The 115,343-nt window shown below is 40.1% G+C and carries 102 protein-coding genes, 3 tRNA genes, 4 pseudogenes and 2 riboswitches (2 of these 111 running past the window's edge); of the genes and pseudogenes, 93 read left to right on the top strand and 16 right to left on the bottom strand.

Annotation, left to right across the window (positions count from 1 at the left end):
- From DW125_RS01330 to DW125_RS01310, 5 genes are all read left to right on the top strand, one after another.
- Positions 1-365 carry the 3' portion of a stage V sporulation protein AB gene (locus DW125_RS01330; protein ID WP_117536898.1) on the top strand. Its footprint begins 55 nt before the window's first position, so only the last 365 of its 420 coding nucleotides appear in the window; its start codon lies off the left edge, out of view; its stop codon occupies positions 363-365.
- 4 nt (positions 366-369) lie between these two features.
- Complete coding sequence (locus DW125_RS01325; protein ID WP_117536897.1) at positions 370-849, top strand: SpoVA/SpoVAEb family sporulation membrane protein; 480 nt, start codon at positions 370-372, stop codon at positions 847-849.
- Between the two features lie 2 nt (positions 850-851).
- A complete protein-coding gene (locus tag DW125_RS01320; protein WP_186856003.1) occupies positions 852-1,868 on the top strand; it encodes a stage V sporulation protein AD in 1,017 nt (338 codons plus the stop codon).
- Positions 1,869-1,946: 78 nt separating this feature from the next.
- A complete protein-coding gene (gene spoVAE / locus DW125_RS01315) occupies positions 1,947-2,303 on the top strand; it encodes a stage V sporulation protein AE (RefSeq protein ID WP_117537107.1) in 357 nt (118 codons plus the stop codon).
- Between the two features lie 167 nt (positions 2,304-2,470).
- Positions 2,471-4,105, top strand: a complete 1,635-nt coding sequence (locus tag DW125_RS01310; protein ID WP_117536895.1) for a Na/Pi cotransporter family protein — start codon at positions 2,471-2,473, stop codon at positions 4,103-4,105.
- A gap of 153 nt (positions 4,106-4,258) precedes the next feature.
- On the opposite strand, the gene DW125_RS01305 is transcribed toward DW125_RS01310, so the two are convergent.
- Positions 4,259-4,510: a GNAT family acetyltransferase gene (locus tag DW125_RS01305; RefSeq protein ID WP_117536894.1), complete on the bottom strand. Its 252-nt coding sequence runs from the start codon at positions 4,508-4,510 to the stop codon at positions 4,259-4,261.
- A 14-nt stretch (positions 4,511-4,524) separates the two neighbouring features.
- Entirely contained in the window at positions 4,525-4,788 is a 264-nt protein-coding gene (locus tag DW125_RS01300; RefSeq protein WP_021860763.1) for a hypothetical protein, read from the bottom strand.
- Positions 4,789-4,973: 185 nt separating this feature from the next.
- Between DW125_RS01300 and DW125_RS01295 the strand changes: the two genes are divergently transcribed.
- The 4 genes from DW125_RS01295 to mutY all read left to right on the top strand — a co-directional run bounded on the left by DW125_RS01295 (position 4,974) and on the right by mutY (position 9,133).
- Positions 4,974-6,038, top strand: a complete 1,065-nt coding sequence (locus DW125_RS01295; protein ID WP_117536893.1) for a PTS transporter subunit IIC — start codon at positions 4,974-4,976, stop codon at positions 6,036-6,038.
- A gap of 68 nt (positions 6,039-6,106) precedes the next feature.
- Positions 6,107-6,640, top strand: coding sequence for a cob(I)yrinic acid a,c-diamide adenosyltransferase (locus DW125_RS01290; RefSeq protein ID WP_226976675.1), 534 nt, complete (start codon positions 6,107-6,109; stop codon positions 6,638-6,640).
- Between the two features lie 101 nt (positions 6,641-6,741).
- Positions 6,742-7,416, top strand: a complete 675-nt coding sequence (locus DW125_RS01285) for a GTP pyrophosphokinase (RefSeq protein WP_021860766.1) — start codon at positions 6,742-6,744, stop codon at positions 7,414-7,416.
- A complete protein-coding gene (mutY, locus tag DW125_RS01280) occupies positions 7,403-9,133 on the top strand; it encodes an A/G-specific adenine glycosylase (protein ID WP_117536892.1) in 1,731 nt (576 codons plus the stop codon). Before DW125_RS01285 ends, mutY begins: the two co-directional genes overlap by 14 nt.
- A 167-nt stretch (positions 9,134-9,300) precedes the next feature.
- On the opposite strand, the gene DW125_RS01275 is transcribed toward mutY, so the two are convergent.
- The 4 genes from DW125_RS01275 to DW125_RS01260 form a co-directional block, all read right to left on the bottom strand.
- Positions 9,301-9,969 (bottom strand): phosphatase PAP2 family protein, encoded by a 669-nt coding sequence (locus DW125_RS01275; RefSeq protein ID WP_117536891.1) that lies wholly within the window; start codon positions 9,967-9,969, stop codon positions 9,301-9,303.
- 102 nt (positions 9,970-10,071) lie between these two features.
- Complete coding sequence (locus DW125_RS01270) at positions 10,072-10,896, bottom strand: glycerophosphodiester phosphodiesterase (protein WP_117536890.1); 825 nt, start codon at positions 10,894-10,896, stop codon at positions 10,072-10,074.
- Positions 10,897-10,909: 13 nt separating this feature from the next.
- Positions 10,910-11,854 carry a diacylglycerol/lipid kinase family protein gene (locus DW125_RS01265; RefSeq protein WP_021860770.1) on the bottom strand — a complete coding sequence of 315 codons (945 nt, stop codon included), beginning with the start codon at positions 11,852-11,854 and terminating at the stop codon, positions 10,910-10,912.
- A 3-nt stretch (positions 11,855-11,857) separates the two neighbouring features.
- Positions 11,858-12,466 (bottom strand): TetR/AcrR family transcriptional regulator, encoded by a 609-nt coding sequence (locus DW125_RS01260; RefSeq protein ID WP_117536889.1) that lies wholly within the window; start codon positions 12,464-12,466, stop codon positions 11,858-11,860.
- Between the two features lie 181 nt (positions 12,467-12,647).
- Between DW125_RS01260 and DW125_RS01255 the strand changes: the two genes are divergently transcribed.
- The 3 genes from DW125_RS01255 (at position 12,648) to DW125_RS01245 (ending at position 16,798) form a co-directional block, all read left to right on the top strand.
- Entirely contained in the window at positions 12,648-14,804 is a 2,157-nt protein-coding gene (locus DW125_RS01255; RefSeq protein WP_117537106.1) for a Tex family protein, read from the top strand.
- Positions 14,805-14,860: 56 nt separating this feature from the next.
- Entirely contained in the window at positions 14,861-15,769 is a 909-nt protein-coding gene (locus tag DW125_RS01250; RefSeq protein ID WP_117536888.1) for a YitT family protein, read from the top strand.
- A gap of 103 nt (positions 15,770-15,872) precedes the next feature.
- Positions 15,873-15,997: riboswitch (FMN riboswitch) on the top strand.
- 165 nt (positions 15,998-16,162) lie between these two features.
- On the top strand, positions 16,163-16,798 hold the full coding sequence (locus DW125_RS01245; RefSeq protein WP_117536887.1) for an ECF transporter S component: 636 nt from the start codon (positions 16,163-16,165) through the stop codon (positions 16,796-16,798).
- 107 nt (positions 16,799-16,905) lie between these two features.
- On the opposite strand, the gene DW125_RS01240 is transcribed toward DW125_RS01245, so the two are convergent.
- The gene (locus tag DW125_RS01240; RefSeq protein WP_117536886.1) at positions 16,906-17,256 is read right to left on the bottom strand and encodes a helix-turn-helix domain-containing protein; all 351 of its coding nucleotides are present in this window, start codon (positions 17,254-17,256) and stop codon (positions 16,906-16,908) included.
- Between the two features lie 362 nt (positions 17,257-17,618).
- Here DW125_RS01240 and DW125_RS01235 point away from each other — a divergent pair, with 362 nt between their 5' ends.
- The 19 genes and pseudogenes from DW125_RS01235 (at position 17,619) to DW125_RS01150 (ending at position 41,325) form a co-directional block, all read left to right on the top strand.
- Positions 17,619-18,191: a zinc-ribbon domain-containing protein gene (locus tag DW125_RS01235; RefSeq protein ID WP_117536885.1), complete on the top strand. Its 573-nt coding sequence runs from the start codon at positions 17,619-17,621 to the stop codon at positions 18,189-18,191.
- A gap of 95 nt (positions 18,192-18,286) precedes the next feature.
- Positions 18,287-20,905, top strand: coding sequence for a sigma-70 family RNA polymerase sigma factor (locus DW125_RS01230; RefSeq protein WP_117536884.1), 2,619 nt, complete (start codon positions 18,287-18,289; stop codon positions 20,903-20,905).
- A gap of 30 nt (positions 20,906-20,935) precedes the next feature.
- Positions 20,936-20,998 (top strand): annotated as a pseudogene (locus DW125_RS14555) (zinc-ribbon domain-containing protein); the annotation flags it as partial.
- A 153-nt stretch (positions 20,999-21,151) separates the two neighbouring features.
- Positions 21,152-22,291: a hypothetical protein gene (locus DW125_RS01225; protein ID WP_242992880.1), complete on the top strand. Its 1,140-nt coding sequence runs from the start codon at positions 21,152-21,154 to the stop codon at positions 22,289-22,291.
- A gap of 300 nt (positions 22,292-22,591) precedes the next feature.
- Positions 22,592-24,454: a zinc ribbon domain-containing protein gene (locus tag DW125_RS01220; RefSeq protein WP_117536882.1), complete on the top strand. Its 1,863-nt coding sequence runs from the start codon at positions 22,592-22,594 to the stop codon at positions 24,452-24,454.
- Positions 24,455-24,487: 33 nt separating this feature from the next.
- Positions 24,488-25,081 carry a zinc ribbon domain-containing protein gene (locus DW125_RS01215; protein ID WP_117536881.1) on the top strand — a complete coding sequence of 198 codons (594 nt, stop codon included), beginning with the start codon at positions 24,488-24,490 and terminating at the stop codon, positions 25,079-25,081.
- A 4-nt stretch (positions 25,082-25,085) separates the two neighbouring features.
- Complete coding sequence (locus DW125_RS01210) at positions 25,086-27,293, top strand: sigma-70 family RNA polymerase sigma factor (protein ID WP_117536880.1); 2,208 nt, start codon at positions 25,086-25,088, stop codon at positions 27,291-27,293.
- Between the two features lie 37 nt (positions 27,294-27,330).
- Entirely contained in the window at positions 27,331-27,978 is a 648-nt protein-coding gene (locus DW125_RS01205) for a zinc-ribbon domain-containing protein (protein WP_158549874.1), read from the top strand.
- A gap of 218 nt (positions 27,979-28,196) precedes the next feature.
- Positions 28,197-29,285, top strand: coding sequence for a YARHG domain-containing protein (locus DW125_RS14170; RefSeq protein WP_242992879.1), 1,089 nt, complete (start codon positions 28,197-28,199; stop codon positions 29,283-29,285).
- Between the two features lie 49 nt (positions 29,286-29,334).
- Positions 29,335-30,480 carry a BspA family leucine-rich repeat surface protein gene (locus tag DW125_RS01195; RefSeq protein ID WP_117536878.1) on the top strand — a complete coding sequence of 382 codons (1,146 nt, stop codon included), beginning with the start codon at positions 29,335-29,337 and terminating at the stop codon, positions 30,478-30,480.
- 94 nt (positions 30,481-30,574) lie between these two features.
- Positions 30,575-30,964 (top strand): hypothetical protein, encoded by a 390-nt coding sequence (locus tag DW125_RS01190; protein WP_117536877.1) that lies wholly within the window; start codon positions 30,575-30,577, stop codon positions 30,962-30,964.
- 52 nt (positions 30,965-31,016) lie between these two features.
- Entirely contained in the window at positions 31,017-32,075 is a 1,059-nt protein-coding gene (locus DW125_RS01185) for a carboxypeptidase-like regulatory domain-containing protein (RefSeq protein WP_117536876.1), read from the top strand.
- A 22-nt stretch (positions 32,076-32,097) separates the two neighbouring features.
- Positions 32,098-32,496 carry a leucine-rich repeat domain-containing protein gene (locus DW125_RS01180; RefSeq protein ID WP_117536875.1) on the top strand — a complete coding sequence of 133 codons (399 nt, stop codon included), beginning with the start codon at positions 32,098-32,100 and terminating at the stop codon, positions 32,494-32,496.
- 61 nt (positions 32,497-32,557) lie between these two features.
- The gene (locus DW125_RS01175; protein ID WP_147323689.1) at positions 32,558-33,691 is read left to right on the top strand and encodes a hypothetical protein; all 1,134 of its coding nucleotides are present in this window, start codon (positions 32,558-32,560) and stop codon (positions 33,689-33,691) included.
- 912 nt (positions 33,692-34,603) lie between these two features.
- Positions 34,604-36,208: an Ig-like domain-containing protein gene (locus DW125_RS01170; protein WP_158549873.1), complete on the top strand. Its 1,605-nt coding sequence runs from the start codon at positions 34,604-34,606 to the stop codon at positions 36,206-36,208.
- Between the two features lie 212 nt (positions 36,209-36,420).
- A complete protein-coding gene (locus tag DW125_RS01165; protein ID WP_021860344.1) occupies positions 36,421-36,954 on the top strand; it encodes a helix-turn-helix domain-containing protein in 534 nt (177 codons plus the stop codon).
- A gap of 63 nt (positions 36,955-37,017) precedes the next feature.
- A pseudogene (locus DW125_RS14370) lies at positions 37,018-38,097 on the top strand (ABC transporter ATP-binding protein); the annotation flags it as partial.
- A 498-nt stretch (positions 38,098-38,595) separates the two neighbouring features.
- Positions 38,596-39,432 carry an ABC transporter permease gene (locus DW125_RS01155; protein ID WP_117536871.1) on the top strand — a complete coding sequence of 279 codons (837 nt, stop codon included), beginning with the start codon at positions 38,596-38,598 and terminating at the stop codon, positions 39,430-39,432.
- A 3-nt stretch (positions 39,433-39,435) separates the two neighbouring features.
- Complete coding sequence (locus tag DW125_RS01150; RefSeq protein ID WP_117536870.1) at positions 39,436-41,325, top strand: extracellular solute-binding protein; 1,890 nt, start codon at positions 39,436-39,438, stop codon at positions 41,323-41,325.
- 294 nt (positions 41,326-41,619) lie between these two features.
- On the opposite strand, the gene hydF is transcribed toward DW125_RS01150, so the two are convergent.
- From hydF to hydE, 3 genes are all read right to left on the bottom strand, one after another.
- Complete coding sequence (gene hydF, locus DW125_RS01145) at positions 41,620-42,900, bottom strand: [FeFe] hydrogenase H-cluster maturation GTPase HydF (protein WP_117536869.1); 1,281 nt, start codon at positions 42,898-42,900, stop codon at positions 41,620-41,622.
- Between the two features lie 103 nt (positions 42,901-43,003).
- On the bottom strand, positions 43,004-44,425 hold the full coding sequence (gene hydG, locus DW125_RS01140; protein ID WP_117536868.1) for a [FeFe] hydrogenase H-cluster radical SAM maturase HydG: 1,422 nt from the start codon (positions 44,423-44,425) through the stop codon (positions 43,004-43,006).
- A gap of 26 nt (positions 44,426-44,451) precedes the next feature.
- Positions 44,452-45,501, bottom strand: a complete 1,050-nt coding sequence (hydE, locus tag DW125_RS01135; RefSeq protein ID WP_117536867.1) for a [FeFe] hydrogenase H-cluster radical SAM maturase HydE — start codon at positions 45,499-45,501, stop codon at positions 44,452-44,454.
- Between the two features lie 254 nt (positions 45,502-45,755).
- On the opposite strand from hydE, the gene DW125_RS01130 reads away from it, so the two are divergent.
- From DW125_RS01130 to DW125_RS01085, 11 genes are all read left to right on the top strand, one after another.
- Positions 45,756-46,613: a DUF5685 family protein gene (locus tag DW125_RS01130; RefSeq protein WP_117536866.1), complete on the top strand. Its 858-nt coding sequence runs from the start codon at positions 45,756-45,758 to the stop codon at positions 46,611-46,613.
- Between the two features lie 11 nt (positions 46,614-46,624).
- The gene (locus DW125_RS01125; RefSeq protein WP_117536865.1) at positions 46,625-47,290 is read left to right on the top strand and encodes a J domain-containing protein; all 666 of its coding nucleotides are present in this window, start codon (positions 46,625-46,627) and stop codon (positions 47,288-47,290) included.
- Positions 47,281-47,808 carry a hypothetical protein gene (locus DW125_RS01120; RefSeq protein WP_117536864.1) on the top strand — a complete coding sequence of 176 codons (528 nt, stop codon included), beginning with the start codon at positions 47,281-47,283 and terminating at the stop codon, positions 47,806-47,808. The genes DW125_RS01125 and DW125_RS01120 overlap by 10 nt, the downstream gene beginning before the upstream one ends.
- A 65-nt stretch (positions 47,809-47,873) precedes the next feature.
- Positions 47,874-48,440 (top strand): DNA-deoxyinosine glycosylase, encoded by a 567-nt coding sequence (locus DW125_RS01115; protein ID WP_117536863.1) that lies wholly within the window; start codon positions 47,874-47,876, stop codon positions 48,438-48,440.
- Positions 48,391-49,206, top strand: coding sequence for a protein-ADP-ribose hydrolase (locus tag DW125_RS01110; RefSeq protein WP_021860354.1), 816 nt, complete (start codon positions 48,391-48,393; stop codon positions 49,204-49,206). The genes DW125_RS01115 and DW125_RS01110 overlap by 50 nt, the downstream gene beginning before the upstream one ends.
- 187 nt (positions 49,207-49,393) lie before the next feature.
- Positions 49,394-49,467, top strand: a tRNA-Arg gene (locus DW125_RS01105).
- Positions 49,468-49,758: 291 nt separating this feature from the next.
- Positions 49,759-51,267, top strand: coding sequence for a glycerol kinase GlpK (gene glpK, locus DW125_RS01100; RefSeq protein WP_117536862.1), 1,509 nt, complete (start codon positions 49,759-49,761; stop codon positions 51,265-51,267).
- A gap of 11 nt (positions 51,268-51,278) precedes the next feature.
- Positions 51,279-51,446, top strand: coding sequence for a hypothetical protein (locus DW125_RS13965; RefSeq protein ID WP_021860356.1), 168 nt, complete (start codon positions 51,279-51,281; stop codon positions 51,444-51,446).
- Positions 51,447-51,449: 3 nt separating this feature from the next.
- A complete protein-coding gene (locus DW125_RS01095; RefSeq protein ID WP_021860357.1) occupies positions 51,450-52,697 on the top strand; it encodes a 6-phosphofructokinase in 1,248 nt (415 codons plus the stop codon).
- A gap of 346 nt (positions 52,698-53,043) precedes the next feature.
- On the top strand, positions 53,044-54,606 hold the full coding sequence (locus DW125_RS01090) for a hypothetical protein (RefSeq protein ID WP_117536861.1): 1,563 nt from the start codon (positions 53,044-53,046) through the stop codon (positions 54,604-54,606).
- Positions 54,591-56,429 (top strand): hypothetical protein, encoded by a 1,839-nt coding sequence (locus tag DW125_RS01085; protein WP_158549872.1) that lies wholly within the window; start codon positions 54,591-54,593, stop codon positions 56,427-56,429. The genes DW125_RS01090 and DW125_RS01085 overlap by 16 nt, the downstream gene beginning before the upstream one ends.
- On the opposite strand, the gene DW125_RS01080 is transcribed toward DW125_RS01085, so the two are convergent.
- The 4 genes from DW125_RS01080 to DW125_RS01065 all read right to left on the bottom strand — a co-directional run bounded on the left by DW125_RS01080 (position 56,393) and on the right by DW125_RS01065 (position 60,716).
- Positions 56,393-57,490: a polysaccharide deacetylase family protein gene (locus DW125_RS01080; protein WP_117536859.1), complete on the bottom strand. Its 1,098-nt coding sequence runs from the start codon at positions 57,488-57,490 to the stop codon at positions 56,393-56,395. The genes DW125_RS01085 and DW125_RS01080 overlap by 37 nt on opposite strands.
- 102 nt (positions 57,491-57,592) lie before the next feature.
- Positions 57,593-58,972: an aldehyde dehydrogenase gene (locus DW125_RS01075; RefSeq protein ID WP_117536858.1), complete on the bottom strand. Its 1,380-nt coding sequence runs from the start codon at positions 58,970-58,972 to the stop codon at positions 57,593-57,595.
- Between the two features lie 4 nt (positions 58,973-58,976).
- On the bottom strand, positions 58,977-60,185 hold the full coding sequence (locus DW125_RS01070) for an iron-containing alcohol dehydrogenase (RefSeq protein ID WP_117536857.1): 1,209 nt from the start codon (positions 60,183-60,185) through the stop codon (positions 58,977-58,979).
- A gap of 78 nt (positions 60,186-60,263) precedes the next feature.
- Positions 60,264-60,716, bottom strand: coding sequence for a MarR family winged helix-turn-helix transcriptional regulator (locus DW125_RS01065; RefSeq protein ID WP_117536856.1), 453 nt, complete (start codon positions 60,714-60,716; stop codon positions 60,264-60,266).
- Between the two features lie 148 nt (positions 60,717-60,864).
- On the opposite strand from DW125_RS01065, the pseudogene DW125_RS01060 reads away from it, so the two are divergent.
- The 23 genes and pseudogenes from DW125_RS01060 to gloA2 form a co-directional block, all read left to right on the top strand.
- Positions 60,865-61,065: pseudogene (locus tag DW125_RS01060) on the top strand (MFS transporter); the annotation flags it as partial.
- Between the two features lie 60 nt (positions 61,066-61,125).
- The gene (gene aroD, locus DW125_RS01055; RefSeq protein WP_117536855.1) at positions 61,126-61,887 is read left to right on the top strand and encodes a type I 3-dehydroquinate dehydratase; all 762 of its coding nucleotides are present in this window, start codon (positions 61,126-61,128) and stop codon (positions 61,885-61,887) included.
- Positions 61,888-61,896: 9 nt separating this feature from the next.
- Positions 61,897-62,079: pseudogene (locus tag DW125_RS14550) on the top strand (TRAP transporter large permease); the annotation flags it as partial.
- Positions 62,080-62,396: 317 nt separating this feature from the next.
- Positions 62,397-63,554 carry an FprA family A-type flavoprotein gene (locus DW125_RS01045; RefSeq protein WP_117536853.1) on the top strand — a complete coding sequence of 386 codons (1,158 nt, stop codon included), beginning with the start codon at positions 62,397-62,399 and terminating at the stop codon, positions 63,552-63,554.
- 512 nt (positions 63,555-64,066) lie between these two features.
- Entirely contained in the window at positions 64,067-65,518 is a 1,452-nt protein-coding gene (locus DW125_RS01040; RefSeq protein WP_117536852.1) for a sugar transferase, read from the top strand.
- A gap of 79 nt (positions 65,519-65,597) precedes the next feature.
- A complete protein-coding gene (locus DW125_RS01035) occupies positions 65,598-66,743 on the top strand; it encodes a glycosyltransferase family 4 protein (protein WP_117536851.1) in 1,146 nt (381 codons plus the stop codon).
- 94 nt (positions 66,744-66,837) lie between these two features.
- Positions 66,838-68,064 carry a glycosyltransferase gene (locus tag DW125_RS01030; RefSeq protein WP_117536850.1) on the top strand — a complete coding sequence of 409 codons (1,227 nt, stop codon included), beginning with the start codon at positions 66,838-66,840 and terminating at the stop codon, positions 68,062-68,064.
- Positions 68,042-68,896 carry a capsular polysaccharide synthesis protein gene (locus DW125_RS01025; protein ID WP_117536849.1) on the top strand — a complete coding sequence of 285 codons (855 nt, stop codon included), beginning with the start codon at positions 68,042-68,044 and terminating at the stop codon, positions 68,894-68,896. The genes DW125_RS01030 and DW125_RS01025 overlap by 23 nt, the downstream gene beginning before the upstream one ends.
- A gap of 50 nt (positions 68,897-68,946) precedes the next feature.
- Positions 68,947-69,888 (top strand): capsular polysaccharide synthesis protein, encoded by a 942-nt coding sequence (locus tag DW125_RS01020; protein WP_117536848.1) that lies wholly within the window; start codon positions 68,947-68,949, stop codon positions 69,886-69,888.
- An 87-nt stretch (positions 69,889-69,975) separates the two neighbouring features.
- Complete coding sequence (locus DW125_RS01015; protein WP_117536847.1) at positions 69,976-70,968, top strand: glycosyltransferase family 2 protein; 993 nt, start codon at positions 69,976-69,978, stop codon at positions 70,966-70,968.
- Between the two features lie 17 nt (positions 70,969-70,985).
- The gene (locus DW125_RS01010; RefSeq protein WP_117536846.1) at positions 70,986-72,092 is read left to right on the top strand and encodes a polysaccharide pyruvyl transferase family protein; all 1,107 of its coding nucleotides are present in this window, start codon (positions 70,986-70,988) and stop codon (positions 72,090-72,092) included.
- A complete protein-coding gene (locus tag DW125_RS01005) occupies positions 72,070-73,338 on the top strand; it encodes an O-antigen ligase family protein (RefSeq protein ID WP_117536845.1) in 1,269 nt (422 codons plus the stop codon). Before DW125_RS01010 ends, DW125_RS01005 begins: the two co-directional genes overlap by 23 nt.
- Positions 73,326-74,300: a glycosyltransferase family A protein gene (locus DW125_RS01000; RefSeq protein WP_242992878.1), complete on the top strand. Its 975-nt coding sequence runs from the start codon at positions 73,326-73,328 to the stop codon at positions 74,298-74,300. Before DW125_RS01005 ends, DW125_RS01000 begins: the two co-directional genes overlap by 13 nt.
- A gap of 3 nt (positions 74,301-74,303) precedes the next feature.
- Positions 74,304-75,815 carry a lipopolysaccharide biosynthesis protein gene (locus DW125_RS00995; RefSeq protein WP_117536844.1) on the top strand — a complete coding sequence of 504 codons (1,512 nt, stop codon included), beginning with the start codon at positions 74,304-74,306 and terminating at the stop codon, positions 75,813-75,815.
- A 1-nt stretch (position 75,816) separates the two neighbouring features.
- Positions 75,817-76,977, top strand: a complete 1,161-nt coding sequence (locus DW125_RS00990) for a Coenzyme F420 hydrogenase/dehydrogenase, beta subunit C-terminal domain (RefSeq protein ID WP_117536843.1) — start codon at positions 75,817-75,819, stop codon at positions 76,975-76,977.
- A 55-nt stretch (positions 76,978-77,032) separates the two neighbouring features.
- Positions 77,033-77,935, top strand: a complete 903-nt coding sequence (locus DW125_RS00985; RefSeq protein WP_117536842.1) for a sugar phosphate nucleotidyltransferase — start codon at positions 77,033-77,035, stop codon at positions 77,933-77,935.
- 3 nt (positions 77,936-77,938) lie between these two features.
- Complete coding sequence (locus DW125_RS00980; protein WP_330411763.1) at positions 77,939-78,553, top strand: VanZ family protein; 615 nt, start codon at positions 77,939-77,941, stop codon at positions 78,551-78,553.
- A 144-nt stretch (positions 78,554-78,697) separates the two neighbouring features.
- Positions 78,698-79,840, top strand: coding sequence for a DUF4238 domain-containing protein (locus DW125_RS00975; protein WP_117536841.1), 1,143 nt, complete (start codon positions 78,698-78,700; stop codon positions 79,838-79,840).
- Positions 79,725-80,039 (top strand): VanZ family protein, encoded by a 315-nt coding sequence (locus tag DW125_RS14325; protein ID WP_330411762.1) that lies wholly within the window; start codon positions 79,725-79,727, stop codon positions 80,037-80,039. Before DW125_RS00975 ends, DW125_RS14325 begins: the two co-directional genes overlap by 116 nt.
- 109 nt (positions 80,040-80,148) lie before the next feature.
- Positions 80,149-80,874, top strand: coding sequence for a hypothetical protein (locus DW125_RS00965; RefSeq protein WP_117536840.1), 726 nt, complete (start codon positions 80,149-80,151; stop codon positions 80,872-80,874).
- Positions 80,875-80,893: 19 nt separating this feature from the next.
- Positions 80,894-81,913, top strand: coding sequence for a dTDP-glucose 4,6-dehydratase (gene rfbB, locus DW125_RS00960; RefSeq protein WP_117536839.1), 1,020 nt, complete (start codon positions 80,894-80,896; stop codon positions 81,911-81,913).
- Between the two features lie 77 nt (positions 81,914-81,990).
- Positions 81,991-82,098, top strand: a complete 108-nt coding sequence (locus DW125_RS14545; RefSeq protein ID WP_442873170.1) for a thioester domain-containing protein — start codon at positions 81,991-81,993, stop codon at positions 82,096-82,098.
- A 61-nt stretch (positions 82,099-82,159) separates the two neighbouring features.
- Complete coding sequence (gene gloA2 / locus DW125_RS00955) at positions 82,160-82,537, top strand: SMU1112c/YaeR family gloxylase I-like metalloprotein (RefSeq protein WP_117536838.1); 378 nt, start codon at positions 82,160-82,162, stop codon at positions 82,535-82,537.
- Between the two features lie 115 nt (positions 82,538-82,652).
- Here gloA2 and DW125_RS00950 read toward each other — a convergent pair whose 3' ends face one another.
- On the bottom strand, positions 82,653-84,131 hold the full coding sequence (locus DW125_RS00950) for a nucleotide sugar dehydrogenase (protein ID WP_117536837.1): 1,479 nt from the start codon (positions 84,129-84,131) through the stop codon (positions 82,653-82,655).
- A gap of 155 nt (positions 84,132-84,286) precedes the next feature.
- Positions 84,287-85,963, bottom strand: coding sequence for an alpha-glucosidase (locus DW125_RS00945; protein ID WP_117536836.1), 1,677 nt, complete (start codon positions 85,961-85,963; stop codon positions 84,287-84,289).
- 441 nt (positions 85,964-86,404) lie between these two features.
- On the opposite strand from DW125_RS00945, the gene DW125_RS00940 reads away from it, so the two are divergent.
- The 28 genes from DW125_RS00940 to DW125_RS00810 form a co-directional block, all read left to right on the top strand.
- Positions 86,405-87,130 carry a hypothetical protein gene (locus tag DW125_RS00940; RefSeq protein ID WP_021861176.1) on the top strand — a complete coding sequence of 242 codons (726 nt, stop codon included), beginning with the start codon at positions 86,405-86,407 and terminating at the stop codon, positions 87,128-87,130.
- Between the two features lie 80 nt (positions 87,131-87,210).
- On the top strand, positions 87,211-87,360 hold the full coding sequence (locus DW125_RS13960) for a hypothetical protein (protein ID WP_158549871.1): 150 nt from the start codon (positions 87,211-87,213) through the stop codon (positions 87,358-87,360).
- A gap of 9 nt (positions 87,361-87,369) precedes the next feature.
- The gene (locus tag DW125_RS00935) at positions 87,370-88,062 is read left to right on the top strand and encodes a hypothetical protein (protein WP_117536835.1); all 693 of its coding nucleotides are present in this window, start codon (positions 87,370-87,372) and stop codon (positions 88,060-88,062) included.
- Positions 88,041-88,355, top strand: coding sequence for a hypothetical protein (locus tag DW125_RS00930; protein ID WP_117536834.1), 315 nt, complete (start codon positions 88,041-88,043; stop codon positions 88,353-88,355). The genes DW125_RS00935 and DW125_RS00930 overlap by 22 nt, the downstream gene beginning before the upstream one ends.
- A 135-nt stretch (positions 88,356-88,490) precedes the next feature.
- The gene (gene glmM / locus DW125_RS00925) at positions 88,491-89,876 is read left to right on the top strand and encodes a phosphoglucosamine mutase (protein ID WP_117536833.1); all 1,386 of its coding nucleotides are present in this window, start codon (positions 88,491-88,493) and stop codon (positions 89,874-89,876) included.
- A 79-nt stretch (positions 89,877-89,955) separates the two neighbouring features.
- Entirely contained in the window at positions 89,956-91,797 is a 1,842-nt protein-coding gene (gene glmS / locus DW125_RS00920; RefSeq protein WP_117536832.1) for a glutamine--fructose-6-phosphate transaminase (isomerizing), read from the top strand.
- A 169-nt stretch (positions 91,798-91,966) separates the two neighbouring features.
- Positions 91,967-92,905, top strand: coding sequence for a nucleotidyltransferase family protein (locus tag DW125_RS00915; protein ID WP_117536831.1), 939 nt, complete (start codon positions 91,967-91,969; stop codon positions 92,903-92,905).
- Between the two features lie 334 nt (positions 92,906-93,239).
- A tRNA-Gln gene (locus tag DW125_RS00910) sits at positions 93,240-93,310 on the top strand.
- Between the two features lie 55 nt (positions 93,311-93,365).
- Positions 93,366-93,439: transfer RNA gene (locus DW125_RS00905), tRNA-Pro, on the top strand.
- Positions 93,440-93,665: 226 nt separating this feature from the next.
- A riboswitch (TPP riboswitch) is annotated at positions 93,666-93,771 on the top strand.
- A 117-nt stretch (positions 93,772-93,888) separates the two neighbouring features.
- A complete protein-coding gene (locus DW125_RS00900; protein ID WP_021861171.1) occupies positions 93,889-95,004 on the top strand; it encodes a 4-hydroxybutyrate dehydrogenase in 1,116 nt (371 codons plus the stop codon).
- A gap of 50 nt (positions 95,005-95,054) precedes the next feature.
- Positions 95,055-95,876 carry a hydroxyethylthiazole kinase gene (gene thiM, locus DW125_RS00895; protein ID WP_117536830.1) on the top strand — a complete coding sequence of 274 codons (822 nt, stop codon included), beginning with the start codon at positions 95,055-95,057 and terminating at the stop codon, positions 95,874-95,876.
- The gene (gene thiE, locus DW125_RS00890; RefSeq protein ID WP_117536829.1) at positions 95,863-96,504 is read left to right on the top strand and encodes a thiamine phosphate synthase; all 642 of its coding nucleotides are present in this window, start codon (positions 95,863-95,865) and stop codon (positions 96,502-96,504) included. Before thiM ends, thiE begins: the two co-directional genes overlap by 14 nt.
- Positions 96,505-96,551: 47 nt before the next feature.
- Positions 96,552-97,220, top strand: coding sequence for an HAD family hydrolase (locus DW125_RS00885; RefSeq protein WP_117536828.1), 669 nt, complete (start codon positions 96,552-96,554; stop codon positions 97,218-97,220).
- Between the two features lie 120 nt (positions 97,221-97,340).
- Positions 97,341-98,165 carry a bifunctional hydroxymethylpyrimidine kinase/phosphomethylpyrimidine kinase gene (gene thiD, locus DW125_RS00880; RefSeq protein WP_021861167.1) on the top strand — a complete coding sequence of 275 codons (825 nt, stop codon included), beginning with the start codon at positions 97,341-97,343 and terminating at the stop codon, positions 98,163-98,165.
- Positions 98,166-98,506: 341 nt separating this feature from the next.
- Positions 98,507-98,929 (top strand): flavodoxin, encoded by a 423-nt coding sequence (locus DW125_RS00875; protein ID WP_021860098.1) that lies wholly within the window; start codon positions 98,507-98,509, stop codon positions 98,927-98,929.
- 172 nt (positions 98,930-99,101) lie between these two features.
- A complete protein-coding gene (locus DW125_RS00870; protein WP_021860099.1) occupies positions 99,102-99,431 on the top strand; it encodes a DUF6110 family protein in 330 nt (109 codons plus the stop codon).
- A gap of 4 nt (positions 99,432-99,435) precedes the next feature.
- Positions 99,436-101,517 carry a heavy metal translocating P-type ATPase gene (locus DW125_RS00865; RefSeq protein WP_021860100.1) on the top strand — a complete coding sequence of 694 codons (2,082 nt, stop codon included), beginning with the start codon at positions 99,436-99,438 and terminating at the stop codon, positions 101,515-101,517.
- A 132-nt stretch (positions 101,518-101,649) separates the two neighbouring features.
- Positions 101,650-105,273 (top strand): ABC transporter ATP-binding protein/permease, encoded by a 3,624-nt coding sequence (locus DW125_RS00860; RefSeq protein WP_117536827.1) that lies wholly within the window; start codon positions 101,650-101,652, stop codon positions 105,271-105,273.
- 193 nt (positions 105,274-105,466) lie between these two features.
- Complete coding sequence (locus tag DW125_RS00855; RefSeq protein WP_021860102.1) at positions 105,467-106,096, top strand: hypothetical protein; 630 nt, start codon at positions 105,467-105,469, stop codon at positions 106,094-106,096.
- A gap of 162 nt (positions 106,097-106,258) precedes the next feature.
- Positions 106,259-106,780, top strand: a complete 522-nt coding sequence (locus tag DW125_RS00850) for a peptidylprolyl isomerase (protein WP_117536826.1) — start codon at positions 106,259-106,261, stop codon at positions 106,778-106,780.
- Between the two features lie 82 nt (positions 106,781-106,862).
- The gene (locus tag DW125_RS00845) at positions 106,863-107,714 is read left to right on the top strand and encodes an energy-coupling factor transporter ATPase (RefSeq protein WP_021860104.1); all 852 of its coding nucleotides are present in this window, start codon (positions 106,863-106,865) and stop codon (positions 107,712-107,714) included.
- Entirely contained in the window at positions 107,699-108,553 is an 855-nt protein-coding gene (locus DW125_RS00840) for an energy-coupling factor transporter ATPase (RefSeq protein WP_021860105.1), read from the top strand. Before DW125_RS00845 ends, DW125_RS00840 begins: the two co-directional genes overlap by 16 nt.
- Positions 108,550-109,374 carry an energy-coupling factor transporter transmembrane component T family protein gene (locus DW125_RS00835; RefSeq protein WP_117536825.1) on the top strand — a complete coding sequence of 275 codons (825 nt, stop codon included), beginning with the start codon at positions 108,550-108,552 and terminating at the stop codon, positions 109,372-109,374. The genes DW125_RS00840 and DW125_RS00835 overlap by 4 nt, the downstream gene beginning before the upstream one ends.
- A gap of 75 nt (positions 109,375-109,449) precedes the next feature.
- On the top strand, positions 109,450-110,232 hold the full coding sequence (truA, locus tag DW125_RS00830; RefSeq protein WP_117536824.1) for a tRNA pseudouridine(38-40) synthase TruA: 783 nt from the start codon (positions 109,450-109,452) through the stop codon (positions 110,230-110,232).
- A gap of 36 nt (positions 110,233-110,268) precedes the next feature.
- The gene (locus DW125_RS00825; protein WP_117537102.1) at positions 110,269-111,033 is read left to right on the top strand and encodes an acyl-CoA dehydratase activase; all 765 of its coding nucleotides are present in this window, start codon (positions 110,269-110,271) and stop codon (positions 111,031-111,033) included.
- 108 nt (positions 111,034-111,141) lie between these two features.
- On the top strand, positions 111,142-113,124 hold the full coding sequence (locus DW125_RS00820; protein WP_117536823.1) for a sodium-translocating pyrophosphatase: 1,983 nt from the start codon (positions 111,142-111,144) through the stop codon (positions 113,122-113,124).
- Positions 113,125-113,438: 314 nt separating this feature from the next.
- Positions 113,439-114,614, top strand: a complete 1,176-nt coding sequence (locus DW125_RS00815) for a CobW family GTP-binding protein (protein WP_117536822.1) — start codon at positions 113,439-113,441, stop codon at positions 114,612-114,614.
- A gap of 52 nt (positions 114,615-114,666) precedes the next feature.
- On the top strand, positions 114,667-115,343 hold the 5' portion of the coding sequence (locus tag DW125_RS00810; RefSeq protein WP_021860111.1) for a TIGR03943 family putative permease subunit. 268 nt of this gene lie beyond the right edge of the window; the window shows 677 of its 945 coding nt (coding positions 1-677); it begins with the start codon at positions 114,667-114,669; the stop codon falls past the right edge of the window.

Below are 115,343 nucleotides of genomic sequence, written 5' to 3'. Positions count from 1 at the left end.
CAGCAGGTGGGCTGTTTGCATTTATCGCAGAACTTGGCGTAATCTCGGATTTCGCAGACCGGACACACACAGGAGATAGGATCCAGTGGTACGAAACATGCGTAATGCTTGGCGGTATTTTGGGCAATCTGTTCTGGCTCTATCAGATACCACTTCATGGCGGTGTGATACTGCTGGCGGCGGTGGGGATATTTTCAGGGATGTTTGTCGGCTGCTGGGCAATGGCGCTGGCAGAGACCCTGAATCTGTTCCCGGTATTTATGCGGCGTTTTAATCTGGTGAACTGCCTTGCAGGTATTATTTTAGGAATCGCAGCCGGGAAAACACTCGGATGTATATGGATGCTTTTACAGGAGGCGAAATGACAGAATGTTAAATAATGAGATAAATGACAAAAAAGCGCAGGAAATGAAAAAAGAAAACTACAAAAAATATGTAAAACAGAAAACACCGGTGCATGCACTTGGAATAAATATGTTCCGCGCATTCCTGACCGGCGGAATCGTCTGTACGATCGGGGAATTTTTACTGAACTGGTGTGAAAATATGGGAATGACCAAAGAAATCGGTGGAAGCTGGTGTTCATTGATACTGGTATTTTTAAGTGTTCTGCTGACAGGATTCAATATTTACCCGAAGATTGCAAAATGGGGAGGCGCAGGGGCACTTGTTCCGATTACCGGATTTGCCAATTCGGTAGCAGCACCGGCAATTGAATATAAAAAAGAAGGACAGGTCATGGGTATTGGCTGCAAGATCTTTACAATTGCAGGACCGGTGATTTTATATGGAATCTTCACCAGCTGGGTACTGGGTATTGTTTACTGTATTTTCGGGAAAGGAGTCTGAAGATGCAAAGAGGAAAACAGAGTATTATTTTTAAAGAAGGACCATATCTTATAAGCAGTGCATCTGTTGTTGGAAAAAAAGAAGGAGAAGGTCCGCTTGGGGAGTTATTTGATATTATAGAAGAAACTGATCTTTTCGGAGAAGATAGTTGGGAAGAGGCAGAGAGTACAATGCAGAAGGAAGCATGCCAGATTGCGCTCGGAAAAGCAGGTCTTAAACCGGAGGACATCCGGCTGACATTTGGAGGGGATCTGCTACGGCAGGGAATCGTCACATCTATGGGAGCAAGACAATTTGAAATCCCACTGTTCGGTCTGTATGGCGCCTGTTCTACTTCTGGTGAAGCGCTTGCACTGGGAGCTATGTGCGTGGGGGCAGGCTATGGCGAGTATATGCTTGCTGTAACATCCAGTCATTTTGCCTGTGCGGAAAAAGAATTCCGCTTTCCGCTCGGTTATGCCAGCCAGCGCCCCTTGAGCGCGCAGTGGACTGTGACCGGAAGTGGTGCATTCATCATCGGTGCGGATGGAGCACAGAAGAAAAGTCGTGTGAAGATCACTGGAATTACAACAGGAAAGATCATTGATTACGGCTTAAAAGATTCCCAGAATATGGGGGCTTGTATGGCGCCGGCGGCATGTGATACGATCTGGCAGCATCTTAAAGATTTTGGAAGACAGCCCGAAGATTATGACCGGATCATAACCGGAGATCTTGGCTATGTCGGACAGAGTATTCTATTTGACTTGATGAGAAAAAAAGATATAGATATTAAAAAGATGCATATGGACTGTGGAATGCAGATTTTTGATCAGAGTACGCAGGATACACATGCCGGGGGCAGTGGATGTGGCTGTGCTGCGACAACGCTCAGTGCTTATATTCTGCCGAAAATAGAAAGCGGTGAATGGAAGCGTGTATTGTTTGTGCCGACCGGGGCTCTTATGTCTACGGTTAGTTACAACGAGGGAGCGAGTGTGCCGGGGATCGCACATGCGATCGTACTGGAACATGCATAGCATGTGATATAAATGAACGCTTTGGCAGGAGAGAGTATTTCTCCTGCAATTTTACAAAAAAGAAAGGCAGGAAATAAGATGGAATATATCAATGCATTCTGGGTGGGCGGTTTAATCTGTGCGTTGGTGCAGATTCTGTTAGACCGGACGAAACTGATGCCCGGGCGGATCATGGTTCTTCTGGTGTGTACCGGGGCAGTACTTGGCACACTTGGAATCTATGAACCAATTCAGGAATATGCGGGCGCCGGTGCGAGCGTTCCCCTTACAGGATTCGGAAATCTCCTATGGCAAGGTGTCAGAAAGGCGGTTGACGAAGAAGGCGTGATCGGAATTTTTCTGGGAGGTTTCCAGGCAAGTGCGGCGGGAATTGCCGGTGCTTTAATATTTGGATATCTGGCTTCGCTTATATTTGAGCCGAAAATGAAGGAGTAATTGAAAAAGAGATACCAAAAAGATATTAAAAAAATCGAAAAAAAGATTGTGTTCTTCTATAACAAATGGTATTGTAAAAATAGTGAGCTTGTTAAGAATAAATTAAGAAATTGTAAAAAAATAAGCTTAAAAAACAGCATAAGAGACATATTTGTAGGAGGAAGACAATGAATTATGTAGATATACTGATACCTTTTGTCGGTGGTCTTGGAATGTTTATTTATGGTATGCAGATCATGGCACAGGGACTGGAGAACGCAGCGGGAAGTAAGATGAAATCACTGCTGGAAGTGCTGACGAAGAACAAATTGATGGGAGTGTTACTAGGAGCTGCTATCACAGCAGTCATTCAGAGCTCTTCAGCGACAACCGTCATGGTCGTTGGTTTTGTTAATGCCGGAATCATGAACCTGACCCAGGCAATGGGAGTGATCATGGGTGCCAACGTTGGTACAACCGTTACCGGATGGCTCGTATCTTCCGTAGAGTGGGCAGAATTTTTAAGCCCGGAGAAGCTAGCACCGATCGCAGTGATTATCGGTGTGGTTATCATGTTGACAGGCAAGAGACGTACATCCAAAGAGATCGCCAATATTATTGTTGGCTTTGGTTTACTTTTTATCGGTATTTCTACGATGTCATCAGCAGTAGAGCCGCTGAAAGAATTTGACGGATTTGTACAGATGTTTGTTACATTAGGAAAGAATCCGATCCTCGGTATTCTGGCTGGAGCGCTTGTAACGGCAGTGATTCAGAGTTCTTCCGCATCGGTTGGTATTCTGCAGAGTCTTGCGGCAGCGGGATTGGTACCATTCAGTGCAGCTATTTATATTATCATGGGACAGAATATCGGTACTTGTATTACAGCAATTTTATCCAGTGTAGGTGCGAAAAAGAATGCGAAGGCAGCAGCACTTATGCACCTGATCTTTAATATCATCGGAACGATTATTTTCAGTATCATTGCAATCGTTTACTTTACTGTGCTGAATCCACAGGCAGGAACAGGAAATATTACACAGACAGAGATCAGTATGGTGCATACATTCTTCAACATTGCAACGACAGTTATGTTATTCCCGGCATCTAATCTGATCGTGAAAATTGCCAAGAAGATCGGCCGTGTGGATGAAGATGCCAATGATCCGGGAACAGTACTTCTCGATGAACGTATGTTACAGACACCAAGTATTGCTCTGCAGTCTGTGATAAAAGAAACCGTTCGTATGGGCGAGATCGTAAGGAGATCCATTGAAGTTGCAAAAGATGTATTGTATACACAGGATCAGGAAGCAATTGATATTTTGAAAAATGATGAGAGTGATGTTGACAGACTTTGTGCGGGAATTACCAATTATACGATCAAATTATCTTCCTTACAGATCAGTGAGAAAGAGCATCAGGAAGCAGCACATCTGTTACAGGTGCTTTCCGATATGGAACGTGTCAGTGATTACTGTGAAAATATCTCTGAGTTTGCAGAGACACTCCGAGATAAGAAAGCATCCTTCTCTGAGACAGCAAAGAAGCAGTTAAAAGAAATGATTGAGGAAACTGCGAAAAGCTATTTCTATGCACTGGATGCATTTAAAGAGCAGAGCCATGAGAAGGCACTGCGTGTTATTGAAAAAGAGACAAAAGTGGATGACCTTGAGGTGAAACTGCGGAGTCGTCATATTAAGAGACTGTCTAATAATGAATGTAATACAGAAGCGGGTATTGTATTCTTAGATACGCTGGTTTGTATGGAACGTATTTCTGACCATGCAAGAAATATCGCAGAAGAAGTACTCGAAGAGTAATCAGCGGATAAAACTCGCAAAGTGTATTTTATCCGTTGTGAGTAAGACATCCGGACTCGAATAAAAAAATTGGGTAAAAAATGTCATGTATCAGCAAGAACCGGTACATGACATTTTTTGTGTCTTTGTTTACATTTTCATGAATATCGAATTTTAATCATTATAAGACTTTTCGTGAACTTCCGACAGCCATTCCAAGGCCTGCGTAAGTCCATCTGCGGAAAATTCAAATTCCTTCCATTCTTTCTTCTCATCAGCAGTCTTCTCAAAACAATATGGTTCCGGATAGATACATGCTTTTAATGTATCCTCATCTTTTTGCAATAAATAGCGCATACCGTGATGAGAACCGGTATAGACTTCTTTCTTTAAAAATTGTAAAGATAATCCGATTGGTTCCAGCATGATAAAACTCCTTTTTATTCTTCTATAATATGGATTTCCAGATAATCAAAATCAATAGAATCTACAAAATTATCCTGATAAAATCTTGTCTTATCGTGGCGTTTAAATTCATCTATCGTAGATTCCAGCCAGATTGGTTTGCTGAGATCAAATTCATAGCAGATCTCTTCCAGTGCGTGAAAGATCTTATGGGTTCTTGTATCATCTGAATCATCACAGATCACAGTGTCCCGAAGCATATGATTGTCTTTAAATTCTTTGCCCCATAAACGAAACATAAGTGTTCCCTCGCTTTCCTGATAATGAAATGAGTATAGTCGTTTTCTGAGAAAAAGTAAACACTTTTAGAGAGTAAACTTTTTATGGAAGTTGCTTTTTGGCAGAAGCTATGATAGGATTTTTCTAAATGACAAGACACATAACAATACAGATGATGTATTGGGTGTAATTATGAGGTGAGAAAATGGAAAAAGTAAAGAAAGTGTTGGATCGGATTTTTATTGAAGGGTTAAGTGCGATGGCGCAGGGCTTGTTTGCAACGCTGATCATCGGCACGATCATTCAGCAGATCGGAAGTTTTATTCCCGGTCAGGCAGGAACGATACTGTTTGTAATTGGCAAAGTAGCTGCGTCTCTGACAGGAGCAGGAATTGGTGTTGCAGTTGCTTACAAATTTAATGAAAGCCCGCTGGTTGTTGTATCTGCGGCAACAGCAGGTATGACAGGCGCATTTGCAAGTAAATTGCTGGCAGGAACAGTTCTGGTTGACGGAGCAATGGTTTATTCAGGTCCGGGAGAACCATTAGGTGCATTCCTTGCAGCGTATGTAGGGATTTATTTCGGACATCTTGTTTCCGGAAAAACGAAAGTGGATATTCTTGTAACACCAATTATAAGCATCGGAACAGGTTCTGCTGTAGGGCTGATCCTTGGACCGCCGATTTCCGGATTTATGGTGTGGCTTGGTTCGGTTATTAACTGGGGAACAGAACAGCAGCCATTTTTGATGGGAATCATTGTTTCTGTACTGATGGGAATGATACTGACATTGCCGATCAGTTCGGCGGCACTGGGAATTATTTTGAATTTATCCGGTCTGGCAGCAGGAGCGGCGACGATAGGCTGCTGTTGTAATATGGTTGGATTTGCCGTGGCAAGCTACAGAGAGAATAAGATTGGAGGACTGCTTGCACAGGGAATTGGAACTTCTATGCTGCAAGTCCCGAATATTGTAAGAAAACCGATAATCTGGCTTCCGGTGATCCTGTCCAGCGCGGTTTTAGGACCGACAGGCACAGTTCTTCTGCATATGACAGGTAATGCAACCGGATCAGGAATGGGAACGGCAGGATTGGTAGGGCAGATCATGACCTGGCAGACGATGATCGCAAGTGAGGCAGGAGCGGTTGTATTGTTAAAGATTCTGCTGATACAGATTGTGCTTCCGGCAGTCGTAACACTGGGAATCAGTGAATGGATGCGAAAAAAAGGATGGATTCAATTCGGAGACATGAAATTGGATTTCTAAATGCACAGGACATGAATTCATGGTATACTGTTAAGAGGTAACGAAAGAAGAGAAAACAGAAAGCGGGGATGTTAGCAATGATAGGAACCGGAAGAATTCATGTATATTACGGAACAGGAAAAGGCAAGACAACAGCGGCAGTAGGACAGGTGATCCGGGCAGCGGGGAGCGGACTTAAGGTTCTGATGTTTCAATTCATGAAGAACAATTCTTCCAGTGAGCGTGCAATCCTGGAGCAGATTCCGAATGTAACGTGCCTTCCGGGCAGGGATAAGATCAAATTTTACAATCAGATGAATTCTGATGAACGGGCAGAATTAAAGCATTATAACACGAAAGCATTAGATGAGATAATCAAATTCTGTAGTCCGTTTGACGTATTATTTTTAGATGAGATACTGTGCGCAGTTTCTCTGAATCTTCTGAATGAAGATAAACTGATGAGTTTTCTGGAGCATAAGCCGAGAGGACTGGAGATCATTATGACCGGACATGAAGTGTCAGACCGGATCATCCGTGCTTCCGATTATGTGACGGAGATGAAAAAAGTAAAACATCCATATGACAAGGGACAGTCAGCAAGAGAAGGAATCGAATATTAATCCTTAAAAATCTATTAAAACAGGAACAATTTCTGGCCGCTTATGTTATACTCTTCGGGTGCCGCAAGAAGACTTCGAAGGACGGAAGGAGAGAGGCAATCGTGGAGAATGCAATTAAGAATTACGAAGATGTGGACAGCTGGAAGACCATTATGTTTCTTTATAATTCCGCGTTAAAGGAAGTAGGAACGAAACTGGAGATTCTAAATGACGAATTCCAGCATGTACATCAGTACAATCCGATCGAGCACATTAAGACACGTGTGAAGACACCGGAGAGTATTGTGAAGAAGTTAAAAAGATACGGTTATGAGACATCCATAGAGAATATGGTAAAGTACATCAATGATATTGCAGGAGTAAGATTGATCTGTTCATTTACTTCTGATATATACAGATTGGCAGAGATGATTGGAAACCAGAGTGATTTAAAGGTATTATCGATCAAAGATTATATTAAGAATCCGAAAGCAAGCGGCTACAAGAGCTATCACATGCTTGTATCGGTTCCGATTTTCCTGTCAGACAGTGTTGTAGATACAAAGGTAGAGATCCAGATCCGGACGATCGCGATGGATTTCTGGGCAAGTCTGGAGCATAAGATTTATTACAAATTTGAGGGAAATGCGCCGGAATATATCAGCCGGGATCTCAGAGAGTGTGCAGATATGGTGTCAACACTGGATGAGAAGATGCTGTCGTTAAATGAGGCGATCCAGGCGTATGTAGAAGAACAGGAAGAATTAAAAGGACGGAAGAAAAGTGAAGTATCCTAATATTTATCCGGGCAGTTTTATAGACAGACCGAATCGGTTTATTGCTTATGTGGAATGTGCCGGTCGTACAGAGACTGTTCATGTGAAAAATACAGGACGCTGTGCGGAACTTTTGCAGCCGGAGGTACCGGTGTATATACAGAAAAGCGATAACCCTGAGCGTAAGACAGGATGGGATCTTATCGCGGTAGAGAAAGGCGACAGACTTATCAATATGGATTCCCAGGCGCCGAATAAGGTAGCGCAGGAATGGATCTGCGCCGGTGGACTGGTGCCGGATCCGGTACTTGTAAAGCCGGAGTACACATACGAGAATTCCAGATTTGATTTCTATGTGGAGACGAAGAATCAGAAGATTCTGGTGGAAGTTAAAGGAGTTACATTGGAAGAAGACGGTGTAGTCCGGTTTCCGGATGCGCCGAGTGAACGTGCCGTAAAGCATGTACAGGAATTAAAGAAAGCAAGAAAAGCGGGGTACGAAGCGTACGTCTTGTTTGTGATACAGATGAAAGGTGTACGCTATTTTACGCCAAACAGGCAGACACATCCGGAATTTGCGGAAGCCTTACAGGAAGCCGCGGATGCAGGAGTAAAGATCCTGGCAAGAGACTGTGTAGTGACGACAGACAGCATGACGCTTGCGGATGAAGTCCCGGTTGTGCTTGGACAGCCTGAGCTTCATGAGATGGCAGAACCATTAACCGGATGGTATAGGAAATACCACCGTGACCTTCCGTGGAGACATCACCCGGATCCGTACAGAATATGGATATCAGAGATTATGCTGCAGCAGACAAGGGTAGAAGCGGTGAAGGGATATTATGATCGCTTTTTACAAGCGTTGCCGACAGTGAAGGATCTGGCAGAGGCGCCGGAAGACAAGCTGCTCAAATTGTGGGAAGGTTTAGGGTATTACAACCGGGTACGCAACATGCAGAAAGCAGCAATCCAGATCATGGAAGAGTATGGCGGTGAATTTCCGGCAGATTATGAGAAAATCCTTGAACTGAAAGGGATCGGAAGCTATACGGCAGGAGCAATCAGTTCATTTGCGTTTGGAATTCCGAAACCGGCAGTAGACGGCAATGTGTTGCGTGTAGTAACGAGAGTTCTGGCAGATGATGCAGATATTATGAAGCAGAGCACGAAGAAGAGGATGGAGAAAGCGATCGAAGAAGTCATTCCGGCAGATGCGGCCAGTGATTTTAATCAGGGACTGATCGAGCTGGGAGCGATTGTCTGTGTGCCAAATGGCGAACCAAAATGCGGGGAATGTCCACTTAAGAATATATGCCGTGCAGAAAAAGAGGGGCTGACAGATAAGTTACCGGTGAAGAAAAAGGCAAAAGCAAGGCGGATTGAGAAAAAGACCGTTTTTCTGTTTGAAGATCTGCAGGAGATTGCTATTCGTAAAAGACCGGCAAAAGGATTGCTTGCCGGACTCTATGAACTGCCGAATGTAGAAGGGCATCTGACAAGAAAAGAGGCAGAAAACTATTGCCGTTCTATTGGACTTATGCCGGTAAGAATTAAAAAATTACCGGATGCAAAGCACATTTTCAGCCATGTGGAGTGGCAGATGAAAGGTTATCAGATTCAGGTGGATGAGTTGGAGAAGACAAACGAGAAAGGATTTTTGTTTATACATCCGGGAGAAATCCGGGAGAAGTATTCCATCCCATCTGCATTTGCAGCATATACGAAGGACATTATATGATACCAGAATACCAAGTTCGGCACGGAACAATATGCGGGTATCAAAAAAAGAAGAGGAGTGTGATTAGAAGATTACACTCCACGAAATAAAAAAGAATCGCAATTGACAGATTGGTTTATAGAGATCAGTCAACTGCGATTCTTTTTATTTTAATATTATATTTTATCTTAGATCGGCTGCTGAGACAGCTTCGGTGCCCGCTTTGTCTGTGTTACATAGATCAGCGGATAAATCATAAAGGTAAGTGCCACTGCCGCAATAACATCCGTTACAGAGTGTTGCTTTAAGAACATGGTAGACAGAATAATCAGTCCGGCAAGTCCGTAAGAAACAAACTGGATACCGCGGTGTTTTTTCAGTGCCTGGCTGTGTCCGATGGCGATAGCAGCGCCAAGTGAATTATATACATGAATACTTGGCAGTACATTCGTCGGTGTATCGGTGCTGTAAAGCTGTTGTACCAGTCTTGTAAAAACAGTATCGTTCGCAAATGTGTGCGGACGCAGGTTTAATTCATTTGGAAATACTGTGCAGATGATCAGGAAGATCGTCATTCCGGTGAATAAAAATGCTGTAAGCTGGTAATATCCTTTCTTATCCGTAAAGAAGAAATATGCGATCGTTACAGCAATAAATAAAAACCATAACAGATACGGAACAATAAAATATTCTACAAACGGGATATAATCGTCAAGTGGTGAGTGGATCAGATAGTAATGGCTGAATCTGTGCTTCTCCAGATAACAGAACCAAGGCATGTAGATAAAGCTATATAATAAAACCCATGCATGACGATACCGCAGGATAAATTGTTTGATTTTCGTAATGGATTGCATAATTACGCCCCTTTATATAACAAGTCTTATCTAAAGATTAGCTAAGTTTCTCAACGGATTATAACATGAAAAGATAGAATCAACAACAATGTTCATCTATTCTTAATAATTTTCACCATGTTTTTCGAAAATCTGCATATCATAACAGCGTTTGCCTTCCAGCAATGCCTCAGGTGTACGAAGTGTCCAGACAGCGGTAGGTGTTCCAAAGAATTTCCTTAAGAAAGAAACAGTAAATTTAGGAAGGTTTTTCAGTTTATAAGAAATAAAATCCGGTCTGCCAAGAAAATTAAGAAGCAGGTTTTCGGCAAGAAAACGTAAAAACCAGAGTTCTTTCAGAGGATCCTTCGTAAGTCTTGAAGAAAGCTGTCCACGCAGAACTTCCGGAGCATGCCTGCGATACCAGAAAAGTCCCATCGTATTAAAAGACTGAATCATATAATTTCCATGATAACAGGAAAGGGCCTTATGAACATGCTGACAGATAGCGGTGGAACGACCGGGAATTTTCAATTCAATCAGAAGAGGTACCTGTCCGTTTACCAGTGACAGAACATCTTCAAACAGAGGAATCTGTTCTTCCGTATCCTGGAGACGGCATGTTTTCAGCTCCGGAACTGTCAAATTTTCGATCGTGCCGGATTTTTTACAGACACGGTTCAGAGTATCATCGTGGAAAACAACCAGTCTGCCATCTTTGGTGAGATGAACATCCAGCTCAATGCCATAACCGTGGGAAAGAGCCTGCCGGAACGCGGGCATAGAATTTTCTGGAATTCCATTTTCAATACTGTGATATCCACGATGAGCAAAACAGGTTCCACGATACAATTTTAAAAGTTCCTGCCGTTTGCCTGTCCGGGGGAAAAGTAAAAAGAGAACAAATAAACACAGACAAACAATAAAAATGAGTATTCCGTGATACATAAAATACATCTCCTTAACTTAAAATCAGACGAATTTTCTCAGGTTCCAGAGAACAGGTAATTTCTCGTTTTAAATATACCGGTTCTCCGTCTGTATGGACTGCAAGTGGTTTCGGGCTGGTAAAAGTTGCTTTTTTACATTGATATGTATGGATTCCTTTGAAAAATACATGCCATCCTTTAAAAGCGGTTGGCAAAAGCATAAGAATGACAGCTTTCGGGAATCCTTCTACTACAATAACATCCAGAATATCATCAGAAGGATCTGCTTTTGGACAGAAACGGAATCCACCGCCCTCTGTGCGCTGATTCATAGCCGCAGCGAAATAAACTTTGTGAAAAAGTATTTCTTCTGTATCACCGGACAGATCCGTAAGCCGAATGTGCATATCACAGGGTGTCATGGTGAAGATCTGGGAAAGTGCAACGCCAACGTAGGATAGTTTTCCAAGATGCAGCTTATTAAGAAATCGTTTCAGCGGAGAGACGATTACCTGATGGCAGACAGCGGCATCAAATCCAAGACCGGAACTGACAGCAAAACGACGTCGGCAATAAGGCTTGCTGTCTGTTTCATATTCTGTCACTCCGATATTTAAGTATGCAAAACGGGAAGGCTTAAGGATATGTTTAAGTGCTGTGAGTGGATCCCGGGAAAGTCCCATGCTCCTTGCAAAATCATTGCTGGATCCAATCGGAATGTATCCAAGTGTGATGCCGGACAGATCGCTGATGCCATCAATGACTTCATTTAAAGTGCCGTCACCGCCAAGAACAATCAGTGTTTCCAAAGATGGATCGGCACACAAATGAGCGGCAAGCTTCGAGGCATGCCGCTGATATTTAGTGAAAAAGACCTGATAAGAGATCTCGTTCTCTTTCAGATATTGTTCCAGTGTGTTCCAGACAGTCTGACCGAGACCGCTTCTGGAACCGGGATTTACAAGAAAAGTGTACATGATTTAAAATGCTCCGTTCAGATAAGTCTCCAGACTTCGCTTCATATTTCCTTCAAAATCCGCATGTCCTTCTTTCAGACACCATTCAAAAACGTTACCGATCACGATCATACGGATATCGGTTGTAAGAGCTTCCAGATCTCCGGATATCTGTAAAATTCCGGCATCCATGCATTTCTGCAGATAATTGTGGACCGTAACGATCGGATAAGGACGCTCCGTACGGATGAGCGGGTTCAGAGACTGGTTCTTTGGTGTATAGTAATTCGACATAAATTTTACGCCCAGGTCCTGGCAGTAATGTACATAATTCAGATAGACGTAGATGATCGCTTCTTTAGCTTCAGCCGGAGAAGCCGGAAGATCAAGAAAATCGGGATTGATGCTCGGCTGTTCCTCTATATAATAGGAAAGAAGATCGTCTTTTGTTTTGAAATGGTGATAAAAACTTCCATTGGAAACCCCAGCTTCGTCGCAGATATTTTTAATCGACAATGCTTCATATCCGTCTTTTTGTAAAATATTTTTGGCAGCGGCGAAAATCCGAGCTTTCGTTTCCATAGACTTCTTCTGCTGCTTGGACAATGGTTTTGTTTGTACTGTCTGATTCATGATGATCAAGAATCTCCTTTTTCTTTTATGATAACCTTAAGTATAACATAATAAATAGTTGTTTTCAATAAAACAGAGTGAACTCTGTATTTACTGTTCCATTGCAAGAAAGAGACATTTTCGTTATAATAAGAAAGATTGTGGAAAGCCACAGAAAGTAACATTCAGAAAGGATATAATTATGGATATCAATCAGAAGATTACAGAAGAATTAGGCGTAAAAAAGTGGCAGGTAGAAGCGGCTGTAAAATTGATCGATGAAGGTAATACAATTCCATTTATCGCCAGATACAGAAAAGAAGCAACTGGTACACTGGACGACGAACAGCTTCGTAAATTATATGAAAGACTGACCTATTTACGGAATCTAGAGGAGAAGAAAGAACAGGTACTGGCAAGTATAGAAGAACAGGGAAAACTGACAGAAGAGCTGAAAGCAAAGATTGTTGCGGCACAGACACTGGTCGTGGTAGAAGATCTCTACCGCCCGTATCGCCCGAAACGAAGAACACGTGCAACGATTGCGAAGGAAAAGGGACTGGAGCCACTGGCAGCACTGATTACTTTACAGAAAGCAAAAGAGCCGCTGGAGAAGCTGGCAGAAGACTATGTTAATAAAGAAAAAGGTGTAGAGACAATCAAAGATGCGCTGGACGGCGCGAAGGATATTCTCGCAGAAGCAGTGTCCGATGAAGCGGCATACAGAAGCTGGATCCGTAAGAGAACCATGCAGAAAGGAACTCTTATTTCCACTGCAAAGGATGAAAAACAGGAGTCGGTTTATGAGATGTATTACGAATTTGAAGAAGCACTCAGCAAGCTGGCGGGACACCGCATCCTTGCGCTGAACCGTGGAGAGAAAGAGAAGTTCCTGACTGTAAAAGTAGAAGCACCGCAGGATGATATCTTACGGTATCTGGAAAAACAGATCATCCGCACAGATAATCCGTATACGACTCCGGTACTTCAAGAAGTAGCAGAGGACAGTTATAAACGTCTGATCGCACCGGCAATCGAGCGGGAAATCCGGAGTGAACTGACGGAAAAAGCAGAGGATGGAGCAATCGAAGTGTTCGGAAAGAACTTAGAACAGCTTCTCATGCAGCCTCCAATCACAGGAAGAACCGTGCTTGGCTGGGATCCGGCATTCCGAACCGGATGTAAACTTGCAGTTGTAGATCCGACCGGAAAAGTTATCGGTACAACAGTCATCTATCCTACTGCACCGACAACACCGAAGAAGATCCAGGCGTCCAAAGATTTATTAAAGAAGATCATTCCGAAGTATCACGTATCACTGATCTCCGTAGGAAATGGAACTGCATCCAGAGAATCGGAGCAGTTTATCGTAGAGTTATTAAAAGAGATTCCGGAAAAAGTAGAGTATATCATTGTAAATGAAGCAGGAGCTTCTGTATATTCGGCAAGTAAACTTGCTTCAGAAGAGTTCCCGAATTTTGATGTCGGGCAGAGAAGTGCAGCATCCATTGCAAGACGACTGCAGGATCCGCTTGCCGAGCTTGTGAAGATCGATCCGAAGTCGATCGGAGTCGGACAGTATCAGCATGACATGAACCAGAAGAAATTAAGCGAAGCACTTTCCGGTGTTGTAGAAGATTGCGTAAATAAAGTCGGTGTCGATCTGAATACAGCATCCGCACCGTTGCTTTCCTATATCTCCGGTATTTCTTCTGCGATTGCCAAAAATATCGTTGTATATCGTGAAGAAAATGGCAAATTTACAAACCGGAAACAATTATTAAAAGTAGCAAAGCTGGGACCGAAAGCATTTGAACAGTGTGCAGGTTTTATGCGTATCCAGGACGGAGATAATCCGTTAGATGCGACCAGCGTACATCCGGAGTCCTACGCGGCAGCAGAAGAACTGTTGAAGAAGCAGGGATTTTCCGTAGATGATATCAAAGGTGGAAAACTGACAGGATTATCACTTACAATCCGTGATAAAAAACGTCTGGCAGAAGAGCTTGGAATCGGTGAGATCACACTGGAAGATATTGTAAAAGAATTGGAGAAACCGGGAAGAGATCCGCGAGATGAGATGCCAAAACCGATCCTCCGCACGGATGTTCTGGAGATGAAAGACCTGACAGAAGGCATGGTATTAAAAGGAACAGTGAGAAATGTCATCGATTTTGGAGCCTTTGTTGACATCGGTGTCCATCAGGACGGACTGGTACACATTTCAGAATTAAGCGATAAGAAATTTGTAAAACATCCACTGGAAGTAGTAAGCGTTGGTGATATCGTGGATGTCAAAGTTTTAAGTGTGGATCTTAAGAAAAAGAGAATCCAGCTGACAATGAAAGGTATTCAATAAAATAATTTAACAAAAGTAATTTAATAAAAAATACAAAAAAGCGAGAGGTGTTTAGTATGCAGAAAAATTGGGGAAAAACATTGATCACACTTGCCGGAGTATTAGTGGGGAATATCATTCTGGCATTTGCAGTTGCAGCATTTATCGTACCAACAGGTATTGTCATGGGAGGCGCAACCGGTATTGCACTTACGATTACACATTACGTGCCAATGTCCCTATCGGTTGTATTATTAGGTGTAAACGTCATATTGTTCCTGTCAGGAGCTTTTATACTCGGGAAAAAATTTGCAGTTACAACGATTGTAAGTACATTTTTATATCCACTTTGCCTGTCAGTTGTCCAGAAGATACCGGGAATTACAACGCTGACAGATAATCAGCTGCTGTCCGCAATTTATGCGGGAGTGCTTATGGGAATTGGAGTTGGTATCATTGTAAGAGTTGGTGCTTCTACAGGCGGAACCGACATCATAGCACTGATCCTGAACAAAGTGGCACATATTCCACTGGCACCGCTTATGTATGTGGTTGATTTTATTGTGCTTTCTTCACAGATCCTCTTTTCTAATTCAGAACAGGTGATGTATGGTATTTTGAATCTGGTGCTGACAACGGTACTACTAAATAAGGTGATGCTGCTTGGAACTTCACAGATACAGTTGTTTATCATATCTGAGAAATACGAAGAGATCCGGGAAGATTTATTATCCAAGCTCGATCTTGGAACAACGATGATCTATATTGAAAACGGTTATCGTCATGAAAAACAGAAAGGTGTTATGTGCATCATTCCGAACCGGAAACTGTATTCCACAAAAGAAATGATCCACAGCATCGATCCGTATGCATTTATTACGATCACACAGATCAATGAAGTGCGAGGTCAGGGATTTACTTTCGAACGTATCCGTTATCAGGAACTTCCGGAAGACCGGAAACCGGCAGGTGACAGACAGCCTTAGATTTTTGAAAGTCAGACATAATGGATGTTTGTGTGAGATAATACTTCGGCAAAGTTTCACTTGCAATTTAAGAAGTACAGCACTATAATAAAAAACAAAGAGAAAGATTCTTCGGGGTCGGGTGAAAATCCCAACCGGCGGTATAGTCCGCGACCCGGTATGATGTGTACCGGCTGAATCGGTGTAATTCCGATACCGACAGTAAAGTCTGGATGAGAGAAGAGTTATGCATAGAAAAAGCAATATTATTACCCCGGTATTTTGTTTGATACCGGGGCTTTATTGTTGTAATTAGGAAATTGATTTTCTTACTATATAAAACTTCAGCAAGATGTAATGCATAGTTCCAGAAGTTTTCTTTCTAAATATAAGTATTTTAAAGGAGACCAACATATGAGTACAAGTACAAAAACAATGGCAGCAGCACAGACAAAGAACAGGACAAAGATCCGTGTAATGGCACAGGTTGGAATGTTATCCGCAATCGCATTAGTATTAATGCTTTTCGAGATTCCGCTTCCGTTTGCACCATCTTTTTACGAGATCGATTTCAGTGAAGTTCCGGTATTAGTCGGATGTTTTGCAATGGGACCACTGGCAGGAGCAATGATTGAATTCATCAAGATCATTCTGAACTTTGCGGTAAATGGAACCATGACAGCAGGGGTAGGTGAGATTGCTAACTTCCTGATCGGATGCGCATTTGTGGTACCGGCAGGTCTGATCTACAAGAAAAAGCATAACCGTACAGGCGCTATCGTTGGTATGATCAGCGGAACATTATTTATGACAATCCTTGGATGTTTCCTTAATGCATACGTATTATTACCGGCTTATGCAAAAGCGTTCCAGATGCCGATGGATGCACTGGTTGGCATGGGAACAGCAGTGAACAGCCACATTACAAGCGTTACAACGCTTGTCATCTTTGCAATCGTGCCATTTAATCTGTTAAAAGGTGTGCTGGTATCGCTGATCGTATTTTTGATCTATAAGAAAATCAGCCCGATATTTCATATGGGAAGATAGAAGAAAATATTAGATAATGATGAAAAAAGAAGGACACCGGGATTGCCGGTGTCCTTTTAACTTCTATCAAAATCAATTGTTTTCTGAGATAAGTGTTGCCAGAATTATTATGAGGAAGCAGCATTTCCCTGATCTTTAATCTTCTGATAGAGAGACAAATATTCCTTTAATAAAAGACGTTCTTTATTGTCAGCATTTTTGAAAAGTTCCAGACAGATCTGCGGGATATACTCTTGTTCTTCGTCAGAAAAATCCCGTACCAGATAATCTAGGCTGACATCAAATAAATCAGCGACATAGATAAGCTTTTCAAGTGAAAGGGAAGATAAGCCGCGTTCGACACTGCTGCAATGCTTAACTGTAATAGAAAGCTTTTCAGCTAATTGTTCCTGTGTCATGGAGTTTTCTTTTCGTAATGTAGCAATTTTCTTTCCGATTCTTTTGTACAGTTCTAACAAAGCATATCTCTCCTTTAATTTCCAATATTATCCATATTATAGATGGTAATAGAAAAATTAATAACAAGTTAATAAGTACTGTAAAAATAAACCTAACAGGTGTATAATTATAAGCATAAAAAATGAATATATGATGAGTAAATATTAATGGTTATATAAAAAATGAAGCTTACATCAAGACAATAGTACTATGAAAAACGAAGGCAGGAATAATGACAAGATAAGAAGAAGTGGCTACAGAAATAAGTAAAGTATGACACTTTTTTTTTGTTAGAAAAAATTAAAAAAATATAAAACCAAAGTGATAAGTTATTCGTCATATAAATATGACAAATAAATAAAGAAGTAGGAGGTACAAGAAAATGATGAGATTTTGTGCAAAATGTGGGGCTCAAATACAAGAAAATGTAAAATTCTGCCCAAAGTGTGGTGCGAAAATTCCGGAACAAAAGAAGGAGGTTGCATATGCAGATAAACAGAGAGTTTCTGTAAAAAGAAAGAAATCTAAACTAGGAGTATTAGCAGTGATTGCATTAATTGTAATCCTAGGTGTTGGAGTAGCTGTTATAAAAACCAAACCTTTCAGTGGTGGGATACCAGAGTATGAACAGCCGATTAAAGAGTATGTGGAGGCAGTGAATAATGATGATGAAGAATTATTGGAAGATGCAATAGTGGATGGCTATTGGATGAATTATCAGCCTAATTTCTATGAGTATGGGAAGGAAAATCTGCAATATTCTGTAAAAAGTGTAGAAAATATTGATTTGGATGAATATGAGGATGAGGCATACTATTTCCGGAATAATGAGATTACTGATGGAAAATTGCTGACTATAGATTTTAAGGATTCAAATGGAGATTTAGGTGAGTGGAAAGTATGCGTTTTTAAAACAAACGGAAAATGGTATTTAAATGAGCCAATAAGATGTTAGGTTAAAGATTGCTAGTAAAAGAATTGATGTTTAGAAAGCTATAAGCATTAAAACTCAATTAAAATGAAATATAAAAAAGAAAGAGAGCAAACACTATGGAAAGGTATTGTGCACAGTGTGGCCAGAAATTAAAATCAGACAGTAGATTTTGCCCGCAATGTGGGGGAAGAGTAGAACAAGAAAAATCGCTGATTCAAAGAGCGCAGGAAAATGATGTTCAGGCATGGGAAACAATTTATCAGAATACATATGCAAGAGCTTATTCAGTTGCAATACAAATTGTGAAAATCAGGGAAGACGCATTAGATATATTGCAGGAGGCATATATATCTGCATTTAAAAATATTAATTCATTACGGGATGAGGCAAAAATAGGGGCATGGATTAATAGCATTGTATCCAATCGATGTAAAGATTGGATACGGAAAAAGAAACCAATGTTATTTACTGATATGAATTCTGAAGAATATGATGTTGAATTTGAAGATGTGCTGATGAATGATAATCAGGAATTTATGCCGGAAGAATCCATGGATTATGAACAAACAAAAGCAATTATGCAAGAAATACTATGGAAATTGCCGGAAGATCAGCGATTATGTGTGCTTATGTATTATTATAATGAAATGTCTGTAAGTGCAATTGCTGAAACATTGGAATGTAGCGATGGAACAATAAAAAGCCGGCTGAACTATGCTCGAAAGTTTATAAAGAGGGAAGTAGAAGAGTTAGAAAAGAAAGGAACAAAACTCTACAGCATTGCACCGCTTCCATTTATTGTATGGATGTTGCGTAGCAATGAACATACGATTATGGCAGAGGCAGCAGATCGTCCATTGAAAAATGCAATCAGAGAGTTAGTAAAAAATGAGACAAAAGAAGTTGTAAAGAGTGCTATAGAGAAAGAAGCAGGGCAGACAGCAAAAGAAACAGTAGCAGAAGAAGCGGCAAAAGCAGCAAGAAAAGCAGGTGGAAAACATATTGCTAAAAAAATAATTTCAGGTATTGTTGCAGTGTCGTTGGTGGGTACAGGATCTTATGTAGCATCAAAGAAATATCATAAAAAACAGGAGACTATTAAAGTAACAGGTACAAAAGATACAGGAACGAAAAGTGATAAAAAGGGAAAAGAAACCAATAAGGCAGAAAAAAAAGAAAATGAATTAAGAGAATTAAAGCAAAAAGTAGATTATGATTATCTGGAAAGATTATGTTCATATTTTCCATCTGATACACCGTACCAAGATATGACAGATGATGATTGGAAAAGATTTTATACAACAATTATGCAGACTGCTTATGAAGATTATTATTGTCCACATGAATATGGCGAGCATTTGGATAAGAGTTTTAGAGCAAAAGATGTAGACATAATTCCGGAAGAAGAATTTGTCACCCATGATAAGAAAAACGAAGCAAGCTTTAAAAAAGATACATTAGATAAAGCGCAACAGATTTCAGGAAGTAAAGTCGATCCGCGGACAATGACAGATTCAGATGAGTATTTATCGTATGCCAAAGATAGATATAAATTGTCAGGTGAGTTATTGGATACAATGGAGAAATGTACAATTACAGGAAAGAATATAAATTATGATGAAAAGGCAATAATGGTAGACATAGAAAAATCTATTATAAAGACTAATACGGATGAAGATTCTTATACAGATTATAAAATGGGGTATCAGTATTATACAGTGGTGTTAAAAGCAGCAAATAACAATTATGGATATAAGATTGCAGAAATCAGGGACGATTATGATACTGTCGAAAACGATGTGGCTACAATTGTAGAAAATGTGAAAGAGAAACCAGAAATTCTTTTAAATCTTGCTAAGATTTTAGGCACGTATGATGTAGAAACTGCAACATCTTCAACAGATAAAGAGCAAGAGCTTATGAAAAAAATATTGCACAACGCAGGAAACGCCTCTTTAGTTGAGGAAGATCAGGGATATGACGAAGATGATTATCTGGATGGTGAATATTATAAGTCTAAAGATGGAGCAAGAGCATGTGAATTAGCAGGTATTTCACAGGATGTAATTAATAATTTCAGTGGTGATGACGATGATATAGAATTTAATAGTATTGTGTATAAAATAAAAACAAGAAGTGATACGGATTATTATAATAAGGAAAGTTTTTTCCTGAGAGCAGAGAGCGATACGAAAAAAAATCTAGTTACCTGTTATTGCTTATTACATGATAATAGTAAAGAAAATGGTAAGTTTGAAAGAGAAACTATTGTGTTAGAACCTTATTGGAATTCACTGGGATACAGAATTAAGAAAATAACAAAGCAAGACTGGGGAAATGATACATATAAGGATGAAATTCAGAATGTGCTTAAAGACGAAAAAGAAATAGAAAAAGGTTTTGATAGTGCAATTGCATCGAAAGTAGCGGAGACGGCATCCCAACGTTCAGAACTTTGGAAGGGAAAAGCGACTTTGTTAATTCAGGACATTTGTGATAAATATCCAAAACAAAAGAAACAGATTGAAGAAGCGGATAAAAATTATTGGTCTTCGCTTGACGAAAAAGTTGAACAAGTTAATGAAAATCCGTTTTTAGAAGGAAATGGGGCACTGGGTGCAGAAAATGGGAATACAGATAAAATGCAAATATATTATCAGGGAACAAAATCGAGAGTATATTTCCTGATCGGAAATGCGTTAATGGACAAAAAGATTAATGCGCTGTATGAGTAGTCGCAAGAATACAAAAGGAGAGCAAGAAAAATGAAGTGCGAAAAATGTGGAACAGAGATAAGACAGAAAGCAAAGTTTTGCCCAAGCTGCGGAAATCCTATCGATTGGAAAGAAAAACCTAAGAAAAAAATGTCAAAAAAAATGAAAACTTTAATAGTGCTTGTTTTCGTACTGGGAATCGGGGACATTGTATATACAAAGCTTCCTAAGACAGTAAACTTACATGATTACACAACAACATGTAAAGTGAAAGGATATAATGGATTTGGAACAGTCAGTATAGACTGTAAATGGGATAAATTTACTATTGATTTAGCAAAGTATCTTAAGCAAAAGAATAAAGATATGTCAGAGTCAGAAGTGCAGAGCCTTGTGGATAGAACCGATTGGGATATTTCTGCCAGCAAAGAAAAAGGATTATCCAATGGTGATGTTGTTAAAGTAAAATATGATTTTGATAAAAATTATTTGAAGGAGTATGGAATTGTATTTAAAGGAGCAACGCAGAAAATCAATGTTAAAAATCTTAAGAAAGTAAAAAAGGTAGATATTTTTGATGGATTAGAATTGAAGTATAGCGGCGAAGGTCCGACAATTCAAACGAATGATTATATTACGATAAAGAAAAACGGACAAAAATTTGAGTGTTCGGTTACGCCATCCAGCGATTTGCAGGTTGGGGATGAAGTGACAGTAAAGTATGAAGGAGATAAGCCGGTTAAAGGAATATATCCAAAATCCAAAACAGTGAAATTAAAAGTTCCGAAAGATTTGCCACATATAATTACGGATCCATCCGAATTGACGAAAGAGGATATTGATAAAATAAAAGAAGTAGCAAATAAGATTTTTAAATATCAGGCACCGTATACAGATATATTTGAAGCGTGGGGAGATAAGTCTTTAATTTTTAATGAAGATGATAGAGAGGAAGCATATAATTCTAAATTGATCAGTCCGTCAATTTCAGATGATATGTTTTTCTTTGCCGGAGATGATATATATAAAGGAACATTCTCAGCAGCTGCAGTGAAATGTAGTGCTAATGTAAAGATAGGTGATGAAGAAAGCTCTTTTTATAATAAACAAGTGAAGTGCGTGGTATATTGTGTAATAGGTCCGATAAAACGTGATAAAGATGGAAAAATTAAATTTGAAGTGCCAAATGATGAAAATGATATGGATATGTATGGATCAGAATTTTACAGAGATGGTGATGGATCAGATGGAAATGCAAATGCGAACGAAGCTATAAAGAGCAATTGGTCTGAAGATGCAAACTCAGGTACGATTTATAAAGTTTCTGTGAGTGGTAAAAGCAAACCAGAAGTTGTAGAACAAATCAGCGATGATGAGACATATGACACAGATGAAGAAGAGTATTAAAAGGAATTTATAAGTGTTGCTAAATTAAACCTGGTAGGTGTATAATTATTACGCATTACAGAATAATATTTATTGATTCAATGTCAATTGTTATACGACAAAGAATGGAAGCTTACATCAGGGCAGCAGCACTATTAGAGAAAAATAGCAGGGATAAAAGACGGAATATAAAAAGAGTTGGCTACATTAAAAGAGGTACGCCAGCTCTTTTTAAAAAAATTAAAAAATATAAAACCAATAGAGGGAGTTGATCGTCATATAAGTAAACAAAAGAAAATATAAGGGAAAGAGAGGATAAGAATGAATAATTTTTGTGGAAACTGTGGCTGCAAATTACAAAGTGACGCCAGATTTTGTCCTGAGTGTGGACAAAAAATCGAACTGCCGGAAATGGAGATTCCAAAATCACAGAGTACGATGAAAATGGAGATCTCAAAATCGCAGAATACGATGAAAATAAGGAACGAAAGGAAAAAAACGAAGGACAGGAAAACAAAATGTAAAAAACATTACTCAAAAAAAGCAATAGCACTAACTACTTGTTTTGCTGTTTTATGTGTGAGCGCAGGTGCTTACACTGCATCTATACAAGATGGAGATCCATTGGCAGTAGAAAATATTACGGCAGCAGTAAGAAATACAATAGGTAAGAAAAATCTTGATAAATTAATTGAAATATATAATAAAGTTGATAAATCATATATTGCATGTGTTGCTTCTTATTTACCGGAATATGATTCGATATCTGAGATTTCATCAAGTAATATTGCAAATATTTATTCGGATGCATTTGAGTATTTTTATACGGAGAAAGCTCCATTTGGAGATGGCAATATTGCAGAGGATAATGACTGGGATGATTGTAATGACCGTATGATTATAAATGATGACCAACTCAAAAAGAAGAATGGAAATGAGTGGATATTCAAAAAGACGGCATTAGATCAGTTCAATAAGGTTACAGGAATTAAATTCGATAAGAACAATCTGGATTCTTCTTTTATAGAAGACAATGGAAAAGAATATGTTGTAAATTTTGATGGGGATATTTCGAATTCCACTCACTGCAAAGCAATAAGTTGCATAATAGATGAAAGTTCGCAAGAACTTATTGTCAATCTCGTGAAAAGTGAAGAGGATGGAGAGGCGAAGAAGGAGCATGCAATAATTGTTCCGGCAAACAATTCGTATGGATATAAAATTAAACAGATTAAAAATGGACACGTAAGAAAGAAACAAAGTGTTGATGTATTGAAAAAAATAGCAATGCGTGATGCATATCAGAAAATAGATGTTGCTGAGGCATTAAAAAATTATAATGCAGAAGGAACGCATGGCAAAAAAGATTTAGAAAAAATTGCGGTTGCAGGAACAAGATACGTTGAACAAATTTATGGACTGGATAGCAGATCAGTTGCTGAAAAAATTGAGATTGAACGAAATAAATTTGATGAATTTTGTGAATATATTGGTCTTGATAAGAAACAAAGAGAGATAGAGTTGGACACAGATTTGGTATATCTAGATTTTGATAATTACAAGGTTGAAGCAGATAAAATAAATGCCAGAACTTATACAGAACCAAGTGTTTTAAGAACTGAAGTAAAAAACAAACAGGTAATTATTCGGTTCCTTGAAAATGAATTAGGAGATGAAGGAGAATCATGTAATTATAAGAAGATATCAGTGATAATAGTGCCGGCAGAAAATATTTGGGGATATAGCATTAAAGCGATATCGACAGAAAAGTGGGATGACAAATATGCGAAAGATATCAGTAAATTAGATCAAAAAGCACATGCAAAAGATAACGCAGCGGAAAAGGAATACACTGCTGACAATAATGATGACAGCTATGATTTTTCTGATGACAATTACACAGAAGAAGACGTTAGAATACGAACGCAGAAAGAAATTGCAAGTATGTGGTATAAAAAAATATGCGAAATAAAAGAAAAAGTCGAGAAAAAATATCCAGACAAAAAAGAACTTATTAAAAAGTATGTAAAGAAATACTGCAAAGATGAAAAGCAAATGTTCAAAGGTACACCATCTTACAATGAGCTGTTAAATGATATTGCTTCTATGCGACGAGAGTGTTACTTCCTGATTGGTAATTGCTTAATGTCCGACAACTTTGAAGAACTGGAAAAGTATTTATAATTTAAAATATTAAGAAAGAAGAGGAATAGGAAAATGGGATTTTTTGACAATGTAAAAAACAGTTTAACAGAGACAAGCCAGGAGCTTACACAAAAAGCAAAGGATACAACAGAGATTTATCGTTTAAACAATCTGAATAAGACAAAAGAAAAAGAAATTGAAAAATTGGTGTATCAGATCGGACTTACATATTACTCAAATTTCCGGGAGGAGTGTGAAGAAAAATTCGCTGATTTAACAACGCAGATTGCACAGATTCAGAAGGAAATTGCAGAAAACAAACAAATGGTTGAAAAACTTTCTACAGAAGAAGTGTGTCCTTCCTGTGGTAAAAAACTGACAGGGGGATCCAAATTCTGCATTTACTGTGGCACATCACTTGATGCTGTAAAAAGTCAGGCAAATGTAAGTGGAAAAACATGCAATTCATGTGGAAAACCATTAGATGAAGGGGCAGCTTTTTGTACATATTGTGGAACACCGGTGCCTGAGGAAAAAGAAGAAGAGAAAGAAGATCAGGAACAGGTAATAGAAGTGGAAGACAAAAATATTTGTAAAAACTGTGGAGCAAAAATAGAAGAAGGGAACCGTTTTTGCATTCATTGTGGAACGCCGGTAGAGGAATAAAAAGATGTATTGTGGAAAATGTGGAAAAGAAATAGAAGTAACGGAACGTTTTTGCAGACATTGCGGAGCAAAAAATGATTATTTTAAAGAGAAATTTAGTGTGGAAGATGTTGTTCAGGGAATAAAAGACAGAAACGAAAAAGCGATTGAAGAGTTCTATTCACTGACATATAAACAGGGATTTTCAGTTGCAATCCAAATTGTGAAAAACGAACAGGATGCAATGGATTTATTGCAGGATGCATATCTATCTGCACTTACTAAAATAGAGCAACTGGAAAGTTCGGCAAAAATAAAAAGCTGGTTCAATTGTATTGTAGCAAATCGTTGTAGAGATTGGCTGAGAAAGAAAAAGGGGCATAACACACAGCTCTTTGCAGAATTGGAAAATGACGAATATGACGAGGGAGTAGAGGATAGATTTGCTAATGAAAATATGCAGTTTTCTCCAGATGAATCAGTAGATTATGCAGAGACAAAACGATTGATGCAGGAAATTTTGGACAAGCTTCCGGAAGATCAGAGATTGTGTATCCTGATGTATTATTATGAAGAATTGTCAGTAGGAGAGATAGCACAGTCATTGGAATGCTCAACCGGGACGGTAAAAAGCCGGTTAAATTATGCGCGCAAAAAAATAAAAAATGAAGTAGAAGAACTAGAAAGAAAAGGTACAAAACTGTATGGTATTGCACCGCTTCCATTTATTGTATGGATGTTGTCTTCAGGAGAAAGAACATTGGAAGTCAAAGCATCTGGCTTGGAAAAATGGAGACAATACATTGCAAATTCTGAAGCAAAGCAAATAGCTGTGAAAAATGCCAAGACAGGATCAGATCATATCACAGAAAGCGCAAAGGCAGGAGCGGGGCACATTACAGAAAGTGCAAAAACAGGAGCAGGTCACATTGCAAAACGTGCAGTGGCAGGTATTGTCGCAGCAGCGGTGGTAGGGACAGGTGCTTATATTGGATATACAAAGTACATTGCCAAACCGGCAGATACAAAGCAGGAGCAGGTAAAGCAAGAAAACACTGCGAAGCAAGAAAACACTGCGAAGCAAGAAAAAGAAACGATACCGGAGTTTACTCTAACAGACGAGCAGAAAGAACAGATTCAGTATGCTGCAAGTATATTTATGAGAGCTGAGAGAGAAAAAGAAGGTTTATCGCAAAATGATAATTTCAATATTCAGATAAAAAAAGGAAAAGTGTCAGACCTGGTTATAGCGGAGGTAGCCAATTCGATTGTATATGAAGATGATAGCATAAAAAGTGAAGATGCTGATATTCAGGAAATGAATGAAGATGGAGCTGGTAATAAAAAGTTTTTAATGTTAGAAGAGTGCCAGAAATTTTTAGAGGATACATTTGAGTATAAAGCTGCAAATTGGGAAGAGGTGAACAAGATATTCGCCTCATCAGGGAATGCAGGAACAGATGTATTTGAAGCAGTGTATCAGGGTGAAAGTACTAAGAAATATAATAATGAAGAGCTATGTAAAGTAGTTCGATATGCACAAACAGGGAAAGACGAGTTCCATTTCTGGGCAGAAATTGAGTATGTACCATCAGATAATCCGGCAAATCAGAATGAACTTACAACACCAGGGATAATGGAGATAACTGCACATAGGAATGATAAGAGTAAAATTGGAGGATTTGTATTTGACAAGATTACATATAAACCCCATAAAAATAATCTTGTTGCTAGGAGTATAGAAAGTACAGTTACTATTTTGCCACGTGCAAGAGCTCAAAGCGGTGCTAATGCTCCTGTAGGAACTTATGAAATTGACCAATTGAAAGAAAAGGAATTTATTTTATATGCCAATATGTTTATGAATCAGTGTATAAAAGTTGATACGTTAACGAGTGATGAAGGTGTTTATGAAGGAAACGCTATTAAGTTGGAAGATTATAAAAAAATTTGTCAAAAGACACTCGGACGTAATACAAAATATAAAGTAAATGGTGTAGCGGAAAACAAGGTTATAGGAGAAAAAGTAGAATTTGATGGAGCACGCTTTGATGCGGAATATGGAATAAAGAAAATAGAGTCTGTAGAAAGCTTTGACGGTAAAATAAAAGTATCGGGAGATATAGAATCATATATAGATGGAAAAGAATATGCATTCAAAGCCCAGGGACACAGAGACAACAAGAGTCAAACAGGAGTTGTTGTCAATAAGCTTGTAATATCAAACGAGTAAAATGAAAATAAAAACTTACATGATGGAGGAAGATAAAATGGCAAGATTTTGCGCAAAATGTGGGAAACAATTAGGGGAGCAGGCAGCATTCTGCCCGGCATGCGGAGCAAAGGTCTCAAGACCAGAGAATCAGCAAATGCAGATGAATCCACAGGCACCTGTAAAAGTACATAAAAATAAAACCTCAAAGAATTTACTGGCAATAGCAATGGTAATCGTTGTATTGATAGTAGGAGTTTTTGGAATTAAATCACTGATATCCCCGGGATATATGCGTCCCATAAAATTGGTGGAAAAAGGATTTAATGATCGTGATGCGAAGGCGATATATGAAAGTCTATCACCAGAAACAAAGAAAATTTATGAGATGTCCGGCTGTAAAAATATAGTGGAGAATTTGCAAAGTGCTATTGAAGAATATGGAGATGGAAAGGATATCAATGTTAATAATATTAAAACGGACATTATAATTGGAAATAAAGAAAAGATTGATAAAGAAGAATTGTCACAGACACTTGTAGATCAATATATGGTATCGCAGGAAGAAGCAGAAAAAGCATCTGCGGCTTATATTGTAGATGGAAATATAGTTTTTAAAAGTGGTAATTCGGTAGTAAAAGAAATATCTACACAATTTGTAGTCGCAAAAATTAATATGAAATGGTATTTAGTTTATTTACAATAAATGAATTAAAAATTAAAACCGATAGGGTAGTTCAATCGTCATATAAGTATCACAAGAAAGTATAGGAGGTGCTTATATGACATGGGACGAATGGGTGCGTAAGGTCTTAAAAGATATTTTGGAAGAACAGTTTTCTTCCGGAGATATTATGCAAAAGTTGTGGAGGCGAATAAGAGAAAAAATGTTATAAGCAATACAAAGCAAGGAGATGAAAATTCATGAGAATTATGAAAAAAATTATTCTCTATCTTATCAGCGGAATATTATTATTTGGCGTTGGATATGTTGGCTATGGAATTACCACACAGTATATTATGCCAAAAACTGAAAAAACGAGTGAAAAAGAGGTGGCAAAAACAAAAGAAGACAAAAAAGAAAAGAAAACATCTAAAATAAAAGAGAAAGGAGAAGGAGAAGAAGAACAACAACAATCAGATGAATGGAAGGAGGCCTATGTTGAATGGATCAATAATCAAAAGGAAGGGGCCACTTTTAAATTATGCTATGTGAATGAAGATACTATTCCGGAAATTATTTGCCTGGAGGGATGTAATGCAGATGGTACAACATTTGCCACCTATGCAAATGGACAAGTTCAGGAAGAAAATGTGTGGGGTGCCGGAGTGTCTTACATAGAAGGGGAAAATGTACTGGATGATGGTAGCGGAAATATGGGGAACTACTATGATCATATTTACTCGATTCAAAATGGGAAATGGGTTCAGATTGCAAAAGGCGAATATGGAATTGGCGATAATACGGAATTGGATGCGACGGATGAATCAGATTATAGTTATACCTGGAATGGTAAGAAAATGTCCAAAGAGAATTATGAAAAGAATCTCAAAAAAATTTATGATAAAAAATCTGCAACGAATTTAGATGATAGTTATAAGTGTGTTTCAGCAGAAGAACTTATAAATGAGCTTATTGGATCTGATGAAGAGACAACATTTGATTCTGCAAAAGACAAATCAATGGAACAGATGCAAGATCAAAGTAATAGAAAATATAGTGATATTACGGAAGATTATATATTTTCAGATAGTGATAAGCGGAAACTGAAAATGTCGGAGCTAAAAGAAATGTCTAAAGATGAACTACGAATTGCGAGAAACGAAATTATGGCTCGACATGGAAGAATATTCAACGATGATGCTTTACGGAACTATTTTGAAAATAAGTCTTGGTATGACGGAACAATAGCTCCAGATGAATTCGATAAAATGAAAGAAATTCTTAATTCAACTGAAAGAGCAAATGCAAAATTAATTGAAAAGTATGAGAAAAAGATGGGGTATAGATAAAATATAACAGGGTTACCTTGTTAATATTTTAGTAGAAAGGAAATGCTTTATGGAGAAAGAAAAAAGTATTAAAAATGTTTTATTAAGAAAAATAATTTTAACGATGACTGTAGCAGTTTTGTTGGTAGCCGGTATTAATATGAAACCTTTGTATGTTAATGCTGCTTCTAAACCAGTAAGCAAAGTATATTGCTGCTTATACAAGAGTGGGAAATTAGTAATTTCCCAGAAGAAAATCAAACCACAAAAAGGAAAGAAAGTACTGGAGAATAAAAAGCTTGCAAGACCAAGCCTGCTGAAGAATCATAATAAAATTAAAATTGTATATTTCAGGGGAAAAGTAAGACCAAAGAGTTGTGAACAGTGGTTTATGGAGTGCAAAAATATAACAAAAATTTCAAATATAAAAAATTTGGATACCAGTCAGTGTACAAATACGGTAAGCATGTTTTGGGGATGCCGTAAACTAAAAAGTCTGGATGTAAGCAGATTTAATACTGCTAAAATAACGGATATGAGTGCTATGTTTTACAGATGTAAATCATTGAAAAAATTAGATGTAAGCAAATTTAAAACTTCAAAAGTGAAGTTCATGTATGCAATGTTTGGAGACTGTATATCATTAGAAAAATTGAATCTCAAGAATTTTAAGACAGGCGCGGTAATAGAAACGGCATATATGTTTGAAAATTGTTATAAGCTGAAAAGCTTAGACATCAGTAAGTTTAATACAAAAAATGTTGAATACATGGATGCTATGTTCCATAATTGTAAATCACTTACAAACTTGAAGATTAAGGGATTTAAAACATCAAAAGCTATTAGTATGTATGCGATGTTTGATGGATGTAAATCATTGAAAAAACTTGACCTTTCTAGCTTTAATACAACAAAAACTACGGAAATGGGAAGAATGTTCCACAACTGTGTATCTCTTCAAAAATTAAATCTAAGTAAATTTAATACATCAAAAACAAAAGCAATGTACGAAATGTTTGCAGGATGTAAATCTATTACTGAGTTAGATCTTAGCAATTTTAATATCAGAAATAGTTGTAATTTATCATCTATGTTTACTAAGTTTTCATCAAATGGAGTTGTGCGAATCAATCAGAAAGCGAAAAAAGCAATTGAAAATAACGGGGGTTCTGACAGTTCATATGTAAAACATTGGGAAATTGTTGATGAAAAATAAAAAAATTAAATTTTTTAAAACCGATTGCATTGTTCATTCGTCATATAAATAGAAACAAAAAATTACTATTTAGTAGAAAGAAGAGGTAAGACGAATGAACAATGTAATTTACAAGTATTTAGGAGAATTTGACAGAAAGAGATATTTACTGAGAGTTGTTGTAGGAATTTGCTTTGGTATTGTAGGCATAATCTATCAGATATCTTCGCAAATTAATGCCGATCCGGTGGAGACTTTTTTGAAATTTGCTTTTATAGCAGAATGTTTTATATATGGAATTTATTTCATTTTGAAAATAAGTAAAGTTTTACGAGGCGGAATTATTGGTTTTGATATGATAGGGCTGTTAGTAATAATAGTTGCAATTATGCTTGGTTGTATTATCGGCGGTATTATCGGTGGAATATTATTTGCTATTGATACATTAAGGCTTGTTATGAATCTTAGTAATAACGGACAGGAAACTAAGAAACAAAATTCGTAACAGATGAATAGAATATTTTGATGTGCATAAGGAAAGTTAGGAGGAAGTAGCGATGAAGAAAAAAGGAAAGTTATTAAGAAGTTTGGCAGTATTACTGCTTGTAATGGTATGTGCAGCGTTGAATCCGAAAATTGCGAAAGCAGCGGCTGAAAATTATACACCAGAGAAGGCAAAGATAGTTAAGGTAGACGGCGAAAAATTATATGAAAAAGGGAAAAATGAAAAGCATGATACCAGATATTATAAGTTTACAGTTCCAAAAGACATAGGAAATAAGTGGATTAATATATATGTAATTAATAGATATGATAGAACGATTTATCCGACATTGTACAATGATAAAATGCAAAAATTGGATGATAATGATGGTTGGGGAGCTGAAAGAGACGGCTCAGTAGTATTTCATAATGCAATAGATGCATCAGCTCATTCATCCGATATGGTAAAATTAAAAGCGGGGAGTACATATTATCTTGATGTGTTGAGCTGGGATGAAAAAGATTTTGAACTTTGTATTAAAACAGTAGCTGATGACAACTGGGGAAGTATTGAAAAAGCACCAGAAATTAAATGTAATACATGGAAAAAAGGTGTAATAGAATATGATGATGATGTTGATAGATATTTTGTAAAACTTCCGAAAGATAAAAAAGAGCACGCATTTATAGTAAGTTCGGACAGAGATATTACGGCAGCGTTTGAAGATGTAAATGGAGTCTATAAAGATGACATTGATATTGATGCAAATGAAACTAATAATGAGTATAGAGAAATCGGTAGAGGACAAAGAGTTTATATTAAAATTGATGGTAGTGAGTATGCAAATTATAAAATCAAAGTAACCTCTCCAACACCAAAGAAAACTATTTCAATCCTAAAAGTATCTAAGTGCAAAAAAGGCATGAAAGTGGTCAAAGGAAAGACAATCAGTAAAGCAAATGTTAAAGTCACAGTTAATGGTAAAGCATACAAGACAGTAAAATCAAATGCAAAGGGTAATTTTGCTGTAAAGACTAAGAAGTTAAAAGCAGGACAAAAAATCAAAGTCACAGTATCCAAGTCCGGATATAAGACAAGGACAAGTGGAACAATTAAAGTAAAAAAGAAATAAGAACATTTACATAAATACATATATGATTAATGTGATAAGTATAGGTGATGCAGCATTTACAGAATGCAGTAGTTTAACATCTATCGAAATTCCAAGTGGTGTAAAAGATATAAAAGAGTATACATTTTCTGGTTGTAGTAAACTGAAAGATGTGAAAATACCTGACAGTGTAAAAACAATTGGAGAATATGCGTTTGGAGAATGTACAGATTTACTGAGCATAATCATGCCAGATAGTATAACAGATGTAGAAAAATCAGCATTCTGGAAATGTGAAAGTTTGAGCAACGTAAAGCTTTCTGCTAAATTAAAAAGTATAAAAAGTAGCGTATTCAGTGAGTGTATTGCATTATCTAACATAGAAATACCTGAAAGTGTGACCAGTATTGAAGAAGGAGCATTTAATGGGTGTGATAAGTAAAAGTAACGGTGAAATAGTAATTAAAAAGGAAAACGTTGATAAAGAAAAGAGGTACAACTTTATGAAAAAAAGATTCTTAGCCTTAACTCTGGCAGCCCTACTGGCAGTTGAGACGGGCGTGATGGGGAATGCCATTAATGTAAATGCAGGAAGTATGGACGATAAAGGAAACATTTCCCAGGATTCTGGCGAAGGAGTAGTTAAAGAAAAAGAATTGACAGTATCTGATTTCCAACTGGAACTGCCATATGGAATGAATAAAAATCATGTCGGCAAAGGTATAAATTTTGATGTTGTGATGCGCATAAAAAACCATTCTGACAAGGATATATGGGGAGAAAACATACGGATAGAATGGCAGTATACAGATGTCAATAATGAGAAAACAATTTTTGCATCAAATACAATGAAAGAAGAATTTGAAGACGGTGACTATCTTTTTAAAGCAGGTCAGGAGGTAGAAGTTCATTTTCCTGTAAAATTAAAATCAGATATGAAAAATGGCAGCCTGAAATTCTACCGTATTCAATGTGATGCCGAGTATGACAGTGAAGATAGTTGGAGAAATTGGTTTGTATTGCGCAATGGACAGATTCAGTTTTATGATAATGGATATCGCGAAGGCGCAGTAGATTATAATGGCGAGCTGGATTTCAACGTTGATGATACAAAAACAATGGAATTTAAACCAAGTTTTCGTAGTGTGACCATACAGATGCCATATTCGAAAGACTGTAAACCGGATGTAATAATTGCTTACAATTCAAGTAAAAATGCACCGGTTCTTTCAAAATCAGAATATACAGTTACATATAATAAACCAATTACCGGCGTAGGTGATTACAAAATTATAATAAAATTTAAGAATGGCTATAAAGGAACTCTGACGCAGAATCTTCGGGTTATCCCAATGTATCCAGATGTTATTTCCGTAAAAGCTGGCAAAAAGAAGATGGACTTAAAATGGAGATATTATAATAAGGAAGCAGATGGATGTCAGATTCAGTATAGCCAGGACAAGAATTTAAAAAAGAATGTAAAAACAATTAAAACCAAAAAAATTACTTCAAAGAAGATTACCAAATTAAAAGCGAAGAAAAAATATTATGTAAGAATGCGTACCTACAAGAAAGTGAAAGGAAAAACATATGTTTCAAGCTGGACAAAAGTAAAAGCAGTTAAGATTAAGAAATAATTATACAAGAGCCGTTCATATCATTTTGACAGGGAAGATATGAACGGCTCTTACGAAAAAAGAGGAACAAAAAGAGAAAAAAGAAGAGAAACACAATATTCAGAAATATACTGGTACTTTGCCTGAGCATAACACTCGTATTAGTTATGCCACAGTCACAGGTGGCGCAAGCTGCGGGAAGTAAGCCAACCAGTATGACATTAAACGTATTTCAGAAAACAATAGATATGAACAGTACTTACCAGATCAAAGTGAAAACGGTAAAGCTAAAAAAGAGAAGAGACTATTTGCAGAGTTGAGCATGGAGAGTGAACGGATAATATATTTAATCTGCAGGTAGTTGATAACAAGAGCCAACTATAGTGAAAGAGGTAACAGTTTATGCAAAGTATTAATGATAAAATCCTAAAGAATGGGAAAAACATCCTAAGTATATTGTTAGCGGTCCTGTTAATGAATCAGGGAATTGTGGCAGAAGCCGCACCGGGAGCGCAGACGGCGATATCAAATGTGAAGAGTTCAAGTGTGGAGACAACTCAAGACACAGAGGCTCAAGAATCCAATTTACAGAAGCCGTCTGACACAGAGATTACCAATTGTATGTCGGTTACAGAAGGCAGGCTGACTATATCGTGGAAAAATGTAGGCAGTGACGGCTATGAACTGGCTCTTTCCAAGAATAAAGATTTTCCGGAAGAGGAGCAGCTTATTTACACATATGGAGCTGAAAGATCAAAAGCTGCACTAAAAGATCTGGATTATGATGCCATGTATTATTTCCGGGTACGTACCTTTAATGATGCTGGTGAGGAAAAGATATATTCTCAGTGGTCAGAAGTAAGCTCCTATATAGTAAATGGACATGCATACGTTTGGTATCGGCAGAAAGTGCCAACCTGCACAGAAGAAGGCATGGAATACGAAAAGTGCAAAAGGTGTTGGGAAGAAACCGGACAGACAAGAATAATCCCGGCATTAGGGCATAAATACCATTGGGTGAATGATGGGGAAAATTTATCTTATATTTGCGAAAGATGTAATGAAGTAAAGGAAACAAAGCCGGTAATTGTAATGCCACAATCTTTCAGTTTAAATACAGGAAAACAAACGCTGGGTGTAAGAGGCACCTATAAGATTTATCCCAAAACAGTAGTACCGAAAAATGCAGACAAATCTGTTATTTATCAATCAAAAAATAATAAAATTGCAACGGTTAGCAGTAGTGGTATCATAACCGGAAAGAAAACAGGCAAAACAAAGATTGTAGTAACAGCAACGCGAAATAAAAGACTGAAAAAAATTGTCACGATCGAAGTGAAAAATTTGAAACCGACAAAACTTACACTGAATACTAGAAGTGTAAAAGTAAAGTATGGCGATAAATATCAGCTTATCGTAAAAGTAAATCCACGGACGATGCGGTGCCCGGTGATATTTTCTTCGGATAATAAAAAAGTTGCAACCATAGATAAACACGGCGTGATAAGAGGAAAGAAAGCCGGAACAGCGACGATCATCGCCCGTACAAAATACAAAAACAAAAAAGGTAAATATTTGTATCAAAAATGCAAGGTAAAGGTTTCGCATAATTATAAGCTGATAAAATCAGTAAAACCAACTTGTGAAAAAGATGGTTATAAAAAATATAAATGCGGCTGCTGCAACAAAACATCCACAACGAAATACAAAAAGTTAGGACACAAGTGGAAAACGCTTGAAGAAACAAAGCCGACTTGTGAAAACACCGGGCAAAAGAAAGAAGAGTGCGTTAATTGTCATAAAGTTAGAACGACTTATTTAAAAGCAACAGGTCACGATTATGCTACGATCATCGAACAGAAAAAGCCGACTTGTCAGGAAAAGGGCTATACAGTATACGAATGTAAAAATTGTGACAAAGTCAAAAAAGTAGAAGTTCCGGTTGTAGATCATAAGTATTCTATTACGGTAGAAAAGAAAGAAGCTACGGAAGAGGAAGACGGTTATCTTATCACACAATGCCAATATTGCGGGAAAACAAAAAGACAAACACTCACAGTAGACAGGACTTACACCATAGACCTCGGTGAAGGAAAGACAACAACTGTTGTTGGACATTATGAAAGAGAAATGGAAGAAGAAATGTTTAATGCGGTAAATCAATATAGAAAAGAAAATGGGAAAAGAGAATTAGAAATTGGTAGTGATAAGTTAAAAGCTGCAGCAGATATTCGTGGATATGAAATAAGTTATTACTTTGATCACTATAGACCAAATGGTGAAAGAGCTTTAATTTCATTTAAACATACAACAAGATGTGCTGGTGAGAATATTGCAAGAGGTCAAATATCTGTAGAAAAGGCAATGCGTGATTTTAAAACTTCAACAAAACATAATTTTTTAATGTTATCTGAAAATCCACAAGTTTTATCAATTAGTATTTTTGCGAAATATGAAGGAACTGTAAATGGTAAAAGACAATATTCATTACATTATGTTCAATTTTATGGATGGCGATTAGCTGCTTCACAACAATAATCAATCATACACATTTCGTGAAATTATTTCACGAAATGTGTATTTCTTTTTTGAAAAAATATCCCAAAAAAACTAGAACCAGGCTTCAAAAAATCTGTGAATCTCTTGAAATATTCCCGTAACCGTGTATAATAAACTTTGTTCGGTAATTTTGAACATAAAGTATAGTAATAGAAAACTTCAGGACGAAAAAATATCTCGGAGGTGATAGGATGGATATCGGAAAGAAATTGAAAGAACTGCGTTTGCAAAATGACTTGACGCTGAATGATCTGGCATCCAGAAGCGAGCTGTCAAAAGGCTTTCTGTCCCAGGTGGAGAGGAATCTGACAACGCCGAGTATCGCAACGCTGGAAGATATTCTGGAAGCGCTTGGAAGTAATCTGTCAGACTTTTTCCATGAGGAAGAAGAGCATCAGATTGTATTCGGACAGCAGGATTTTTTCGTGGATGAACAGGAAGGTTTTCAGATTGAGTGGATTGTGCCTAATGCACAAAAGAACCAGATGGAGCCTATTATTTTAACATTGGCGCCACATCAGAAAAGCCGGGAAGTGTCGGCGTTTCAGGGAGAAGAATTTGGCTATGTATTAAAAGGCAGCATAACAATTGTGCGTGGCAAGAAGAAATATAAAGTAAAGGCGAAGGAAACGTTTTATATGGATGGTTCCAGAAGCCATTATTTATATAATCATGGGAGCGGGGAAGCAAAAGTATTGTGGATCACCAACCCGCCGATGTTTTAAACAGACGAGAACGATAAAAGGCTGAGATATTATAGCTGACAGATTATAGAAGGGAGACGTGAGATGGAAGAGAATAAGATCATTGAATTCCGCAACATTGTCAAAAGTTTTGACAGCCAGGTTGTGTTAAAAGGAATCAATCTTGACATTTATGAAAATGAATTTGTAACACTGCTCGGGCCAAGTGGCTGCGGTAAGACAACACTTCTTCGGATTCTGGGAGGATTCCTGGAAGCAGACGAAGGAAGTGTGATTTTTGATGGCGAGGAGATCAGTAATAAGCCGCCGTATGAGCGAGAACTGAACACGGTGTTTCAGAAATACGCACTCTTTCCACATCTGAGTGTTTATGAAAATATTGCATTTGGGCTTAAGATAAAAAAAGTCGGAAAAGACATCATTGACCAGAAAGTCATGAAGATGTTAAAGCTTATCGGACTGGAAGGATTTGAAAACAAGAATACAACACTGCTCTCAGGAGGCCAGCAGCAGCGTGTTGCAATTGCAAGAGCGCTTGTCAATGAGCCGAAAGTGCTGCTTCTTGATGAGCCGCTTGCTGCGCTTGACCTGAAACTCAGAAAAGAGATGCAGTATGAGTTGAAACGGATCCAGCAGGAGGTCGGTATCACCTTTATTTTCGTAACACATGATCAGGAAGAGGCACTTACGATGTCGGATAAGATTGTTGTTATGAAAAATGGTGAGATCCAGCAGATCGGTTCGCCGCAGGATATTTACAATGAACCGGCTAACCGTTTCGTAGCGAACTTTATCGGTGAAAGCAACATTTTATCAGGAACGATGCTTGATGATTATAAAGTCATGTTTGATGATATTGTATTTGACTGCGTGGATTATGGATTTAAGAAGAATGAAAAAGTAGACGTTGTCATCCGTCCGGAAGATATTGATATTGTAGATGTAAAAGACGGCAAGATGACCGGAGAAGTTTTGAGTGTGCTGTTCAAAGGTGTTCATTATGAAATCATGGTGGAGACAGTTCCGGGAACCAGCGTTACGGTAAATATGCGTGTCATCCGCAACCACGAAGTGACAAGTGAAGACGGAAAAGAAAAAATCAGTGCAAACAACTTCTATGTTGATGTTGACGATGTGGAAGAAATGGATGATAAAGAGATTATCGCGTTCTCCAATGCGCAGGCATGGGAAGTAGAGACAGATGATTATATATCCATTGCAAAAGTAGAATACGAACTGGAGAAAGAAGAAGGACAGTATCCGGTTACATTTACAACCGCAGATGGAACAAGCATCGAGAGAACGATCTTTGTAGTCAACCAGCCGTTCGTTAAGAATGAAAAGGCAAATGAAGCGGTTATGGCGTTCAACTTCTTCAAAACAGTAGATGAGATTAATGATTCACAGGCATTGGATACAGATCTGAAAACATGGGCAAATGCACAGGGCTGGAAGTTAAGTGATGAAGATCAGAGTGTGGACATCAGTGTAGATTATGACTTTGAACCGGAAGAAGTGACAGAAGGTGTATATCAGATCACATTTTCAACAACCGGTCGCGAATTTAAGATCCATACAACTGATTATTCGGAGGAAGGACAGGAGGTCGGCCTGACATTCTTCCCGGAAGATATTCATGTCATGTCAAAGGTGGTGTACTAGATGAAACGTTTTCAGCAGCTTGCATGGCCGTATATCGTGTGGGCAGTGATGATGCTTGTTCTTCCGATGGCACTGATCGCACTGTATTCTGTAATGAATCAAGGCAACAGCATCATTTCTTTCTCGTTCACACTGGAACATTATGCCAAATTTTTTACCGATCCGGATTTCTTATTAATCCTCTGGCGTTCCATACTGATTGCGGTGAAGACAACCGTTTTATGTCTGCTTCTCGGCTATCCGATCGCATATTATATAGCAAGAAGCACAGAAAAAGTACAGAATGTATTGATTTTATGCATTACACTGCCGATGTGGATCAACATGCTTGTGCGAACATACGCATGGATCGGACTTCTGAGCAACGGTGGTATTTTTCAGAAAATACTTGGATTTTTCGGACTTGGAAATGTAGAGCTTCTCTATACAGAGGGCGCCGTACTGCTCGGTATGGTATATAACTTCCTTCCGTTTATGATCCTGCAGATCCAGACGTCCTTAAGCAAGATGGATTATTCGCTGATCGAAGCGAGTGCGGATCTCGGAGCCAGTCCCGCACAGACTTTCCGCAGAATTACTTTGCCACTTTCCATGCCGGGAGTAATTAATGGAATTACGCTTGTATTCCTTCCGGCAGTCAGCTCGTTCTTTATTCCGAAGCTGCTTGGAGGCGGTCAGTATTTCCTCATCGGAAATATGATCGAAAACCAGTTTATCACAGTCGGAGAGTGGAATTTCGGAAGTGCGGTGTCTATGATCATGGCGATTATTATGATGCTTCTGATGATGGCTGTACGGAAAGTGGAGCAGCATAATCAGGGCGGAAAGGGGGTATAAAAGATGAGACAAAAGAAACGACGGATCGGGAAGATCTTGATGGTACTTTCAGTCATCTTTTTCTACCTTCCGATATTATATATGATTATTTTTTCATTTAACGATGGAAAATCACTGACAAGCTTTACCGGATTTTCACTGCGCTGGTACCGGCATATGCTGGATTCCAGCGATATGATGGAGGCGCTCTCTACAACATTCAGTGTGGCGGTGCTGGCTACAATTATTTCCACAATTGTAGGAACAATTTCTGCAATTGGAATAAGTAAGTCAAAAAAAGTTGTGCGTGATCTGATGGATCAGGTCAATAATCTGCCGCTTATGAACCCGGAAATTGTAACAGCGATTGGATTTATGCTGTTATTTATCACATTCCGTGTGGGAAAAGGCTATGTGACGATGCTGCTTGCGCACATTGCATTCTGTATCCCATATGTCATGCTTTCCGTGATGCCGAAGATCCGCTCACTGGATCCGAACCTGGCAGATGCGGCAATGGACCTTGGTGCAACACCGTGGCAGGCTCTGACGAAAGTTATTGTGCCACAGATCACACCGGGAATCGTGTCCGGAGCGCTGATTGCATTTACCATGTCCGTAGATGATTTTATCATTTCTTATTTCGTAACCGGACGAGGTGTAAAGAACTTAAGTATTATGGTGTATACAATGAGCAAACGAGTGAATCCGAGCATTAACGCGATTTCTACGCTTGTTGTTGTGATTATTACGATTGTACTTCTGGTGATCAATATCATGCCAATGCTGGCAAGCAAAAGAAAGAAGACAGATGTAGTCAGAAGAAGGAGAATGTGGATACCGGTCACAGCCGTCTGTGCGGCGCTGGTTGCGGTCATATGTGTTGCGCAGTTCGGCGGAGCACAGAACAAACGTCCGTTTGAAGGACAGACACTCAGGATTTATAACTGGGGAGAATATGTCGGTGAACATATCATTCAGGACTTTGAAAAAGAAACCGGTGCGAAAGTTATGCTGGAGAACTTTGATTCCAATGAACAGATGTACATCAAAGTCGCAAATAAAGAAGCGTATGATATTCTCGTTCCGAGTGATTATATGATTGAGCGTCTGATTTCCGAAGGATATTTACAAAAACTGGATAAATCAAAGCTGACCTGTATGGATAAGCTGAATAAAGCGGTCAAAGGACTGCCGTATGATCCGAAAAATGAATATTCGGTTCCGTATTTCTGGGGAACTGTCGGGATTGTCTATGACAAGACAAAGGTATCCGAAGAAGATTTGAAAAAAGAAGGATATAATATTTTCCTGGATCAGAAATACAAAGGAGATATTTACCTGTATGATTCAGAGAGAGATTCTTTCATGATGGCATTAAAGTCACTTGGATATTCGATGAATACCAGTGATCAGGGAGAGATTGATAAGGCTTACCAGTGGCTTCTGAAATGCGTGGGAACGATGAAGCCGGAGATCGTGACGGATGAGATCATCGATAATATGGCACAGGCGAGAAAAGCGCTGGGGCTTATCTATTCCGGAGATGCAACTTATGTCATGGCGGAAAATCCGAAAATGGGATACTATCTTCCAGACAGCGGAACAAATCAGTGGTCCGATGCGATGGTTATTCCGAAAAATGCCAAAAACGTTGACCTTGCGTATGCATTTATCAATTATGCAAGTGATTACGACGGCGCATATGATAACTCCAGCTATGTTGGCTATACATCTGCCAACAAAAAGGTTATGGAGGATTTATACGGCAAAGGTGGCGAGTTCGAAGGAATCGACGCATATATTCCGAGAACGGATAATAAAAAAGATGAAGTATTTGAATATAATGAAAAGACGAAGAAGATCATCAGCAATCTGTGGAGCAAAGTGAAGATTGCAGCAAGTAATAAGTAGATAGGTTTTTTGCACATCCAATATATGTAAGTATTGGCAATGGGAAAGATTGCTGCAGGTAATAAGTGAATAGAGATTCTCGGATTAAGGAATGGACTGAGAAAAGGAATAAGAGCCTGACTTCAAAGTGATAATCCATAAAATAATGGAAATAGCTTAAGAAAGTTCAGGCTCTTGTAGTATGCATTATTAATATAACCTATATAACCGTTGGTAGTATGCTGAGGAATTTGAAAATTACGTATTAATATAGTTCATACGGTTTCGAAAATATTATTTTTTATATCATGTGAACTACATATTTTCAGAAAATATCGCCGTACTCCGCTTCAGAATTCCTTTCATATATGCAATTGCAGTTCCGTAGTTTGTGATCGGTACACCGGCATCTTCTGCACATTTCAGACGGTATTTCATTTCACGCTCATTCAGTGTGCATCCACCACAGTGGATAATTAATTGATACTTATCCACATCCGGTGGAAATTCTGTTCCGCTCTTGAAATCAAATTCCACATTTTCCCCCGTGTATTCACGAATCCAGTTCGGAAGCTTTACCGTTCCGATATCTTCACACTGACGGTGGTGTGTACAGCCCTCACAGATGAGGATACGGTCACCGGCTGAAAGTTTATCAAGTGCACTGGCACCGCGTACAACCGTATCCAGATTTCCTTTATATCTTGCAAATAAGATTGAAAAAGAAGTAAGCGGTATATCGGCAGGTGTCAGCTTGGAGACTTTTGCAAATGCCTGGCTGTCAGTGATGACAAGCGAAGGCTTTGTCCCGAGTTTTTTTAGGGTTTCTTCCAGTTCGGAATCCCTTGTGACAATCGCCGTAGCACCACAGTCTAAAATATCCCGGATTGTCTGTTGCTGTGGGAGAATCAGCCTGCCTTTTGGCGCGGCCTTATCGATCGGAACGACAAGCACAATAAAATCTCCGGGGTGGATCAGATCTGCTACGATCCGGCGGTCATTGTCATCGGACGGGGCAAGGGAAGCAATCTTCTCTTTTAACTCATAAATGTGATCCATATCAGAGGCACTGACAAAAAAAATCAGATCTTCCTGGATACCGTATTTTTCAGCAGTTTGTCTTCGAAGTGCTGTTATGGAAGTATTTGGTGCGGAAGTGACTCTGTAACCGTCTGTATTTTGGATTTGCGTATCACTGGTAAGCAGATCCGTCTTATTAAACACAAGCAGAAATGGAATCTCTTTCGCCTGGATTCGTTTTAAGATAGCCTCATCTTCCGGTGTCATACCAAGAGTGGCATCCATAACAAGAACAGCAATATCTGTTTTATTCAATATCTGATAAGCCTTCTGCACACGGAGCGCTCCAAGTTCGCCCTCGTCATCAAGCCCCGGTGTGTCAATCATGACAACCGGACCAAGCGGAAGAAGCTCCATCGCCTTTAAAACCGGATCAGTGGTCGTTCCCTTTACATCTGATACAATCGCCAGATCCTGCCCGGTCATGGCATTGATCACACTGGATTTCCCGGCATTCCTGCGTCCGAATATCCCGATGTGTACACGCTCTGCGGAAGGTGTATTGTTCATACTCATAAAGAAATCCTCCTTCTGTGGATAAATTGTGTGGAAGAGTTGTGGATAAACAAAAGGTAAAAAAAGGGGACGGGGATTTTCTAGAAAAGCCCCGTCCCCTTTTTTAGAATCTAAAATCGCGGCGGTTATCTTCGCGGATAAGTTTTAAATTCTCCAGTACCGTCTTGCGTACCTGCTCATTCGGAACATTCAGCACTTCCTTATCGATCAGCTTGTCACCGATCGCTTTCGTTGCCGGCGAAGCGTAGTCCATTAAGTACTCTTCCAGTGTCATAAGTGCATTCGGGTGGCAGCAGTTCTGGATCTGTCCACTCTTACACAGAGACATGAAGCGGTCACCGGTTCTTCCGGCGCGGTAACAGGCAGTGCAGAAACTTGGGATATAATCCATCTGCATCAGCCACTGTACGACTTCGTCCAGCGTACGGTTGTCAACGACATCAAACTGCTCGGATTTTGCATCTTCCGGTTCCGGTTCACAATATCCACCAACGCTGGTCTTGGAACCACCACTGATCTGGGAAATACCAAGGTGAAGAACACGTTCACGGGTGTTCATTCCTTCACGTGTGGAAATGATCATGCCTGTGTATGGAACCGAGATACGGATACATGCAACAATTTTTGCAAATGTATCATCATCGATTCCATTTGTAAATGAGCTGGAATCAATATCATCTGCATCACGCAGTCGCGGCACGCTGATCGTGTGCGGACCAACGCCGAATGCAGCTTCCAGATGTTCTGCATGCATCAGAAGTCCGGCAAATTCATAGCGGTATTTATCCAGTCCGAAGAGCACACCGATACCAACATCATCTACACCGCCTTCCATGGCACGATCCATAGCTTCTGTATGATAGTTGTAATCGTGTTTCGGTCCTGTCGGATGTAACTGCAGATAACTTTCTTTGTGATAAGTCTCCTGGAAAAGAATGTAAGTGCCGATTCCGGCTTCTTTTAACAGACGGTAGTTATCGACTGTCGTTGCGGCAATATTAATATTGACACGGCGGATTGCACCGTTTTTATGCTTGATATCGTAAATCGTTTTGATGGATTCCAGATAATAATCCATTGTATTGTGCACAGGATCTTCACCCGCTTCCAGTGCCAAACGTTTGTGCCCCATATCCTGCAGTGCGATAACCTCTCTGCGAATTTCTTCCTGTGTTAACTGCTTTCTGGCAATGTGCTTGTTTTTCATATGGTACGGACAGTAAGTACAGCCGTTGATACAGTAGTTGGATAAATATAGCGGTGCAAAAAGTACAATACGGTTTCCGTAAAAATCTTTTTTGATCTGTTCGGCGAGCCGGAAGATTTTCTCATTCAGCTCGTCATCCTGACAGGCTAACAGAACAGAAGCTTCTTTGTGAGATAAGCCCTTTCTTAAAGAAGCTTTTTTGATCAATGATTCAATCAGTTCTTTATTGTTTTTGTTTTCATCTGCATAAGCAAGTGTTTCTAAGATTTCCTCGTGGTTGATAAAATCATCCGCGCATTTTGAATTTACATCATACATGATATGTTCCTCCATAAAATAAGTTGTTAAATGTTCAACGAGTCACCTCTCGAAGTGACAATATTGTAACCGATAGATTGCATGCGACGTTCCAGACAGAAACGACATTCCGCGGCTTCATCTCCGGTACAGATTTTGTTATCGTACAGTGAATAATCCTTGCGGACACTCACCGGCGACAGATTTGGCATTACGACATTGGCGCCTGCCTGGATCCCCAGTTCCCGTCCCTTCGGATGGATCGTGCCAAGCGCTGTTGTGGCAGGAAGCAACACTTTCGGGAGCATCAGTCTCAAAAGTCCCAGCATAAAAAGTGTCAGTTCTAGCGTTCCGGCTTTTTCATCGGCAAATGGCGTATCGTGGTGTGGAATAAATGGTCCGATGCCGATCATATGTGGATTCAGCTTCTTAATAAATAGAAGATCCTCAGCCAGATGTTCCGCTGTCTGATACGGTGAACCGACCATAAAACCGGTTCCCACCTGATAACCAATGTCTTTTAAATCCCACAGACATTGCTGACGGTTCGCGGCACTTAGCGAAGCAGGATGCAGCTTCGCATAATGAGCGGCATTTGCAGTCTCGTGACGGAGCAGGTAGCGGTCAGCACCTGCGTCATAATAAGCCTGATAGCTTTCACGGGATTTTTCACCGATGGAAAGCGTCAGTGCGCAGTCAGGGTATAATTCCTTGATTCGTGAAATGATGTGTACGAGCTTCTCATCTGTGTAAAATCCATCCTCACCGCCCTGCAGGACAAAGGTGCGGAAACCAAGCTCATAACCGGTCCCGCAGCAGGAGAGAATGTCCTCCTCGCTTAAACGGTACCGTTTTGCGTTAGAATTACTCTTTCGTATACCGCAGTAAAGGCAGTCGTTTTTGCAATAATTGGTAAATTCGATCAGTCCCCGGACGTATACGTCGTGCTCGTAATAGAGATGCCGTTCTTCGCGGGCAAGTGCAAAGAGATATTCGGCAAGTTCGGCATTTCGCCCCTCAATCAGTTCTACCCATTCCTCTTTCGTAAGCGCCTGTTCTTTTTTCAGTTTGTCGATCAGCATTTTCAAATGTTTCATAATTTTACACTAAAAAACCTGACGCACATGGCGTCAGGTAGAGTTAGCTTAAAAAGGGGTTACAAGACTCCTTTCTTTAAACGGCATTGAAAATGCACTTACGTTCTGAACGCCTTTTTGCGCAGGGTTACTCCTTTGCAATTAGTACGAATGTATTGTGATTATACCATGAACATAAAACTTTCACAATAAAAATATAGTCACTTTCCACAAAATCTGTTATAATACCAGTCAACATAAACAGGAGAAAAGAAATGTTTGGATATGTAACGGCTTACGAACCAGAGCTGAAAGTAAAAGAATTTCATAAATATAAAGGGTATTACTGCGGACTCTGTCAGCAATTGAAGAGAAATTATGGGCATCTCGGACAGCTTACGCTGACCTACGATATGACATTTTTGATCATTATACTGACTTCTTTGTATGAGAAAGAGCCGGATGTAACCAGAGGCAGATGCAAGGTTCATCCATTTAAAAAACAATTATTTTTAAATAATGAATTTACTGAATATGCAGCAGATATGAATCTGATCCTGGCATATTATCACCTGGTTGATGACTGGGAGGATGAGCACAAAGCTTCTGCGTTGATCGGAAGCAAGGCATTAAAACGTCGTGTGCAAAAGGCAATTCAAAAATATCCAAGGCAGTGCCGGGTGATCAGAGAAGAACTGCAGAACTTAAGCATTTATGAGAAGAACGGATCGACAATGATTGATGAGCCGGCCGGATGTTTTGGCAGGCTTATGGCAGAAATCTTTATCTATAGAGAAGATCACTGGGCAGAAAAATTAAGATGCATGGGATTTTACCTTGGTAAATATATTTATATTATGGATGCTTATGACGATCTGGATAATGATTTGAAAGAAGGCAGCTATAATCCACTGAAAAATATCTGCAGGGAGCCGGATTATGAAGAACGCTGCCGGAATATGCTTTGCATGATGCTCGGTGAAGCAAGTGCGGCATTTGAACAGCTCCCGCTGCTTGTAGACATAGACATTTTACGGAATATATTATATGATGGAGTGTGGAAGCGTTACAGAAAGCTTCAGGAGCAAAAAGAAAAGAAGACAACAGAAGAGCAACAAGACAGGAAAGAATAAGAGGTTAGAAAATGAACAAAAATCCATATGACGTACTTGGTGTATCACCGGAAGCCACGGATGACGAAATAAAAAAAGCATACAGAGAACTTTCAAGAAAGTACCATCCAGATGCGAATGTAGACAATCCGCTCAAGGATCTTGCAGAAGAGAAATTCAAAGAAGTGCAGGAAGCGTATGACACGATTGTAAAAGAACGTGAAAATGGTGGTGGTTATCATTACGGATATGGGAATGCCGGAAGTTATACTACAGGAAGCGGTAGCTATGGAAATAGTGGCTATGGCGGTGCGGGCAGTACGACTAATGTAGAGCGTCAGGCAGTTTATAATTTTATCAATAATCGTCGTTATCAGGAGGCACTGAACCTGCTGAACCGTATGGAAGATCGAAATGCAGAATGGTATTATTTGAGTGCGGCAGCGAATGCGGGTATGGGAAACAATGTCCTTGCGCAGGAGCATGCAGCAAAAGCAGTAAATATGGAACCAAATAATTTACAGTATCGTCAGCTTATGAACCAGTTAAGCTATGCCGGCAGACAGTATCAGTCAAATCCGTACGGTGGCGGTTATGGCTCTGCGGGGACTTGCAGTACCGGAAATTTTTGCTGTGATCTCTGGCTTGCGGATACTATGTGTGAATGTATGGGAGGCGATCTTTGCACATGCATGTAAGAACGCGGAAACTGGCGTTTGCAGGCCTGATGCTTGCAGTGACCATTGTGTGCCTGTATCTGGGCAATATCATAGAAAGCAATACGCTGTTCCTTCTTGCCGGGGCATCGTATTTTGTTGGAATTGTATATCGGGAGGCAGGAGCGAAGATGAGTTTGGCATTTTATGTGGGCGCACTCATTCTTGGCTTTTTGGTGACACCGAATAAATTTTACATCCTTACTTACGCGGCAATGGGATTGTACATTTTATTTAACGAGTGGGCATATTTCAAAATCCGCAAAAAAGAAAATATACGCAGACAGTCAGTGGCTTTCTGGATTGTCAAGTATCTGGTATTTAATGTTATGTATCTTCCGGGGATCTGGTTTTTTCAGAAATTATTATTTGCAAGAACGCTTCCGGTATGGATGTTTGCGGGTGTTGTGGCAGCAGGACAGATTGCGTTTTTCCTGTATGACAGAGCTTATGAATATGTACAGGGCAGCTTGTGGAATAAGATAAGAAATCGGTGGTAATAAAGCCGGGCTTTAGCAGAAAAAAGATAAGACCCCGTGGTAAATGTACGAAAGGGGAAGCAATCATGGCAGCAAAAAAAGAAACGGAATACATTACACATGCGTTTGAACCGGTATTTGACAGCCATTCAAAAATATTAATGCTTGGGACGATGCCGTCTCCAAAATCGCGGGAAAATGGATTTTATTACGGACATCCGCGCAATCGATTCTGGAAAGTCATTGCGGATGTATGTAAAGAGCCGATGCCGGAGACGATTGAAGAGAAGAAAGCACTTGCGTTGAAGCACGGAATTGCCATATGGGATGTGCTGGCAGGATGCGAGATCCATGGCGCGGATGATGCCTCTATAAAAAATCCGACACCAAACGATATGCACCGGATACTGGATTATGCACCAATCGAACAGATTTATGCAACCGGAACAAAGGCAGCGCAGTTATACAGACGCTATTGTGAAGCGCAGACAGGAATGGAAATCATACAGCTTCCGTCCACCAGCCCGGCAAACTGCAGGACGAGCTATGAACAGCTGTATGAAGCATACGCCGGGATACGACTATATTTATGGAGTGATATTCATGACAAAGGAAGAAAAAGTCAGCCGTTTAATTCAATATTTAAAAAATGAAAACAGAAGCTACGATACCCTTGCAGAACCGGTAGATTCTGCGGGAAAACGCAGACTCTTAAGAAGTCTGATGAATGTCCGTTTCCCGGGACCGGCTTTAAATGGTTATATGGAATTACAGGATGAACTGCTTACAGAAGAAGCACAGGAAAAAGGCCTTGTAAAGGTCGAAGAACTGCCGACGGCGGCAGAAGAATTCGGAATCGGGCAGGTGCGTAATGCAGATCGGATGAGCCTGTGGCGCGGTGATATTACGAGACTTCAGGCAGATGCAATCGTTAATGCAGCAAACAGTCAGCTTCTCGGATGTTTTGTTCCATGTCATGGTTGCATAGATAATGCGATCCATTCGGCAGCAGGAATACAGCTCCGTAATGCCTGTGCAGAGCTGATGGAAGAACAGGGACACGAAGAGCCGACCGGCAAAGCAAAGATCACACCGGGCTACAATCTCCCGGCTGCGCATGTCATCCATACAGTCGGACCAATCGTCGGACTCAAGGTAACAGAAAAACAGAAAGAAGAATTAAAATCCTGCTATGTAAGCTGTCTGAAACTGGCAGAAAAAGAAGGACTGAAAAATATTGTATTTTGCTGTATATCAACCGGAGAATTCCATTTTCCGAATAAACTGGCAGCAGAGATCGCAGTCGATACAGCAGACCGTTTCCTGACCGGTTCGAAGCTGGAGCGTGTTGTTTTTAATGTATTCAAAGAAGAAGATTACAATATTTACAAAAAACTGTTCAAGAAGGCATTATTATAGCATATAAAAGCTGTCTTTAAAGGGCTTATAATAGTTTATAAAAGGCCAGAATGAGAAGTTTTGAAAAAATCAAAAAGAAAATTTGAAAAAAATTTAAAAAAACATCAAAAAAGTATTGACATATGAAAGCATATGCAATATAATAAATTTTGCTGTGAGACAGTAACACAGTTACAAAACAGCAAATGTGGGCGTAGCTCAGCTGGATAGAGCGTTTGGCTACGGACCAAAAGGTCGGGGGTTCGAATCCTCTCGCCCACGTTTAAAAGCACTTCAGATAGAAGTGCTTTTTTTTATATTTCATCAGAAACATCACAGGTGGATTCTTCGCCGGTATTTCCTAAGAGTAATAAATGAACAGATACAATGGAAACGCACATTGATAATTGTATAAAGGCTTTGTGCTATGGTATAATATCACCATAGCATATATTTAAAGTACATACATCTAAGATACAAAGTCTTTATGGAATTAGAACTGGTATTGTAGTTGTATTAATATTGGAGAATTCTGTTAACAGCAGGAGCGGAAAATAACGAGAGGCAGAGAAGATGAGTAACGGAAAGAAATATGTCATGGCACTGGATGCGGGGACAACAAGTAACCGGTGCATTTTATTTAATGAAAAGGGCGAGATCAAGAGTCTTGCACAGAAGGAATTTACACAGTATTTTCCCAAACCGGGCTGGGTGGAGCACGATGCGAACGAGATATGGTCCACACAGCTTGGAGTTGCGGTAGAGGCAATGAGCAAGATCGGTGCCGAAGCGGAAGATATTGCAGCAATTGGAATTACGAATCAGAGAGAGACGGTTGTCGTATGGGACCGGACAACCGGAGAACCGATCTGTCCGGCAATCGTATGGCAGTGCCGAAGAACTGCTGAATATTGTGACGGATTGAAAGAACAGGGGCTGACAGATAAGATCAGAGAGAAGACAGGACTGATCATTGATGCCTATTTTTCCGGAACGAAGATTCGCTGGATCTTAGAAAATGTAGAAGGAGCAAGAGAAAAAGCGGAGAATGGGGAATTGCTGTTCGGTACGATCGAGACATGGCTGATCTGGAAACTGACAAAAGGAAAAGTCCATGTAACCGATTATTCCAACGCATCCCGGACGATGTTATTTAACATCAATACATTGTCGTGGGATGAGGAAATATTACAAATACTTGATATCCCGGCATCTATGCTTCCGGAAGTGAAGCCTTCAAGCTGTGTTTACGGTTATGCGGATTCACAGTTCCTTGGTGGGAAGATCCCGATCGCAGGAGCGGCAGGTGACCAGCAGTCAGCACTTTTTGGACAGACTTGCTATCAGCCGGGAGAAGCGAAGAATACATATGGAACCGGATGTTTCCTTCTGATGAATACAGGAGAGAAACCCGTATTTTCCCAGAATGGGCTTGTTACGACAATTGCATGGGGACTGGATGGCAAAGTGAATTACGCATTAGAGGGTTCTATTTTTATCGGTGGTGCGGCAATCCAGTGGTTACGCGATGAGATGCGTCTTATCGATGCGTCCGAAGATTCCGAATATATGGCACAGAAAGTTCCGGACACAGGCGGATGTTATGTTGTACCGGCATTTACCGGACTTGGAGCGCCGCACTGGGATCAATATGCAAGAGGAACGATCGTAGGACTGACACGTGGTGTGAACAAATATCATGTGATCCGTGCCACACTGGAATCTATAGCATATCAGGTCAATGACGTATTAAAAGCGATGGAGGCAGATTCTGGTATTCATCTAAGCAAATTAAAAGTAGACGGCGGCGCAAGTGCTAATAATTTCCTTATGCAGGCAGAGGCAGATCTGACAGGAGCACCGGTAGAACGGCCGGAATGTGTGGAGACAACTGCAATGGGAGCAGCATATCTGGCAGGAATTGCGGTCGGATACTGGAAAGACAAAGAAGATGTCCGGAAAAACCGGGCAGTGGATCATACATTTACACCGGCGATTACAGAAGAAGAACGGAAGAAGAGATTAAAAGGCTGGAATAAAGCAGTCCGCTACGCTTTTGACTGGGCGAGAGATGAGGAGTAGAACGAAAAGATATGGAGAAAAAAGTAGAAGTATTTCATTTTAATTGTGAGGTTTGTAAAAATCATTGCAGTCTGACTGTAGAGGCCGAGGGCGGACAGGTATTTAATGTAACGGGGAACGGTTGTCTGCGCGGATTAGCCTATGCACAGTCTCATCTGCCTGAAGGAAAGGAGAGATAAATTATGAAAGGAAATGTAATTGTAGGACAGTCGGGAGGACCGACAGCGGCAATCAACTCAAGTCTGGCGGGTGTTTACCGCACGGCAAAAGATCGTGGAGCAAAGAAAGTGTATGGAATGCTGCACGGAATTCAGGGATTAATGCAGGAAAAATACATTGATCTGTCGGATCATATCAAGACAGAGCTTGATGCGGAGCTGTTAAAACGTACACCGGCAGCGTTTTTAGGATCCTGCCGTTATAAACTGCCTGCAATCCACGAAGATCAGAGCGTCTATGAGAAGATTTTTGCAATCCTGGATAAGCTTGACATAGAAGCATTTATCTATATCGGTGGAAATGATTCCATGGATACGATCAAAAAATTATCTGATTATGCGATCATTACCGGACATCCGACACGTTTCGTAGGCTGTCCGAAGACTATCGATAATGACTTGGCGCTGACGGATCATACACCGGGATTTGGAAGTGCGGCAAAATATATCGGAACGTCTATGAAAGAGATCATCCGTGACAGTTTCTGCCTGGAATACAGCAAAGGGCTGGTATCCATTGTAGAGATCATGGGAAGAAACGCAGGCTGGCTTACCGGTGCTTGTGCACTTGCGGCAGGCGAAGACTGTGAAGGACCGGATATGATCTATCTGCCGGAGCTGCCATTTGACATTGCTGAATTTGGCAGACGTGTGCGTGAACTGCTCGAGAAGAAGCCATCTGTAGTTGTTGCTGTATCGGAAGGAATACGAACAGCAGATGGCAAATATGTATGTGAACTTGGAAACAGCGTTGATTTTGTTGATGCATTCGGTCACAAACAGTTATCCGGTACAGCTTCTTATCTTGCAAGCTATATTGCGGGCGAGATCGGATGCAAGACACGTGCCATTGAGTTAAGTACTTTGCAGAGATCTGCGTCCCACTGTTCATCCAGAGTAGATATTCTGGAAGCTTATCAGGTAGGCGGTGCAGCAGTGAAAGCAGCAGATGAAGGAGATTCCGGTAAAATGGTTGTTTTACAGCGACTTTCCGATGATCCTTATCAGTGTGGAACCGAAGTCAAAGATGTTCACAAGATTGCCAATGACGAGAAATTAGTTCCGAGAGAGTGGGTTACTGAAGACGGAACATATGTCACCGGCGAATTTATTTCTTATGTAAGACCGTTGATCCAGGGAGATGTGTCACCGGTCATGGTAGATGGTATTCCACGTCATTTGTATACACCAAAAGAACTGAGTCAACGCTAGGCATAGATGTATTCTATAAGTAATTGAATATATAAAAATAACTTATTTTATTAAATTGTATGAAAATGCTATAATACAACTAGAATGTGATTGACAATAGCACCTTCTCCAGATGTCTTCCCCGGCATTTGAGAGAAGGCGCTTTTTCGTTGCAATGGCATCCGGAGGAAGCTGTCGGTAGATTTATGGTTGCGGAAGAAAAAATGCTTGCATTTTAGAAATAAATCCAGTATGATAAGAATCACTCAATAAGTCTTAGAGAGTCAAAGGAAATTCTAAATAAAATTTAGTCAGATTAAAATCTAACACAAAACTCAACATAAAATTTCATAAAAAGGAGAACAACATGGCATATGAACAAGGATACGATGTACTCCGTCTGATCGAACACAGCGAGAGTTGTTATGTCAGTTCAGAGTATGTAAGAGGAAGAACGCTCATCCGTTATATACGGGAAGAAAAAGAGATAGAGAAAGAACAGTTATTTGCATGGATGCGTAAGATGGCAGGAACGCTTGCGTGTGTGCACAAGTGCAGGGGTGCACCTTGTTATCAGTATGTGAATCCATACAGCATGATCATAGCAGAAGATGAGGAATTATATTTCCTTGATCTGAAGGCGGCATCCAACCAGGAGATGCTGATCCGTATGCAGAAGCGGACTATAAGAGAGCATTTCCTGCCGGAGGAAGAAGCCTACTATCAGCGCGCGAGTGTTACATTAGACTTGTACGGACTGGCACGCACGTATCAATATTTACTGGCAGAGACAGAAGTTTTGCCAGATCTTAACAAAAAGGAAATTCTGAAACTGGAAAAGATTATTTCCAGATGTCTGAACCGGCAGTCAAAGAAAGCCTGTCAGTCTGCGCAGGAAATTAAGCGCATGATTCCATCATACAAAAACGAAGAAGAAAAAGAACGATCAAAAGGAAAATATTTTCGTAAATGGCTCTATATAGCTGCAGCAGTAGTTGTAATCATACTTGGGCGAAGTATCTTTGCCGAAAATTCCCATTCTACAAATTCATATTCGGAAAAATCCCATGCTATAAATTCCGGGAACGATGTAAAAGCAGCAGAAACCAAAACAGGGATAGATGAAAAAGAGGCTGCTGCATACACAGCCGGTAAAAAAGAAACCGCAGAACAGATGCAGACTACAGAAATGGAGCTTGGCAGCCTGTATTTTTTGAAACTGGAAGATTATGAGAAGAGCAGACAGCATTTCGAGGCGGCGTGTGCCGGAACAAAGAAGACAGATAAAGAGAGTGGGATCGCCGCAGGGATGGCAGCTGTGTCTGCCTGCCTTGCAGAGAAGACACTTCCGGAGGAAGAACTAAAACAGGCTCTTGAACAGACGGCACTTCTGCTGGATGGGAAAGAAGATGCCATTTACTACCGGTGTGTACTCAAAGGATATACCTGTCTGGATGCGAAAGAACAGCGGGAAGAATTATTGAGGCTTGGGATACAATATCGGGCACTAGGGGAGAAAGAAGGGCAGGAAGAGGTCACGCAGTGGATGGCAATGGCATATGAACAGAATGGAAAAAAGAGTGACGCTGCAAAAATGTATGAAGAACTGCTTGCAGTGGAAGGGAAAAGAGCAGAGAGAGAAGAATTGTACCGCAAAGTGACAGAGCTTTTTCTGGCAGATAAGAAAAATGATGATGCTATGCGCAGAATCCGGGAAGGAGTGATAGAGTATCCGGATTCCTTGGAATTACAGGTATTAAAATTGCGCGTGACATGCAAAGAGAAAGAAAAAAACCGCGGAGCATGCAGGAAGGCATTAGAAAGAGCTGTGAAAAATCGAACGGATATACAGAAAAATGAAGATTTCCGGAAACTTTTACAGGAACAGGGATTTCAGATGAAAGGAGAAAAAGTATGCGAAAAAGAATAAAAACAATCGGATGTCTGATACTTGTACTCACGATGATCTATGCACAACAGGCAATGCTGTCTTATGCAGGAGACAAGGCTGTAGGAAAAATCACGATCAGAAGAGAAGGAGAGGCAATAGGTTCAGAATCGGAGCCGTCGCCAGAGCCGTCGCCAGAACCAACGCCGGAACCGGAGCCGTCGCCGGAACCAGAGCCGTCGCCGGAACCAGAACCGACACCACCGGAGCCGATTATCAAATTTGAAAAAGAATGTTCAGAGTCGGATGGTGAAAATGGTTATTATGTGACTATTCCGAAAGTGACTCTTCATCATGTCAGTAAACGGGGGGAGACAGTCTTCCGGCTGACACAGGGGGATAAAGTACTGGGAAAAGGGAAACTCACGGAAGAAAATAAGAAATATACCATTCCGAAAGACTGGTTTCGGCAGGGAGAACAGGAACTGGACGTGTGGATGGAAGATGAAAACGGTGAAAAACAAGAGGATTTCCAGTGGGAGAAAACATTCAGAATCGATCTGTCTGCTCCGGAATTTCAAGTATCGGCAGATGGAGGATTTGAAAGCTGGCACAGGAATGAAACGACAGTACATGTAAATGCAAAAGACGAATACAGCGGAATAAAAAACATATCATGCTATGTAAACGGAGAGAAGCAGACAGAGATAGGAAAGGCAGGTGGAAATTTTGTAATCCGACAGTCTTCAAGAAATGGCAAACCGGTGCGGGTTCTTTTTGAGACGCGAGATCATGCCGGTAATCAGAACAGGCAGGAAAGAAATCTTTATATTGATAATCAGTCCCCAAAAGCTGAAATCAGAGGTGTGACGCCATATATGATCACAAGCAGACCGTTGACTGCTGTGTACAGGGTGCAGGAAGAGAATGTGTTGGATGAATTTCATGCAGAAGTAAAATATGAAAATACAAAGGGCAGGAAGCAGTCACAGGAATTACTGGTGTGGGAAGATCATGGAGAGATGAAGAGAAGTGTTCACAGACTGCGTGAAGATGGAATTTACCGGCTGCATATCTATGCAAAAGACGCTGCAGGATACGAAGTAAAGCAGACAACTCAGGTGATTGTAGATCAGGAGAATCCGGTGATCCGGTATGTGGATACGCTGGATCAGGCAAAACTAAAAAGCTTTGAATGGAATTACAGAAAAGAAGAACTCGTACAGGATTTTACCGGTTACGATTATGAAGTAAGGCTGGATGGAAGATTATATTCGATGGGAGAACGGGTGACAAGAGAAGGACAGCACATACTGGAAGTGCATGCGACAGACCGTGCCGGGAATACCTCACACGCAAAAGCAGTATTTACAATTGATCATACAGCACCGGAGATTGTGTTTAAAGGCGTAAAGGAAGGAGAAAAGTATGAAGGACATCTTACATTTAAAATTGGAGTTAAAGATACAGAAGATATACTCCGAAAGGTGCAGATTAATGGAAAAGAACAACAGCATGTTCAAGGGAAAGCAAGGACCGGATTTTCGATTAAGAAAGCAGGTGATTATGAGGTGATTGCTGAGGCAAAAGATCAGACCGGAAATGTGGCAGTGAAAACGATTCATTTTACAGTACAAAAGAAAAAATCTGTGCTGGAGAAGCTGGTTGAGCCATTGATCCGTCCATTTATAAAAGATGATAATGACAATATCAGTTCCAGGAAGATAAAGAAAGAGCAGAAGAAAAAAGAAAGAGAGCAAGCAAAAACACTGCTCCTTCGAAAAGTCGCAGGAACAGTGCTTGGTATTCTGCTTATTGGTGGAGTAATCTACTCAACCAGTTTTTTGAAGCTGTCTAAAGACTGACCTCTTAACATACGGATACGAGGAAGTACAAGTGGATCATCTCCGACTTTGGCACGACCGTATTCGGTTGTAACCGCACATTTGAAACCGGCATCTTTTACAGCCTGGATACAACTGTCATTGTAATCACCGTACGGATAGGCAAAAGCATCGGAATTGCCACCGATGCGGATCGATTTCTGAAGATCAGCAACGGCATCATTGTGGTTCATGACAGGGAAGATTCCGCCATGTCCGATGTTACCGCCACCCCGGTGCATGTTGTAAGAATGGGACTGGAATGTCATATATTCGCTGGCATATTTTTTCACCTTCTTCTTGCCTTCCAGATTACCGATCAGGAAAGAAGTTACCGGAACCTTATATTTGTTGAAAAGCGGTACACCCAGATTTAAGAAACTGTACGCACCATCATCAAAAGTGAGTACAACGCTCTTCTTTGGAAGAAGCAGTTCGCCCTTGACATATTTTCGGACTTCTTCCCAGGTAGGAAAGTAGTAGTTATTTTCTGTCAGGTATTTCAGTTCCGCTTCGAGATCATGAACTTCGATGAAGTTGTTGTTCAACTGCTCTTTCGGTGGATTATTCTTATCATAAACGTAGTGATACATGCAGATCGCCAGACCGTTTGTCTTATGATCCTGTTCGGTCGCTGTATTTTCGGCAGTCTGCACATCCTTATTAAGACGTGAGTTTTTCTCTTCTTCTGCTTTCTTTTTAGCAGCTTCCTCCGCTTTCGCTTTTTGTTCCGCAGCCTTAGCCTTTTCTTCCTCTGCTTTTTTCTCTTTGGCTTGCTTTGTGGCTGTAATTTGAGCACGTTCCTGCTTCTGTACTTTCTGTTTATAGAAGATAACAGCACCAAGAACTGCAAGCAGGATCAGAAGAATGACAGTCAGCACACAACGCAGACGCTTCTGGCGGCGTACCTGTGTAGAGACAGCTGATCTGTTGTTATGGCGCCTGTGCCCTGAGCTGCTGAGTGAATAATTTTGATTGTGTTGTTTGTGGGCACTTTGCGTTTTCTTGCTTTGAATTTTATTTCTCTGGTGTTTGTGTTTCATAAATTTGTCCCCTCTGTCTCCCTGTTTAACCGAAAAAACCTAGCCTGGGAGTGTGTTCACATTATACAATGCAGATATTAATTTTGCAAATGGAGGAAACACTTACCGCAGGAACATATGGATCAGCTTGTCGTGGATCTTGCGGTAAGGCTGGTAGCGCATTGGAAGATCCAACCAGGTTTTCTTATCAACAATACTCTTGTAATGCGAGAAAGTGCGGAATCCATCTAATCCATGATAGGAACCCATGCCGCTCTCACCGAAGCCACCAAATCCCATATTGCTTGTGGCAAGGTGGATGATCGTGTCGTTAATACAGCCGCCGCCGAAACCGCAGTGGGAAGTCACTTTTTTTGCGATGGCTTTATCAGATGTAAACAGATAAAGAGCCAGCGGGTGAGGCATGGAATTTATTTTTTCGATAACCATATCAAGGTTGTCGTAAGTCAGGATCGGCAGTACCGGTCCGAAGATTTCTTCTGACATGACTGCATCATCAAAAGTAACATTATCCATAAGTGTTGGTGCAATCTTTAAACGACTGCGGTCGTTCTGCCCGCCATATACGACTTTATTCTGTTCAATCAGCCCAAGAATACGGTCAAAATGTTTCTCATTAATAATCTTTCCATAATTTTTATTGGAAAGAGGATCTGATTTGTATTGTTTTTGCATTTGTTTTTTGATCTCGTGGATCAAGTCGATCTTGATGGAGCGGTCACAGTAAATATAATCCGGAGCAACACAGGTCTGTCCGCAATTTAAGAACTTTCCGAAGACAATTCGCTTTGCAGCAAGTTTCAGGTTTGCACTTTTTTCAACAATACATGGACTTTTGCCACCGAGCTCCAGTGTGACCGGAGTCAGGTTTGCAGATGCCTGGCGCATAACTTCTTTCCCAACAGCCTGACTTCCGGTGAAGAAAATATAGTCAAAATGTTCGCCAAGAAGACAGGTGTTTTCCGCACGGCCACCGGTTACGACAGTCACAAACTGCGGATCAAAGCAGTTAGCAACCATTTTTTTAATGAGTTCGCTTGTATGCGGTGAGTAAGCACTTGGTTTTAAAACGGCAGTATTACCAGCTGCAATAGCGTCTATCAGAGGCTCGATCGTGAGCATGAATGGGTAGTTCCATGGGCTCATGATGAGAGTCACACCGTAAGGGGATGGCTTCTTGTAGCTTCTGGAATGGAACTGTGCGAGTGGAGTCAGAACACGCTTTTCTTTCGCGTAAGAGCGTGTGTGTTTCAACATGTGTGTAAGCTCGCTTAAAACCATACCGGTTTCGCACATATAACTTTCAAAAGAACTTTTCCCAAGATCAAGTGCGATCGCTTTTGCAATCTCAGATTCGTGAGACTGCACATAAGCTTTTAATTTCTTCAGTGCGTTGATGCGAAAATCAATATCTAAAGTTGCGCCGGTGTAAAAATACTCCCGCTGCGCAGTAACAATTTCATGAATCTGTGTTTCAGTCATAATTTCAGTCCTCCTCTGGCATGAGCATATAATAGAATTTTTCCAGTTCTTTTGCATTCATCAGGACCGGAACGGGATAGAGCGGATTCGCCTCTTTGTCCGCATAGTGGGTAAGTTTTGGAATATCTGTTTCCTGAATTTCGGCAACTGTATTGCCGATTCCAAAAGTCCGTTTCATTTCTTTGATCGCATCAATAAATGCAGCAGCAGCCTGCGGGGCAGGAGTCTCTTTTGTTGCAATACCGGCTGCAATGGCAAGTTTTTTCAGTTTTTTGTGAATGGATTCTCCGTATTCTTCCAGAACATGAGGAAGCAGGATCGCATTGGCAAGTCCATGCGGCACATTATACTGACCACCCAGCGAGTGAGCGACTGCATGAACGTAACCGACGTAGGATTTGGTAAATGCACAGCCGGCATAGTAAGAGGCGTGAAGCATATTTCTTCTTGCATTTACATTCTTACCATCGTGGTAAGCTGTATCCAGATTTTCAAAAATAAGCTGTACAGCCATAAGCGCATCTTTCCGTGTCGCGTAAGTAGTTGAGTTTCCGATAAATGCTTCAACCGCGTGTGTCAGCGCATCCATACCGGTTGTTGCAGTGATAAATGGCGGAAGACTCAAGGTGACTTTCGGATCAAGAACCGCATAGCGAGGAATCAGAGGAAAATCGTTGATCGCATATTTGTAACGAGTCTGTGCATCTACAATGACAGCGGCAAGCGTTGTCTCACTTCCGGTTCCGGCTGTTGTTGGAACAGCAATCAAGAGTGGAAGTTTCTTATGTACTTTCAGGATTCCCTTCATCTTCGCAAGTGACTGCTTCGGCTTTGCAATGCGGGCACCGACAGCTTTGGCGCAGTCCATACTGGAGCCACCGCCAAATCCGATCAGGGCATCACAGTTATTCTTTTTGTAGAGAACCAGTGCTTCCTGTACGTTGGTTGTTGTTGGATTGGCAACTGTTTTGTCGTAGATTGTGTATGGAATATCTGCCGCTGTTAAGGCATTTTCCAATCTTTTCGTCAATCCGAGAGAGCGGATCCCGGCATCCGTAATAATGAGGACGCGGGAAGAGCCATTTGCCCGGATGATCTCCGGGAGTTTCTTCACACTTGGGATAATCTCCGGCGTGCGGTACGGGAGAAAGGGAAGTGCAATCTTAAATACCGTTTGAAATGTACGGCAGTAAATTTTTCTTAAAGTATGCATGAGTGTATCCTTTCTTAAAAAATAGTATTCCAGCTGCAGTTTGCTTTCTGGAAAGCTTTTGCTTAATAAAAATGATTCTTATTTACAGAGTTCCTTACTTAAATGCTCCAGGTTATCAGCTATGGTAAATAATGTCTTATAAAAAATCTTCCGCTGCGGTTCGGCAATATCTTTGCTTGCTTCTTCTAACGCATGGGAAATAAAGGAGCGCATTTCTCTGGCACATGCCATTCCGACATCTGTCAGATGGGCACGGGAACGGTATCGGTGCGCTGCTCCGGTCGCTTCATAAGCAATGAAGTTCCGGTTCTCCAGATCATTTAAGATGCGGGAAATACCGGCTTTATCCTCTTTGCATAGTTCACATAATCCGGCAGCAGTTAAGCCGTCCGGATGATCAGACAGATAGTAAAGACACATGACATGAGTACTCTTAAGTCCCTGTGACTGCATATAAATCTTCTTGATTTTCTGAATACTCTTATGAATCTGCGCAACATTTGTTGTTAATTTTTCAAAACGATCATCCATAAAAACACCTCAATGTTGATTAATCAACATTGAATATAACACGAATAGAAAGGAAGGTAAAGAGATGTGTGAAAAAAAGACCAATCAATCAGAACAAAATGCAAAAGCAGGAAAGCCACCTGCAGTCTCGAGGGATTGTGCAGACGGCTTCCTTCTTATTAAAAGAACGATCACCAGCCTTGTCATGATCGCATCCAGCCTCTGTAACTACACGATCTTAAGTGCCGCTGCGAAAATGAGCGCGACAGCCGTTATTTTAATGAATGTTGTAATCACTGTGAGCGGTGTGGTTTTGGCTTTGTTTGTCAATCTGAGATATGGTAAACTATTAGCACGTACTGAAAAATAAAACAGGTAATGTGTACACGAAAGAAGCAGCAGTTATCGGAAAACAGGAGGAACAAAATACATGAATCCAGTAAAAGTAAGAAATATAACCATTGGCGAAGGAACACCGAAGATCTGTGTTCCAATCGTCGGAGTAACAAAAGAAGAGATCCTGGAAGCAGGAAAAAATATTTGCACAATCGGAGCAGACGTCATCGAGTGGCGTGTAGACTGGTATGAAAATGTCTTCGATTTCGACCAGGTAGAAGAGACTGCAAAAGAATTGAGAAATGTAATCGGAGAGACTGCACTGTTATTTACCTTCCGTACCGCAAAAGAAGGTGGAGAAAAAGCAATTGAGACAGATGTTTACGTGGCGTTAAATGAAAGAGCAGCAAAGAGCGGACAGGTAGATCTTGTAGATGTAGAAGCATTTACCGGAGAGACGGCTGTAAAACAGATCATCGAAACTGCGCATGCCACAGGTGTGAAAGTAGTTGCATCCAATCATGACTTCCACAAGACACCGGCGCAGGAAGAGATTGTATCCCGTCTCTGCAAAATGCAGGAACTGGGGGCAGATATTCCGAAGATTGCAGTGATGCCACAGAATAAAAAAGATGTACTGACACTGTTATCAGCAACAAGAGAAATGTCAGAAGAGCATGCAGATCGTCCGATCATCACCATGTCTATGGCAGGAACTGGCGTAATCAGCCGTCTCTGCGGTGAAGTGTTCGGTTCAGCACTGACATTCGGTGCAGCAGGAAAAGCATCCGCACCGGGACAGATGGGAGTAGAAGACCTGAAGACTGTACTGGAGTTACTGCACAAGAGTCTGTAATAGAACTGACTTTATGCTTATTTTTATTGTAAAAGACATGGGGAAGATCTGGGGAAAAAAGAGAAAGTGATCGGAGAACTGAAAAGCAGAGGCTTCAAACGCGTGCTCGCAGACAGTGCACTGGCGATGCTAAGTCCGGTTATTATCCTCGGATGTATTTATACCGGTGTGGCATCCCCTATAGAGGCAGCAGCCGATGATCGGAACGAAGAAAAGATAGAAGAAATCCAAAAAAGCGGGACCCAGATACTCACACTGGATGAAATGACAAGAACAGAGATGAAGCAGGCAAGCGCAGGCGTGCGCGAAGCAATCCGGAAGAAAGTATCAAAGAAAATCGCAGATGCATATATGGGAGAGAAATAACGAAGAGCAGGAAAGCCACTGAATGGCAATCCTGCTCTTTATACATCTCACTTCCCTATTGCCACTCCACTCCGAATGCGTTATACTACCAACAGAGTAAAAAAGAGTAAACAAAGTAAATCACCAGAAGGGAGATCTTAGCAATGAAAATCACAGACGATATTATCTACGTGGGAGTGAACGACCACGACATCGACCTGTTCGAGGGTCAATACATCGTGCCAAACGGCATGGCATACAACTCATACGTGATCAAAGACGAGAAAACAGCTGTCATGGACACCGTAGACGCTAACTTTGCAGAAGAATGGCTTGGCAACATCGACACAGCACTGGGCGGTGCGGCACCGGATTACCTGATCGTGCAGCACATGGAGCCGGATCACTCCGCGAATATCGCAAAATTCATTGAGAAATATCCAGAAGCCAAAGTCGTAGCAAATGCCAAAGCATTCCAGATGATGAGCAACTTCTTCCGCGGAATGAACCTTGGAGACAAGAAAGTTGAAGTCAAGAATCAGGAGACACTGTCACTCGGTAAACATGAGCTGACATTTGTCTTCGCACCGATGGTACATTGGCCGGAAGTTATGGTCACATATGACAGTACAGATAAAGTCCTCTTTTCCGCAGACGCATTTGGTAAATTCGGCGCCCTGGACGTAGAAGAAGATTGGGACTGTGAAGCTCGCCGCTATTATTTCGGAATCGTTGGTAAATACGGCAAGCAGGCAGAGAATCTCTTAAAAGCAGCCGAAGGTCTGGATATTCAGACAATCTGTGCACTGCACGGTCCGATCCTTAAAGAGAATCTGGAGCATTACATCGGACAGTACAAGACATGGTCTTCTTACGGTGTAGAGACCGAAGGTGTCATGATCGCATACACATCCGTATATGGAAACACAAAGAAAGCAGCCGAGACACTCGCGTCTGCACTGGAAGCCAAAGGCTGCCCGAAAGTCGTACTCTGCGATCTGGCAAGAGAAGACATGGCAGAGGCAGTCGAAGACGCATTCCGTCATGGTAAATTAGTGCTTGCAACTACAACATACAATGGAGATATCTTCCCGTTCATGAGAACATTTATCGAAGCCCTGACCGAGCGCGGCTACCAGAACCGTACGATGGGTATTATTGAAAATGGTTCCTGGGCGATTACAGCAGGTAAAGTAATCCGCGGACTTTTCGAGAAGAGCAAGGACTTAACATGGGTTGACACAACTGTCAGCATCATGTCTTCCATGAGCGAAGAGAACGAAGCACAGATTGAAGCAATGGCAGAAGAACTGTGCAAATAATATATAAAATCTATATGATATATAGGTTAAATCAATGAATAAAAAAGAATACGACAGTTGACTATCATACAGTAAAGTGCTATCATGCATAAACTGTAAGGCTAATGCATAACGAAGGTATCGAAAAGTAGACTGAAATATAAGCCCTCCTCGCTAAGTTGCAAGAAAAATGCGGGGGGGGGATTTTTACCCGGGGATGCAGGTAATCAGGCATTTACGCCCGGATGATACCGTTAATAATAAAACAAAGTGTTCTGTCAGACATGGGGGGACCTTTATGTATTAGTTGCTATTTTGAAGAAAATAGAGTACAATCTAAACGACAATGTCGGTATGAGTTATATTAACACAAGTCTTAAGCTACATCGTAAGAAATACTAGTTTACCCCATACATCAAAGAAATGATATAGGCAAGACCAAAACTACATATACGCGGATGGACTCTTTAGGAAAATAGAGTTATTTATAATTAAGGAAAAAGAAATAAAGAAATAAGTAAGAGGAATGAGTTATGTACAGGAAAGATAGTGAGGGTTGGCTGAAGCATTTTGACTTTTTAGTGTTGGATTTGCTTTGCCTGCAAGTTGCATTTGTGTTGGCGTATGGAATAAGTGGGTATGGATTCTACCCATATAATCTTTTGATTTATCGAAACATGGCAATATTTATTGAGTTTGCAGATATAGTTGTGCTTTTTGCGTGCGGAACTCTAAAAAGTGTATTGAAAAGAGGACATTACAGAGAGTTTCTGGCAACGTTCCAGAATACAATTATGTTAGGTGCAGTAGCGATATCGTATCTATTTTTATTGCAACAAGGACAGAAGTATTCACGACTTGCACTGATTCTTAATATGATCCTTTATTTTTTCCTGACATACATAGTCAGAGAAATCCGTAAATATGCATTGTATAAAAAAATGAAAGACAGCGATAATCGTTCACTGCTGATTATTACAACAAAAGAAGCTGCGGAAAAAGTTGTTTCGAACATGGAAAAACATAATTATGCAAGGTTTCACATTGCAGGATTAGCGATTATAGATGAGAATATGGTTGGGAGCTCTTTTGGTGGTGTTACTGTGGTAGCAAATAGGAGTACAGCACCAGAATATGTATGTAAAGAATGGATTGACGAAGTATTCGTTGTTCTGTCGCCAAATTATGATTACCCTAAAGAGCTGATGGAAGAACTGGGAGAGACAGGAGTAACAATTCATCTGAACCTTGCTAAAATCACCAATGAACCTGGTAAAAGACAATTTATCGAGAAAATTGGAGATTATACAGTACTTACGACAAGCTTAAATTATTCATCTGCAAAACAGCTTTGCGCAAAACGCTGTATGGATATTGCGGGGGGATTAGCAGGGTGTATACTGACAGGTGTTATTTTCTTGTTTGTAGCCCCGATAATTTATATGCAGTCACCGGGACCAATTTTCTTCTCACAGGAACGAGTAGGGAAAAATGGTAAGAAGTTTAAGATGTACAAATTCCGTAGTATGTATATGGATGCAGAAGAGCGGAAAGCAGAGCTGATGAAAGATAACAAACTTGGAGATGGAAAGATGTTTAAACTGGACTTTGATCCTCGTGTTATCGGAAATAAGATACTTCCAGATGGGACACATAAGACAGGAATCGGTGATTTTATCAGACGAACAAGTTTAGATGAATTTCCGCAATTCTTTAACGTATTACGTGGCGATATGTCGATTATAGGTACTCGCCCACCCCTTATTTCAGAAACGAATCTGTATGAGCTTCACCATCGTGCAAGATTGGCAATTAAGCCTGGAATCACTGGCATGTGGCAGGTCAGCGGACGTAGCGACATTACCGATTTTGAAGAAGTAGTTCGTCTTGATAAAGAGTATATCACAAACTGGAATATTGGGCTTGATATAAAAATATTGTTTAAAACGATATTGGTAGTCTTTAAGAAAGATGGATCAATGTAAATCCTACAAGCAGCTTATTTTATAGAGGGAATAAGCTGCAAAAGGATAAATATAAAGATTGCATTTAAAAGAGGAAGTTATGAATAAAAGGAAAACTAATAATTCTCCACTTAAAATTGCAGTTCTTGGACATAAGACAATTCCGAGTCGCCAAGGTGGAATTGAAATTGTAGTTGAAGAATTAACAGTTCGTATGGCAAAACTGGGACATAAAATAACAGTATATAACCGTAGCGGACATCATGTAAGTGGTAAAGAATTTGATGGAAAGAAGTTAAAAGAATATAAAGGAATCCGAATGAAATATGTACCGACAATAGATAAAAAAGGATTAGCAGCAATGAGTGCTTCCTTTTTTGCAGCGGTGGCAGCAGCATTTGGAAAATATGATGTGGTACATTTTCATGCAGAAGGGCCGTGTGCAATGTTATGGTTGCCCAAATTATTCGGAAAGCGATGTATAGCTACGGTGCATGGATTAGATCATCAGAGAGCAAAATGGGGTAAATTAGCCAGTACATATATTATGTTGGGAGAAAAATGTGCGGTTAAATTTGCTGACGAAATTATTGTGTTAAGTGAAGGGGTTCAGGAATATTTCCTTGATACATATGGGAGAGAAACACGTTTTATACCTAATGGTGTAAACAGACCAATCATCCGAAATGCTGAAATTATTAAGAATAAATTTGGTTTAGAAAAAGATAGCTACATCCTCTTTTTGGGCAGACTGGTTCCAGAAAAAGGGCTTAGATATTTGATAAAAGCCTTTAAGCAGGTAGATACTGAGAAAAAACTGGTTATTGCTGGTGGAAGTTCAGATACAGATGAATTTACAAAAGAATTAAAAGAACTGGCAAGGGATGATTCAAGAATTATTTTTACTGGGTTTGTTCAAGGAAAAGAATTAGATGAACTTTATAGTAATGCTTATGTATATACTTTGCCGAGTGATCTGGAAGGAATGCCACTTAGTTTATTAGAGGCAATGAGTTATGGAAATTGCTGTTTGGTTTCCGACATTCCAGAGTGTGCAGAGGTCGTGGAAGATAAGGCGTTGATTTTCAAAAAGTCGAATGTAGAGGACTTGCAAGAAAAACTGCAAGATGCTTGTGACCATCCAGAAATGGTTATGAAAATGAAGAATCAGGCAGCTGACTTTATCTGCGAGAAATATAACTGGGATGATGTCGTAAAGGAAACGATGAAGTTATATAGGAAATGATGAAGAATAATTTTATTGATAAACATCTCTGCTATTGTTTTATCTGGACAGGAAATACGAAATAAAGCAAACTCACAGAAAAGGAAATTAAAATATGCGGATTTTACTTGTAAATAAATTTATATTTCCCAAGGGTGGAGCGGAAACGTATACATTCGATGTGGGAAAAATGTTAGAAGAACATGGGCATGAAGTCCAGTACTTTGGTCTTGAAAATGAAAAAAATATAGTAGGAAATCGAGTAGGATCATATGTGACGAATATGGATTTCTCTCAAGGAATAAAGGCAAATTTAAATGCACCTTTTCGTATTATCTACTCAAGAGAAGCGCGTAAAAAAATTCGTGCGGTTTTAGATGATTTTCAGCCAGATGTAGTACATCTCAATAATATACAGTATCATCTGACCCCTTCTATTATTTTGGAAATTAACAAATGGCGTAAAGAAACAAAAAAAGAATGTAAGATTGTTTACACGACACATGACTATCAGCTTGTTTGTCCCAGCCATGGAATGTTCGATGTGAACATGAAGCCGTGTGAACGATGCTTGGATGGTCATTATATTCATTGCCTTCAAACTAAATGCTTGAAAAATTCCAGAGCAAAAAGTCTTCTTGGAACACTGGATGGATATATGTGGAAATATAGTAAAGCATACTCATATGTGGATGTCTATATTTGCTGTAGTTATTTTCTTAAATCAAAGTTGGACACGCAGAAAAGATTCCGTGATAAAACCATCGGGTTGCATAATTTCAAAAAAGAGATGCCGCACTTGGATAACATTCAAAAAAAGGGTTATGTATTAGAGTTTGGACATCTGTCGCGAGACAAAGGAACAGATACGTTGCTTGAAGTAGCCAAGAAGATGCCAAATACAGAATTTGTGTTTATTGGCTATGGCCCGTCGGTTGATAAAATGAAGGATATTCCCAATGTGAAGTATCTGGGATTTAAGACTGGAGAAGAACTCTATCGCATTATTGCTGAGGCAGCAATCAGTGTTTGCCCGTCTGAATGGTATGAAAACTGCCCGTACTCTGTTATGGAGTCGGTACTTTTGGGTACGCCTGTTGTTGGATCTAAAATGGGAGGTATCCCCGAATTAATTGAGCCTGGTGAAACCGGAGAATTGTTTGAAGCAGGTAATGTGGAAGAACTTATGAAGGCGATAAAGAAAGTTCTTCGAACACAAGATGTATTGGAAAGATATACAAAGAATTGTAGTCAGGTGAATTATGAAACGACAGAGAGCTACTATATAAAACTGATGAAAATATATCGAGGAGAAAAGAATGCGGAACAAATTTCTTCGTAACCAGCTTCATATTGTCAAAGATTATGAGCTGAGAAAACTGCTTTGGCAATCGGGGGGTGGCACAGCGGTTTGTAAAAAATATCTGAAGTTCAGAGATATTGCTCCTGAAAAGCTTACGTTCCCAGAAACACAAGTAGATGAACCTATTTGGTTATTCTGGAATACAGGGTTGGAGCAGGCACCTGAGATAGTAAGGACGTGCTATCAATCTGTAAAAAAATATGCCGGCAGACAAGTTGTTTTGCTTACAGAAAACAATGTGCAGAACTATATAAATATGCCGGATTATCTGAATGAGAAATTAAAAAGCGGAGTCCTTCCATTAGCGATTTATACAGATTTAATGCGTGTAGCATTATTGGAGCATTATGGTGGGACATGGATGGATGCAACAATACTGCTAACAGATGAAATCCCACAGGAAATATTAAATAGTGATTTTTTTGTGTTTCACAATTCACTCGGCGAAATTGATAATCCCGTATTGTATCCGGTCTGGTTCATCCACGCCAAGCAACATAATAGAACGATTTGTGAGATTCGTAATGTTCTGTTTGCCTACTGGAAACGAAATAATCATGTACCAGAATATCTGTTTTCAAATATTGTAATCACACAAATAATGAGGTCATCACCAGAGGTTGAGAAAAAGATGCCTTATTTGAATAGTGACTACAGCGAATATCTGGTTAGAGTATTAGGAGATAGGTTTACAGAGGAAAAATTTAATTGGATTAAGCGGCTTACTGGGATACATAAACTAACCTATAAATTAGAACCATCAATTGATAAGGAGGAAACAGTTTACCATTATCTGGTGCGGAATCTATGAGCCTTTTGAATAGTAGTTTCTGCAAGATAAAGGGAGACAATTAAATTATTATGCTGAATGACTACTATCAAAATATTGGCATGAAAGGCTTTATTCAAAGATATGGAATTGTGAATGCCGTCAAACGAGGGGCATTTATGTTTATCAAATTGCATCTTGTCAAGGATTATGAGGTGCGGAAGGTATTGTGGCAGGAACGAGCTTCTACCAAGATAAAACCATATTTAAAGTATAAAGACACAGATGTTGAGGGGCTTAGCTTTCCCCAAAATGATGTAGAGAATCCGATCTGGATTTATTGGAACAAAGGTATTGAACAGGCACCGATCATTGTTCAGAAGTGCTATGAATCTGTATGTAAACATTCCAATTCAAAAATCATTTTGCTGAATGATCAAAATCTTGCAAATTACATTCGATTGCCAGATTACATTGAAAAGAAAAAGGATGCTGGACAGATTCCGATGGCGGGGTATGCGGATCTGATGAGATTTGCATTACTGGAACATTATGGTGGAACATGGATTGATTCAACGGTATATCTTACAGATCCTATTCCAGATATGATTTTAAATAGCGATTTTTTTGCAGTACGAAATTCACTGCTGTTGATAGATAATCCTGTGCTATATCCTGCATGGTTTCTTCATGCAAAAAAAGGAAACAAAACAATTCGAGAAATAAGAAATGTTGCTTTCGCATATTGGCTCAAAAACGAACATGTAATTGAGTATCTGCCGCCAAATTTGATTATCACTTTGGTGGTAAAAAGCAATCCGGAAGTTGAGAAAGCAATTCCATATATGAACAGTGATTATAGCGAGTATCTTATTAAGGTTTTAGCTGATGATTATTCAGAAGAGAAATGGAATTGGATCAAAAAACTTACAGGTATTCATAAGTTGACATATAAATTAGATGCTGATATTAAACACGGACATAACTTTTATGATTATTTAATTACATCAAGTGACGAGAAGAATATAAAATAATTATTTGATACCAGAATCAAATTAAAAAGAAGAATATGATGACATTAAAAGAAACTAGAATTTGTGATAGTGTATGGAGAATGATGAATGAGACCAAAAATTAGTGTAATTGTACCAATATATAATGCGGAACTTTATCTGGAGCAATGTATTGAGTCCGTATTGAATCAAACGTTGCGAGATATTGAACTATTATTAATCGATGATGGTTCAACAGATAATTCTTTTCTGATATGTGAAAAATATAAAAAAAGAGATAATAGGATTCAATTATATACTAATAAAAATGTGGGGCAAGGTTTAGAAAGAAATTTTGGTATAAAAAAATCTACAGGTGAATATATTGCATTCTTAGATTCGGATGATCAGTATAAGGAGAATATGCTTGAAAAACTGTATCAAAGAGCGATTGAAACAAATGCAGATATGGTTTCTTGTAGAATAGTTGATATGCATGATGGAAAGATCATAAAGGAACATCCACTAAATGATAAAGTTTTAATTGGCTGCAAAGAAATTAAGGCTGCAATGGCTGATATGATTTCTTACGAAGAGAAAGATGGATACTCTGGATGTATTGCGGTATGGGATAGCATTTTCAAAAGAGATATAATTGAAAATGAGGGTATACAATTTTTTTCCGAACGAGATGTTTATTCTGAAGATTTGTTATTTAAGCTGATGTTTATGACACATGCTAAAAAAATAGCCTTTTGCACTGAAGCTGTATATTTATACCGTGTTAATGACACTTCGTTTACGCATCGAATTGATGTATCCGTCTTAAAAAGAATTGTAAATTTATATAATGAAGTTTGCATACTGTTTGGAGATGTTTTGAAAGACTATAATTTGAAACGAAGAATAATTAATCGAACTTTTTTTACCTTGAGATTCAATATAAATAAGATTTCTAAAACGAGAAATGCTAAAGACTTTTATAGAATACTTTTGAATGATCAGGAGATAATGAGTGTTATTGACTTATATCAGCCGACAAATTTGAAAAATATTGTTGTATATTATTCGCTTAAATGGAAATTGATACGAGTTTTTGAGATACTATCTAAAATAAATTGATTTATAGAGGGATATTTATGAGAATAGGAATTATTACGTTTCACAGAGCAATTAATTATGGGGCAGTTTTGCAAACATATGCATTACAGAAATTTTTAAATGTTTCTAACTATGATGCAGAGGTTATAGATTATCGATGTGAACATATGGAAAATTTTTATAAAACATTCACAATAAAGGACAAGTCTGTAAAACAGATTATTAGAGGAATGTTGAATTTTAAAAACACATATAAGAAAAAAAGAGAATTTTACAGATTTTTGGATCAAAATGTCCGAATAAGTACAGAAGTTTATGATAAGTTTAATATAGATAAGGCGAATCTTCGCTACGATAAGTTTATAACAGGAAGCGATCAGGTTTTCAATTTTGCATGTACAGATTTCGATAAAACATATTTTTTACAATTTGTAAAAAATTGTGATAACAAACTTTCCTATGCTGCTTCGTTTGGTATGAAGGAGATTCCAGACAGCTATGTAAATGATTATAAAAGTTTGCTATCAACTTTTTCTGAATTATCTATCCGTGAAAATGCAGGACAACAGATTGTAAAAAAACTAACCGGAAAAGATTCGGAATTATCTGTGGATCCAGTCTTTTTATTGACCGCAGAAGAATGGGAAAAACTTGCAAAGAAACCTAAACTTAAGAATTATATATTAATTTACAAATTGAATACTTCGAATTTGATTTTTGACTTTGCAAGAAAATTATCTAAATTAACGGGCAGAAAAATTGTGGCGTTGAATTTTGATGTAGTAGATCAAATGAAAACTCCGGATATAAAAGGAGTGTATTCGGCATCAGTAGAAGAGTTTTTGGGATATATAAAATATGCTGACTATGTTGTGACTAATTCATTCCATGGAACAGCCTTCTCTGTTATTTTTCATAAAGATTTTTATGTGGAAGCATTACAAAAAGATTTTAAGCCTAATGATAGAGTCGAATCTTTGTTATGTTTAACAGGGTTAGATGAATGTAAGGTGAAAACATTAGAGGATTGTAGATTAAATGTTAGTAGAGATTTTAATTTTGCCGATGATCAGATCAGAAAACAATATATAAAAACAAATCAGTATTTTGAGAGGGTTTTGAATGAAGATGGAAGGTCATTCTAATTTAACTGGTACTAAAACATTAGAAATAATAATTGCTTTACTTATTAATCTGGTTATTTTTTCTACCAATAACAAGTTGATGATGTACACAAAATACCTATCGCTGTTTATAATCGTTTTGTGTTTTGGATTGTTCATTTCAAAAAAAGATTATACAGTAAAATTGAATAAGTTTATAGGTCTATATGTTGCATTTGTTTCAATTCTATTTGTTGGTTGGATTTGGTTTTCTAGCTCTGATGGATCTATAGATTATAGTATATACTTTATTTCGGGCATAAGTATTGTCCTTTTTAGATTTTCAGGAATATTTTATCGCTATTTATTGAAAATCTTCAGGGTTCTATTTTGGATATTTATTTTTTCTATGTTTTTAGAAGCAGCATCGCCGGATATTTTTCATAGATTGTTTGGGTTTGTATCATTCGGAGATGAAACTATGCGTGCGCTTACATCAGGCGGAGCAATCGCAGGTCTCGCTTTTGAAAAGGCATATGCAGCATTTATCTGCAATCTAGGACTAGGGATGATTTTTGCAGAATATATCTGTCATAAATCATATAAATATATTATTCAGAGTCTTATTGTAATGGTAGCTCTAATGATGACGGGAAAAAGGACGCTTTTTATTATACCAATAGCAGTTTTGCTGATTTATGTTATACTTTTTTCTAAAAACAATAAATTTATAAAATTGGCAGGTGTTGGTTTAGGAATTACTATATTTATTATAGGTGCATATGTACTGGTTCCTGGTGCGTCTTTAATCATCGATCGCATTGTGAATAGTGAAGGAGACGTACTTTCGGGTAGAGAAGTGTTTTGGAATTATGCAATGGAAATGTTTCGGCAAAACCCATTGTTTGGAAAAGGGTTTTTATCGTTTAATGATTATGCTTTTTATCGAGGATTTCGATATTATGGAGAACGTTGGAATTATCAGGCACATAATGTATATATTCAGCTTTTGGCAGAAACCGGAATCGTTGGTTTTCTATTAATGACATTACTTATTATCTTGATGCTGTTCAAGATAATATCTGTAGTTAAAGAAAAGCCCGTTTTTTGGAATATACTTTTGATTTATTGGATTATTTTGTTTGGAGTCTATAGTTTTACTGGAAATACATTATATTATCCATGCCAGCTAATTGTTTTGATTATTATTATTCTGTTGGTTTCAAATATAAAAGTAGCGGATTCTTCTTATATGGTCAGTAAAAGAACTATTAAATGGAAGTTTTAGATTTGAGTGGAGGTGTTAAAGTGGAACCGTTAGTGAGTATTATTACTCCGTCATATAATTCTGAAAAATATTTAGATGCATTTTTTATCTCAATTTTGGAACAGGATTATGAAAATTATGAAGTGATTTTTATTAATGATGGCTCAACTGATAGAACTGAAAATATTGTCTATAAGTATAAGGAGAAATTCGAAGAAAGAAACATTCGTTTTGTGTATTTAAAGCAGGAGAATGGTGGACAAGCAAAGGCTATGAATTTGGGCTTTCCATATATTCAAGGAAAATACTTTATTTGGCCAGATTCAGATGACGAATTGTATCGAAACAATATTAGCGAAAAGGTGAAATACATGGAACAACATCCAGATATTCCATTGGCAATGTCTTGGGCTGATTATGTAGATGAGAGTGGAAATGTTATAAAGCGTTTACAAAGAATTAAACCTGAAAAAGATAATTTTTTTGAAGATTTATTATTCAGTAAAAATGTTGTATTTTGTCCGGGTATCTATATTATGAGAACAGATATATTTTTTAAGTATGTGCCAAGTAGACATATAAATGAGAGCCGAATTGGGCAGAATTATCAGATTTTATTGCCAGTAGCATATCACGAAAAAAAAATTGGATACATTGATAAAACATTATATAAGTATATTCTACATAAAAACAGTCATTCTAATAAAGATAATAATAATTATGAAAAAACAATCCGAAGATTTCAAGAACATGAAAATACATTATATGATCTTATAAAGAATATATGTGATGTCAATGATCAGAATATATACACTCGAAAAGTATTTGTACACTTTAATCGTTTTTATCTCCGATTGGCAAATGAATACGGAATGAAAAGTGAAGTAAAGGGTTATTATAACAAATTAAAAGTAGTTGGGGAAAACGGAATTAAACAAAAAATATACTATATTATGGGAATGTTAGGAATAAAGGCAAGGTAAAATATGGGACGCTCAAAAAAATTTATATTGAATTCGGTTACGACAGCATTATTACAGGTCGTAACAATGATTGCAGGGTTTATAACGCCTAGATTTATGTTGACAGCATATGGATCTGAAATTAATGGCTTGATATCATCTATTCTACAGTTTATTAGTTACTTCAATCTAGTAGAGGCTGGTTTGTCAAGTGCAGCGGTTTATTCTTTGTACAAACCTATCGCAGAGAAAGACTACAATAGGATCAACCGGATAATAGTTGCTGCGAAGCACTTTTATGTGAAATCAGGATTCATTTTTGTAGGTTTGGTTGTAATCTTGGCTATATGTTATCCTTTTATTACAGATTCAACTGTTTTAGATCAAACTAGTATTTTCGCTTTAGTTCTTGTGTTGGGAGTTAATGGCTCGTTAGAATTTTTTACTTTGGCAAAATACAGAGCATTGCTTACTGCTGATCAAAGGACATATGTAATTTCATTGGCTTCGATTGTGTATACAGTTTTAAATACTATCATTGTCGTGGCCTTATCAATAATGCATATTAATATTGTCTTGTTGAGAATTATTGCATTGTTATCAATATTTGTGAGAACATTAATATTGTATGTGTATGTTAAAACTAATTACCACTTTATATGTTATGACGTGGAACCTGATTATGGTGCGATGGATAAGAGATGGAGTGCGTTATATTTACAGATAGTTCAAACTGTACAAAATGCATCTCCAGCAGTTATGACAACCATTTTTTCATCTCTTAAAATGGTAAGTGTTTATTCAGTTTATAATATGGTGATGGCTGGGATTAATGGAGTAATGTCTGTATTTTCTACGGGTGTCTCAGCAGGTTTTGGGGAATTAATTGTTAAGAAAGATAAGACAGCATTTCAAAAGGCATATAGTGATTTCGAATATCTTTATTATTTTATGGTTAGCGTTATATATTCTATTACATTAGTTACAATCCTACCGTTTGTAGGGGCCTATACAAGTGGAGTTGATGATATTCAATATACAAATCTTACACTTGCTATTTTATTTGTAGCTAATGGAATCTTATACAATCTAAAAACACCTCAAGGAATGTTGGTGATAGCGGCGGGGTTATATAAGGAAACAAGAGTTCAAAGTACGGTTCAAGCAGCTATTTTATTGATAGGAGGTATTTGCTTTGGAATAAAATGGGGATTAGCTGGAATCATGTTAGCTTCCTGCTTATCTAATTTATATCGTTGTATTGATTTGTACTTTTTTATACCCAAAATGGTAACACATATGACTAGAAAAAGTACTTTGTTAAATATTTGTACTGCAATTTTAATGATTATAGTAATATATGTTACGGCACCAATGCTAATAAAGTTTACGCCAACAAGTCTTATTACATGGCTTTTTTACGCAATCTGTGTTGGAACTTATAGTTTAGTTTTTATTTGTATTTTTCATATTATATTTGCAAGAGACAATTTTAGAACGATACTTATAAGATTGAGAAATATGAAAGGAAAATAAGATGGAAAAGTTATACATAAATAAAGAGGACTGTTGTGGATGTTCAGCATGTTTGAATATTTGTCCTAAACATGCAATTTATATGAAACATGATGAAAAGGGATATTTGTATCCTGAAATTAGAAAAGATTCATGCGTTAATTGCGGATTATGCGAAAAGGTTTGTCCATTAAAAGATAAAGAAAAGAATAAGAAGTTTGAAAAAATAGCTTATGGAGTAAAAAATAAAGATGAGCATGAACGAGCAAAAAGTAGTTCAGGTGGAGTATTTGCAGAAGTTGCAAAATATATTTTGAACAATGATGGCGTTGTGTATGGCGTGGAGATGAACAATGATTTTCAAGTAAAACATGGAAGAGCGACAACGATTGAAGATGCTCGGAAATTTCAAGGCTCTAAATATGTACAAAGTGATAAACATTCGATTTTTTGTATGGTACAGAAAGATCTGAAGGAAGGAAAAGAGGTGTTGTTTACAGGTACGCCATGTGAGGTAGCTGGTTTGAAGAAATATTTGAGAAAAGAATATGATAATTTATATACGTTGGATTTAATTTGTCATGGTGTACCAAGTAGTGAATTATTAAACGCATTTTTAAAGGGAAAAGAAAAGCTGTATTCTTCTCAAATAATAGAACTTAAATTTCGAGAGAAAGTGTATGGGTGGAGAAATCAAGAAATATATATTAAATTTAAAAATGGACGAATATACCATGCTCCTATATGGGTGGATAATTTTTATCGTTTATTTACCAATAATTATATATTAAGAGATTCTTGTTATGCATGTAGATTCTCAAGTATGGAACGACAAGGAGACATAACAATTGGAGATTTTTGGAATCTGAAAAATGTAAATGAGGCATTTGAGGATAAATTGGGCGTATCATCTGTTATCATAAATTCCGAAAAGGGAAAGAAAATATTTGAAACAGTAAAAAATGAATTTGATATAATCGAATGTTCGTTAAATGATATTAATCAGAAAAATTTAAATAGTCCCTCACCTAAACCAGTTCACTATGAAGATTTTCAAAGGCTGATTGCTGAAAAAGGATTCGAGTATTGTTTAAAAAAATACGGATCAATGAAGATGCTTGAAAAAATAAGAAGAGTTTTGTCACCTGTGAAACAAAGATTAAAAGCAATGTTAAGGCATTAAAAGTGGCTGGGAGAAAAAGAAAGTTTATAGTTTAGATAATAAAGGAGGAAAAGTGATGAACACAACATTACTTATTATGGCTGCCGGTATCGGCAGCCGCTTCGGAACAGGAATCAAGCAATTGGAGCCGGTCGATGCTTCTAATCACATCATCATGGACTACTCAATCCATGATGCCATTGAAGCAGGCTTTAACCACATGGTATTTATCATCCGCAAGGATATCGAGAAGGAGTTCAAAGAGGTCATCGGTGATCGCATTGCCTCCATTTGCTCTTCTCATAATGTAACTGTGGATTACGCTTTTCAGGACATTGACGATATTCCGGGAAAACTTCCAGCAGGTCGCACAAAGCCGTGGGGAACCGGTCAGGCTGTGCTTGCAGCGAAGAAGGTCATCAAGACTCCGTTTATCGTCATCAATGCGGACGATTACTACGGCAAGGAAGGTTTCAAAGCCGTACATGAGTATCTGGTGAATGGTGGAAAGTCCTGCATGGCTGGCTTTGTGCTGAAGAACACGCTGTCTGATAACGGTGGCGTGACCCGTGGCATCTGCAAGATGGATGAGCAGAATAATTTGACTGAGGTTGTGGAAACCAAGAACATTGTAAAGACCGCAACTGGGGCAGAAACAGATGGCGTAGCTGTTGATGTGAATTCTCTTGTTTCCATGAATATGTGGGGCTTGACACCGGAGTTTTTGGATGTGCTGGAAGATGGCTTTAAGGAGTTTTTTAAGAAAGAGGTCCCGGGTAATCCTCTGAAAGCAGAATATCTGATTCCCATCTTTATCGGTGAACTGCTGGAGCAGGGAAAGATGTCTGTAAAGGTTCTGAGAACCAATGACACTTGGTATGGTATGACATATCATGAGGATGTCGCAGCTGTAAAGGACAGCTTCAAGAAGATGCTGGAAAACGGCGTGTACAAGGCTGACTTGTTCAGTGATCTCTAAACAATGATGAAAGAAACGATTGATTTATTTGGGAAGATCCTCACAAACATCCTGACTGCGCTATATGAGCCGTTTGGCTTTTCGCTTCTTCTTTCCTTTTTTGCCATGTTTTTCTATCTGTATGCGTATGAACCTACCGCAGCAGGCAAAGGATGGAAGAGCGCCATAGTGACTTGGTATCAGAAATTTAAAGAGAGCGTGTTCTTTCGGAAGATGTTCTTACTGGTTTTCGTGACATCGATGATCTTGTTCCGAACGCTGCTGAATCGGAACCTGTGGCTAAATCCTTTGTCAAATGTCATGGGTGGCTGGGGCATCTGGGAGACCGTGAACGGCGAGCAGAAACTTACAACTGAGTGCATTGAGAACGTGATCATGATGGTGCCGTTCACCAGCATGGTTATATGGACATTTCAAGAGAAAGTGGGCAGTAGCTGGAAGAGGATACTGTGGTATAGCGGAAAGGTAGCGTTCATTTTTTCGATAAGCATTGAGGTGCTACAATTATTGCTTCGCTTGGGTACATTCCAGCTATCGGACATCTTCTACAACACAGTCGGCGGAGTGCTAGGCGGATTGATGTACTGTGCGTTGATGAAGGCAAGAAAGCGTCTATAAAACTGGATGAAATTGTGATATACAGGGAGCGGTAGCTCCCTACATTGCTCGTAATAATCACACACCTCTTCGTGGTGAGCAGCAGGCAACGATCTTATGATCGGCTAAGTGTGAGAAAAACTAGAATGTCAGAAGGAAAAGGTTATGGCTATTATACCAGCCCCAAAAACACATAGTGATGTAGCAATGAATCAGCATCTTATTCCAAGATGTTACATGAAAGCGTGGAAACATAATAGCGGTAATGATCCGAAAGTCTGGTTGTTTGATAAGAGTGTGGGTTATTGTGAATCCAACCCGGAAAATTCGGATTGGACTTTAAGATCCTTTTCTACCAAGGAGATAATGGCAAAAAACGGGTTTCATGACATTAAAGCAGGGTTTTCATATATGCCAGACGAGGCACTTCATGAGATATACGATGACATACTGCAGGTTAATGTGGTATGTGATGGTAAGAATTTGAATAGTCCAGAATTACTTAATCAATATTTTTACGACTTCGATAAATGGGAGATAAAAGATTCTTCTGGAATAGAGTTTACAGAAGATGAAAAAAGACATCTGAAGGAATATTTTAATAATTCAAGATGGACCTTTGTCGAAACTGAATGGGCACACACATATGAAAATAATTGGGGAGAATTTATTCAATCAGTAGAAAATAAGATAAAGCAGGCGTATGCGAATAGAAACACTTCGACAAGTAGCAGTGTGACTCAAGACGAATTGAATACTCTAATGAAATACTGCATGATTTATAACTGGAGAAGCATTGCTGGTAACGAAATATTTAACTCTATTTATGATTTTATACCATTCACAGACGAACTGAAAAATGTAATAATCCCAGAAGCAGATAGAACATATGAAGATGATGTCACTGCGTATGATCAGATGAAGCACGCATCAATAATAAAAGCATTTGTTGATTATCTGCAGTCAGACAGTGGAAAGATGAAAACTATAGAGAGCGCATTTATGCAAAGAGTGGCTCCAGTTTTCTTGATGACGAACGATACGAATCCCTTTATTACATCAGATGTTCCATCTTTTACAAGAGACAGAGCAGATGGTTTAAAGGATATCATATTTGTTGCAACTCCGACGTTGGCTATTGGATATGGCAGAGGTGAGACAGGCAAATTTATAGTGAGTAAATTCTCACAAAATGAAGTGCTGGAATATAATAAGTCTATTGCTAAATATGGAAATAAACTGGTTATTAAGGATCAAAATTATGATGTCAAGCAATTGTTTGTGGGCATTTCAAAAAGAATTACTTGATGAATCTGAGAATATTAGATTTGGAAAGACCGTTTGGGAAGCCACAAAAGTTGTAGCAGTATTTTCTTTTATGATAGAATTTACTCAGTTATTATTCCATCTTGGAACATTTCAAATATCGGATCTGACCTATAATACACTTGGTGGAGCAGTAGGTGGTGTCATCTATTATTTAGGATATTTCAGAAAGCGAAAGTGAAAAAATAAAATAAGAAACAGAGGACAGCTATCGGAGCATTAGTCCGGAGCAAAGAATCCTCTGTTTTAGGTGTAAGCTGATTGGATTCACATGGAAATAGGAATTAGAAATGGCAGGAAGACCAAAAAAGAAACCAGAATATAATCCAGAACTTCAATTTAACAATTTTCTTCAAGAGTTAAGAGATGCCTATGAAGAAGCAGATTCCTTAAGATCACTGGCAGATGAGTTAAATATTAGTCTGCTTAAACTTCGTAAGCTACTTATTACTGCAGATGTATTCACATCAGATATATGTACAGAAATTAATGATCTGCATCAGTCGGGGAAAAAGATTCCGGAGATTATGAAACTCACAGGTCTTTCCAGAGCATCGGTTCATTCCTATCTGCCCTACACTAAGGGAATTTATAATGCAGCAGAGATAAGTTTAAATGCGGAGCGATGCCGGACGTATAAGATTCGGCAAGAGCAGGTTCGGCTTCTACACGAAATACCATCAGAAGAAAATCTGTGGCAGACTGTTATTGCATTTCAGGAGTATCCATTTAAAACGGCAACAGGATTACCATTCCGATATAAATTGAAGGTCGGTAAAAACGGAGAGTATAACAGAGAGCTGCTGATAGACCGGAGAGAGAAAAGTAAGAGTCTTGCCTGGAGTAGTGTGGTGCTGGCATTTGAAAATAGTAAGAAGATTTCAGAAGAAGTGAAGAAACCGAAGGCACTTGGAGACATTAGAGGAGTTTCATATATTTATCCGATACTATGGCGATTTGGCATCATCAGAGTTCCGGAAGCAATAGAGAAGAAAATGCATCAACATTTGTATTAAGAAAGAAGAGGATAGAAGAATGACAATTATCGTAACTGGAGGAGCCGGATTTATTGGAAGTAACTTTGTATTTCATATGTTGGATAAATATCCTGATTATAGAATTGTATGTGTGGACAAGCTTACATATGCAGGAAACTTATCTACTTTAGCTCCAGTAATGGATAATCCTAATTTCCGTTTCTGCAAGATTGATATTTGTGACAGAGAAGCAATCTATAAATTATTTGAAGAGGAACATCCAGATATGGTTGTGAACTTTGCAGCAGAATCCCATGTAGACCGTTCTATTGAAAATCCTGAGATTTTCTTAGACACAAACATTAAAGGAACTACTGTTATGATGGATGCCTGCCGTAAATATGGTATCAAGAGATACCATCAGGTAAGCACTGATGAAGTTTACGGAGATCTTCCATTAGACAGACCGGACTTATTCTTTACAGAAGAGACACCAATCCATACAAGTTCTCCATACAGTAGCTCAAAGGCAGGAGCAGACTTATTAGTTCTTGCTTACCACAGAACTTATGGGCTGCCTGTAACAATTAGCCGTTGCTCTAACAACTATGGACCATATCATTTTCCAGAGAAGTTAATCCCGTTAATGATTGCCAATGCTTTAGCAGATAAGCCATTACCTGTTTATGGCGAAGGATTAAATGTTCGTGATTGGCTCTATGTAGAGGATCATTGCCGTGCGATTGACTTAATCATCCATAAGGGACGTGTTGGAGAAGTTTACAATGTCGGCGGTCATAACGAGATGAAGAATATTGACATTGTAAAGATTATCTGTAAAGAACTTGGAAAGCCGGAAAGTCTGATTACTCATGTAACAGACCGTAAAGGTCATGATATGCGTTATGCCATTGATCCAACAAAGATTCACAACGAATTAGGCTGGCTTCCAGAAACAAAATTTGAAGATGGAATTAAGAAGACGATCCAGTGGTATTTAGATAATAAGGAATGGTGGGAGACAATTATTTCCGGTGAATATCAGAACTACTACGAAAAAATGTACGGAAACAGATAAGAATATTAGGAGCGATAAGAAATGAAAGTATTTGTAACAGGCGTGGCAGGCCAGCTTGGTCATGATGTCATGAATGAATTACATACGATATTGCAAAGCTGAGTGATGGGAAAAAGCTGGCTAAGGTTTGCTATTATGGAACGAAGGCGGCAGGTGATGAAAAATTGAAAAAAACAGAGAATTAATGTGTTTTCATAAAAATCTTACTGTGATAAACTTATAGGAAAAACGAAGGAGGATAAATCAATGTTTGACACAATTCATCATATTGCAATTATAGGAAGCGATTATGATAAATCAAAACATTTTTATATTGATTTACTGGGATTTGAAATAATCCAGGAAAATTATCGAAAGGAACGGGATGATTATAAAATAGATTTAGCTTGTGGAGAGCAGGAGATTGAGCTATTTATTATAAAGGATGCTCCGGCCCGTGTGAATTATCCAGAGGCACTTGGTTTAAGACATCTGGCATTTAAGGTAAAAAGTGTTGACGATACGGTTAAGGAGCTTAACGCAAAAGGAATAGCAACAGAACCGATACGTTTAGACGATTATACTGGAAAGAAAATGACATTTTTCCATGATCCGGATGGCTTGCCATTAGAAATCCATGAATAATTGAATTTAAGCGCTTACGATTGGAAAAGTAATAAGATGAGCAAAAACCTGCATTTTCGATTGGGAAAATACAGGTTTTGTTAATATGTAAAATGTCTATATTATATAATATCTATTAATCTCTTTTGAAAATATCACGTGTATATACTTTGTCAAGTACATCATCCAGACGGGAATCGTACCGGTTTGTGATGATTGCTTGACTTTTCTTTTTGAATTTTTTTAGATCATTTACCACGAGTGATCCAAAGAATGTTTCTCCATTTTTTAACGTTGGTTCGTAAATGATAACAGTAGCCCCTTTTGCTTTGATTCGTTTCATGACACCTTGAATAGAAGACTGTCTAAAGTTATCAGAGTTTGATTTCATAGTCAAGCGGTAAACACCGATAACGCAATTCTTCTCCTGATCCGGAGCATAATCCCCACGATTGTAATAATCATAATATCCAGCCATATTTAACACCTGATCAGCAATAAAATCTTTTCTAGTTCTATTACTTTCTACGATAGCAGAAATCATGTTCTGTGGAACATCATTGAAGTTTGCCAGAAGCTGTTTTGTATCTTTGGGCAAGCAGTATCCACCGTAACCGAAGCTTGGATTGTTGTAGTGTGTTCCGATACGCGGATCCAGGCAGACACCGTTGATGATTTCCTGTGTATCTAAGCCTTTTGTCTCAGCATAAGTATCCAGCTCGTTGAAATAAGAAACACGAAGAGCGAGGTAAGTATTTGCAAAAAGTTTTACAGCCTCAGCTTCGGTGAATCCCATAAATAATGTATCAATATTTTCTTTGATTGCTCCTTGCTGAAGAAGTCTTGCAAAGATTTCAGCTTTTTCTTTTGATTCCTCATTGCAGGATACAATGATTCTGGATGGATACAGGTTGTCATAGAGTGCCTTTGATTCACGTAGGAACTCAGGGCTGAAAATAATGTTTTTTGTATTATATTTAGCTCTTACAGATGCTGTATATCCAACAGGAATAGTAGATTTAATGATCATAGTTGCATCTGGATTTACTTTTAATACAAGTTCAATAACTGCCTCTACTGCAGAACAGTCGAAGAAATTTTTCTTGCTGTCATAGTTAGTCGGAGCTGCGATTACTACAAAGTCTGCATTTTTGTATGCTTCTTCTCCATTCAGTGTAGCGGTAAGATCCAGTTCTTTTTCAGCGAGATACATTTCAATATAGTCATCCTGGATTGGCGATTTTCTGTTGTTGATTAGTTCCACTTTCTCAGGAATAATATCTACAGCTGTTACGTGATTGTGCTGGGATAGGAGTGTTGCAATCGACAGACCTACATAACCGGTACCGGCAACAGCGATATTATATTTTTTATTGAGGATAGGTTTATTTACTATAGAATTTTCCTCTTCAAATAAATCGGTTACTTCGAATCCAAGTGCTTCGGCAATGGCCTGAAGCTGATCGATGGAAGGAATATAATCTAATCCCTCTAATCGGCTTACCATAGCTCTGTGGATGCCAGTCATTTTGGCAAGCTGAGCTTGCGTAAGTTTTTGCTCTTTTCTTTTGGCAATAATTGTATCCGCCATTTTCTTATAAGAGATTTTTTTCATAATTACTCCCTTGATGTTATTAATTATCACATTTTAAATGTGAAATGATTACAATCCAAAACATTTTCATGCTAACAGAAGCGTGTGAGGGTGTCAATGTTAGGGGCTGTGAAAAAAGATAATTCTATTATTAATAACAAAAATATTTGTTGCTTTTATGAAAGCATTTCCAGAATGACTGCCTGATAGCCTTCCAGCATAATCTCATTGCCCTCGGTCTTAAGCTGCGGCAGATTGTTCAGCACGATGTGTTTGAGCTTTGATGGAAGTGTCAAAGTCTGTTGCTGGGTTTTATAGTTGCCAATCACGAGCAATGTCTGGTCAGCAGATTTTCGGTAGTAAGCCATGACACGGTCCTGATTCTCAAATACAGGGAGGAGATCACCGTATACGATCGTTTCAGCATAAGCTGGATCCTTGCGCAGTGCAAGCAAACGACGGTAGTACTGGTAAACAGAATCCGGATCATTTTTCTGACTTTCCAGATTGATCTTTTTGTAATTGTAATTTACCCTGAGCCATGGGGTACCGGTTGTAAAGCCTGCATTTGCAGAAGCATCCCACTGGTAAGGAGTTCTGGCATTATCGCGGCTGATGCGGTTTACTGCCTTTAAGGCGCTGTCTGGTGTCAGACCGGCATTTAATGCCACCTGATATTCGTCGAGTGTAGAAATGTCATCGACTTCATCAATCGACTGGAATTCTACATTTTCCATACCAATTTCCTGCCCCTGATAGATAAATGGAAGACCACGGAGCATGATATTCATTGTGGCAAGCAGCTTTTTGGAAGTGTCGGTGCATTCGCCCTCTGGGATATAGCGAGAAACGCCGCGCGGTTCATCGTGATTTTCAATAATATTGGAGAGCATGCCGAAGTCTTCAATCTTTTTCTGACTGGCGAAGCAGCAGCTCCGGTAATCATTTGGTGTGATTACTGTCTGGTCATACCAGCCCTTCGCGCTGGCACCGAAGATAGTCTCATTGAAATCAAACATCGTTGAGAAGTAGCCGTTGTCACCGATGAAATCCGGAAGCTCTTCCGCTTTTTCATTGAAGATTTCGCCGACAGTAAATGCACCATGCGGAAGGAAGGTGCGGTCACGCATTTCTCCTAAAAATTCACCCACACCGACTGCGTGTTTCAGCATTTCGTCCGGACTGCACATTCCATCTTTGCGGTCTGCCGGATAATTCTGCCACGGAAGCGGTTTTTTGATATTAATGATCGCATCGATGCGGAAGCCGGCAAGTCCCTTATCAAGCCACCAGTTGATCATTTTATAAATTTCCTCGCGCAGCTTTGGATTTTCCCAGTTCAGGTCTGGCTGCTTTTTATGGAACATGTGCAGGTAATATTTCCCAGGCTGGCCAGGGAGTGGCTCCCACACACTGCCACCAAAGTAGGAACGCCAGTTACAGGGCAGTTTCCCATTAGGGCAGTCTTCAATGTAAAAATATTTTCCATATTCTCCGTCCGGATCTTCGCAGGCTTTTTTGAACCATTCATGCTCATCCGAACAGTGATTGACGACGAGATCCATCAAAATGTGCATATCACGTTTCTTTGCTTCGGCAATCAATAGATCCATGTCATCCATTGTACCGAAACGTGGATCGATATTGTAATAATCAGAAATATCATAGCCTTGATCGGCAAGTGGAGAGCAGTAAATTGGAGAGAGCCAGATAATATCTATACCGAGGTCTTTGAGATAATCGAGCTTGCTGATAATGCCTGGAAGATCGCCGATGCCGTCTCCGTTGGAGTCACAGAAGCTTTTCGGGTAGATCTGATAGGCAGTTTTTTTGTGCCACCATTTTTTTTGCATAGTAAAAATCCTTTCGTTGTAAAGTGTGTGTATCAGTGGAAAGAGAAACCGTTCCTGGCGTCCTTCATTGATTAATAGTGGTTTCAATAAAAATTATTATCTTTTCGATTTTTAGAAACAATCTCATTATACTCCCTTAAGTAAGAAAATGCATCCTCAATCATGTGCCGAAGTGGCATGGCATAGTGAGTTTTTGACTGATTTTTCAAACCCCAGATGACAATAGAGTCCTGTTTTATTTTATGTGAAGGATAAAGTATATACCCGCGATATTTTCAAACGCGATTAGAGGAGTATGAGTGCCTGGACCGTGGGGTATCTGGAGGCGTTGAGTGATTTGGAAAAGTAGAGAAAGTGTTGAAAAGTTGCAGGAAACATAATTAAATTGGACAACAATACAGAGGTATGATAATATTTATTGTATCTTAATGAGGATATTGAATGAGATTAGTAATTGATAAGAAAGAATTAGAATTATTACTTGAACAAAAGAAAGAATACATTGGGAATCAAGTTACTATTGATACAGTAATAGCGGGTGTTTCATTTTTATTGTCAGTAATGACAGCGCAATATCAGAAGATTTTTGGAATATCTGGAGAAATAATAAAAGTATTTTTTTGTACAATTGGTATTTTATATGCAGTAAAAATCATATGGGATTTCTATAAATATAGAAGGAATAAATATACTCATAAAGTTTTAATGAAAGAGATAGAGGATTTAGATATGATTCAACATAATCATTCATTGGTAATTATTAAAGAGTCATTTAATGATAATATGAAGAGATTTTTACTTTATTATGATGAAAAATGGGATTGCAAATTGTTTTTGAATTATAAAACGCAGGAACGTGGAGATGAAGCTGCGATTATTGCAAATGTAGTGAAAGAGTTGAAGCTTAATCAGAAAGAAGTAAAATGTCGATACATTACTTCAAAGTTGCAGGAAAAATATTCAGTAAGTCATCGTGAAAATAGAATTTATAATCATCGTTTATATGAGCTTCAGGTTAATAGATTTTCAGAACAGGAAATGGAAAAGGATTTTGTTGTAAATGGAAAGCATTATTATTGGATGAGTATAGAAGAAATGGAAAAAGATGATAACATTAGGAACAAAAATCTGGAAGTGGTAGATTTTGTAAAAGAATATATGGGATAAAGTTTTCCGCTTGTGTATTTCGCAGAGTTTTTGAAGATACACAGGCGGTTTTGTTACTTATATGGTAGCAGGAGGTTGCTATGTCGGAAATGAAGATGAATTATATTTTTATAGAAAAAGAAACGCAGGATTCGATATCTATGTGTGAGCAGATCGCTGAGCTGCTGGGTGTGGAGGACAGCAAGATGAAGTCAGGCAACTTGCCAATGTCAGGTTTCATTTGCTTGTAGGATGTGGAAGTGTTTTATGAGATCTCCGGCAAGAGTGGTGCGGATCAATATTTCCTGGAATTAAGTACAAAAGCCAGAGTGAACAGAGCTGTGATCGCACTGCAGACATTAGATGATACCATTTATCAATCGCCGAAGCAGAAGTATTACACGGCAATTCGTGTGTATGATGGGATTTCGGAAAGCTATTGTAAGCGGCTCTATCCTAAATATGCAGAGTTTGAGCGGCTGCTTCGCGCGTTGGTATCTCTGATCGTGACGAAGGCGTATGGAAGTGCATGGCGGGAAGAGACCGTGCCGGAAGAGATGATGGCAGATCTTAAGAAGAATGCAAGAGGCAATCTGCCAATCAGTGAGACTCTGGAGCAAATGGATTTATCCACAGTGGAAGAATATTTATTTGCAGAAAGAGAAGTTGTGTATGAGGAGGTTGTCGCAGGTAGCGGTGAAAATGCAAAGGGGACGGCTGGTAAAACAGCAGATTTTGAACAATTATCAAAAGAAGAATTATGCCGGTTGCTGGAAGAACTTCGACCGACAAGCCTGTGGGAGCGGCATTTTGAATCACTTGGAAGTCAGAAAAAATGGAAAGAGAAAATTGTTGGGGTACATCCGGTGCGTAACAAAGTGGCACATCAGAAACGGATCAGCGGCGCGGAATATAAGCAGTACCGGCAGCTGTGGAAAATGTTACCAGATTGAATGCAATTTCACCGGTTACAAAAAGTACGCAGATGATAGCGGAAGTATTATCTGATATGCGGCGTAGCCAGCAGAAAGTAATGGCAGCAGTCAGACCGGCGGCTATAGCTGCGAGCATGCAAAAAGATGTGGTATCGGAAGTTGCGAAAAGTCTTCGTATACCACAGACAATGCGTGACAGTATCGCAACTGCGGCGAAGATGTCACGGCTTATGAACATTTCAGGAATTGTAAATCTGGAAGATAAGGGGAATAAAACTGAGGATAATGACTTAGAAAACAATAGGGACTAGTAAATTCCGGCAATTTACGCTATAATGGATAGGATTATAGGCAAAACTAAGGAATTAATAAAAAGAGATAATAATCAAGTCCGGATCTTCCGGACGCCAAATATAATATACCAAAGTAGAAAGGATTTTAGAACGATGGGTAAGTATTTTGGAACTGATGGTTTCCGTGGGGAAGCTAATAGGAACCTGACAGCAGATCACGCATACAAGATTGGGCGTTTCCTCGGCTGGTATTATGGAGAACTGAAAAGACAGAATGGAGATGACACTCCGGCTAGAATTGTAATTGGTAAGGATACAAGACGTTCCAGCTATATGTTTGAATATACACTGGTCGGTGGACTGGTAGCATCCGGTGCAGATGCATACCTGCTTCATGTTACAACAACACCGTCTGTAGCTTATGTGGCAAGAGTAGATGAGTTTGACTGTGGTATTATGATTTCCGCAAGTCATAATCCATATTATGACAATGGAATTAAGCTGATTAATGGTAATGGTGAGAAGATGGATGAAGGAACAATCAGCCTGATCGAAGCATATCTGGACGGAGAAGTAGAATTATTTGGAGAGAAATATTCAGAAGTTCCGTATGCACACAAAGAGAAGATTGGTCGTACTGTAGATTATGTATCAGGAAGGAACCGTTATGTCGGATATCTGATTTCTCTTGGAATGTATTCGTTCAAGGGTGTCAAAGTTGCATTAGACTGTGCGAATGGAAGTTCATGGAATATTGCCAAATCTGTATTTGACGCACTGGGAGCAAAGACTTACGTGATCAATGCGGATCCGAATGGAACAAATATCAATAACAATGCAGGGTCTACACACATTGAAGGACTGCAGAAGTACGTGGTAGAAGAAGGCATGGATGTTGGATTCGCTTATGACGGAGATGCTGACCGCTGTCTCTGTGTGGATGAAAAAGGGCAGGTCGTAGACGGAGATGCGATTCTTTACGTATATGGAAGATATATGAAAGAGCGCGGAAAACTGGTGACAAATACAGTTGTTACAACAGTTATGTCTAACTTTGGACTTTACAAAGCATTTGATGAGCAGGGTATCGGTTATGCGAAGACTGCTGTCGGAGATAAATATGTATATGAATATATGCAGAAGAATGGCTGCCGAATTGGTGGAGAGCAGTCCGGTCACATTATTTTCTCAAAATATGCATCAACAGGTGATGGTATTTTAACCAGTCTGAAAATGATGGAAGTTATGATGGCAAGAAAGAAGACAATGAGCCAGTTGACAGAAGATTTACACATTTATCCACAGGTGCTTGTGAATGTACGTGTACAGGATAAAGCTGTTGCACAGGCAGATCCGGATGTGCAGGCAGCAGTACAGAAAGTTGCAGACGAGCTGGGTGATACAGGAAGAATCCTTGTCCGTGAATCTGGTACAGAGCCACTGATACGTGTAATGGTAGAGGCTGAGACACATGACATCTGCCAGAAATATGTGGATGATGTAGTGAATGTGATTAATGAAAAAGAGAAGACAAGATAGTCTGACTCTCAGGATCAGAAAATGTAGATAGATGATAAGGTCGTATGATCTGACAGGAAAGATAGGAGTATTAAGAAATATGTGTGGAATTGTAGGATATGTAGGAAATAATCAGGCAGCACCGATTTTGTTGGATGGACTGTCCAAGCTGGAATACCGTGGTTATGATTCGGCCGGAATTGCTGTCCGTGATGCAAATGGCGATGCTGAGATTGTTAAGGCAAAAGGACGTCTGAAGATTCTGGCTGAGAAGACAGATAATGGTGCCGCTGTCCCGGGAACATGTGGAATCGGCCATACAAGATGGGCAACACATGGGGAGCCGTCTGAGAACAATGCACATCCGCATAAGAGTGATGATGGCAATATAGTTGCTGTTCACAACGGTATCATTGAAAATTATCAGGAATTAAAGGAAAAACTGTTAAGAAAAGGATATACATTCTATTCCAATACAGATACAGAAGTAGCGGTAAAACTGATCGATTACTACTATAAGAAATATGAAGGAACACCGGTTGATGCGATGAATCATGCAATCGTCCGCATCCGAGGTTCTTATGCGCTGGCAGTTTTGTTTAAAGATTATCCGGAAGAGATTTATGTGGCCAGAAAGGACAGTCCGATGGTTCTCGGAGTTGCTGACGGAGCATCATATATTGGATCTGATGTACCGGCTATTTTGAAATATACAAGAAATGTATATTATATTGGCAACCTGGAGATGGCGCGTGTAAAGAAAGGGGAGATCACTTTCTACAATCTGGACGGAGAAGAGATTGAGATTGAACCAAAGGAAATTAACTGGGACGCAGAAGCCGCTGAAAAAGGCGGTTATGAACATTTCATGATCAAAGAGATTCATGAACAGCCAAAAGTTGTAGGAGATACCATTAACTCTGTTCTTACGACAGATGGCAAGATTGATTTGTCAGAGGTTGGTCTGTCAGAAGAAGAGATCAAAGATATTCGTCAGATTCACATTGTAGCATGTGGTTCTGCATATCATGTTGGAGTTGCAACACAGTATGTAATGGAAGATCTTGCAAGAATTCCGGTGCGTGTAGAGCTGGCATCCGAATTCCGTTATCGCAATCCATTGCTGGACGAGAAAGACCTGGTTGTACTGATCAGCCAGTCCGGTGAGACAGCAGATACGCTGGCTGCACTTCGCGAGTCCAAAGCAAGAGGTGTGCGTACACTTGCAATTGTAAATGTAGTAGGTTCTTCCATTGCAAGAGAAGCAGATAATGTATTCTACACACTGGCTGGACCGGAGATTTCCGTTGCAACAACAAAAGCATACAGCACACAGTTAATTGCAGGTTATGCACTGGCAATCCAGTTTGCCAAAGTAAGAGGCGAGATTGACGAAGCACGTTATAGCGGTCTGATCAAGGAAATGCAAACCTTACCGGAGAAGATTGAGAAGATTATTGAAGACAAAGAGAGAATCCAGTGGTTTGCATCCAAACAGGCAAATGCAAGAGACGTATTTTTCGTAGGTCGTGGTATTGACTATGCAATCTGCCTGGAAGGAAGTCTGAAGATGAAGGAAATCAGCTATATTCATTCTGAGGCATATGCTGCAGGTGAATTGAAGCATGGAACGATTTCTCTGATCGAAGACGGCATTCTTGTTGTCGGTGTTCTGACACAGCCGGATCTCTATGAGAAGACAGTTTCTAACATGGTTGAGTGCAAGAGCCGTGGCGCTTACCTTATGGGACTTACAAACTTTGGACAGTATAATATTGAAGATACAGTAGACTTTACGGTATATATTCCAAAGACAGATCCGTTATTTGCAACATCACTGGCAGTCATCCCGTTACAGCTCCTTGGTTATTATGTCAGCGTTGCAAGAGGTCTGGATGTAGATAAGCCGAGAAACCTTGCGAAGAGTGTTACAGTAGAGTAATCTTCCTGCAAAAGGCGGTCGTTTAGAAAATATTAAAAGAATATTAATAAAAAAGGTGCTCAATATTGTGATGAAAATGCTATAATATTATTGCAATATTGAGCGACATAGCATCTGAAGGAAACTGCAGATGGCGGGCTTGAGAGATGCTGGACAAGGAGAGGTACAAATGAAAACGACATTAGTTATTATGGCTGCCGGAATCGGATCCCGTTTTGGCGGCGGAATTAAACAGCTGGCACCGGTCGGACTGCATGGGGAGATCATCATGGATTATTCCATTCATGATGCAATCGAAGCAGGATTTAATAAGATTGTCTTTATTATACGTAAGGACATTAAGGAAGCATTTAAGGAAGCAATCGGAGATCGTATTGAGAAGATCTGTGCGGATCTGGATGTAGAGATTGCATATGCATACCAAGAACTGGATGCACTCCCGGAAGGAATCGAACTTCCGGCCGGACGTACGAAACCGTGGGGAACCGGACAGGCAGTTCTTGCGTGCAAAGATGTTTTAAAAGAGCCATTTGCAGTTATCAACGCAGATGATTACTATGGAAAGGAAGCATTTACTAAGCTTCATGATTTCCTCGTAGATTACACACCGGAGAAGGCGAATGCATTCTGCATGGCAGGTTTTATCCTGAAGAACACATTAAGTGAGAATGGATCTGTTACCAGAGGTGTGTGTGAACTGAATGAGAAAGGCTATCTGACAGCAGTTCATGAGACACATAACATTGTGAAGACAGCAGACGGTGCAGCAGCCGATACAGAAGACGGACTAAGAGCCATCGATCCGGAATCTTATGTATCTATGAATATGTGGGGACTGACACCGGAATTTGTCGACATACTGGAAGGTGGATTCAAAGAGTTTTTTGAGACAATGGAAGGTAAAGACATCCTGAAAGCAGAATATCTTTTGCCGATTTATATTGATGAACTATTACAGGCTGACAAAGTATCTGTAAAAGTGCTTGACTCTCATGACAAATGGTTCGGCGTAACATACAAAGAAGACAAAGACTATGTTGTAAAGTCTTTTGCCAAACTGATCGAAGACGGCGTATACGCTGAGAAACTGTTTGAGGACTTGAAGTAAGAATTATCAGAAATAAGAAAGACTGTTATAGCATGTGCGCATGCTATAACAGTCTTTCTTGATTTTATGAAGTTATTGTAATGTTGGAGCGTTTTATGAGAAAATGCAATTACATCAACGGTATAATAATATAGAAATGAAAAAATTGTAAATTTGCAAACCATCGCAAACCCGCGTAAAATGGGCATTTTCAAAGACGCTCGACAAGAAAATACAAAAAAGTTGAAAAAAATTAAAAAAAGGGGTTGCAATTTTTGAATTTGCTGATATAATAATATTTGTTCGCTGATGAAATACAAAAGATAAAAAACGAACGCAACAGAGAACTACGTAATGCGGATTGGTGTAATGGCAGCACAGCAGACTCTGACTCTGTTAGTAGAGGTTCGAGTCCTCTATCCGTAGTTCCTTGGCAGGGGCGCCGAGTGTTTTGAATGTTTGAAACATTCGGTTGACATGCCGGAGTGTGGCTCAGCTTGGTAGAGCGCTACGTTCGGGACGTAGAGGTCGCAGGTTCAAATCCTGTCACTCCGATTAAGATGAATCTCAAAGCTTATTGCTTTGAGATTTTTTTTGCTATGGCCTCCGGAGAAAGTTGCCGGTGGCAAGTTCTGTAGCTTATGGTGATGGGAAAATGCGTCATACTTGCATGATTTATAATTGCAATTTCTTGACATCTGTTGGTGGGGCGAGTATCATTAACTGTGTTAAGACTGTAACTATCCAGTATAGTTACAGTAGATGAATTAACGAGTAAAAGAGTGATGACAAGGGGAGCTTATGTATAGGCTGAGAGGAAGTTTAGAAACTTCGACCCGGAACCTGATATGGATAATGCCATCGTAGGGATGTATTAGATATTACAGAGCCCTCCTTCGTCTTCAGTCGAAGATACAGGAGGATTTTTTTGTGCAAGTTGGAGCTTACGGAGGAAGGCTAAGAATAAGCCTAAAAAGAAGAAAAACAACAGGAGGCCAACAGTCATGAAATTATTTCAGCAGAAATCAGTGATCGAGAAATATGATGATGTGAAAAGCTTCGTGGAAGCATACAACATCGGAGCGGATGATTTCATTCTCGCGACAAAACGGATTTACGAGACCTGTTTTGCACCGCTGAATCTGAAAGCACATGTAGAATACAAGAGCAAATATGGCAGCGGTGAGCCGACAGATGTAATGATCGATGCACTGCTTGAGGATTTCCGTCAGGGAGATTATAAGAGAATCATTGCTATCGGCGGTGGAGCTGTCATTGATATGGCGAAGATTCTTGTACTGGACGGGGAAGCGAAAGCAGAGAGCTATTATCGGAAAGAAGTACCGCTTCGCAAAGTGCGCACACTTCTTGCAGTGCCGACAACCTGTGGCGCAGGATCGGAAGTGTCCAATGTCTCCATTACAGAGATTACTTCGATCCACAGCAAATTAGGACTCGCCGTAGACGAGATTTATGCAGATGAGGCAGTGCTGATCCCGGAACTTTTGCGTGAACTTCCATATGAGTTCTTCGCAACCAGCGCGATCGATGCATTTATCCATGCGATTGAATCTTTTGTATCACCAAAAGCGAATCTCTACACGGAGATGTTCAGCGAGAAAGCAATGGAGATGATCGTGCATGGATTCCGTGAGATTATCGCTCATGGAAAAGAATACCGGATGGAGCTGCTGGAAGATTTTCTTGTGGCAAGCAATCTGGCAGGTGTTGCATTTGGCAATGCCGGAACCGGAATGGTGCATGCCATGTCCTATCCGCTGAGCGGAACGTATCATGTCGCACACGGAGAGGCAAATTATCAGTTCCTGACTGCCGTATTTGCTGCTTATCAGAAAATGAATCCGACCGGTAAAATCATTCGTCTGAATGCATTTCTTGCAAAAATGATGGAATGTGATGAAGCGGTTGTCTATGAAAAACTGCAGGAATTATTAGACCAGATTATCAGTCGTAAAAAATTAAGAGAATATGGCATGAAGGAAGAAGAAATCCATTCATTTGCCGTAAGTGTAGACGCAAGTCAGCAGAGACTTTTAAATCAGAGCTATGTGAAGCCTACCATTGAGCAGATGGAGGCAGTTTACAGAGAACTGTACTAGATAGTGTACGAAAGTATAGAATAGTATATTCAAATATCAGGAGGAGAATTATGCTTGGAGAAATGTTAAATAAAGTCAGAGAGACAACCCCTCTGGTTCACAATATCACAAATTATGTAACCGTAAATGATGTGGCAAATGTATTGCTGGCATGTGGCGGAAGTCCGATCATGTCTGACGAGCCGCAGGATGTGGAAGATATTACTTCCATCTGTGGAGGATTGAATATCAATATCGGTACATTAAATATAAGAAGTATCGAAGGCATGAAGCTGGCTGGAAAGAAAGCGGCAGAACTGGGACATGCAATTCTGCTGGATCCGGTAGGAGCGGGAGCAAGTGCACTGCGCACGAACACAGCCGTTTCTCTGATGGAAGAAATTCCGTTTTCCGTGATCCGTGGAAATATTTCCGAGATCAAGACCCTGGCATCCGGCAGTGGTACAACAAAAGGCGTAGATGCTGATGTTGCAGATGCAGTGACAGAAGAGAATCTGGATGAAGCAGTTGCATTTGCAAAGGCATTTGCAGAGAAAGCAAACTGTGTTGTTGCGATTACAGGGGCGATTGATCTGGTGAGTGATGGAAAATCCTGCTATGTGATTCGTAATGGACGCCCGGAAATGGGTAAGATTACAGGAACTGGCTGCCAGTTATCCGGAATGATGACTGCATATATCACCGCAAATCCGGAGCATACGCTGGAGGCGGCAGCGGCAGCAGTATGTGTGATGGGACTTGCCGGTGAGATCGGATTTTCACGAATGCAGGACGGAGACGGCAATTCTACATACAGAAACCGTATTATTGATGCGATTTACAATATGGACGCAAAAACACTGGAAGAAGGTGCAAAATATGAACTGCGATAAGAAAGATTTACTTTTATATGCGGTGACAGACCGTCACTGGCTTGGAGAAGAAACATTATATGAACAGGTGGAGAAAGCGCTGAAAGGTGGAGCTACATTTATCCAGCTGCGTGAAAAAGAACTGGATACAGCGCATTTCTTAGAAGAGGCGAAGGAAATCCAGAAACTTTGCAGAGAATATAAAGTGCCGTTTGTGATCAATGATAATGTAGAGATTGCGGCAGAAATTGAGGCAGACGGTGTGCATGTCGGACAGAGTGATATGGAAGCCGGAGATGTGCGTGCAAAACTTGGAGCGGATAAGATCATCGGTGTTTCTGCGCAGACGGTTGAGCAGGCACTCCGTGCGCAGGAACATGGCGCAGATTACCTTGGCGTTGGTGCGGTATTTCCGACAGGTTCTAAGGCAGATGCGGTAGAAGTGGATCATAATGTGCTGAAAGCAATCTGTGAAGCAGTGGATATTCCGGTTATTGCCATTGGTGGAATTACAAAAGACAATGTAAAAGACCTTGCCGGTAGCGGTATTTGTGGAATCGCAGTGATCAGTGCGATTTTCGGACAGAAAGATATTGAAGCTGCAACAAAAGAACTGCGCGAACGCACTCAGAATATGTTGAGAAATTAAGAGAAGTTATGCATAAAGAAGTTCGATATAAGAAGGTTTAATAGGAAATGAAATTAAAAAACAGAGAAATAGACGGTGTGATCTTCGATGTGGACGGTACTTTGCTGGATTCGATGGCGATCTGGGAGGATGCCGGAGCCAGATATCTGCGTAGTGCCGGGATTGAACCGGCGCCGGATCTTGGGAAGATATTATTTCCGATGAGCCTGGATGATGGCGTGGCTTATGTGAAGCGGGAATACCATCTGGAAGAGTCAGAAGCAGAATTAAGAGAAGCGGTATTAAAACAGGTAGAGATCTTTTATAAAGAAGAGGCACCGCTGAAAAAGGGTGTATGTAAGCTCCTTGAGAAGATGAAAGAGGCAAAGGTGCCGATGATCGTGGCGACTTCCAGCGATAAAGAGCAGATCGAAGCGGCGTTTGAACGACTGGAGATTGCCGGATACTTTAAGGAAATATGGACTTGCACGGATGCAGGAGCAGGAAAAGACAAACCGGATATTTATTTTCAATGTGCTGATAAGCTTGGAAGCACACCGGAGCATACATTGGTATTTGAGGACGCATTACATGCGGCAACAACCGCAAAACAGGCAGGCTTCCCGGTAGTCGGACTGTATGACCGCTTCAGCGAAGAAGGACAGGATGAGTTAAAAGAACTGGCGGATCTTTATGCGGGTGACCTTGTGGAGGCTACGGGGAAACTGCAATTCTAACTGCGCTTCTGTCTGTGGGAGAGCTGCAATTTTAACTGCGCTCCTGTCTGTGGGAAGAGATTCAGGATAAATGCGATGGATAAGAAAAATAATTAGAATAGATTGGAAAAGGATAAGTAGATGAATACGAAGAAAAGAAAAACAACCCTCACAATTGCGGGAAGTGATTCCAGCGGCGGTGCGGGGATTCAGGCAGATATCAAGACGATGCAGGCAAATGGCGTTTATGCCATGAGCGCGATCACGGCGCTGACAGCACAGAATACGACAGGAGTATCCGGAATTTTTGAAGTGACACCGGAATTTTTAGGACAGCAGTTGGATGCGGTATTTACAGATATTTACCCGGATGCGGTTAAAATTGGTATGGTCGCTTCCGCTGAACTTGTAAAAATGATCGCTTTCAAACTTAAAGAATACAAAGCAGAACGGATCGTCGTTGATCCGGTGATGGTGTCCACAAGCGGTTCCAGACTGATCAGCGAAGAAGCAATCCAGATACTGAAGACGGAATTATTTCCGCTGGCAAGTGTGCTGACACCGAATATTCCTGAAGCAGAAGTCCTGTTTGGTGCATCTATTCATTCAGCAGAAGACATGGAGCGCGCAGCGCAGGCAATCAGCGAAGAATATCACTGCGCTGTGTTGTTAAAAGGCGGTCATCAGTTAAATGATGCCAATGATCTGTTGTACGCAGAAGGAAAGAGCCGTTGGTTTTATGGGCGTAGAATTGATAATCCGAACACGCACGGAACAGGATGTACATTATCCAGTGCGATTGCATCGAATCTGGCAAAAGGATATGGACTTGAAGAAGCTGTGGAGCGTGCAAAAGAATATATTTCCGGAGCACTTGCGGCAATGCTGGATCTGGGAGCCGGCAGCGGACCGATGGATCATGGATTTGATATCGGTGGAAAATTCACCTCACAGAGTGATTTGTAGAGATATTGTGGGTGTACGAAGTACGTAATAATTCATAGGGAGTTTGTCCCCAACATATATTTATAATGAAAAGATCATGACTTGCATATTTGTGCGCAGGCATGGTCTTTTTAATAATTAAGAAAGAACATTTCCTCATTATGTAAAAAGTCTCCGGCAGGATGAGCAATTGATCCAACGTTTTATTGATAAAAATACATCTGGAACAAACGTGGAAAGGAATTGACTTCCCTATGAAGTTAGTCTATACTAACTAATAGAAACGATTAGTTGGAACTAACTAAAAACTGATAAAAAGCAAATAAGTTAGGTGAAACTAAGAAAAGATAAGGAGAATGGATATGAGCAAAGTAGCAGTCGTATATTGGAGTGGAACAGGCAATACAGAGGCAATGGCAAATGCAGTTGCAGATGGAGCAAAGAAAGCAGGAGCAGAGGCAGAACTTTTAGGATGCAGTGATTTCACAGCAGCAAAGGTAGCGGAATATGATGCAATCGCATTTGGATGCCCTGCAATGGGAGCAGAAGTGTTGGAAGAAAGCGAATTTGAGCCTATGTTCGAAGCTTGCAAGGGTGCACTTGACGGAAAGAAAATCGCACTTTTCGGTTCATATGGCTGGGGAGATGGCGAATGGATGCGCAACTGGGAAGAAGACTGCAAAGCTGCAGGAGCAGAGCTTGCGTGTGATAGCGTAATGAGCAATGAGGGGCCTGGAGACGCGGAAGTAAAATCCTGCGAAGACCTCGGAGCAGCATTGGCATAAATAATACAAGCAGGACGGTGCTTTTTAACGAAAGCCCGTCCTAACTTACTATGGAGAAAAAATATCAATAAAGAACTTTTCTGTGGATTTTATGAAAATGAGGGATTATACTTGTGTGAACCCAAAGAAATGGGGAGAAAAAAATAAGAGAAAACAAGGAGGAAGATACAAGATGGATTGTTTAAAATTTTTATCAAAATCTAATATGAAGAAAAGTGGACTTTTTGCAGCAGGTGTTTTGTTTGGCACAGCAGGAATTAAAGTACTTGCAAGTGATGATGCAAAAAAAGTATACACAGGATGTACAGCAGCAGTGCTTCGTGCAAAAGAATGTGTAATGAAGACAGCAGCAAAAGTACAAGAGAACGCAGAGGATATTTACGCTGAGGCTCAGCAGGTAAACGAAGACAGAGCCGCAAAGGCAGAAGCTGTAGCAGATGCAGAAGAGGTAGCTGAAGAAACAGCAGAAGAGACAGAAGAAGTTAAAGAGGAAGAAGCGTAAGATCATGAAGTTTTTAATCAAGCATGATATTAAAGGCAGAATCCGTGTGCAGATGTGCCAGACGAGAATGTCATTTTCACAGGCAGATATGTTGCAATATTATCTGGAAGGCAGAGAGTATATCCATGCAGTGAAGATACAGGTGCGTACACAGGGCGTGGTGATTCAGTATGAAGAAAGTGCGAGAGCACAAGTGATCGATGATCTGCGTGCATTTGGATATGACAGAGTGACGGTTCCTGAGAGCTATCTGGAAAAATCAGGCAGAGAGTTAAATCAGGAGTACTGGGATAAGCTGGTCAACAAAGTTGTCCTGCATTTCGGCAATAAATTATTCATGCCGCTGCCAATCCGTACAGCGATTGCAACTGTGAAATCAGTAAAATATATCTGGCAGGGTGTTCGTACACTTGCAAAAGGTAAGATTGAAGTGCCGGTTCTCGATGGAACAGCAATTGCAATTTCCATGTTACGTGGAGATATAAATACAGCAAGTTCTGTCATGTTCCTGCTCGGTATTGGTGAAGTACTGGAAGAGTGGACGCATAAGAAATCGGTAGATGATCTGGCAAGAAGCATGTCACTGAATATCAGTAAAGTATGGCTGGTAACAGATGGAAAAGAAGTTCTTGTCAATGCAACGAAGATCCAGCCGATGGACGAAGTTCGTGTGCATGTCGGCAATGTAATTCCGTTTGATGGTGTTGTGACAGCCGGAGAGGCGATGGTCAATCAGGCATCCCTGACAGGCGAATCTGTTCCGGTGAGAAAATGTGAAGACCGTTATGTTTATGCCGGTACAGTGGTAGAAGAAGGCGAACTGACTGTCCGTGTCAAAGAGACGAATGGTTCCAGCAAGTTTGAGAAGATTGTGACAATGATCGAAGAATCTGAGAAACTTAAATCTTCTCTGGAGAGCAAGGCAGAGCATCTTGCAGATCGTCTTGTGCCGTATACATTTGCGGGAACATTTGCAACCTATTTCCTCACAAGAAATGTGACGAAAGCATTGGCTGTTCTGATGGTTGACTTCTCATGTGCATTGAAACTTGCAATGCCGATTTCCGTATTGTCTGCAATCCGTGAAGCGAGTGAACACAGCATTACGGTCAAGGGTGGAAAATATCTGGAAGCCATGGCAGAAGCTGAGACGATCGTATTTGACAAGACAGGAACGTTGACAAAAGCACAGCCGACAGTTGCTGAGGTTGTTTCTTTTGATGGCAGAGAGCCAAAAGAATTACTGCGTATTGCCGCATGTCTGGAAGAACATTTCCCACATTCTATGGCAAAAGCAGTTGTAAAAGCTGCAAAAGAGCAGAATCTTGTACACGAAGAATTACATTCAAAAGTAGAATATATTGTTGCACATGGAATCTCTTCCAAGATCGAGGAAAAGAAGGTTGTGATCGGAAGTTACCATTTCGTATTTGAGGATGAGAACTGCAAAATTCCGGAAGGAATGCAGGAGAAGTTCGCTACACTGCCGGATGAATATTCTCATTTGTATATGGCGATCGAGCAGGAGCTTGCGGCCGTTATCTGTATCGAAGATCCGATCCGTGAGGAAGCGAGAGAAGTGGTTGCAAGACTGAAAGAAGTCGGACTATCCAAGGTTGTTATGATGACAGGAGACAGTGACCGGACAGCGAAAGCGATTGCTGCAAGAGTTGGTGTTGACCGGTATTTCTCAGAAGTACTGCCGGAAGATAAGGCGAACTTTATCGAAGCTGAGAAGAAAGCCGGAAGAAAAGTCATCATGATTGGCGATGGAATCAATGATTCGCCGGCACTGTCAGCGGCAGATGTTGGCATTGCGATCAGTGATGGTGCTGAGATTGCAAGAGAGATCGCAGACGTGACGGTCGGAGCAGACAGCTTACATGAGATCGTGACACTGAAAGAATTAAGTGACCGGTTAATGAGCCGGATCCATGGCAATTACAGAAGTATTGTCGGAATTAATACAGGACTGATCCTGTTAGGCGTGATGGGCGTGATACCGCCGACAACATCCGCACTTTTACATAATTCTTCAACTTTATATATCAGTTTAAAGAGTATGAAAAATCTGTTGCCGGAATAGGCAGCAGATTTTTTTATGGCGACGAGGAAAATGCGATGCTTTAATAATTTCTTAATTTTCTATAAAAAGAAGCTTTTTATAGATTTTTTCGCTATAATAAAAAGATAAGGCTGAAAAGAAGGAGAATACTACATGTTACAAATCCAACATATATGCAAGGAATACCGGACAGCGAATCTCGTCCAGAAAGCACTGGATGATGTGAGCCTGAATCTCAGGGATAATGAATTTGTTGCAATTCTTGGACCGAGCGGTTCTGGTAAGACAACGCTTCTGAACATTATCGGCGGGCTGGACCGCTATGACAGCGGTGATCTGGTGATTAATGGAATATCGACGAGAAAATACAAGGACAGAGACTGGGATTCATATCGGAACCATACGATTGGATTTGTGTTTCAAAGTTATAATCTGATTCCACATCAGACGGTACTTTCAAATGTGGAACTTGCACTGACGATTTCAGGAATCGGCAAGGAAGAGCGGAGAAAACGTGCGATAGAAGCACTGGAGCAGGTAGGACTCGGAGAACAGTTACATAAGAAGCCGAACCAGATGTCCGGGGGACAGATGCAGCGTGTCGCGATCGCGAGAGCGCTTGTCAATGATCCGGATATTTTACTGGCAGATGAGCCGACCGGTGCGCTGGACAGCGAGACAAGCGTACAGGTTATGGATCTTCTGCGTGAAGTGGCAAAAGACCGCCTGGTTGTAATGGTTACGCACAATCCGGAGCTTGCGCAGGAGTACGCAACGAGGATTGTGAAGTTAAAAGATGGAAAGATCCGCTCGGATTCCGATCCATATATTCCGAAGCAGGATGAAGAGAAAGTTCCGGTTCATCAGAACATGGGCAAATCTTCTATGTCATTTTTAACGGCGCTTGCACTTAGCTTTAATAACCTGAAGACGAAGAAGGCGCGAACACTTCTGACTGCATTTGCAGGTTCCATCGGAATCATTGGAATTGCACTCATTTTGGCACTTTCGACCGGAGTGAATGATTATATCCAGTCGGTGGAAGAAGATACGCTTTCTGAATATCCGCTGCAGATCCAGAGCACCGGATTTGACATTTCTTCAATGATCGTCGGAATGAGTGGTAATGACAGTGATTCAGACAGCGCAAAAGATAAAAAAAGTACAACGAATACAAAAAACAAAGCGGATCAGCAGGTGAAAATTTTCAAAAATGTGACGGAAATGTTCAGCAAGATGAATTCCAATGACCTCAAGTCTTTGAAGAAGTATCTGGACAGTGATCAGTCGGATGTTCGAAAATATACGAAATCTATCGAATATTCCTATAATATAACACCACAGATCTACAGAGATACTGGCAAGAAGATCCGTAAAGTGAATCCGGATCAGTCATTTTCGGCAATGGGACTTGGCTCCTCCGTTGGAACGAACAGTATGATGTCCAGCATGATGAGCACCAATGTATTTTACCGGATGCCGAATAACCCGGATTTGTATAAGGGGCAGTATAACATTAAGGCAGGACGCTGGCCGCAGGATTATAACGAGTGCGTTCTTGTGCTGACACCGGATGGAAGTATGAGTGATTTCCTTCTGTATACACTGGGACTTCGTAATATCAAAGAGCTGGATGATATGGTCCAGAATTTTATCGACGAGAAGAATATAAAGATGCCGGGAGATATTGGAAAATATACTTACCGTGATATTATGAATGCGAAGTTCAAGCTGGTAAACGCTTCGGATTATTATCAGTATGACAGCAAATATAAGGTCTGGAAGGATAAGTCCGGTAATCAGAGTTATCTGAAGAAACTGATGAAAAATGCGGAAGATATAAAGATTGTCGGTGTTGTACAGCCGAAAAAGGGCGGAAAAGCTGCATCACTGACACCGGGAATTAACTATCCGGCTTCGCTTGTACAGCATACGGTACAGGAAGCAAAGAACAGTAAGATCGTAAGAGAACAGTTGAAAAATAAGAAAAAAGACATTTTCACCGGAGAAAAGTTCGGAAAGCCTGATAAGAAAAAAGGCATGGATATGAATTCTATGTTTGCGGTTGATCAGGATGCGTTAAAAAATGCTTTCGGTATGGATACAAGTGCATTTTCAGGCAGTATGAAGAATGCATTTTCCGGGGATTCCCTAAATATGCAGAAATTATTTGAAAATGCCGGAAAGTCTATGGATCTGTCGAAAATGATCGATTTAGACAAAATTGCAATGAACCTTGAAGATATGCCGGATCTGCAGTTGGATGATATGGTGAAGAATCTGCAGGTCGCAGTAAAACCGGGTGGTATGGAGAAGTTATCGGCAAGTCTGATGCTTGGCTATAACGAGTATGTGAAGACACATCCGGAAGCGGATTATTCGAGTCTGGACAGTGCGTTTGCGGCATATCTGAAGACGGACAGTGCGCAGACAATCCTTAAGACGAATATGAAAGCTATTTTGAAAAAGCAGGGAAAAGTAACGCTTACGACCGAACGTATGCAGGAGCTTGTCACAGATGTGCTGAAAGGCTTCCAGCAGTATGAGAAGGCAAACAACCTGACGGATCCTGATAAATTCAGTGAATATTTGCAGGCATATCTGAAAACAGACGGTGCAGTGAGTATCATGAATACGTGGGCGGACAAAGTATTTGCGGATATGGATATCCAGATTACGGATGCAGAGATGGATAGTCTGTCTTCACAGTTGTCAGCAGGATATCTGGTGTATGCGAAGAAAAATAACAAGCCTGATCCGACGAAGATGGGGCAGTATTTTCTGGATTATATCAGCACGCCGGATGGTCAGAAATACTTGGCAGCAGGACTTACGCAGGCGATCGACATGGATAAACTGGAAAAACAGATTTCCAAATCTATGGGAACTTATATGAAAGGGGCGATGGGAACATACAGCAAAGCATTGTCGAAAACATTGCAGAAACAGATGACTTCTGCGATGAAGCAGATCACCAGTCAGATGACAAAAGGTATGCAGACAGCAATGACACAGGCAATGTCAAATATCGGTACGCAGCTTCAGGATGCCATGAAGATCGATCCTTCAGCATTTGCCAAAGCATTTAATATGAATATGAGCCAGGATGATCTGATGGAACTGTTTATGTCAATGAGTGGTCAGGAAAAGGCAACTTACGAAGGAAATCTGCAGAAACTTGGTTATGCTGATTTTGCGAAGCCGAGTACGATTTCCCTGTATCCGAAGAATTTTGACGCAAAAGCAAAGGTTGTCGATATTCTGGATAATTATAATAAAAAGATGGAAAAAGCCGGAAAAGATGAACAGGTAATCACCTATACGGATATTGTGGGTACAATGATGAATTCGGTAACAGATATTATTAATATCATCAGTTATGTACTGATCGCATTTGTGGCAATTTCGTTGATCGTATCTTCGATCATGATCGGTGTTATTACTTATATCAGTGTACTGGAACGTAAGAAGGAGATCGGAATCCTGCGTGCGATCGGAGCATCCAAAGGAAATGTTTCACAGGTGTTTAATGCCGAGACATTTATCATTGGTCTCTGTGCAGGGCTTATGGGAATCGGACTGACGCTTCTGATTCTTGTTCCTGCAAACATGGTGATTCATACACTGACAAATAATACCAATATAAATGCAGTCCTTCCGGCTGTGCCGGCGCTTGTGCTGATTGTGTTAAGTGTTGTTCTGACACTTCTAGGCGGACTGATCCCGTCCAGAAAAGCAGCAAAGAGTGATCCGGTGACAGCACTCCGGACGGAATAAAAGTATTTGAGAAAAGTGGTTAAAAGCGATTTTGTGGCAACGCTTTGGACAGAAAAGTGGTTAAGAGCGATTTTGTGGCAACGCTTTGGACAGAAAAGTGGTTAAGAGCGATTTTGTGGCAACGCTTTAGACAGAGTAAGAGTATAAGTAGAATGAGAGTACAGGAAAATAAAAACAAGAAGGTGAACAGACAATGAAGAAAGAGCTGGAATATTTCGCTATTGAGGGGGCATTTGGCGGAAATCAGGACTGGTTCAGTAATGTAGTTATGAATATGGGGGGCTGTGCTGCGGCAACGGCATGCGACAGCTGTATCTATTTTGCAAAATATATGGGAATGCGTGCATTGTATCCCTACGATATCAACAATCTGACAAAAGAAGATTACAAGCGGTTCAGCCAGGTGATGAAGCCTTACATCCGTCCAAGAGTGGGCGGTGTCCGCAAATTATCCTGGTATGTGGATGGGTTCAGCAAATATATAGCGGCTGTGCAGGCGAAGCTGGATATAGAAGAAGCCGGATTTTTAAATATACGCATGCAGGAAATATCCGGTGATGTAGAATATGCAGAGGCATACCGGCGGATCAAGAGCCAGATCGATGCAGGACTTCCGGTTCCGTATCTGATGTTGAAACATAAGAATACCGAAGAATTTAAGGATTTCACATGGCACTGGTTCCTGGTTGTCGGTTATGAAGAGAAGGATGAAGATATGCTCATCCGTATTGCGACATATGGCGAGGAAATTTGGCTGTCGCTCCGGAAAATGTGGGCCACCGGCTATGAGGAAAAAGGCGGGATAGTGTTGTATACGATTTAATTTTTAATTTGGGACGGGGATTTTCTAGAAAATCCCCGTCCCAAATTAAAATTCCCCTGTCCCTTTTTAGAAAATCCCTGTCCCCTCTTTACGAAAAACTGTTTTTCAGTTACAATAATAACCGAGTATGTAAAATTACAGGAAAAAGTGAGGATATAAAAAATGGCAAATCCAGTAGTTACAATTGAAATGGAAAATGGAGATATTATGAAAGCGGAGCTGTATCCTGAGATTGCACCGAATACAGTAAACAATTTCGTTTCTCTCGTTAATAAAGGATTCTACAACGGACTGATCTTTCATCGTGTGATCAGTGGATTCATGATCCAGGGCGGATGTCCGGATGGAACAGGAATGGGTGGTCCGGGATATACGATCCGTGGCGAATTCATGCAGAATGGTTATGCGAACAGCCTTGCGCATACAGAAGGTGTACTGTCTATGGCAAGAGCCATGCACCCGGATTCAGCAGGATCCCAGTTTTTCATCATGCACAAGAACTCCCCACATCTGGACGGCGCTTATGCTGCATTTGGTAAGATCATCGAAGGTATGGATGTGGTAAATAAGATTGCTGCAACCGATACAGATTACAGTGACAGACCGTTAGAAGAACAGAAGATGAAGAGTGTAACGGTTGAGACATTCGGAGAGACTTATCCGGAGCCGGAGAAAGTTTCATAATAAGATGAAAGAAACAAAGAAGACCGTGTGCTGCACCTTACCGGGTGCAGCCTGATATTTTATGGCTGGAGGCATATAACAGATGGATATGGTTCAGACAGATAATCTGATATTTGAATATGAGAAGCGGGATGAAGAAGGTAACGTGACCGGAACGTACCGCGCAATTGACGGGGTGAATATAAACGCCAGAGAAGGGCAGTTTATTGCCATTTTGGGACATAACGGTTCCGGAAAATCAACGCTGGCAAAGCATATGAATGCAATATTAGTTCCAACCGGCGGCACGATGTGGGTGAGCGGTTGGAATACAAAAGAACCGGAGCATCTGTGGGATGTCAGACAGTCGGCGGGAATGGTATTTCAGAATCCGGACAATCAGATCATCGGAACAGTTGTGGAAGAAGATGTAGGATTCGGTCCGGAGAACCTTGGAGTTCCAACAGATGAGATCTGGACACGTGTGGAAGAAAGTCTGAAAGCAGTCGGTATGCTGGAATACAGACACCATTCGCCAAACAAGCTGTCCGGCGGACAGAAGCAGCGTGTGGCAATTGCGGGCGTAGTGGCGATGGAGCCGAAGTGTATCGTGCTTGATGAGCCTACCGCGATGCTGGATCCGGTCGGAAGAAAAGAAGTTCTGAAAACAGTTCAGAAGTTAAGAAAAGAGAAACATGTGACGGTGATCCTGATCACGCACTATATGGAAGAAGTCATCGATGCGGATCAGATCTATGTTATGGATCATGGTCATGTAGTTATGCAAGGAACACCGAAGAAGATATTTTCGCAGGTAGATAAATTAAAAGAGTACCGCCTGGATGTACCGCAGGTGACACTCCTTGCAGATACACTTCGTAAACAGGGAGTGGATATTCCGGAAGGAATTCTGCGAAAGGAAGAGTTGGTGGAAGCATTATGTCGATTAAATTAGAACATTTGAATTATGTATACAGTGCAGGAACCGCCTACGAAAAACAGGCATTGAAGGATGTATGTCTGGAAATTCCGCACGGAGAATTTGTAGGGATCATCGGTCATACAGGATCGGGTAAATCCACGCTGATTCAGCATCTGAATGGACTGGTAAAGGCGACATCCGGTGCACTTTATTATGATGGTAAGAATATTTACGAACCGGGATATAATATGCGTGAACTGAGAAATCAGGTCGGACTTGTATTTCAGTATCCGGAGCATCAGCTTTTTGAAGTGGATGTTATGAGTGATGTCTGCTTTGGGCCGAAGAATCAGGGACTGAATCCGGATCAGTGTATGGAATGTGCGCTGGAGGCATTGAAACTTGTTGGATTAAAAGAAAAATATTACAATTCTTCGCCTTTCGAACTCTCGGGTGGGCAGAAAAGGCGTGTAGCGATTGCAGGTGTGCTTGCCATGCATCCGAAGGTACTTGTACTGGATGAACCGACAGCGGGACTGGATCCGAAAGGACGTGATGACATTCTGGATCAGATCGCTTATCTGCATACGCAGAGAGATATGACAGTTATTCTGGTGTCCCACAGTATGGAGGATATTGCCAGATATGCTGATCGCATTATCGTTATGAATAAAGGCGAAGTGATGTACAATGACTGCCCGCGCAAGGTATTTGAACATTATCGGGAGTTGGAGCAGGTAGGGCTTGCAGCACCGCAGGTAACTTATATTATGCATGATCTGAAAGAACAGGGATTTGCAGTGGAACCAAATGTAACAACCGTGGAAGAAGCGGCTGCGCAGATTAAGAAGGCACTGGAGAAGAGAAAATGATTCGAGATATTACAATAGGACAATATTATCCGGCAAAAAGTGTGGTCCACAGACTGGATCCGAGAGTAAAACTGATATGTACACTGCTGTATCTGATCTCGCTTTTCTTATTCAGCAGTATTCCGGGATATCTTGTGGCAACGGTATTTTTGATCTGTGTGATCCACATTTCCAAAGTTCCTTTTTCTTATATTGTAAAAGGACTGAAGCCGGTGATCATGCTGCTTATGATCACAGTATTATTTAACCTGTTTCTGACAAGACAGGGAGACGTGCTGTTTCATGCATGGATCTTTACAATCACAGAAGGTGGTCTTCGTACTGCGGTATATATGGCAATCCGGCTTGTTTATCTGATTATTGGTTCTTCGCTGATGACATTTACGACAACACCGAATGAGCTGACAGATGGGATCGAAGCGGTGCTTCATCCGCTGAATAAGATTCATGTGCCGGTACATGAGATTGCAATGATGATGTCAATCGCACTCCGGTTTATTCCGATTTTGCTGGAAGAGACAGATAAGATCATGAAAGCACAGCTTGCAAGAGGTGCGGATTTCGAGAGTGGTAATATACTGCAGAGAGCGAAAAGCATGGTGCCGATCCTGGTACCGTTGTTTGTATCGGCATTCCGCCGTGCAAATGACCTTGCGATGGCGATGGAAGCCAGGTGCTACAGGGGCGGCGATGGGCGCACGAAGATGAAGCCACTTCGCTATAAGAGCAGAGATTATGCGGCTTATATCATTGTGATTGCATATGTGGTCGCAGTGGTCGCGATCGGTCGTGGTGTGCAGTTGCATATCTGGGTATTTTAAATAAGCGGTGATGGCATCAACAAAAGAATCAATGTGAAATGATGGCAGTATTTTTAAAGTTCCAGGAGAACATAAATGAGCAGAAGAGTGAAATTAACGGTTGCCTATGACGGTACGGATTACTGCGGATGGCAGATTCAGCCGAATGGAATCACCGTAGAAGAAGTATTAAATAAAAAAATCAGTAAGCTGACGGGAGAGGATATCCGGATCATCGGAGCAAGCCGTACAGATTCCGGTGTGCATGCACTGGGAAATGTTGCCGTTTTTGATACGGAGTCTTCCATTCCGCCGGAGCGCATGGCTTATGCATTGAATCAGAAACTGCCGGATGATATTGTCATCCGGCAGTCTTGTCAGGTACCGGATGACTGGCACCCGCGTTATCAGGATCATGTAGTTAAAACATATGAATATCACATTTGTAATGCGCCGGTGCAAAATCCGCTGAAACGAAGATACAGTACACATGTTTCGTTCCCGATGGATGTAGAAGCGATGAAAAAAGGTGCAGCGTATCTGATCGGGGAGCATGATTTTGTGAGTTTCTGCAATATTAAGACAAACGTGGAAGACACAGTGCGTACGGTTTATGCGCTGGATATCATGCAGGAAGGGGAAGACATTACCCTTCGAATCACGGGAAATGGATTTCTCTATAATATGGTCCGTATCATTGCCGGGACACTGATACGTGTCGGTAGGGGATTTTACGAACCGGAACGGGTAAAAGAGATTCTGGATGAGAAAGTCCGTACAGCCGCAGGCGTTACAGCACCGCCGAACGGACTTGTACTTGTGGAAATCGGCTATGATGATTCGGAAAATGGTGGATATCCCGAAGAAGAACGAAGATAAATGTGGAAAAGTCAGCAAAAAGAGCAGGAGATTAAGATGTATTACGTAGGAATTGATATTGGTTCAACCGCTTCTAAAGTAGTTGTGCGTGGAGAAAAAGAATTACATTTTGTTTTGCCGACAGGATGGAGCAGCAAGGAGACCTGTCAGATCATTAAAGAAAAATTAGAGACAGAAAATATAGATGTTCTGTCGGACGAGACAAAAGTAGTGGCAACCGGATATGGACGTGTTGCGGTTGAGTTTGCAGATTTTGTTATCACAGAGATTACCTGTCATGCAAGAGGGGGACGCGAAATGGCGGGGGATGACTGCACGATCATTGACGTAGGCGGTCAGGATACAAAAGTAATTCTTGTGGAACATGGAATGGTACGGGATTTTCTGATGAATGATAAATGTTCAGCGGGAACGGGAAAATTTCTGGAAGTTATGGCGAACCGTCTCGGCGTGACGCTTCAGGAACTGTTTGAACTGGCAGCGGAAGGAGAAGTGCTTCCAATCAGTTCTCTGTGTACGGTATTTGCAGAGTCAGAAGTCATTAATTATATTGGAGAAGGAAAGAAAAGAGAAGACATTGCAGCGGGTGTTGTAGATTCAGTGGCAGCCAAAGTTGCCCAACTCAGCCAGAGAAAAACACTTTCCGATAAGGTGATTCTGACAGGCGGTTTAAGTGACAGTGTCTATTTTACAGATATTTTGTCAAAGAAGTTAGGATGTGTGGTTGAGACAACGAAAAATGGAAGATACGCAGGTGCTTTGGGGGCAGCACTGCTTGCGAAAGAGAAGAAAAAACGTTAAAACAGGAGGAATAACAAGAAAATTCACAAAAAATCTAAAAAAAGTCTTTTTATTTTTTCTGTAAATATGGTATTATAGATAACACTAATCTATTGGGAGGTTAAGTATATGGAAAATCTTTTTGTGATTGTTCCGGTATTCGGAGTTGTCGCATTGCTTTTTGCCGCATATCTTGCAGCAAAAGTAAGCAGACAGAGTGCCGGTAACGAAAGGATGAGAGAGATCGCAGGAGCGATCAGTGAAGGAGCCCAGGCCTTCCTCACAGCAGAATACAAGATCCTTGTCGTATTCGTGCTGATTTTATTCATCTTGATCGGAGTCGGGATCAAGAGTTGGGTAACTGCTGTATGTTTTGTTGTGGGAGCATTATTCTCCACACTGGCTGGTTACTGTGGTATGACTGTAGCAACGAAGGCAAATGTCAGAACAGCGAATGCTGCAAAAGAGTCCGGTATGAACCGTGCACTCTCCATCGCATTTTCAGGTGGTGCTGTAATGGGAATGTGTGTAGCAGGACTTGGTGTTCTCGGAGTAAGCGCAATCTATGTGATCACGAAGAACGTAGAAGTCCTTTCCGGATTCAGTTTAGGTGCTTCTTCTATTGCATTATTTGCCCGTGTTGGTGGTGGTATTTATACGAAAGCTGCTGACGTTGGAGCGGATCTTGTTGGTAAGGTAGAAGCAGGAATCCCGGAAGATGATCCGCGTAACCCGGCCGTAATCGCTGATAACGTAGGAGATAACGTAGGTGATGTTGCCGGTATGGGAGCGGACCTTTTCGAGTCTTATGTTGGTGCGCTGATTTCTGCGCTGACACTCGGAGTTGTGTATTTCCAGGTATCCGGAGCACTGTTCCCGCTTCTGATCTCAGGATTGGGACTGATTTCATCTGTCCTTGGTACATTCTTTGTTAAGGGTGATGAGAACTCCAACCCACACAAAGCACTGAAGATGGGATCTTATGTATCCAGTATTCTGGTATTGATCGTTGCGTTTTTTGCAAGCAAATACTGCTTTGGCAATTTTAACGCAGCAATCTCTGTAACAGCAGGACTGATCGTTGGTCTTCTGATCGGTATCATCACAGAAGTTTATACTTCAGGTGACTACAAATCTGTAAAAGAGATCGCAGAACAGTCTGAGACAGGATCTGCAACAACGATCATCAGTGGTATTGCTGTTGGTATGAAGTCTACAGCTATTCCGATCCTACTGATCTGCGTAGGTATTTTTGTGGCTTATACAGTCAGTGGACTTTACGGAATCGCTCTGGCGGCAGTCGGTATGCTGTCTACAACTGCAATTACAGTTGCTGTAGACGCATATGGACCGATCGCAGACAATGCCGGTGGTATCGCTGAGATGTCAGGTCTTGATCCAAGTGTTCGTAAGATCACGGACAAGCTGGATGCTGTTGGTAACACAACTGCAGCTATGGGTAAAGGATTTGCCATCGGTTCTGCAGCGCTTACAGCACTTGCTTTATTTGTATCTTATGCAGAAGCAGTTCAGTTAAAGAACATTGACATTCTGGACAGCCGTGTAATCATTGGATTATTTATCGGTGGTATGCTTCCGTTCCTGTTCTCAGCTATGACAATGTCTTCTGTATCGAAGGCTGCATATCAGATGATCGAGGAAGTAAGACGTCAGTTCAAAGAGATGCCAGGCATTATGGATGGAAAAGAGAAGCCGGATTACAAGTCCTGCGTAGCGATTTCCACAACAGCAGCACTTCACGAGATGCTGGTTCCTGGTGTGATGGCAGTACTGTCACCGCTTGCAGTTGGTCTGTTACTTGGACCATCCGCGCTTGGCGGACTTCTGGCAGGAGCACTTGTAACAGGTGTTATGATGGCAATTTTCATGTCTAATGCAGGTGGTGCATGGGACAATGCGAAGAAGTACATCGAAGATGGCAATCATGGTGGAAAAGGAAGTGAGGCTCACAAAGCAGCCGTTGTCGGAGATACCGTTGGTGATCCGTTTAAAGATACTTCCGGACCGTCTATTAACATTCTGATTAAGTTAATGACGATCGTATCACTTGTATTTGCACCATTATTCCTGTCTGTAGGCGGAATCCTGTAAGGTGATCCACAAGATAATCAAACAAAACTAATAAGATAAGTGGTCGGTCAGAGTCTGTCGCACTGGGCAGTGAAATAAGGCTTTGTTCGTTAAAATTAAAAATTTCATATGGTATAACAAAAGAAGCAGTATTTTCAGGGGGATAAAAATACTGCTTCTTTTTCACGTACTGACAATTTTATAGAAAATTCATATTCTTTTTTCTCATGAAGCCGGGAAAGGTCTAGAAGACAGGGCAAGTTTGTGGTAAGATAAGAAACGGAGATTAAACGCAACTAATATGCAAATGTATAAAGAAAAGAGGTAACTATATAATGACAAAAGTAGATATTATTTCCGGATTCCTCGGAGCCGGAAAGACAACATTTATTAAACAACTGGTACAGGATGTATTCGCAGGAGAGAAACTGGTTCTGATTGAGAATGAATTTGGTGAGATTGGAATTGACGGTGGTTTCTTAAAAGATGCAGGAATTGAGATTACAGAGATGAACTCCGGATGCATCTGCTGTACACTGGTTGGAGATTTTAGTAAGGCGCTCGTAAAAGTTCTGGATGAGTACAAACCGGACCGTGTAATCATCGAGCCTTCAGGAGTTGGAAAATTATCCGATGTAGCAAGAGCAATCGAAGACGTGAAGAAAGATGCAGATATCGAGATCGAAGGAAGAATTACGATCGTTGATGGTAAGAAAGCTAAGATGTATCTGAAGAATTTTGGCGAGTTCTTTAAGGATCAGGTAGAGCATGCTTCTACAATCGTTGTCAGCCGTACACAGATGATGACAGATGAGAAAGTAGAAGATTGTGTAAAGATGCTGCGTGAAGAGAATGAGAAGGCAGCAATTATTTCCACACCGTGGGATCAGCTTGGAAAAGAAGCAATCCAGCATGCACTTCATGCAGGAGCAGAGATCGAAGGGCTGTTCGAGGATAAAGAAGGTCACGGACATCATGAGCATCACCATGATCACGATCACGACCATGAGGAGCACGGCTGCTGCGGACATCATGAACATCATCATGATCACGAAGATCACGACCATGAGGAGCACGGCTGCTGTGGACATCATGAGCATCACCATGATCATGATCACGATCATGACCATGAGGAGCACGGCTGCTGTGGACATCATGAGCATCACCACGAGCACGACCATGAGTGTGGATGTGGCTGCGGACATGACCACGATCACCATCATCACCATCATGCAGATGATGTGTTTACAAGCTGGGGCAAGGAGACTGCTCACAAGTATACAGAAGAAGAGCTGGATTTGATCCTGAAAGCATTATCAGAGACAGATGGTTATGGAACAATCCTTCGTTCCAAAGGAATTATCGCTATGGAAGACGGAACATGGAGACAGTTTGATCTTGTGCCGGAAGAGTACGAGACTCGTGAGTGCCAGGCAGATTATACAGGACGTATCTGTGTCATTGGTACAGATTTGAAAGAAGAAGACCTGATGAAGTTATTCCATTTATAAAATATCATTTTTAATGATGGAGTTTTAAATCAGGATATAGAAGGAGAAACAAATGGGAACAACACCGATTTTTATTTGTACCGGATTTCTGGACAGTGGTAAGACAACACTGATCAAAGATACTTTGATGACACAGGACTGGATCGAACCGGGACTTACACTTCTGATCGTATGTGAGGAAGGTGAGAAAGAGTTTTCACCGGAATATTTGAAGATGAAGAATATGGTAATGCTGCAGGTAGAAGAGGAAGAGCAGCTGAATCCTACATTTTTCAAAAATTGTTTGAAGAATTACCAGCCGACACAGGTTGTGATTGAGTTCAATGGTATGTGGAAGTTGGAAAAATTGATTAAGATGCGTTACCCACGTGGATGGGAGATTCAGGGAATCTACTCTACTGTGGACGGAACAACACTGGATATGTATCTGACAAATATGCGTAATATGCTGATGGAGCAGCTGACAGAATCTTCACTGATCATTGTTAACCGCTGTGACCGCAACATGAGCCGTGCCGGATTCCGCCGTGCCTTGAAGGTACAGAATCCGATGGCACAGCTGATTTTTGAAGATCTGGAAGGCAAGATCATTGAACCGTCAGAGGACGATCTTCCATATGATGTAAAGGGAGACAAGATTGTGATTGAGGATATGGATTTCGGTGTATGGTATGTAGATGCATATGATCATCCGGAATTGTATCTGCACAAGGAAGTTGAATTTACAGC

Origin of the sequence: Dorea sp. AM10-31, from assembly GCF_003435815.1 — a bacterium.
Lineage (GTDB): Bacteria > Bacillota > Clostridia > Lachnospirales > Lachnospiraceae > Dorea_D > Dorea_D hominis.
The sequence above is the reverse complement of the archived record's forward strand: the minus strand, read 5'-3'. Positions and strand labels throughout refer to the sequence as shown.

Excerpts from the sequence above, each read along its gene's own strand:
- DW125_RS00835 (WP_117536825.1), top strand. The coding sequence starts at position 108,550 with ATGATTCGAGATATTACAATAGGACAATATTATCCGGCAAAAAGTGTG.
- DW125_RS00870 (WP_021860099.1), top strand. The coding sequence starts at position 99,102 with ATGGATTGTTTAAAATTTTTATCAAAATCTAATATGAAGAAAAGTGGA.
- DW125_RS01080 (WP_117536859.1), bottom strand. The coding sequence starts at position 57,490 with ATGAAACACAAACACCAGAGAAATAAAATTCAAAGCAAGAAAACGCAA.
- DW125_RS01125 (WP_117536865.1), top strand. The coding sequence starts at position 46,625 with ATGAACAAAAATCCATATGACGTACTTGGTGTATCACCGGAAGCCACG.
- glpK (WP_117536862.1), top strand. The coding sequence starts at position 49,759 with ATGAGTAACGGAAAGAAATATGTCATGGCACTGGATGCGGGGACAACA.
- DW125_RS01320 (WP_186856003.1), top strand. The coding sequence starts at position 852 with ATGCAAAGAGGAAAACAGAGTATTATTTTTAAAGAAGGACCATATCTT.
- DW125_RS01185 (WP_117536876.1), top strand. The coding sequence starts at position 31,017 with ATGAAGAAAAAAGGAAAGTTATTAAGAAGTTTGGCAGTATTACTGCTT.
- DW125_RS00820 (WP_117536823.1), top strand. The coding sequence starts at position 111,142 with ATGGAAAATCTTTTTGTGATTGTTCCGGTATTCGGAGTTGTCGCATTG.
- DW125_RS00950 (WP_117536837.1), bottom strand. The coding sequence starts at position 84,131 with ATGAAAAAAATCTCTTATAAGAAAATGGCGGATACAATTATTGCCAAA.
- DW125_RS01025 (WP_117536849.1), top strand. The coding sequence starts at position 68,042 with ATGCGGAACAAATTTCTTCGTAACCAGCTTCATATTGTCAAAGATTAT.
- DW125_RS00940 (WP_021861176.1), top strand. The coding sequence starts at position 86,405 with ATGAGATTAGTAATTGATAAGAAAGAATTAGAATTATTACTTGAACAA.
- DW125_RS00865 (WP_021860100.1), top strand. The coding sequence starts at position 99,436 with ATGAAGTTTTTAATCAAGCATGATATTAAAGGCAGAATCCGTGTGCAG.
- DW125_RS01265 (WP_021860770.1), bottom strand. The coding sequence starts at position 11,854 with ATGTACACTTTTCTTGTAAATCCCGGTTCCAGAAGCGGTCTCGGTCAG.
- DW125_RS01260 (WP_117536889.1), bottom strand. The coding sequence starts at position 12,466 with ATGAATCAGACAGTACAAACAAAACCATTGTCCAAGCAGCAGAAGAAG.
- hydE (WP_117536867.1), bottom strand. The coding sequence starts at position 45,501 with ATGAAACATTTGAAAATGCTGATCGACAAACTGAAAAAAGAACAGGCG.
- DW125_RS01180 (WP_117536875.1), top strand. The coding sequence starts at position 32,098 with ATGATTAATGTGATAAGTATAGGTGATGCAGCATTTACAGAATGCAGT.
- DW125_RS01270 (WP_117536890.1), bottom strand. The coding sequence starts at position 10,896 with ATGTATCACGGAATACTCATTTTTATTGTTTGTCTGTGTTTATTTGTT.
- DW125_RS01035 (WP_117536851.1), top strand. The coding sequence starts at position 65,598 with ATGAATAAAAGGAAAACTAATAATTCTCCACTTAAAATTGCAGTTCTT.
- thiE (WP_117536829.1), top strand. The coding sequence starts at position 95,863 with ATGAACTGCGATAAGAAAGATTTACTTTTATATGCGGTGACAGACCGT.
- DW125_RS00900 (WP_021861171.1), top strand. The coding sequence starts at position 93,889 with ATGAAATTATTTCAGCAGAAATCAGTGATCGAGAAATATGATGATGTG.
- DW125_RS13965 (WP_021860356.1), top strand. The coding sequence starts at position 51,279 with ATGGAGAAAAAAGTAGAAGTATTTCATTTTAATTGTGAGGTTTGTAAA.
- DW125_RS01275 (WP_117536891.1), bottom strand. The coding sequence starts at position 9,969 with ATGCAATCCATTACGAAAATCAAACAATTTATCCTGCGGTATCGTCAT.
- DW125_RS01220 (WP_117536882.1), top strand. The coding sequence starts at position 22,592 with ATGAATAATTTTTGTGGAAACTGTGGCTGCAAATTACAAAGTGACGCC.
- DW125_RS01205 (WP_158549874.1), top strand. The coding sequence starts at position 27,331 with ATGGCAAGATTTTGCGCAAAATGTGGGAAACAATTAGGGGAGCAGGCA.
- DW125_RS01065 (WP_117536856.1), bottom strand. The coding sequence starts at position 60,716 with ATGGATGATCGTTTTGAAAAATTAACAACAAATGTTGCGCAGATTCAT.
- DW125_RS01290 (WP_226976675.1), top strand. The coding sequence starts at position 6,107 with ATGTTAGCAATGATAGGAACCGGAAGAATTCATGTATATTACGGAACA.
- DW125_RS01020 (WP_117536848.1), top strand. The coding sequence starts at position 68,947 with ATGCTGAATGACTACTATCAAAATATTGGCATGAAAGGCTTTATTCAA.
- DW125_RS00965 (WP_117536840.1), top strand. The coding sequence starts at position 80,149 with ATGGCAGGAAGACCAAAAAAGAAACCAGAATATAATCCAGAACTTCAA.
- DW125_RS01000 (WP_242992878.1), top strand. The coding sequence starts at position 73,326 with ATGGAAGTTTTAGATTTGAGTGGAGGTGTTAAAGTGGAACCGTTAGTG.
- DW125_RS00975 (WP_117536841.1), top strand. The coding sequence starts at position 78,698 with ATGGCTATTATACCAGCCCCAAAAACACATAGTGATGTAGCAATGAAT.
- DW125_RS00945 (WP_117536836.1), bottom strand. The coding sequence starts at position 85,963 with ATGCAAAAAAAATGGTGGCACAAAAAAACTGCCTATCAGATCTACCCG.
- DW125_RS01170 (WP_158549873.1), top strand. The coding sequence starts at position 34,604 with ATGGAATACGAAAAGTGCAAAAGGTGTTGGGAAGAAACCGGACAGACA.
- DW125_RS01165 (WP_021860344.1), top strand. The coding sequence starts at position 36,421 with ATGGATATCGGAAAGAAATTGAAAGAACTGCGTTTGCAAAATGACTTG.
- DW125_RS00860 (WP_117536827.1), top strand. The coding sequence starts at position 101,650 with ATGTTACAAATCCAACATATATGCAAGGAATACCGGACAGCGAATCTC.
- DW125_RS00995 (WP_117536844.1), top strand. The coding sequence starts at position 74,304 with ATGGGACGCTCAAAAAAATTTATATTGAATTCGGTTACGACAGCATTA.
- DW125_RS01245 (WP_117536887.1), top strand. The coding sequence starts at position 16,163 with ATGAGTACAAGTACAAAAACAATGGCAGCAGCACAGACAAAGAACAGG.
- DW125_RS01085 (WP_158549872.1), top strand. The coding sequence starts at position 54,591 with ATGCGAAAAAGAATAAAAACAATCGGATGTCTGATACTTGTACTCACG.
- DW125_RS01115 (WP_117536863.1), top strand. The coding sequence starts at position 47,874 with ATGGCAGCAAAAAAAGAAACGGAATACATTACACATGCGTTTGAACCG.
- hydG (WP_117536868.1), bottom strand. The coding sequence starts at position 44,425 with ATGTATGATGTAAATTCAAAATGCGCGGATGATTTTATCAACCACGAG.
- spoVAE (WP_117537107.1), top strand. The coding sequence starts at position 1,947 with ATGGAATATATCAATGCATTCTGGGTGGGCGGTTTAATCTGTGCGTTG.
- aroD (WP_117536855.1), top strand. The coding sequence starts at position 61,126 with ATGAATCCAGTAAAAGTAAGAAATATAACCATTGGCGAAGGAACACCG.
- hydF (WP_117536869.1), bottom strand. The coding sequence starts at position 42,900 with ATGAGTATGAACAATACACCTTCCGCAGAGCGTGTACACATCGGGATA.
- DW125_RS01030 (WP_117536850.1), top strand. The coding sequence starts at position 66,838 with ATGCGGATTTTACTTGTAAATAAATTTATATTTCCCAAGGGTGGAGCG.
- DW125_RS01250 (WP_117536888.1), top strand. The coding sequence starts at position 14,861 with ATGCAGAAAAATTGGGGAAAAACATTGATCACACTTGCCGGAGTATTA.
- thiM (WP_117536830.1), top strand. The coding sequence starts at position 95,055 with ATGCTTGGAGAAATGTTAAATAAAGTCAGAGAGACAACCCCTCTGGTT.
- DW125_RS00850 (WP_117536826.1), top strand. The coding sequence starts at position 106,259 with ATGGCAAATCCAGTAGTTACAATTGAAATGGAAAATGGAGATATTATG.
- DW125_RS01295 (WP_117536893.1), top strand. The coding sequence starts at position 4,974 with ATGGAAAAAGTAAAGAAAGTGTTGGATCGGATTTTTATTGAAGGGTTA.
- DW125_RS00825 (WP_117537102.1), top strand. The coding sequence starts at position 110,269 with ATGTATTACGTAGGAATTGATATTGGTTCAACCGCTTCTAAAGTAGTT.
- glmS (WP_117536832.1), top strand. The coding sequence starts at position 89,956 with ATGTGTGGAATTGTAGGATATGTAGGAAATAATCAGGCAGCACCGATT.
- DW125_RS14170 (WP_242992879.1), top strand. The coding sequence starts at position 28,197 with ATGAGAATTATGAAAAAAATTATTCTCTATCTTATCAGCGGAATATTA.
- DW125_RS01155 (WP_117536871.1), top strand. The coding sequence starts at position 38,596 with ATGAAACGTTTTCAGCAGCTTGCATGGCCGTATATCGTGTGGGCAGTG.
- DW125_RS01010 (WP_117536846.1), top strand. The coding sequence starts at position 70,986 with ATGAGAATAGGAATTATTACGTTTCACAGAGCAATTAATTATGGGGCA.
- DW125_RS01215 (WP_117536881.1), top strand. The coding sequence starts at position 24,488 with ATGGGATTTTTTGACAATGTAAAAAACAGTTTAACAGAGACAAGCCAG.
- rfbB (WP_117536839.1), top strand. The coding sequence starts at position 80,894 with ATGACAATTATCGTAACTGGAGGAGCCGGATTTATTGGAAGTAACTTT.
- DW125_RS13960 (WP_158549871.1), top strand. The coding sequence starts at position 87,211 with ATGTCGGAAATGAAGATGAATTATATTTTTATAGAAAAAGAAACGCAG.
- DW125_RS00855 (WP_021860102.1), top strand. The coding sequence starts at position 105,467 with ATGAAGAAAGAGCTGGAATATTTCGCTATTGAGGGGGCATTTGGCGGA.
- DW125_RS01150 (WP_117536870.1), top strand. The coding sequence starts at position 39,436 with ATGAGACAAAAGAAACGACGGATCGGGAAGATCTTGATGGTACTTTCA.
- glmM (WP_117536833.1), top strand. The coding sequence starts at position 88,491 with ATGGGTAAGTATTTTGGAACTGATGGTTTCCGTGGGGAAGCTAATAGG.
- DW125_RS01130 (WP_117536866.1), top strand. The coding sequence starts at position 45,756 with ATGTTTGGATATGTAACGGCTTACGAACCAGAGCTGAAAGTAAAAGAA.
- DW125_RS14325 (WP_330411762.1), top strand. The coding sequence starts at position 79,725 with ATGAAGTGCTGGAATATAATAAGTCTATTGCTAAATATGGAAATAAAC.
- DW125_RS00985 (WP_117536842.1), top strand. The coding sequence starts at position 77,033 with ATGAACACAACATTACTTATTATGGCTGCCGGTATCGGCAGCCGCTTC.
- DW125_RS01120 (WP_117536864.1), top strand. The coding sequence starts at position 47,281 with ATGCATGTAAGAACGCGGAAACTGGCGTTTGCAGGCCTGATGCTTGCA.
- DW125_RS01255 (WP_117537106.1), top strand. The coding sequence starts at position 12,648 with ATGGATATCAATCAGAAGATTACAGAAGAATTAGGCGTAAAAAAGTGG.
- DW125_RS01300 (WP_021860763.1), bottom strand. The coding sequence starts at position 4,788 with ATGTTTCGTTTATGGGGCAAAGAATTTAAAGACAATCATATGCTTCGG.
- DW125_RS01005 (WP_117536845.1), top strand. The coding sequence starts at position 72,070 with ATGAAGATGGAAGGTCATTCTAATTTAACTGGTACTAAAACATTAGAA.
- DW125_RS01075 (WP_117536858.1), bottom strand. The coding sequence starts at position 58,972 with ATGACTGAAACACAGATTCATGAAATTGTTACTGCGCAGCGGGAGTAT.
- DW125_RS00980 (WP_330411763.1), top strand. The coding sequence starts at position 77,939 with ATGATGAAAGAAACGATTGATTTATTTGGGAAGATCCTCACAAACATC.
- DW125_RS01045 (WP_117536853.1), top strand. The coding sequence starts at position 62,397 with ATGAAAATCACAGACGATATTATCTACGTGGGAGTGAACGACCACGAC.
- DW125_RS01325 (WP_117536897.1), top strand. The coding sequence starts at position 370 with ATGTTAAATAATGAGATAAATGACAAAAAAGCGCAGGAAATGAAAAAA.
- DW125_RS01305 (WP_117536894.1), bottom strand. The coding sequence starts at position 4,510 with ATGCTGGAACCAATCGGATTATCTTTACAATTTTTAAAGAAAGAAGTC.
- DW125_RS01040 (WP_117536852.1), top strand. The coding sequence starts at position 64,067 with ATGTACAGGAAAGATAGTGAGGGTTGGCTGAAGCATTTTGACTTTTTA.
- DW125_RS00840 (WP_021860105.1), top strand. The coding sequence starts at position 107,699 with ATGTCGATTAAATTAGAACATTTGAATTATGTATACAGTGCAGGAACC.
- DW125_RS00875 (WP_021860098.1), top strand. The coding sequence starts at position 98,507 with ATGAGCAAAGTAGCAGTCGTATATTGGAGTGGAACAGGCAATACAGAG.
- DW125_RS01090 (WP_117536861.1), top strand. The coding sequence starts at position 53,044 with ATGGCATATGAACAAGGATACGATGTACTCCGTCTGATCGAACACAGC.
- DW125_RS01070 (WP_117536857.1), bottom strand. The coding sequence starts at position 60,185 with ATGCATACTTTAAGAAAAATTTACTGCCGTACATTTCAAACGGTATTT.
- DW125_RS01210 (WP_117536880.1), top strand. The coding sequence starts at position 25,086 with ATGTATTGTGGAAAATGTGGAAAAGAAATAGAAGTAACGGAACGTTTT.
- DW125_RS01235 (WP_117536885.1), top strand. The coding sequence starts at position 17,619 with ATGATGAGATTTTGTGCAAAATGTGGGGCTCAAATACAAGAAAATGTA.
- DW125_RS00990 (WP_117536843.1), top strand. The coding sequence starts at position 75,817 with ATGGAAAAGTTATACATAAATAAAGAGGACTGTTGTGGATGTTCAGCA.
- DW125_RS01230 (WP_117536884.1), top strand. The coding sequence starts at position 18,287 with ATGGAAAGGTATTGTGCACAGTGTGGCCAGAAATTAAAATCAGACAGT.
- DW125_RS01310 (WP_117536895.1), top strand. The coding sequence starts at position 2,471 with ATGAATTATGTAGATATACTGATACCTTTTGTCGGTGGTCTTGGAATG.
- gloA2 (WP_117536838.1), top strand. The coding sequence starts at position 82,160 with ATGTTTGACACAATTCATCATATTGCAATTATAGGAAGCGATTATGAT.
- DW125_RS00885 (WP_117536828.1), top strand. The coding sequence starts at position 96,552 with ATGAAATTAAAAAACAGAGAAATAGACGGTGTGATCTTCGATGTGGAC.
- DW125_RS01110 (WP_021860354.1), top strand. The coding sequence starts at position 48,391 with ATGACAAAGGAAGAAAAAGTCAGCCGTTTAATTCAATATTTAAAAAAT.
- DW125_RS01195 (WP_117536878.1), top strand. The coding sequence starts at position 29,335 with ATGGAGAAAGAAAAAAGTATTAAAAATGTTTTATTAAGAAAAATAATT.
- DW125_RS01190 (WP_117536877.1), top strand. The coding sequence starts at position 30,575 with ATGAACAATGTAATTTACAAGTATTTAGGAGAATTTGACAGAAAGAGA.
- DW125_RS01095 (WP_021860357.1), top strand. The coding sequence starts at position 51,450 with ATGAAAGGAAATGTAATTGTAGGACAGTCGGGAGGACCGACAGCGGCA.
- truA (WP_117536824.1), top strand. The coding sequence starts at position 109,450 with ATGAGCAGAAGAGTGAAATTAACGGTTGCCTATGACGGTACGGATTAC.
- DW125_RS00915 (WP_117536831.1), top strand. The coding sequence starts at position 91,967 with ATGAAAACGACATTAGTTATTATGGCTGCCGGAATCGGATCCCGTTTT.
- DW125_RS00815 (WP_117536822.1), top strand. The coding sequence starts at position 113,439 with ATGACAAAAGTAGATATTATTTCCGGATTCCTCGGAGCCGGAAAGACA.
- DW125_RS00845 (WP_021860104.1), top strand. The coding sequence starts at position 106,863 with ATGGATATGGTTCAGACAGATAATCTGATATTTGAATATGAGAAGCGG.
- thiD (WP_021861167.1), top strand. The coding sequence starts at position 97,341 with ATGAATACGAAGAAAAGAAAAACAACCCTCACAATTGCGGGAAGTGAT.
- DW125_RS01175 (WP_147323689.1), top strand. The coding sequence starts at position 32,558 with ATGAAAAAAAGATTCTTAGCCTTAACTCTGGCAGCCCTACTGGCAGTT.
- DW125_RS01015 (WP_117536847.1), top strand. The coding sequence starts at position 69,976 with ATGAGACCAAAAATTAGTGTAATTGTACCAATATATAATGCGGAACTT.